Raw genomic sequence first — 101679 nt, forward strand, 5'->3', positions numbered from 1 at the left:
GTCCGCCGCGCTGGGTGCAGGCGGTGGAGGCCGAAGGGCGCAGCCGGAACGACTACGCGGTCTGAAGCCGAAAGCGCCGGCGGGGGATCAACCCCGCCGGCGGTTATCGATCACGCTTCCAGGAAGCTCCGCAGCGCCCGGCCCTGGCCGGAGGAGCGCAGCTTGCCGAGCGCCTTCGCCTCGATCTGGCGGATGCGTTCGCGCGTCACGCCGAAGGTGCGGCCAACTTCCTCCAGCGTATGCTCGCCATTGGTGCCGATGCCGAATCGCATGCGCAGGATGCGTTCCTCGCGCGGCGTCAAATCGGCCAGCACGCGGCCGGCTGCTTCGCGCATGCCGGCCTGGGCGGCGCTGTCGAAGGGCAGGACGGCGTTGCGGTCCTCGATCAGGTCACCGAGGCTGGCATCGCCATCCTCGCCGATCGGGGATTCCAGGCTGACCGGTTCCTTCGCCAGCCCCTGCACGGCGCGGACCTTGTCGAGCGGCATGCCGAGGCGTTCCGCCAGTTCCTCCGGCGTCGGCTCCCGGCCCGTCTGCTGGGCGAGGCGACGGCCGACGCGGACGACCTTGCCGACCGTCTCCGTCATGTGCACCGGCACGCGGATGGTGCGGGCCTGGTCGGCGATGGCGCGCGTGAAGGACTGGCGGATCCACCAGGTCGCGTAGGTCGCGAATTTGAAGCCGCGGCGCCAGTCGAACTTCTCGACCGCGCGCATCAGGCCGATATTCCCCTCCTGGATCAGGTCGCCCAGCATCAGCCCGCGGTTGCGGTACTTGCGGGCCAGGTGGACCACCAGGCGGAGATTGGCGCGGATCAGCTCATCCTTCGCCTGGCGCAGGTCGCGCTCGGCCCGGGCGGCTTCGGCATAGAGGCGGCGGAGCACGGCGGCGGGGACGCCCGATTCATCCTCGATCCGCGCCAACTCGGCCCGGATTTCGGCGAGGTCGCCCTTGAGGGTCGCGGCGGCCTTGGTGGCGCCGATCGCCTTTTCGAGCCGCGCGCCGCAACCGGCCTCGCCACCCTTCCAGACCTTCAGGAATTCGTCGCGGCTGATGCGCGCGCCGGTGGCCAGGCGCAGCGCGCGGCCTTCCAGCGCCACCAGGCCGCGATGGATGTCGCGCAGCTTGCCGAGCAGTTCCTCGGTCTTGGCGGGGCGCAGGCGCAGCGCCGTTACCTGTTCGACCGCATCCTGGCGCAGCCGCGCCAGTTCCGCCGCCTTCAGTCCGGGGGCGCGCAGTGCCGCCAGGGAAGCGAGGGCGGTGGCGAAGGATTCCATGACCTCCGGGCGCATCCGCGCCTCGACGGAGATGACGGGCAGGTCGGCGGAGGCTTCCTCTGCGCCCTCGGCGACCGGCTCCTCCGCGCCCTGGGCGGCGGCGGCGGCTTCCAGCTCGATCAGGTCGCGCAGCGGCAGGCGGCCGGCCTCGGCCGCGTCGCGCCAGGCGGTCAGCGTCGCCATGGTCGTCGGGCTCTCGCACAGCGCGGAAAGCATGGCTTCGCGCCCTGCCTCGATCCGCTGGGCGATCGCGATCTCGTCTTCGCGGGACAGCAGTTCCGCCTGGCCCATTTCCCGCAGGAACATGGTGACGCTGTCGTCGTTGCGGCTGCCGGAGGCGGGGTTGATGTTCCCCGCGGCCGGGGCGGCATCGTCATCGCCCGCGCCCGCGGTGAAGCCGAGGGGGGCCATGCCCTCCTGCTCCTCGGTCTCTTCCTCGGGCAGCACATCGAGGCCGGCATCGTCCACGAGGCCGACGACTGCGTCCTCGTCATCCTCGGGGATCAGGGCCTCGGCGGAGACGCCGGGGCGCATGTCGTCGTGGCCCGAATCATCGGAGCCATCCCGGCGCATGAGGGCCGCGAAGCTGGGGGCTTCCGCCTCCAGCCCGTCCCGGTCGGTCGCCTTCTGTCCGAACATCCCGTCCATCTGTCAGCCCGTGTCCCTGCCGCCATCTGGCCGAAGCAAGATCCCATCCCGGCGCCGGCACGACCGACGGCCCGCGCGGGTTCACCGGCGGGTCAGCGATCATGCGGAAGGGAAGGGGCCGTGTTTCGGCCGCCGGCACCATATGGGCCAGTCAAGGCGCCAACACACCCCCAAATCACAAGAAACCTGTCATGTTCAGAACGCCGGGCAGAGGCAGGAAAAACCTGGGAAATGCACGGTTTGGCGACAGCCCCGCGCTCCATGCTGCCCAGGATTGACTCTGACGCATGGCGGAGTCGCGTCACATCATCGGGTGCCGGGCGGGGCGGGGCTTAACGGTCGGCCAGCCCGACCAAGGTGGGGCGTATGACACAGGTCTTCCTGAACCGCATCGCCACCGCCACGCCAGCCCACCAGGTGCATGGCGCCTTTTCGGCCTTCGCCACCGCCCAGGCGCTGGGGCGGGACCGGGCCGCCTTCGCCAAGATGGCATCCCGCGCTGGAATCGCCAGCCGGCATTCCGTGCTGCAGCCCTCCGAGCCCGAGGGGTCCGGCACCAGCTGCGGCTTCTACCGCCAGGGTGGCGCCTTCCCGACCACGCGCGCCCGGATGCGGCGGTGGGAGGAGGAGGCGCCCGGCCTGGCGGATCTGGCGCTGGAAAGGCTGGGCCTGCGGCAGGACGGGCCCGGCATCACCCATATCGTCATCGCGACCTGCACGGGCTTCGTCGCGCCGGGGCTCGACCGGCACATCATCGACCGCTTCGACCTGCCGCTATCCGTGGAACGGACAATGGTGGGGTTCATGGGGTGCCAGGCCGCGATCAATGCGCTGAAGGTCGCCTGGCACACGGTGCGGAGCGAACCCGGGGCGCGGGTGCTGGTCGTGTGCCTGGAACTCTGCACGCTGCACCTGCAGGACACGACGGCGCTGGAACAGCTGCTGTGCTTCCTGCTGTTCGCCGATGGCTGTGCGGGCGCGATCGTATCCGCGGAGGCCGAGGGGCTGCGCCTGGACGGCTTCAGCAGCGTGGTGATTCCGGAAGCGCATGATCAGATCACCTGGCGCATCGGCGATGCCGGCTTCGACATGACGCTGTCCGGCATGGTGCCCTTCACCCTCGCCCATGCCCTGCCGGCGCTGGCGCCGCGGATGCTGGGGGGGAGGGAGGTCGCCGCCATCGACCTCTGGGCAGTCCATCCGGGCGGGCGGAGCATCCTGGATGCGGTGGCGCATGGGCTCGACCTGCCGGGTGATGCGCTGGAGACCAGCCGGGGCGTGCTGGCGGACCACGGCAACATGTCCTCCGCCACCGTGCTGTTCGTGCTGGAGCGGATGATGCAGGCGGGAAGGCGCGGCATGGGCTGCGCCCTGGCCTTCGGGCCGGGGCTGTCAGCCGAGGCCATGCGGTTCGAGGCAGCCTGACCATGCCGCGCAGCCAGCAGGCCGAGATCATGGACGACCCGGGCCAGACGGAGGCCGATTTCGGCGCCGCGCTGCGGGATTTGGAGACGCTGAACCGCATCACCTTCGCCTACACGCCCCTGCTGCGCTTCCTGGACCGGGTGGTGGCGGCGCGGCCGAGGGACACGTTGTCGGTGCTGGATGTGGGCGCGGGCGGGGGCGATGCGCTGCGCGCGGTGGCGCGCTGGGGGCAGGCGCGGGGCGTGAAGACGGACCTCTGGGGCCTGGATCGCAGCCCCTGGGCGGAACGGCACGCCATGGCGAAGGGGACGCCGGCGCGCTGGATTACTGCTGACCTGTTCGACCTGCCGGCGGAGCGACACTTCGATGTCGTGATCTGCGGGCTGTTCGCGCACCACCTGGATGACGCGACGCTGGTGCGCTTCCTGCGCTGGCTGCCCGCCCATGCGCGGGATCGCTGGCTGATCCTGGACCTGCACCGGCACTGGATTCCCTGGGCTGCCGTCTGGGCCGGAACGCGGCTGATGCGGATGCATCCCATGGTCAGCCATGACGGGCCGATCTCCATCGCGCGCGGCTTCAAGCGCGATGACTGGGCAAGGTTGGCGGCCGAGGCGGGGGTGGAGGCGCAGGCGCGCTGGGTGCTGCCCTTCCGCTGGGCGGTCGAGGGGCCCGGCCGCGGAGCGGTGGTGGAATCGGGCCGCGGAGCGGTGGTGGAATCGGGCCGCGGAGCGGTGGTGGAATCGGGCCGCGGAGCGGTGGTGGAATCGGGAAGGGGATGAGGCGCGTCGTGATCGCAGGCGGCGGCCCTGCCGGGGCGGCGGCGGCCATCACCCTGGCCCGGGCGGGGCACGCCCCCTTGCTGCTGGAGCGCAGTGCGACGACGCAGGAGAAGGTCTGCGGGGAATTCCTGGGCGCCGATGCGGCGGCGGCGCTGGCGGCGCTGGGGCTGGATCTGCGCGGCCTGGGCGCCGTGCCGGTGCGGCGGGCGATCTTCGCGTCCGGGAGGCGGGAGGGGCGCTTCGCCCTGCCCTTCGAGGCCTGGAGCCTGCCCCGCCTCGTGCTGGATGAGGCGCTGTTGGCGCTGGCCGCGGAATCGGGCGCGGAAATCCGGCGTGGCGTGGCCGTTGCTTCCGCCGGCAGGGTCGATGGCGGCTGGAGCCTCCGGCTGGGGGATGGCCGTGCCGAGGCGGCCAGGGCCGTGGTACTGGCCACCGGCAAGCACGAATTGCGCGGCCTGGCGCGCGCGGCGGCGGGTGGGGCGATCGGGTTGAAGCTGCCGCTGGATGGCGTGCCGATCGGGGACGCCATCGCCGTTCTGGCCTGCGCCGGGGGTTATGCCGGGTTGCAGCCAAGGGCGGGGGGCGGGGCCAATCTCTGCCTGGCGCTGGGGGCGGGCACGCCGGGCCTGGCGGCGGCGGCGCGGGACCCGGCGGCGCTGCTGGCCCTTGTGGCGGGGGGCAGCGCGGTGGCGCGTGACCTGCTGCGGGATGCCGTGCCGGGCTGGGCGCGGCCATTGGCGGTGGCGGCGGTGCCCTATGGCTATGTCGCGCCCCCCGATTCGGGCGTGTTCCGGGTGGGCGACCAGGCGGCTGTCATCCCCTCCCTCTGCGGGGACGGCATTGCGATGGCGCTGGCCTCCGGCGCCCATGCGACGCGGATGATCCTGGCGGGGCGGGGGCCGGCCGCGCACCAGGCGGGCTGGGGACGGCATGTGCGGCCAGGCATGCGCGTGGCGGGGCTGCTGGATGCGGCGATCGGTGCCGCGCCCGGTGCTGTGGCGCTGGCGGCGGGTTGGCTGCCCGGCGTGGCACGATGGGCGGCCCTTCGGACCCGTTTGGGCACCCCTGGGGCTTGACCGGTGACGCCGGCGCGGCCATACGCCCCCCACCTCCGGCTGTCCCGTTCGTCTAGAGGCCTAGGACACGGCCCTTTCAAGGCTGTAACACGGGTTCGAATCCCGTACGGGGCATACCCCTTCTTGGGGTGCCATTTCTTGGGGCGCCATCGCCTTCCCATTCCACTTCCAGTGCGTTCCGCCGCAAGGCGGCGCGGGAGGCAGCCATGAGCCGGCGTCGCCAGAAACCGCCCATCCGCAGCCAGAAGCCCGCCGCGCCCACCGATCTCGACGCGCTGCGCCAGTCGCTGGAGGCGATGGAGGCGAAGCTGCGCCAGATCGAGGCCGAGGGCGCCGATGCCTACATGAAGCGCCGCATGGCGGAGATGGATGAGGCGCGCCTGGTCGCGCGCGGCCAGGCGCTGGAAGCCGCCGCGGCGCGGGCCAAGGCGGAGGCCGAACGCCGCGCCTTGAGTGACCTCATCGACAAGGCGCCGGGCATCGCGGGTTGGCTGATGCGGCGCGCCCGAAAGCGCGCCGGGATCTAACCCCGCGCGGCGGTGTGCCGGTTTTCCGGCACGCGGAGGCCGAGATTCTCCCGCAGCGTCGGACCCTCATAGGCCGTGCGGAAGATCCCGCGGCGCTGCAGTTCCGGGATCACCTGGTTGGCGAAATCGTCGAAGGGGCCCGGGTAGTAGTTGCAGATGACGTTGAAGCCGTCGCAGGCGTCGGCTTCCAGCCATTCCTGCATCTGGTCCGCGATGTAGCCGACGGTGCCCACCAGCACGCGGTGCCCCTGCGCGGCGGAGACGGAGCGCGCGACCTGGCGCAGCGTCATGTTGTTCTTCTTCGCCATGTCCATGATCAGCTTCTGGCGGGATTTTGCGGAGTTCGCCTCCGGCAGGTCGGGCATGGGGCCGTCCAGCGGGTAGCTGAAGATGTCGATTCCCCGCGTGAAGCGGGCGAGCGCGGCCAGCGCCACATCATCCGGCAGCAGGGCCTGGAGCGCGTCGTATTTCTCCTGCGCCTCCTCCATCGTGCGGCCGATGACGGGCGTGATGCCGGGCATGATCTTGATGTCGTCGGGCGTGCGGCCGTAGCGGACGGTGCGGCCCTTCACATCGGCGAAGAATTCCCGCGCGGCTTCAAGTTCGGTCTGCGCGGTGAAGACGATGTCCGCCGTGCGGGCAGCGAGTTCGCGCCCCGGTTCCGATGACCCCGCCTGCGCCACCACGGGGCGCCCTTGCGGCGTGCGGGGCGAGTTCAGTGGGCCACGCACGTTGAAATACTTCCCGTGGTGGTCGAGGAAATGCATCTTGTCCCGGTCGAACCAGACGCCGCTTTCCTTGTCCCGCAGGAAGGCATCGTGTTCCCAGGAATCCCAGAGGCCGGCGACGACTTCGTAGAATTCGATCGCGCGTTCATAGCGCAGCGCGTGGTCCACATGGGTGTCGAGGTTGAAGTTGCCGGCCTCGTCCTCGATCTGGGACGTCACCAGGTTCCAGCCGCAGCGGCCGCCGCTGATATGGTCGATGGTCGAGAAGCGGCGGGCGATGTTGTAGGGCTCGTTGAAGGTCGTCGTCGCCGTCGCGATCAGGCCGATGTTCTTGGTGCCGACGGCCAGCGCCGCCAGCGTCGCGGTCGGTTCCAGCTTGACGATGCGCGACAGCCGCGTGCGAGTCAGGTCGCCGGCCTTCAGCGCATCGCTGCCGCCGACCGCGACGGTGTCCTGGAAGAAGATGGTGTCATACAGCGCGCGCTCCGCCGTCTGGGCCAGGCGCATGTAGAGCGCGAAATCCATGTCGTATTCGGGCACGGCATCGGGATGGCGCCAGCCCGCGAGGTGGTTGCCCGGCACGGAGAGGAAGGCGCCGAGCTTCAGCTGTTTCTTCTTGGCGGTCATGGTGCGGATGGTCCGTTCAGCGGGCGATGCGGATGCCGGTCGCCATGGTGTACTGGTCGCCTCTCGGCGTCAGCGTGATGTTGCGCGCCGTGCCCCAGGCGGAGCGGACGAAGAAGACCGGCACGATGGCGGCTTCCTGCATGGCGTAGCGCACGGCTTCCTGGGTCAATGCCTCCCGCCGCGTATCGTCCAGCGTGGTCTCGATCGCGCCCAGCAGGCGGTCAAGATTCGCATCCGAGTATCGGCCGCGGTTGGAGGCGCCGTGGCTGAGCTGCGCATTATAGGTGCGGAGGATCGTGCTCATCCCCTCCGGCGCCGCGCCGGTTGTGGTGAAGAACATGCTGAGCGAGACGCTGAACTCCGGCCCGCCATTGGCGGGGTTGCGGTTGGCGCGGCGGAAGAAGATGGATGAGGGCAGGGCCTCCACCTCCGTCCTGATGCCGATGGCGGTGAGCATCTGGCCGATCGCCTGGCAGCTGCGCGCATCGCCGGCGAAGCGGTCGCCCGTGCAGTGTATGGTCAGGCCGAAGCCGTTGGGATAGCCGGCTTCCGCCAGCAACGCGCGGGCGCGGGCGGGATCGAAGGCGGGCACGGGAAGATCGGGCACATGGCCGATGAAGCCCGCCGGCGCGATCTGCCCCGCGGGTTCCGCACCGCCCTCCATCGCGCGTTCCGCCAGCGCCGTGCGGTTCAGCGCGTGGGAAAGCGCGAGGCGCACGCGCCGGTCCTGCAGCGGGTTGCGGTCCAGCGCCTGGCCTTCGGTGGTGGTGACGAAGGGCGAACGTTCCCGCCCGCTGTCGATGTACATGTAGAAGTTGAAGCCGGAGGTCGAGGTGACGAGGCGCGAGCGCGCATCCGTTCGAACGCGGCCATAGAGTGCCGGCGGCACGGCATCGACCACATCGACATCATTGGCCAGCAGCGCGGAAACGCGCGCGCTGTCATTCGGGATGAAGCGGAAGACCACGCGTTCCCATGGCTCGGGCGCGCGGCCTGAGGGGCGCTGCACGCGCTCGATGGTCACGTCGGCGCCACGGTTGAAGCGCACCCAGCGATAGGGACCGGTGCCGATGGCGGCGCGGCCGCCGTTGAAATCCTCCTCGGTCGCATTGTCGCCGACCGCGGCGGCGGAGACGATCATGATGGAGGCGAGGTTATAGGGCAGCAGGGGCGACGGCCCATGGGTGCGGATGCGGATCGTGCTCGCATCCACCTCCTCCACCCCCGCCACGGCGCGCATCTGCGCGCTGTAGGTGCGAAGGCCCCGTGCATCGCCGGCGCGGGCGAAGGAGAAGGCGATATCGGCGGCGCGCAGCGGCGTGCCGTTATGGAAGGTCGCCCCCGGGCGCAGCTTGAATTCCCAGGTGGTGTCATCGACCACGCGCCAGGATTCCGCCAGGCCCGGCAGGGCCTGCATGTTGGGGTCCTGCTCCACCAGCGATTCATAGACGTGCATCTGCACGTTGCGGTTGGGGCTGTAGGATTGGTGCGGGTCCGATCCGTCGATCGCCGCCTTCATCCCGATGCGCAGCGTCTGCGCGCTGGCGGGCAGCGCGGTGCCAAGGGCAAGCAGCAGGGCGAGGGTCGGGCGAATCATTCGGCGGCACTCCCAAGGGTTTCGGCGATGGTGGCACGGCGGGCGAGGACGCTGCGGTGTTCGGGGTAGGCCAGGCCAAGATTTTCCCGCAGGGTCCGGCCTTCATAGGCGGTGCGGTAGAGCCCCCGCCGCTGCATCTCCGGCACCACCATCTCCACCACCTCCTCCAGCCCACCGGGCAGCCAGGTGGGAAGGATGTTGAAGCCATCGGCACCGCCGCCGTGGAACCATTCCTCCATGGCGTCGACGATGTCGGTGGGCGTGCCGATGACGATGCGGTGGCCGTTGCCGCCGGCGATGGAGAGGTAGAGCTGCCGGATGGTCAGGTTGTTGCGGCGGGCGATGTCGATGAAGATCTGGCCGCGGCTGTGGTCCCGCCGGTCCTTCGGTTCCGGCAGCGGGCCGTCCAGGTCATAGTCCGACAGGTCGCCGAGGTAGTTGGCCAGTGCGCCGAGCCCGACCACGGGCTGCACCAGTTGTTGCAGCACCTCATACCGGTCCTGCGCTTCCTGCCGCGTACGGCCGGGCACGGCCATCAGGCCGGGCATGATCTTCAGATTGTCGGGATGGCGGCCGTAGCGGGCCATGCGGCGCTTCACATCCTGGTAGTAGGCGCGCGCATCCTCCAGCGTCTGCGACGCGGCATAGACGACATCCGCGGTGGCGGCGGCCAGTTCGCGGCCCTGTTCGCTGGCGCCGGCCTGGACGATGACAGGCGTGCCCTGCGGCGTGCGCTGGATGTTCAGCGGGCCGCGGACGCGGAAATGCTCGCCCTGGTGGTTCAGGATATGGAGTTTCGCGGGGTCGTAGTTGATGCCGCTGTCCTTGTCCCGGACGAAGGCATCATCCTCCCACGAATCCCAGAGACCCCTGACCACATCGACGAACTCGATGGCGCGGTCGTAGCGGCCGCCCTTCGCCGGCGCGCCGTCAAGGCCGAAATTCTGTGCCTCCATGTCGGTGGCGCTCGTCACCACGTTCCAGCCGGCGCGCCCGCCGCTGATATGGTCCAGGGAGGAGAACTTCCGGGCGACGTGGTAGGGTTCGTTGTAGGTGGTGGAGGCGGTGGCGACGAGGCCGACATGCTGCGTCACCATCGCCAACGCCGACAGCAGCGTCAGCGGTTCGAACTGCACGTTCTTGCAGGTGTGGCTGAGCGCGCCTGGCGGGCGGTCATTGAATCGGATGCCGACGCCATCGGCCAGGAAGGCCATGTCCAGCAGCCCGCGTTCCGCCACCTGCGTGGTCTTCACGAAGTGCTGCAATTCCATGTTGCCGCCGGCGGAGGCATCGGGATGGCGCCAGGCGGCCAGGTGGTAGCCCATGCCGACCATGGAGACGCCGAGCTTTATCTGCCGCTTCGTGGACATGTCGCCTGGTCCTCTACCTCCGCGACAGCCCATCAGGGGTGATGCCGGGAATGCGACGGATCCGGGGGAGCCGTCGCGACTGGAGAAATCATGTCATGCGGTGGGACTAATGCAATCCGCTTTCCGTCGTTGGTCTATGGCATCGCGGCGTTGCCGGCAGTGGATCGCCGTCGCGATGCCTCGCTATCCGGGCTGATATCCTCCAGCCGGTCGATGTCGCGCAAAGCGGGGAACAGGCGCATCCAGAGCAGCGCGACGGCAACGGTGCCGACGCCGCCCAGCACAACGGCGGCGACAGGACCTATCAGCGCGGCGGCGACGCCGGATTCGAATTCGCCGAGCTGGTTGGACGCGCCGATGAAAAGGGAGTTCACCGCGGCGACGCGGCCGCGCATCTCATCCGGTGTCGCCAACTGCACCAGCGTTTGCCGCACGACCACGCTGACGACATCACCCATCCCGATGAAGGCCAGCGCGGCGGCGGAAAGCCAGAGGTTGGTGGAGAAGCCGAAGACCACGGTGGCGATGCCGAACAGGATGACGCCCGCGAACATCTTCCGCCCGGCATTGCCGCCGAGCGGCACCCAGGCCAGCAGCAGCGACATGCCCAGCGCCCCCACCGCCGGCGCCGCCCGCAGGATGCCGAGGCCCCAGGGCCCGGTCTGCAAGATGTCCCGCGCATAGATCGGCAGCAGCGCCGCGGCACCGCCCAGCAGCACCGCCACCATGTCGAGCGACACGGCACCCAGGAGGATCGGCCGCGTGCGCACGAAGACCAGGCCGGAGAGCAGGTTCTCGATCGTCACGCGGCCACGGATGCCCTGGCGGGGGGCGGCCTGGATGGCGAAGGCCATCAGCGCCGCCAGCAGGAAGCCCGCGGCCGCGGTGCCATAGGCGATCCCGGGCCCGCCCAGCGCATAGAGGAACCCGCCCGCGGCCGGCCCCGCGATGGTCGCGACCTGGCTGGCGGAGGAGGAGAAGGCCGTCGCGCGGGCCAGGTCCGTGTTGCGCACCACGCCGGCCAGCAGCGCCTGCTGGGCCGGCATCTCGAACCCCCTCGTCGCGCCGATGACGGCGACGAAGGCGAAGATGGTGGTGCTGGTGACCCAGCCGCCATGGCTGGCGTAGGTCAGCGCCAGCGCGGCCAGGCCGGTCAGCGCCCGGCAGATGCCGACGACCAGGCGGCGGTCGAAGCGGTCCGCGACTTCCCCGGTGAGGGGCATCAGCAGCAGCACGGGCAGGAACTGCACCAGGCCCACCAGGCCCAGCGCCAGGGCGCTGTCCGTCAGGTCATAGACCTGCCACCCCACCGCGACGACCTGCACCTGCACCGCCATGGCGGAGATGATTCGGGAGGCGAGGAACAGGGCGAAGGGCGTCTGGCGCAGCAGCGACGCCGCGCCAGGGGAGGGATCGGGCATGGCGCAGGGGAGCATCCCGCCCCCCGGCTTCGCAACCCTGGCCTTCGCGCGGCAGGATGCGGGCGCCGCAATCCCCCGGAGACTCCATGCCCGCCGATCCCCGCGACCAGGTTTTCGTCACCGCGCCCGTCCTGGCCGGGTTGCTGCAAGGACCAAGGCCGCCGGTGGTGCTGTGCGTCCGCAACCCGCGGACGGCGGAGATGGCGGGGGCGCCGCGGATTCCCGGATCGATCGATGTCGATCTGCCGACGGAACTGTCCTCTCCCGGCGGGGGCACGAAGGGCAGCCGGCCGCTGCCGGAGATCGGGGCGTTGCAGGAGGCGGCGCGGCGCTGGGGCATCCGGCAGGGGGATGCGGTGGTGGTGTATGACCATGACCGCTGCCTGGTGGCGGGGCGTGGCTGGTGGGTGCTGCGCTGGGCCGGCATCGCCGATGCGCGGCTGCTGGATGGGGGTTTCGCGGCCTGGCAGGCAGCAGGGCTGCCGGTGGCGACCACGCCGGGCACGCCGGCGCCCGGGGATGTGGTGCTGTCCCCGGGGCATCTCGGCGTGCTGGATGCCGATGGCGCGGCGGCGCTGGCGCGCCAGGGGGTTCTGCTCGATTCGCGGGTGCGGCCCAACTACATCGGCGCGACGGTGGCGCCCGGGCAGCCGCGGCGCGGCCATATCCCGGGTTCCGTCAGCGCGCCGGCCATCGACAATTTGACGGAGGCCGGGACCTTCGCTGAGGCGGAGACGCTGCGGTACCTCTATGCGGCGCTGGGGGCGGATGGCAGCCAGCCGGTGGGCGTTTCCTGCGGCGCGGGGATCTCGGCCGCGCATGCCGTGGCGGTGCTGGCCTCAATCGGGGTGGAGGCGTCGATGTATCCGGGGTCCTGGTCCGCCTGGATCGCCGATCCCGACCGGCCGGTGGTGGTGGGCGGCCGCCCGGAATGAGCGGCTTCGACTTCGACGCGGTCATCGACCGCCGCGGCACCGGCTGTTCGAAATGGAGCCGCTACGGCGACGACGTGCTGCCGATGTGGGTGGCCGACATGGATTTCGCGGTGGCGCCGCCGATCCTGGATGCCATCCGCGCCAGGCTCGACCATCCCGTGCTGGGCTATGGCGTGGCGCGGGATGCGCTGCGGGATGCCGTCGTGGCGATGCTGGCGCGGGAATACGGGTGGGATGTGGCGCCGGAGGCCGTGTGCTTCCTGCCGGGCGTGGAGCCCGGCTTCAACATGGCGCTGCGCGCGTTGCTGGCGCCGGGCGATGGCGTGGTGGTGCAGACACCGGCCTACAAGCCGATGCTCGCCGCGCCCGGCCATTGGGGGCTGCGGCGCGTCGATGCGCCGCTGGCGGTTCGTGGCGACGATGTGCTGTGCGACATGGACGCGCTGCGGGCCGCACTGACGAAATCCCGGGCGCTGCTGTTCTGCAACCCGCATAACCCTCTGGGAAAGGTGTTCACGCGGGCGGAGTTGGAGGGCATCGCGGCGGCGGCGCTGGAGAGCGGCGCGGTGATCGTTTCCGACGAGATCCACTGCGAATTGCTGTTCGACGGGCGGCGTCACATCCCCATCGCCTCCCTGTCGCCAGAGGTGGCGGCAAGGAGCGTCACGCTGATGTCGGCCAGCAAGACCTACAACATCGCCGGCCTCAAGACCGCCTTAGCCATCATCCCCGACGCCGCGATGCGGGAGCGTTTCCTGGCGAGCAAGGCGGGGATGGTGGACAGCGTCAACGTGCTGGGGCTGGAGGCGACGCTGGCCGCGCTGGAACACGGGCAGGCGTGGAAGGCGGCGCTGCTGGGCTACCTTCAGCGCAATCGGGACTGGCTGGTGGGTGCGGTGCGCGCGCGCCTGCCAGGGTTTCGCGTACATCGGCCGGAAGGGACGTTCCTGGCCTGGCTGGATGGCAGCGCGCTCGGCATCGGGGAGCCGCAGCCCTGGTTCCTGGACCGCGCGAAGGTCGCGCTCAGCCCGGGCGCCGAATTCGGCGCGCCGCTCGGCGCCCGGCTGAATTTCGGCTGCCCGCGGTCGGTGCTGGAGGCGGGGGTCGCCCGCCTCCAGGCCGCGCTGGCGGCGCGGTGACTACGACCCGATCTCGCCGCCATCCTTCTTGACGATGGCGATGACGGCAGGGCGCGGCGGCATCGCCTCGGCGAAGTCGGGCCAGCGGGTGGAGGGGCGTTCGAAGGTGCTGCCCGCATCATCGCCGGGATGCTGGATGGCGAGGAAGAGGGTGCGGTCATCCGGCGTGAAGCAGGGGCCGCAGACCTCTGCCCCCGTCGGCGCGCGGTAGAACTGGCGCGTCAGGGCGCGGCCGGCGCCCATCGTATCCGCGGCCCAGATGCCGTCGGCGACGCCGGCGGCGGAAGGCGCGCCATCGGTCGCGATCCAGATGCGGCCCTTGCTGTCGAAGGCGCAATTGTCCGGGCAGGACAGCCAGCCGGCATCGGTCGTGGCGCGGTGGTAGCGGGCGCCGGCATCCGTGCCGGGCTTGCCGGCCATCAGGAAGATGGCCCAGCGCGCTTCCGTCGCGGCGTGGTCCACGGCGTTGGTGCCGGCGCCGGGGGGAATGATCTCCACGACGTGACCCTGCGTGTTGGCCGCGCGGGGGTTTGCGCGGTTCACCTGCTGCGCGGTGCGGTTGCCGTTGTTGGTGAGCATGACGTAGACGCGGCCAGTGGCGGGGTTGGCTTCCACATCCTCCGGACGGTCCATCGGCGTGGCCTGCAGCAGGTCGGCGGCGCGGCGGGTGTTGATCAGCACGTCCGCCTGGCTGGAGAAGCCGTTTGCGGCGGTCAGCGGGCCCTGGCCATGCACCAGCGGCAGCCATTCGACGCGACCGTCATCATGGAAGCGCGCGACGAAGAGCGTGCCCTCATCCAGCAGGTCGCGGTTGGCGGCGCGGTCGTTCGGGTTCCAGGGGCGGGCGGTGACGAATTTGTAGACGTAGTCGAAGCGCTCGTCATCGCCCTGGTAGAAGACCACGCGGCCATCGGCACTGATGGCATGGGTCGCGCCCTCATGCTTGAAGCGGCCCATGGCGGTGCGCTTCACCGGCGTGGCAGCGGGGTCGTAGGGGTCGAACTCGACGTTCCAGCCGAAGCGGTTCGGCTCGTTCGGTTCCTTGTTCAGGTCGAAGCGGTCCATGAAGCGGAACCAGCCATAGGTACCCTCCGCCGCGATGCCATAGCGGCGATAGGCTTCGGCCTGTGCGCCGGTGGTGGCGGCGCTACCGGAGAAGTACTGGTTGAAGTTCTCCTCGGACGTGATGACCGTGCCCCAGGGCGTGTTGCCGCCGGCGCAGTTGTTGAGCGTGCCGAGCACGCGCGTGCCGGTCGGATCGGCGGAGGTCTTCAGCAGGTCATGCCCCGCGGCCGGGCCGCTGACGCGCATCGGCGTCTCGCCGGTGATGCGGCGGTTGTAGCGGCTGTTGGGGACCACGGCCCAGCGGCCATCGGCCTTGCGGATCTCCACGACGCTGAGGCCATGGGCGAGCAGCTCGATGCGGGACTGTTCGGCGGTGGCGCGCATCCGGCCGGTGCGGCCGGCGCCGATGCCGGCGAACATCAGCTGCGTGTCGGTGTATTCGTGGTTCACCACCAGCAGGCCGCTGTCGCTGTTGCGGCTGCCCTGCGGCAGCGGGCGGAAATCGATGAAGTCGTTGTTGTAGCCGAACTGGACTTCCTGCGCGTTGGGGGTCTGCGCCAGCGGGTTGAAGGCGGGCGCTTCGCCCACGACGGCGTCGCCCCAGCGGATCACGGTCTGGATCTCATAGCCCTCGGCCACCGCATCCCGCTGCGCCATGCCGTGGCGGATTTCGGCGAAGCCGAGGGTGGAGGGCCCATCCGTCATCGGCACGATGCCCTGGGCCAGCGCGCCGTCGGCCGAGGCGACCATCTGGTCCACCAGCGTCGCGGCCGCGGCGGCGCCGCCCAGGCCGAGCATCGCGGCGCGCCGGGACAGGCGGCGCTCCATCAACTCCCCGATCGTCTCGCGCGGTGCGGGGTTGCTGCCGATATCCTCGATCTCGATCGGCTTGCCGTGGCCGGCTGGCTCCGCGATGGGCTGGATCGTGTCGGGCATGGTCACTCATCTCTCCGGCACCGCGCGGAATGGCGCGGCGGTCGCGGGGACGCATAGACAGGCTCCGCGAAAGGCCGATGACGATACGATTAAGCATCTGTGTCGCTTGCATGGCTGCCCCGACCCCCGCCGCGTGCCGGCGGACTGGCGCGCCTTCGATGTGCCGCCCATGATCGAAGACAAGGGGCAGGGGAACGACGACCAAGATGGCGCTGGTGCGGGCTGACGGATTGCGTGACTTCGTGGCCGCGCTGTATCGCGCGGCGGGGCTGCCGGCGACCGATGCGCTGCTGGTGGCGGACAGCCTGGTGAAGGCCGATCTGTGGGGCCATTCCTCCCATGGCGTGATGCGGGCGCCCTGGTACCTCGACCGCATCCGGACCGGCGTGATGAAGGCGCGGACGCAGGCGGAATACCTTGTGGATGGCGGCGCCATCGCCGTGTTGCATGGCCATGACGGCGTCGGCCAGGTGATCGCGAAGCAGGCAATGGACAGCGCCATCGAACGGGCGAGGAAGCACGGCGTCGGCATCGTCTCCGTGCGGGAGAGCAATCACCACGGCGCGCTCGGCTACTTCACCCGCATGGCGGCGGCGGAGGGGTGCATCGGCATGCTGGTGGCCAATGGCAGCCCGGCCATGGCGCCCTGGGGCGGACGCAGGAAGGTGGTGGGGAATAATCCCTGGTCCATCGCGGCACCGGCCGGGCGCCATGCGCCGATGATGCTGGACATCGCGAATACCAGCGTGGCGCGCGGCAAGATCTTTCTCGCGCGGCAGAAGGGGCACCCCATCCCGGATTCCTGGGCGCTGGACAAGGAAGGGCGCCGCACGACGGACCCGATGGCGGCGCTGGAAGGCGTGATCCAGCCGATGGGCGGGCACAAGGGCTATGCCATCTCCGCCATGATGGATGTGCTGGCGGGCGCGCTGTCCGGCAGCGGGATGCTGACGGAGGTCGCCGGCCCCTACCAGGCGGAAAAGCGCAGCCGCAGCGGCCATTTCGTGATGGCGCTGAACATCGCCGCCTTCGGCCTGCTGCCGGTGTTTGAGGACCGGATCGAGCACATGATCGCGGAACTGAAGGCCGCGCCGCGCGCGGAGGGGGTGGAGGAAATCTTCTACCCCGGCGAGATCGAGGCGAGGGCCGAGGCGCGCCAGCGGGCGCAGGGGATCGACCTGCCGGAGAATACGGTGCTGGATCTGCGCCAGGCCGCGACGCATTGGGGCGTCGCCTTTCCCGAGGAGTTGGCGGCGTGAGCTGGAGTGTCGAGACCCTGATCCAGGGCTATCCCGGGAAGTCCAAGCAGCAGGGCGGGCTCGGCTTCAGCACGGTCGCGCTGGCGCGCGGGCCGGAGGGACGGATCGCCGTGCTGGACACTGGCCGCAGCGGCGCGCGGCGGCTGATCCTGGACAAGCTGAAGGCGGTGGGCGTGGCGGCCGATGCGGTGACGGATGTGCTGGTCACGCATCTGCACTACGACCATGTCGAGAACTGGTCGATGTTCCGCAAGGCGCTGATCCATGTGCCGGGGGCGGAACTCGACTACGCGCTGCGGCAGCCCGAGGGCGCGCCGTTATGGCCGGAATTCTGCATCCGCGCGCTGGCGGAAAGCCCGCGGATGCGGCGCCTGGTGGAAGGCGATACGGGCGTCCCCGGCATCACCTGCTTCGAGGCGCCCGGCCATTCGCCGCACCATTTGGTCTTCGTGCTGGAGGGTGCCGTGCGGACGATCTTCTCCGCCGATGTCGCCAAGAACCGCGCGGAACTGGCGACAGGCGTCGCGGACATGACGATGGATCCGGTGGTCCACCGCGCCTCCATCGCGCGGCTCAACGCGGTGTGGCGCGAAAGGCCGGGGACCGTGCTGCTGCCCGGCCATGACGTGGCGCTGCGCATCGGCGCGGATGGCCGGCCGGAGGCGATGGAGAAGCGCGTGCTGGACATCCAGGCCTGGTTCGGCGCCAGCCTGGATGAGGTCACGAAGTTTGACGTGACGGAGACCGGCGCTACCTGATCCGGTCCGGATCACCCGAGAAGCCGTATTCGCAGACGACGCCGCCGTGGAAGCGCGCGGCGACGCTGCCGGCGGGCGGGCGCTTGTCCTCGAGCTCCGCCGCATAGGCTTCCGAATCGTCCTTCGGCCACCAGCCGAGGGCGGCGCGCGCAGCCTCATCCTTCCCCCACAGCGCTCGGCGATTGGCCGAGACGCCATAGACGACGAGGAAGTGGAAGGGCGCCGCATCGACCGCCGCGCGCGCCAGGCCCGCCATGTCCCCATGGCTGATCCAGCCCCCGAGTTCGCGGGCATTGCCGGGGCGGGCGCGGAAGGCGCCGATGCGCAGGCAGGCGACCTCCATCCCGTGCTTGTCGGCGTAGAGCCGGCCGAGCGCTTCGCCCCAGACCTTGCTCGCGCCGTATTGCCCCGACGGGCGCGGTCGTTCCTCCGTACCGACCAGCGCATCGGCGGGGTGGAAGCCGATGGTGTGGTTGGAACTGGCGAAGACGAAGCGCTTCACGCCATTCTGCCGCGCGGCCTCGAAGACCGCATGGCAGGCGATGACATTGGCGCGCAGGATGTCCTCCACCGTTCCGCCGGTCTCCCGCGGGATGCCGGCGAGGTGGATGAGGCAATCCACGTCGCGCGTGGCGGCGAGTGCCACGCCGGGCTCCGCGAGGTCGCCCTGCATCACCTCCTCCGCCGCCGCGGCATCGGTGACCGGGCGGATGTCATGCCAGCGGCAATGCGTGGCGGCGCCGCGGAGTGCGGGGCGGATGACACTGCCGATCTCCCCGGCCGCGCCGGTGACGAGAAGGCGGTTCCAGCGCGGCATCTCAGCTTTCCACCGTGATCTTCGCCTCATCCACGATGCGGCCGAACTTCGTGGCTTCATTGGTCACGAAGGCCTGCGACTGCTCCAGGTTCATCGACTGCACCAGCAGGCCCTGGCCTTCGAAGCGGCCGCGCAGATCGGGTTCCCGGACGGCAGCGGCAATCACCTCATGCAGCCGCTGCATGATGGGATCGGGTACGCCGGTGGGGGCGAAGACGCCGAAGAAATTCACGAGCTCATAGGCCGCCAGCGGCGCGTATTCGGAGACGGAGGGGCTGTCCGGCAGCTGCGGCATCCGTTCCTTGCTGGTGACGGCCATGGCCTTGATGCGGCCCTCCCGGATCAGCGGCAGGCCGGAGGCCAGGCTGTTGTAACCGAACTGCACCTGGCCGCCGGCGATGTCGATCACCGCCTGGCCCGACCCGCGATAGGGCACGTGCACGGTCTGGATGCCCGCCATGAAGTCGAACAGCGCGCCCGCCAGGTGCTGCGGGTTGCCGATGCCGGAGGAGGAGTAGGAAAGCCGCCCCGGATTCGCCTTCGCATAGGTGACGAGCTGCTCGACCGTGCTGAAGGGCGCCTGCGGGTTCACCATCAGCACGTTCGGCACCTTCACGACGACCATCACCGCGCGGATGTCGCGCATCGGGTCGTAGGCCATGCGGCCGCGGAACAGGTGGTGGTTGATCGCCGTCTCGCCGGCGCCGCCGAGCATCAGCGTGTAGCCATCGGGCGCGGCGGTCGCGAGGGCCTGTGCGGCGATCATGCCGCTGGCACCCGTGCGGTTCTCCACGATGACGGTCTGACCGAGCGCGGCGCGCAGCGGTTCGGCCAGCAGGCGCGCGGAGATGTCCTGCCCGCCGCCCGCGGCATAGGGCACCAGCAGGCGGATCGGGCGGTTGGGGTAGCCACCCTGAGAGAGGGCGGGCGCGGCCAGCGCGGTGGTGGCGCTGGCCAGCAGGATGCGGCGCGTGAACATGGGTCGTTTCCTCCGTTGTTGAGGCGAAGGCTACGCCCGCTAAGGCTCCCCCGCCAGTTCCCGCAGCTTCACCAGATCGGCGGTCGCGACCCGCACGCCTTGCGCGCGCTGGCGATGCAGCAACTGCATCTCCCGCTCCCCGGGCAGCATCACGGGGCGTGCGGCATCGGCCGGGGGCGTGGTGTGGATGATGTCGATGAAATCCGCCATGCGCGCCCGCAGCACCTCCACTGGCGCCAGCTTCGTCGCATCGATGGCGATGAAGACATGGCCGAGGTCTTGCGCCACCTCCGGCGCCTTGTCCCAGGCGCTGACGCGGGTGAGGTAGGAGGCGCCGGAGAGCAGGCCCGCGAGGAGATCGACCATCACCGCCAAGCCATAGCCCTTGTGGCCGCCGACCGGCAGCAGGAAGCCCGCCAGCGCCGCCTTGGGGTCCGTTGTCGGCCTGCCTTCCGTGTCCGTCGCCCAGCCTTCCGGCATGGGCTGGCCTGAAGCCGCGAGGCTGCGGATCTTGGCGCGCGCCGCGACGGACAGCGCCATGTCCAGCAGCACGGGATCGCCGCCGGGATTGGGCACGCCGATGCCGATGGGGTTGTTGCCGATCCGCGTATCCTTGCCGCCCCAGGGCGCGATCGTCGTCGTCGCGTTGCTCGCGATCAGCGTGGCGAAGCCCTGTTCGGCGGCGATCATGGCGTAGGGGGCGATCGGGCCGAAATGATTGCTGCCGCGGGCAAAGGCGGCGCCGATGCCGCAGGCGCGCGCCCCTTCCAGTGCCGCCTCCAGCGCCTTCATGCCTACCAGCGGGCCGATGCCGTTGCGGCCATCGACCATGGCGAGGGCGGGCATCACGCGCGCCACCTGCACATCGGCGGCCGCATCGATGCCGCCGACCTTCACGCGGCCGAGATACTGGGGCACGCGGCTGATGCCGTGGGTGGACAGGCCGAAGAGATCGGCCAGCACCAGCACGCGCGCAGCCAGCGCGGCCTCATCCTCCCGCATCCCGCCGGCGACCAGGGCGCGCGTGGCCAGAGAAAGCAGCGCGTCTTCCGCGATGGTGGCGTCCGTCATGCGCCGTGGCCGGCCCAGACCGTGGCGGGGATATAGACCTCCCCCTTCATGATGCGGCGCGCCGTCCGCAGCGTGCCGCCACCAAGGATGGTGGCGCTGCCATCGGCCGCGGTGCCTGTGGTGATGACGGCATCCATGACGCCGGAGGGATGTTCGAGGGTGACATTCTCCCGCGCCTCGTCGTTGACCACGGCGATGCCGGCGGCGACCGTGCCGGGCAGCTTGCAGGCGCTGGCGATGCAGATGCCGCCGGTGACGGCCATCGCCTCATGCAGCGCCAGCGGCGTGAAGTAGCGCGCGGCGACGCCGGTGCCGCCCTTCGGTTCGCCGACGATGGCGAATTTCGGGATGACGCGGCCTTCGGCGTCGCCCATGCCCATCGCCAGACTCGCGGCACGGCGGATGCGCTCGATGCGCGCCATGAAGTCCTTGTCGCCATCCAGTTCGGCGCTCGTCTCCTGCCCCGTCTTGCCGAGGTCCTTCGCGCGGGCGATGACGACGGGCATGGCGACGTCGAGGCAGGTGACTTCGATACCCTCGATCACGTCCTTCGGATTGCCGGTCGGCATCAGCTTGCCGGTTGCGCCGCCGACGGCATCCGCGAAGTTCAGCACGATGGGCGCGGCGGTGCCGGGGACGCCGGCAATCGCGGTGTCGCCATCATAGGTCACGCGGCCGCCGGGGGTCTGGACCACGGCCTCGATCAGCGCGCCGGTGTTGACGGCGCGGATGAGGACCTTCGTCTCCCCGTCCTCAGCTGGCACCAGGCCGTTCTCGATCGCGAAGGGGCCGATGCCGGCGAGCATGTTGCCGCAGGTGGGGCCCCAGTCGACGAGGTCCCTGTCCACATTCACCTGGGCGAAGAGGTAGTCCACCTGCTGCGGTTGGCCCGCTTCCGCCTTGCTGACCATGACGGTCTTGCTGGTCAGCGTCGTGGCGCCGCCGAGGCCGTTGATCTGCCGCGCATCGGGGGATCCCATCACGGCCTGCAGCACGCGGCCTGCTGCCTCCCGGTCCGCCGGAAGGTCGCCGCGCAGGAAATAGGGGCCGCGGCTGGTGCCGCCGCGCATGAAGGTGCAGGGGATCGCAGTCTGCAGAACGGGTCTCATCAGAATCGCCTTATCGGAGCGGCCAGGGCAGGTCGATCATGGATTGCAGCAGGCCACTGGGGAAGTCGAGCACCAGGACATCCGCCACCGCCACCAGGCCGCCATTGGCGATGGCCGTCAGCACCAGCGTCTTCGTCCAGGTGCATTTCGCCGCGACCCGCAGGAACGCCAGGAAGAACACGATGCTGGCGAGCAGGAAGCCCAGCAGCGCGGAACCCAGGATGAGGCCGGCGAACCAGAACAGATAGGTCCAGAACCCGCCCTGGCTGGCATCCGACCCTTCCTCCCCATCATGCAGCAGGGAGCCCGCATCCTTCGCGAAGAACAGCTTCAGCACGATGGGGATGCTGATGACCAGCATCGCGCCGGCCACCATGGCGGGAAAGACGGCGCCGAGGAAGCTGTGCTTCGTGGCGTCCAGCAGCACGGCGGCGAAGATCACGACCGGGACAAGGGCGAAGATCGCCTGCGGCCGCGCCTGGCCGCGCTTCTCGCTCTCATCATCCGTATCGGCCAGGCGGCGCTGGCGGGCCCCGATGAAGACGAAGATCGCGATCATGGCGGCGATGATGAGCACGCCCGGCCGTTCGACGAAGCCCCAGCCATAGAACTGCACGGCCTGGTACAGGTAGGTCTCCATCGGCTGCGCGAGGACGAAGCCCACCACGAAGGGCGGGCGCGGCCAGCCGAAGCGGCGCATGAACAGGCCGAGCACGCCGACGGCGAGCAGCAGATAGAGGTCCGCGGCATCCCGGCTGGTGTTGAAGGCGCCGAAGCAGACGATCATCACCATGAACGGCGCGATCAACCCGAAGCGGATGGTCGTCAGCCTGGCGATCAGTGGCGAGGTCACGAAACACAGCGCCGTGCCCATCACATTCGCGATCGCGAGCGACCAGATGATGGCATAGGTGAGATCGAGACGCTCGCCGACGAGTTGCGGACCGGCCTCGATCCCGATCAGCGTCATGCCGCCGAGGAAGACGGCCATGGAGCCGGAGGAGGGGATGCCGAAGAACAGCGTCGGTACCAGCGCGCCACCTTCGCGGGCGTTGTTCGATGCCTCGACGGCGATGACGCCGCGGACATCGCCCTTGCCGAACTGTCCGTTCTTCTCGGTCTGCACGGCGTGGCCGTAGACGATCCAGTCCGTCACGCTGCCGCCGAGGCCCGGGATCGCACCGAGCAGGCTGCCGATGGTGGAGGTGCGGAGCAGCAGCCACCAATGCTTCGCGATATCGCGCAGCCCCGCCATCCAGCCCTTTCCGAGCTCCGCCGTCTTCGAGATGGTGCCGCCACCACGCGCCAGATCCACGATCTCCGGCAGCGCGAAGATCGCCAGCACCAGCACCGGCAGGGGCAGGCCGTCACTGAGATAGAGCGTGCCGAAATCCAGGCGGTATTCCGCCGTGGCGGGCGCGGAGCCGATGGTGCCGAGTGCCAGACCCAGCCCGCAGGCGACGAGCCCCTTGCCGAAGCTGCGGCCCGCCAGCACGCCCACCATGGACAGGCCGAGCACGGCCAGCATGAACAACTCGGCCGTGCCCAGCGCGAGAATCAGAGGCCGCGCCACCAGCACCGCACAGCTCAGGATGATGGCGCCGACCAGCCCGCCGATCATGGAGGCGATGAAGGAGGCCGACAGGGCCCGCGCGGCCTCCCCGCGCCTCGCCATCGGGAAGCCATCGAGAATCGTTGCCTGGCTGGCGGAGGAGCCGGGGATGCCCATCAGGATGGAGCTGTAGGTATCCGCCGTCGCCGCCACCGCGACGAGCCCCGTCAGCATCGCGAGCGCCGCGACCTGGTCGAGCCCATAGATGAAGGGCAGCACGAGAGAGAGGCCCGCAAGCCCGCCGAGCGCTGGCAGCACGCCGATCGCGTAGCCGATGGCCACGCCCAGCGCCATGTAGGCCAGCCTGTCAGGGCTTGAGAGCTGGACAAGGGCGGAGAGCAGGGCATCGATCATCGCGCGTCATCCATAGGCAGGGGCAGAGGGGCCCGCATCGGCGATGCGGACCCGTTGACGCGCTATTCGCGACCGAGCGTGTGGTTGAAGCGGCGCTGCAGCCAGTCCCGCGTCCATTGCCGGACCTCGGGCGACATGGTGGTGGCGGCGGCATAGGCGCGGTCGGCGGGCTCGCCCACCGTCTCGTTGTATTCGCCGATGACGGGGCCGCGCTTCTCCCGGTATTCCGGGTCCGCGATGGTCTTGCGGAACGCGTCCTTGTAGGCGTTCACCAGATTGGCTGGCGTGGTCTTCGGCAGCACCACGAATTTCTGCGCGCCGAACCCCGCGATGAACAGCGCCTTCCACGCTTCCCAGGCTGGGCCGGATGGCGGGCGGCCCGTGGCGGCCTGGAGGAATTCCGCGAAATGCGGCAGGTCCGGGAAATTGCTGTCGCGGACGAGTTCGCCGGCGTCGTTCAGGCTGCCCCAGCTGCAGAGCGGCACGGCCTTTCCTTCGCGCACCAGCGGCATGACCTGGCTGATATAGGCGGAGCTGGTCTGGTAGTCGATCGGCGTCTCGCCACGCTCGAAGGCAAGCCTGCCCTGGCCTCGACCCTGCATGCCCATGACGACCTGCACATCGATGCCCAGCAACTCGAACGCCAGCGCGGGCACCATGTCGAGCGAGGTCGGTCCCTGGCTGCCGAATTTCAGGCCCGTCGTCGCCCGCAGCCTGGCGATGTCCCCGGGGCCGCGCACGCCGATCTCCGGCCGGATGTACATCACGCCACCGGTGGGGGAAGCGAGGACCGGCACCCAGTTCGCATAGTCGTACCGCACCCGCGGATCGCCCAGCAGGAAGGGGAACTGGATGGAAGCGGTGGTGCCGAGGATGGTGAGCCCATCCGGCCGCGCCCGCGCGGCGAACTGGTTCGTGCCGTTGATGCCGCCGCCGCCGGTGATGTTGCGGATCACGATGGTGGGGTTGCCCGCCATGTGGCGGTTGAGGAACGGCAGGTGGAATCGCGCCCAGGTATCGGACCCGCCGCCGACCGACATGGGGATGATCCATTCGATGGTGCGGCCGGCGAAATCCTGCGCGCTGGCCTGGCCCGGCAGCGCCGCCGCCATGCCGAGCCCGGCGCCGAGCCGGATCAGGTCGCGTCTCCCGGCGTGCAGCACGCCTTCGCGTTCAGCCATGGTCGTCTCTCCCGAAACTCTGGCGAGTTTGTCCCGCCTATTGGGAACGATAGAACCCTTTCCGCGGCGATGGCAAAACCCCTCGTCGTCTCGCCTTGCTCGCAGCCGGGGTGACGCCGGCGGTCCGACAAGGCAAAATGTCGTCAAGGGGCACGGTCCACCGCGCCCGAACCGGAGGAATCGTCATGCAACGCAGGCAGGCCCTGCTTCTCGCGGCGGGCGCCATGACGGCGCCCTCGCTGATCCATGCGCAGGAAGCCTGGCCGGTGCGCCAGGTACGAATCATCATCCCCTTCGCGGCCGGTGGCCCGCAGGACGTGCCGGCGCGCATCATCGCGGACCGACTCAGCCGGCGCATGGGCGCCACCTTCATCGTGGAGAACCGGCCTGGCGTCGGCGGCGGGCTGGGTGCCCAGCAGGTGGCGCGATCGGAGCCCGATGGCGCGACGCTGCTGTTCATATCCTCCTCCATCGCGATCCTGCCGACGCTCCAGGCGCAGTTGAACTTCGACCCGCTGCGCGACCTGGCGCCGCTGACGGTGGTGTGCGACGTGCCGGCCGGGTTGATGGTGCGTGCGGACAGCCGCTTCGCGGACCTGCCCGCCCTGCTGGCCGCGGCCCGGGCGCAGCCCGGGATCCTGACCTACGGATCCGGCGGCGTCGGTTCCGCGAATCACCTGGCGGCCGCGCAGTTCGGCGCGCTGGCGAATGTGGACATCACCCATGTCCCGTATCGCGGCGTCAGCCAGGCAGTGAACGCGATCTATACCGGGGAGATCGACTTCGTCTTCGGCAGCACCATCGAAGTGCTGGCCCATTACCGCCAGGGCCGGGCGCGCCTGCTGGGCATGACGCTGCCGAACCGCGTTCCTGCCGTGCCGGAGATTCCGGCCATCGCCGAATTCGTCCCCGGCTACGCCGCGCCGAACTGGTTCGCGATGTTCGCGCCGAAGGCGCTGCCGGAGGCGCTGCATGGCCGCCTGGTCGCGGAACTGCTCGCGATGCGCAATGACGAGGATCTGCTGAACCGCCTCAATACCGCCGCTGCCATCATGCGCATGGACGGCCCCGCCGCGCTGACGGCGCAGCTTTCCGCCGAGATCCCCCGCTGGCGCGAGGTGATCCAGCGCGCCGGCATCCGCGGCGATTCCTGAAGGACCCACAACCATGACCCAGTTCGGCCCGCTTGAGATCGCGCCCATCCAGGCTTCCGTCAGCGACGCGGAATGGCGGGCGCGGCTCGACCTCGCTGCCGCCTACCGGCTCTGCGACGGCTACGGCATGTCCGACATGATCTACACCCACATCTCCGCCCGCGTGCCGGACGCGCCGGACCAGTTCCTGATCAATCCGAACGGCATGCTGTTCGGGGAGATCACGGCATCCTCCCTGCTGAAGGTGACGATCGAGGGCGACGTAATCTACAAGCCGGACCTGCCCTATGGGCTGCACAAGGCGGGCTTCACGATCCACAGCGCGCTGTATCGTGCGCGCCCGGATGCGATGGCGGCGATGCATACCCACACCATCGCGGGGATGGCGGTCTCGGCGCTGAAATGCGGGCTTCTGCCGCTGACGCAGACGGCGACGCGCTTCTACGGCCGCGTCGCCTACCATGATTTCCGCGGGCCGGAGCGCGATCCCTCCGAGCGTGATCTGTTGGCGAACAGCATCGGGGCGAAGAACTACTGCATCCTCAAGAATCACGGACTGCTGACGCTGGGGGAGAGCGTGCCGGAAGCCTTCATCGCGATGTGGGGGATGGAACGCGCCTGCCAGGCGCAGCTTGCCGCCATGGCCTGCAACACGGAGCTGGAGATGCCCTCGCCCGAGGTCGTGGCCCGATCCTGCGCGGCCTACGACCTGACCCAGTCCCGCCGCTACGGCCTGCTGGAATGGCCGGGGCTGCTGCGGAAGCTGGACCAGGTGGACAGCAGCTGGCGGCAATAGACGTCACGCCAGCGTCGCCGCCACCTTCACCGCGCTCTGCTCCGCCAGGATCTGCTGGACTGCCTGGCGGAGCAGCCGCACGTCGCGGATGCGGCTGAAGCCCGGGCGGTGGAACAGCGCCACGTCGCGGGAGATGCTGCCATCGCCGATGCGGCGATAGGCCACCATGTCATCCAGCAGCGCGCCCACCTGCACGGCGAGTTGCGGCAGCAGGGAAACGCCGACGCCGGCCGCGATCATCTGGCGCAGCGTCTCCAGGCTCGCGGCCTGCAATTCGGGGCGGTCCACTGCCAGGCGCCCGGCGTAGTAGGCCAGGGCGTGTTCGCGCAGGCAGTGGCCCTCACTCATCAGGATCAGGTCCTGGACCGGCACATCCTCCCGCCGCACCTGCTCCACACGCGCCAGCGGATGATCGCGCGGCACGGCGAGGACGAATTCCTCCCGGAACAGCTTCAACTCGGTGAGTTCGGGGCCGGGGAGGGGGGAGGCGGCGAGGATGGCGTCCAACTCCCCTTCCTCCACTTGGCGCGCCAACTGCCGCGTATAGCCTTCGGACAGCAGCAGGCGCAGATGCGGGAAGCGGGCGCGCAGCGGCTTGAGCAGGAAGGGAACCAGGTAGGGGCCGAGGGTGGCGATGACGCCGAGGCGGAAGGTGCCTTCCAGCGGCGCGTTGCCGGCGGCCGCGACCTCGAACAGCCGGCGCGCCTCCGCCACCACCAGCCGCGCCTGCGCGACCACCTCCGCACCGCGGGACGTCACCAGCACGCCGCGCGGTGCGCGTTCGAAGACCTCGATCTTCAGCAATTCCTCCACCTTGCGGATCTGGGCGGAGAGGGTGGGCTGGCTGACCGCACAGGCTTGGGCGGCGCGGCCGAAGCTAAGATGCTCCGCCACCGCCAGCAGGTATTCCAGGTCACGCAGGGAAAGGCCGGCGAGGGTCATGGCGGGTCCTTCGCGAATGCCTGCGCAATATCGCGCCCTGCGTGTGAAGGTCCAGGCCCGATGCTACTCCGGCGATGACAGGCGGATGGCGTAGGCGAAGCGGGGGGAGGCGGCGTGGAGGTTCACGGTGGCTTCCAGCAGCAGCGCCTTCGGCCCGTAGAAGCGGCGCACGATCCGCAGGCCCGGTGTGCCGGCGCGCACCCCCAGCGCATGGGCGGCGGCGCGGGGCAGGGACAGCGCCGCGATTTCCTGCCGCATATCCACCACGGGGATGCGCCACTGCCGCTCGATCAGGCGGTAGATCGGTGTGCGGCCGACCTCCGGCCGCTCGGCCGCCGCGGCGAAGGGGGCGGGGACGAACATCTCCACCGCCGCCAGGGGCGTGGGGTCCGTGCCGGCGGCGGTGCGGATGCCGGTGATGCGCAGCATCTCCGCCCCCGCGCCATCGCCCAGCAGCGCGCCCAGTGCGGGGTCCACCACCAGGCGGTCACGCTTCGTGACGGTGAGTTGCGTGGGGCCGCCATAGCCCATGAGGTCCGCCAGCGACCGCACAGCCATCTCATAGGTCGGGCGGGGGCGGCGGGCGGTGACGCGGGTGCCGACGCCGTGCACGGGCTCCACCAGGCCCTGGTCCCGCAGCCGGCGTAGGGCCTCCCTCACCGTGGCGCGGCTGACGCCATGGGCCTCCGCCAGCTTCGCCTCCGTGGGCAGGTTCTCTCCCACCGCGGGCTGGCCGGCGGCGATGGCGGCGGCCAGCGCTTCCGCCAGCGCGGCATAGCGCGGGCCGAGGCGCGTGGCGCTGCGCCTGGTCACGCCGGCGCGGTCCCGTCGCGCAGCGTACCGAGCCAGGCCAGCACCTCCTCCATCGGCAGGACATCGGCGAATTGCCGGTCCATGTCGAAGAGAGCGATGGCGTGGGAGATGGGGATGCGGTCGAACACGGCTTCCTGCGGCACGATGGCGCGAAGATTGTAGGACGCCGCGTCGAACACCGTCGCCTGCACGCAGTTGCTGGTGGCGCCGCCGGTGACGATGACGGTGTCGATGCCGCGGTCGATCAGGTAGCCCAGAAGGGGCGTGCCATGGAAGGCGGAGGGCTTCTTCTTCACGAAGACGAGGTCGCGCGCATGGGGTTCCATGCCATCGGCCAGTTCGGCGCCGCGCGAGCCGGCCAGGCACCAATGGTTGCTGGAAAGCAGGTCCCGCTTGCGGCCATAGACGCCGATGTCGCGGCCTTCCGGGTCGAGCTCGAAGCGCGTAAAGATGCAGGGCGCGCCCGCATCCTGCGCAGCCCGCACCACCTGCGCGGCGGCGGCCAGCGATGCGCGGCCGATGGCCCCGCAGCTTGACGGCCAGGCAGCGTCATCGCCCTCCGCCCCAACCATGTAGCGCTGCGCATCGATGACGAGGACTGCGGCGCGACGCCCGAAGCCCATGCGACGGCCGAAGCGCCCCTTCGACAGGACGGCGCGATCGGCCTCCGTCAGGAAGATGTCCCAGGGGCGGCCCAGGGGGCTCGCGGTGTCGCTCGGCATGCGGTTCCTCCTGCGCGCGGCGTTGACCCCGTTGGGGGCGCCGCATAGCCTTGTCCGGACAACATGATAACCGAGGGCGCCGCGGATCGCGAGCGGTGCGTCCGGATGGCAGCCGAGGGAAACGGACCGATGATGCGACGCAGGACGCTGCTGGCCAGCGGCATGGCGGGGCTTTCCATGCCGGCGCTGGCGCAGGGCGCGGAATGGCCGAACCGCCAGGTGCGGCTGGTCTCCCCCTTCCCGCCGGGCGGTGCCGCGGACCTCACGGCACGCATGGTGGCGGAGGAACTGACGGCGGCGCTGCGACAGACCGTCTTCGTGGAGAACCGCGTCGGCGCGGGTGGCGCCATCGGTACCGAACATGCGGCGCGCAGCACGCCGGATGGCTACACCTTCCTGCTGGCCAGCACCGGGCCCTTCGCGATCAATCCCGGCCTGTTCAGGCTGAACATCGATCCGTCGCGCGACCTGATGCCGGTGGCGATGGTGGCGATCGTGCCCTCCATCTTCATCGTCAATGCGGCCGTGCCGGCGCGGACGATGACGGAACTGCTGGCGCTGGCCAAGGCGCAGCCCGGCGCACTGTCCTATGCCAGCGGCGGCAACGGCACGGCCCAACACCTTTTTGGCGAATTGCTGAAGCAGATGGCGGGGGTGGACATCCAGCACATCCCCTATCGCGGCGGCGGGCCGGCCATGACGGACACCATCGCGGGGCGCGTGCAGATCCTGTGCGACACCCTGCCCCTCGCCCTGCCGCATATCCGGGAAGGCCGCGTGCGGGCGATGGCGGTGACGACGGCAACGCGCAACGCGGCGCTGCCGGATATCCCGACCGTCGCGGAAGCCGGCGTGCCGGGCTACGAGGCGACGGGCTGGTACGGCATCGCGGCACCGACGGGCACGCCCGCCGCGGCGGTGGAGCGCGTGAATGGCGAGATCAACACGCTGCTCGCCCGCCCTGCCTTCCGGGAAAAGCTGCTGGGCGTTGGTGCCGAACCGGCGCCGATGACGCCTTCCGCCTTCGGCGCGCTGATCGAGCGCGACCGCGCGCGCTGGACCCGCGTGATCCGGGAGGCGAATATCCGGCCGGACTGAGAACCTATTCGTTCAGGCCCTTGCCGGGATAGGGATGCGTCGCCGCCCAGTGGCGCGCGATGTCGATGCGCCGCGTGATCCAGACGCCCTCCTTCGCCGCCATGTGATCCAGCAGGCGGTGCAGGCCGGCGGCGCGGGCGGGCTGGCCGGTGATGCGGGAATGCAGGCCGATCGACATCATCGCCGGCCGGCCCGCCACGCCTTCGGCGTGCAGCACGTCGAAATGGTCGCGGCAGAAATGGAACCAGTCATCCGATGTGGTGGCGGCGCCGAAGTGGCGGGCGTCGTTCGTCGTCATGGTGTAGGGCACGACCAGATGCGGGCTGCCCTGCACCGTCACCCAATGCGGCAATTCGTCGCCGTAATAGTCGCTGTCGTAGAGGAACCCGCCGTGTTCCGCGACCAGGCGGCGCGTGTTCACGCTGGGTCCGTAGCGGCAGTACCAGCCCTCCGGCGCCATGCCCGTGGTGGCCTTGAAGCTGGCGACGGCGCGGGCGATCTGCGAACGCTCCTCGGCCTCATCCATCTCGTAATGCTTCACCCAGCGCCAGCCATGGGAACAGATATCCATGCCGCTGTCGCGGATCGCCTCCGCGATCGGCCGGTTGCGTTCCAGCGCCAGGGCGCAGGCGAAGAAGGTGAGGGGGAGTTTCCGTTCCTCGAAGGCGCGGAGGATGCGCCAGAAGCCGGCGCGGCTGCCGTATTCGAACATCCCCTCCGCCGCCAGGTCGCGGCCGCGGGGGATCTGCGCGCGGGCGGCGGCCTCCGTCAGGTTGTTCTCGGTGAAGCCCTCCCCATCCTGGACGGAGGGTTCGGACCCTTCCTCCACATTCAGGACGAAGTTGACCGCGATGCGCGCGCCGTCCGGCCAGCGCGGGTCCGGCGTGTGGCGCCCATAGCCGACGAAGTCCCGCTTCACCTGGTAGGTCATCCTGCCCCCGCCTGCCGGCGCATTGACCCGGGCCGGGCCGCGCGCCTACCGTTGTACGGACAACGACACTAGCTGAAGGCGGGCGCGTGGGCGATACCCCAGTGAAGCACAAGCCGCGATCCACCAAGCGGCGGCGCGATTTCGACCCTGCGGCGAAGGGCGCGCTGGATGGCGTGCGCGTGATCGACCTGGCGCGCCTGGTCGCGGGCAACATGCTGACCAAGGTGCTGGCCGACCATGGGGCGGAGGTGGTGAAGGTCGAGCCGCCGGCGGGCGACAGCCTGCGCGCCTGGAAGGTCGGCGGTGTGGAGACGGCGTGGAAGACCTGGTGCCGCAACAAGCGCAGCACCTGCATGGATTTGCGCAACCCCGATGCCATCGCGGTGGTGAAGCGCCTGGCGGCGACGGCCGACATGTTCGTCGAAAGCTTCAAGCCCGGCACGCTGGAGGCGATGGGCCTCAGCCCCGACACGCTGCTGGCAATCAATCCGAAGCTGGTGATCGTGCGCGTCTCCGGCTGGGGACAGACCGGCCCCTACAGGCACAAGGGCGGCTTCGGCACGCTGGTGGAGGGCTATTCGGGCTTCGCCGCCATCAACGGGTTCGAGGATAGGGAGCCCGTGCTGCCGCCGATGTTCATGGCGGATGCCTATGCGGGGCTCTACGGCGCCTCCGCCGCCATGATCGCGCTGCATCACGCCGGACGCACCGGGCAGGGACAGGTGATCGACCTGTCGCTGTTCGAGCCGATCTTCGCCGTGCTGGAACCGCAGATGGCGAATTGGCGGATGATGGGCACGAAGAAGCCCCGTACCGGAAGCCGCAGCACCAACACGGCGCCGCGCAATGCCTATCGCACGAAGGATGGCGGCTGGCTCAGCCTCTCCACCTCCACCCAGGCGGTCTTCGTGCGCCTGATGCAGAGCATCGGGCGGGCGGAGATGGTGGATGACCCGCGCTTCCGCACCAACCCCGACCGCCTGAAGCATATCGAGGCGATCGACGGCGTCATCCGCGACGCCATCGCGCTGATGACGCGGGAGGAGGCGCTGGCGAAGTTCGACCGCGATGGCGTCACCATCGGCCCCATCATGGATGTCGAGGATATCGACGCCGACGACTATGCCGCGCGGCGGGAGGCCCTGATCGAGGTGCCGGACGCCGAGATGCCCGATGGCTGGCTGCCCATGCATGGGGAGGTGCCGCGGCTTTCCGTCACCCCCGGCATCCTGCGCAATGCCGCGCCCAGGCTCGGCCAGGACAATGACGCGCTGCTGGTGCCCCTGCTGGGGCAGGAGGAGTTCGCGCGGCTGCGCGCTTCCGGCGTGATCCTTCACGGAGAGACTGCCTGATGACCCGCGTATGGCGTTCCATGCTCTATGTCCCCGCCAATGTGCCGCGCTTCGTCGCCAAGGCGCCGGGTGCCGGCGCCGATGCGGTGGTGCTGGATGTCGAGGACAGCGTGCCGCATGACCGCAAGCTGGAAGCGCGCGCGGCGCTGAAGGACGCGGTGCCGATGGCGGCCTCCGGCGGGGCGGAGGTGCTGGTGCGCATCAACCGGCCGCTGAAACTGGCGGTACCGGACATGGAGGCGGCGGCGGAAGCAGGCGCGCATGGCATCCTGCTGACGAAATGCATGGGGCCGGACCATGTGCGGCTGGCGGCGGAAGTGCTGGTGCAGGCACGGCAGAAGATGGTCATCGTGCCGATGATCGAGACGGCGGCCGCGGTGCCGCAGATGGAGGCGATCGCGCGCGCTTCGTCCATGGTCGCGGGGCTGCTGGTGGGGGCGGAGGATCTCGCTCTCGAATGCAACGCGACGTCCGATGACGACCTGATCGTGCTGGCCAAGCGGCAAATGGTGCTGGCAGCCGTCGCGGCGGGTGTGGCGCCGCTCGGCACGCTCGGCACCGTGGCGGATTACCGGGATGCGGCGCGCATCCGCGACCTGGTCGCGCGGTCGAAGCGGTCCGGCTTCGTCGGCGCCACCTGCATCCATCCGGCGCTGGTGCCCGTACTGAACGAGGGATTCTCGCCGAGCGAGAAGGAAATCGACCTCGCACGCCGGCAATTGGCGGCGGCGGAGGAAGCGGCGCGCGACGGGCGCGGGTCTTTCACCGTGGACGACATGATGGTCGATGAGCCCATCCTGATCCGCGCGCGTCGCATCCTCGCGCTGGCGGGCCAGGCATGAGCGAGGAGATCGCCCGGCTTGTGGAGATTTCCATCTGCGATCTGCACGGCATCGAAAGCCGTGCTGGCGCGCCGGCTGTGGCGCGAGAGGTTCTCCGGCTGAACACGGCGGTGCGGGACATCGCCCGCCCGGCGCTGCATTTCAGCGACCAGCCCGCGGATTTCCCGGCGGCGCTGCTGCGGAACGCGGACCCCGCCAATGCTTGAGCTGTCGCTGGCGGAGATCGCCGCCGCGATCCGGGCGCGCCAGGTCAGAAGCCTGGAAGTCACGCTCGCCGCCATCGAACAGGCGGAGACGGCGCAGCCCTTCACCAACGCCTTCGTCGAGATCATGGCAGACCGCGCCCTGGACCAGGCGCGCGCGCGGGATGCGGAACTGCGCGCCGGCCACATCCGCGGGCCACTGCATGGCGTGCCGCTGGCGCACAAGGATTGCTTCGAACGCGCGGGCGCCGTGATGGGCGTGGGGTCCAGGCTGCTGGCGGACAGCGCGCCCGGCACGCGGGACGCGACGGCGCTTGCGAAGCTGGAAGCGGCGGGCGCGGTCGATCTCGGCCGGCTGAACATGAATGAATTCGTCGCGGGGCCGACGGGCCAGAACCCGCATCTCGGCGATTGCCGGAATGCCTGGGATGCCGATCGTATCTCCGGCGGCTCCTCCTCGGGCTCCGGCTCCGCCGTGGCGTCCGGCGCCGTCTATGGGGCGCTGGGCTCGGATACCGGCGGCTCCATCCGCCTGCCCGCCGCCATGCAGGGGCTGTTCGGGCTGAAGCCGACCTATGGGCGCGTCAGCCGCGCCGGCTGCTTCCCCCGCGCGCACAGCCTCGATTGCGTGGGTCCGATGACGCGGACGGCAGAGGACGCCGCGCTGATGCTGGGCGCGCTGGCCGGGCCCGATCCGCGTGACCCGACATCGCTGGATGCACCGGTGCCGGACTATGCGGCCCGCATCGCGACGGCTGGCGCGGGATCGCGCCTCGTCACCCTCGCCGATCCCGGCGCCATGGAGCCCGACATCGCCGCGCGGATCGACGATCTGCTGCGGGTCGCCACCGACCTGCACGGCCCGGTCGCTCGGCGCCCCTTCCCGCAATTCGGCGCCTGCGATGCGCTGGGCGATGTGTTGTCCAAGGTCGAGGCCTCCACCCTGCACGGCCACTGGATGGCGACGAGGGGCGGGGATTACTCGACCGCCGTGCATTCCCGCACGGAGCCCGGCCTGCACATCCCCGCCCAGCGCTACCTGGAAGCGCTGGCGCTGCGGGGACGGATGCTGGACCAGTTCCTCGCGACCGTCATGGCGGATGCCGATGCGCTGATCTGCCCCGCCATTCCCATCGCGGTGCCGACGCGGGTGGAGGCCGACATGGAGGCCGCCGGCCGCGTCTTCCCCGTGGTCGCGGCGCTGACCAGCTGGACGCGCCCCTTCTCCTATCTCGGCCTGCCCGTGCTGACCCTGCCCATCGGCCTGGACCGCAATGGCATGCCCGTGGCTGCACAATTGGTCGGGCGTCCCTTCGGGGAGGCGCGGCTGCTCGCGCTTGGTGCGGGGCTCTCGGCCGCGCTGGGCTGGTCCTTCACGCCGGGGCTGCCGGCACGCATTCACGGAGACGCTGCATGATCGATCGCAGGACGCTTCTGGCCGTAACGGCGCTGGGCGCCATGCCGGGAATCGCGCAGGCCCAGCCGGCCTGGCCGTCCCGCACCGTGCGGATGGTCGTGCCCTTCCCGCCGGGGGGGAGCAATGACGTGCTCGGCCGGGCGCTGTCCGAACGCCTCGGCGCGCAACTCGGGCAAGCCTTCGTGGTGGAGAACCGCGGAGGGGCAGGGGGCGCGATCGGTGCCGACCAGGTCGCGAAATCGGCGCCGGATGGCTACACGCTGCTGTTCATGTCGTCGTCCCTGACGACCAACGCCGCGGTGCAGCGCCTGCCCTACGACCCCGTGGCGGATTTCACGCCCATCGCCCAGGCCGCCGTCGCGCCGATGATCGTGACGGTCGGCAAGGACAGCCCGGCGCGGAGCATGGCGGATCTGGTGCGGATCGCGCGCGAACGCCCGGGGATGCTCCGCTTCGGCGGCGCGGGGCCTGGCGATACGTCCTTCTTCGCGACCGAACTCCTCAAGATGGCCGCCAACCTCAACATGGAGGCGGTAGCCTATCGCGGCATCACCGAAGCCCAGACGGATGCCGCAGCCGGACGGATCGATCTGGTGGTGACGACGCTCGCCTCCGCCCGCGGGTTGATCGAGGCCGGGCAGCTGCGCCTCCTCGCCACCGCCTCCGCGGCGCGGGATGCGCGGATGCCTGATGTGCCGACGGTTCGTGAATCCACGGGAATCGATTTCGTCACCGGCGTCTGGTGGGGCGTCTTCGCGCCCGCCCGGCTGCCATCGGCACTGACGGCCACCATCAACGCGGCCGTGAACCGCGCCATGGCGGAACCGCAATACCAGCGGGTGCTGGAGGCCGGTGGCGCCTCCATGGCCGCGCTGGCGCCGGAAGCCTTCGCCGCCCATGTGCGGTCGGAGGTGGCGCGCTGGACCGATGTGGCCAGGCGGGCGGGCGTCGCCCTCAACTGAATCCCCGCTGCTGACAGGCGTGCCGCGCGGTGCAGCCATGCGCCGGGCGGCGGCGGCCTGCGGTAATGCGTGCGGTGCGCCCCATTCTGCGCTAGGGGGGGCACACAATGCCATTTCCCGAACTGCCCACGCCGATCGCCCAGGCCCTGGCCGAGCGCGGCTACGCCGAACCCACCCCCGTCCAGGCCGCTGTCCTTGACCCCGCAACCATCGGCCGGGACCTCCTCGTCTCCGCCCAGACCGGCTCCGGCAAGACCGTGGCCTTCGGCCTGGCCATTGCCGCGCAGGTGCTGGAGGTACCCCGAACCGGGGCGCCGCTGGCGCTGATCATCGCGCCGACGCGCGAATTGGCCCAGCAGGTGCGGGACGAACTCGCCTGGCTCTACAGCGGCACCGGTGCCCGAGTGATCGCCTGCGTCGGCGGCACGGAAGTGCGCGGCGACCGCCGCATGCTGTCCATCGGCGCGGAGATCGTCGTCGGCACCCCCGGCCGCTTGCGCGACCATGTCGAGCGCAACGTGCTGGACATGTCCCAGCTTCGCGCCGCCGTCCTCGATGAGGCGGATGAGATGCTGGACATGGGCTTCCGGGACGATCTGGAAGCCATCCTGGAAGCAGCGCCGGAAACGCGTCGTACGCTGATGTTCTCCGCCACCGTGCCGCGTGAAATCGCGGCCCTTGCCGCTTCCTACCAGCGCGATGCCATGCGCATCGCCGCGACGGCGGAGGGCGAGCGCCATGGCGACATCGCCTATCGCGCCATGCTGGTCGGGCCGAGGGAGGTCGAGGCCGCCGTGGTCAATGCCCTTCGGTGGTTCGAGGCATCCGGCGCGCTGGTCTTCTGCAACACCCGCGAACAGGTGGCACGGCTGCATGGCAGCCTTTCCGAACGCGGTTTTTCGGCAGTTTCGCTGTCCGGAGAACTGACCCAGGCCGAGCGCAACCGGGCGCTGCAGGCGCTGCGGGACCGACGCGCGCGGGTCTGCGTGGCGACGGACGTGGCGGCGCGGGGCATCGACCTGCCCGACCTCGGCCTGGTGATCCACGCCGAATTGCCGCGGGACAAGGACACGCTGCTGCACCGGTCCGGCCGCACGGGCCGCGCCGGGCGCAAGGGCACGGCGGTGATGCTGGTGCCGCATTCCCGCCGGCGCATCGCCGAACGGATGCTGGCCATGGCGCGCCTGCAGGCCGAATGGTCCGGCCCGCCGAGTGCCGATGACGTCCACGCCAAGGACCGCGAACGCCTGGCCGCCCAGGCGCGGGACGCGGCCGATGTGTCGCTGGATGAGGATGACGTGGCGCTGGGCCAGGCGCTGCTGGCGGAACGCAGCCCCGAACAGGTGGCCGCCGCGCTGTTCCGCGCGCTGCGATCCACGCTGCCGGCGCCGGAGGAGATCACGGCCCTGCCGCCGCCCGCACCCCGTGCGCCGCGCGATACGAGTGGCGGCGAGGGCGTGTGGTTCCGCCTGTCCATCGGCCGCCATTCCCAGGCCGATCCGCGCTGGGTGCTGCCCTTCCTCTGCCGCCGGGGCGATCTGACGCGGCGCGAGGTCGGGCGCATCGATGTGCTGGACCGGGAGACGCGGGTCGAGATCGCCCCTTGGGCCGCGGAGCGCTTCCTGGCCGCCGTCGCCCGGCCGACGGGCGATGAGGACGACCGCATCAAGGTGGAGCCGATGGGCAATGTGGCGCCGGACCGTGCGCCGCCCCGGCCTTCCGGGCCGCCGAGGCATGAGGATCGCGGCCCGCCGCGTGGTGAGGACCGCGGCCCGCCGCGTGGTGAGGACCGCGGCCCGCCGCGTGGGCCGAAGAAGCCTTATGTGTCGAAGCGGCGGGCGCCGCCGCCGCGGTAACGGGTGAGGCCGGGGAAGCTCTGGCTTCCCCGCCTGCATCGTTGGTTCAGATCAGGTCGATCTTCGCGTCGCGCACCACGCGGCGCCACCGCGCCAGATCCGCGGCGATCAGGCGCGCGAGAGTCGGGCGGTCCGTCGCATCGACAGCGAAGCCGACGCGGGCCAGGCGCTCCGTCACCTCCGGCGTCTTCAGCGCGGCGACGATCACCTCGTTCAACCGGTCCAGGATCGGCGCGGGCGTCGCGGCCGGCGCCACGATGGCCGTCCAGGAGCCGGAGACATGTTCCGGCAAGCCCTGCTGCGCCATGGTCGGCACATCCGGCAGTTGCGCGAAGCGCGTCGGCCCGCAGATGGCGATGCCGCGCAGCGCGCCGGATGCCACATGCACGCCGACCGTCGCGGCGTTCAGCACCGCGATCGGCGCCTGGTTCTGGATCACGGCCGTCGCCGCCGCCGGCCCGCCCGTGAAGGGAACCGCCACCGCATCCGTGCCCGTCAGAAGCTTGAACAATTCCATGCCCAGCTGTTCGGAGGAGCCGACACCGGAAGACGCATAGGCAGGGCCGCCCGGGATGGTCTTCATCCAGGCCACGACCTCCTGCACCGTGCGGGCGGGGATGGAGGGATGCACCACCAGCATGTTCGGCGCCGTCATCACCAGCGTCACCGGGGCGAAGTCGCGTTCCACGTCATAGCCGGGGTTGCGCATGATGACGGGGTTGATGGTCAGCGTGCCGCTGGCCGCGACCAGCAGCGTATGCCCGTCCGCCGGCTGGCCCGCGACGAAGCGGGACCCGATGGCGCCGGTCGCGCCCGGCCGGTTGTCGACCACCACGGGCTGGCCGAGTGCCGCCTGCATCCCGCTCTGCACCACGCGCCCGGCCAGGTCGGTCGGCCCGCCAGGCGGGAAGGGGACCACCATGCTGATCGGGCGCGTCGGCGCCCAGGGGGCCTGTGCCTGCGCCAGGCGCGGCAGCAGCAGGGGCAGGGCCAGCAGGCTCAGGGCATCGCGACGACGCATGGTGTGAAATCTCCCGTTGTTGGATGGCAGTGAAGCACAGGGCGGTCAGCCCGCGAACATGGGTTCCGGCAGGGCCTTCACGCCGAGGCCCGTGATCTCCAGCAATGCGCCTTCCCAGCGCTGCACGCCGCGCTGCCAGCCATTCAGGAATTTCCGCGCCGTGGTGACGAACATCACGTCATGACCGGCCCCGCCGAAGCTCGGCATGGTGGGGCAGGAGGAGGGCATGCGGTAGCAGCGATCCACCCGGCCATCGGGGGCGTAGCGTATCAGCAGCCCGTCATAGGGCAGGGCCGCCCAGTAGAAGCCATCCGTATCCACCGCCGCGCCATCGACCTTGCCGTTGTGGCCAGGGAAGTTGGTGGCGGAGAGGAAGACGCGGCGGTTCGCGATGGTCCCGGCATCGAGGTCGAAATCATAGGCCCAGACCGTCTTGGCGCTGCTGTCGGACAGGTACATCGTCCGGTCATCCGGGCTGAAGGCGATGCCGTTGCCGACGATGATGCCCGTCTCCATCCGGTGCACGCTGCCATCGGGGTCGAGCCGCCAGAGGGAGGCCGAGGCCTCATAAGTCTCGACGAAGCGCGCATTCATGCCGCCGCACCAGTAGCGGCCGCGGCGATCCACCTTGCCGTCATTCATGCGGTTGCCGGGCCTGTCGGGCTCCGGCCGCGCGATGGTGTCGAAGATGCCCTTTGCCGGGTCGAGGATCGCGAAGCCCTGCAGCGTGCCGGCAATGAAGCCGCCCTTGGCGCGCAGCCCGATGGAGCCCACGAATTCCGGCAGCTTCCATTCGGCATGGGCACCCGTGGCGGGGTCGCAGCGATGGATGGCGGGCTTCAGGTTGTCCAGCCACCAGACGCAGTTGTCGCGGGGGTCCCAGACCGGGCTCTCGCCGAGTTCGTCGGCCGTGTCGGCCAGGCAGCGGATATTGTCCATCTCAGCTCTCCCGCGCGCCGGCGGACTCCACGATGCCGCGCCACTTCTCCATCTCCGCCGTCACCAGCGCGCGCAGCGCATCGGGCGTGGAGGTCGCGGCATCGGCGCCGAGGGCCCTGGCGCGGGCGCGGAATTCGGGGCGGGCGGTGATGGCGCCGATGGCGGCGTTGAGGCGCGCGACGATGGGCTCCGGCGTCCGCGGCGGCGCGAAGATGGCGTTCCAGGTATAGGCGTCATAGGGCGTGACGCCGGCTTCCTGCATCGTCGGCAGGTCGGGCAGGGCGGCGATGCGGTTGGGCGTCGTGACGGCCAGCGCGCGCACGGCATTGCCCTGGATGGCGCCCATAGCACTCGGCACAGCATCGAACATGAAGGTCAGGCGGCCGCCCTGCAGGTCCTGGATGGCGGGGGCGGAGCCGCGATAGGGGATGTGCTGCGCCTGCACGCCGGCCACCGCCTCCATCAGCACGGCGGAGAGGTGGATGGGGGAGCCGATGCCGGCGGAGCCGTAATTGTGCCGGCCCGGTTCCGCCCTCAGCAGGGCGATAAGCTCTCCGGCGCTGCGGACATTCACGCCGGGATGCACCATCAGCACATTGGCGATGGTGGCAAACAGCGCGACGGGCGCGAAATCCCGCCTTGGGTCATAGGCTGGCGTCTTGGCGATCAGCGGCTGAAGCGCGTGGCTGCCGAGCGTGCCGACCACCAGCGTGTAGCCATCCGGTGGCGTCTGCATCACCGCCGTGCTGCCGATGGCGCCCGTCGCGCCGGCGCGGTTCTCCACCACGACGGGGGTGCGGAAATCGGCTTCCAGCGCCTGGGCCAGCAGACGGCCCATGATGTCGGTGGGGCCGCCGGGCGGGAAGGGGACCACAAGCCGGATGGGGCGGTTGGGATAGCCGTCCTGCGCCAGGGCGGGCGCGGCCAGCAGCGCGGGCGGCAGGGCGCCGAGCAGGGTGCGTCGGGTGAAGGTCATGGCGTTTCTCCCAGGGGCGGCCGCGCCTTGTGCCAGGCGGTGCGCTGTTGAAAGGCCTCGGCGAGGGCGAGCACGCGGGCATCCTCCCCGTAGCGGCCGATGATGTGCAGGCCGATGGGCAGCCCTTCGGGCGACAACCCGCAGGGGACGGAGATGGCGGGCCAGCCCATGGCATTGGCGAAGGCGGTGAAGGCGACGGGCATGCGCGGCCCGGCCTGGCGCCCGCCGACCGTGGCGGGCGGGCCGGATTCGATCGGCCAGGGCGGCGCGGGGCAGGTGGGCGTCACCAGCACATCGTCATCGCCCATGGCGGCGCCGACCGCGGCCCGCCAGGCGGCCAAGCCATCCTGCGCACGGGCGTAGTCGGTGGCGGAGATCGCCAGGCCGCGCTCGGCCGTGGCGCGGATCGGCGGCGTGACGGCATCGCGCCAGCCCTGATGCGCCTCCACCACCCGCGCGACGCCGACGGCGGAGAGCACGGCGGAGACGTCGCGAAGCTGGGTGGCGTCGCCGGGCAGCGCGCCCTCGGTCATGGTGCAGCCCAGCGCCACCAGGACGGAGGCCGCATCGCGCACCAGCGCCGCCACGGCCGGGTCCACCCCTTCGCCGCCAGCCTCCATCACCAGCTGCGCCCGCGTGCCGGGGGCGAGCGGCGCCCCTTCCAGCACCCCGAAGGCGAGGGAGGCGCGGTCCCGTGCATCGCCGCCCGCCAGCACCGCCATCGCCAGCCGGATGCCGGCGACATCCCGCGCCATGACGCCGATGGCCTGGTAGTCCAGCGACAAGGGCGGAAAGCCGTGCAGGCGGGGGATGCGCCCGGTGCTGGGCTTGAAGCCGCTGATGCCCGTGAAGGATGCCGGCAGCCGGATGGAGCCCCCCGCATCCGTGCCGATGGCGAGCGGCGCCATGCCCGCCGCCACCGCCGCCGCCGCCCCGCCCGAGGATCCCGCCGGCACCAGCGCCGTGTTCCAGGGGTTGCGTGTGGTGCCGAAGACCGGGTTGGTGGTGTGGACGGCGAGCGCGAATTCGGGCGTGTTCGTCTTGCCGACCAGCACGGCGCCGCCCGCGCGCAGCCTGGCCACGCAGAGATCATCCACCCCCGGCGCGAAATCCCGGAACAGCCGCGATCCCCAGGTCGCGCCGAAGCCCGCGGCGTAGAGGTTGTCCTTCACCGTGAAGGGCACGCCATCCAGCGGCCCCAGCGCCTGCCCGGCCCGTCGCCTGGCAGCGGCGGCTGAAGCAGCGGCGCGCGCGGCGGGCAGGTCCATGGCGATGATGGCGTTCAGCGCGGGGTTATGGGCGGACAGCCTGGCCAGGCAGGCCTCCAGCAAGGCCTCGGGGTCCGTGTGGCCTTGCGCCAGGGCCGCGGCGGCCTCGGCCAGATCATCGACGGGCAGGCGGGCGGCTGGTTCCATACAAGCAGCATGCGACGTTGTTGCCACCGTGCAAAGCCGGGGCCCGCCGGTTTGACGCGGCGCGAGACCCCTCCCTATCCTCCCGCGGCAAGAGGATGACGGATGACCGAGGCGCTCCAGGTTCCCACGCATCTGACCGTGGAGAACGCCGATTTCAGCAAGGCGCTCGGCTTCATCGATGGTGCGGTGGTGCCGCTGGCGGAGGCGAAGATCTCCGTCCGCGACCTCGGCCTGATGTATGCCGACATGACCTATGATGTGGTCCATACCTGGAAGGGCGGCTTCTTCCGGCTGGAGGATCACCTCGATCGCTTCTTCGCCTCCATGCAGGGGCTGCGGCTGGATGCCGGGATGGACCGCGCGGCGATGCGGGCGGTGCTGATGGACCTCGTGCGGCGCAGCGGGCTGCCGGACACGCTGGTCTATTTCGCCTGCACCCGCGGCCAGGCGGTGCCGGGATCCCGCGACCCGACGCTGTCCCGGAACAATTTCTTCGCCACCGTCACGCCCCTGGTGCTGCGCGGCCAGCCCGAGGAGATGGCGCGCGGCAAGGATGCGATGCTGGTGCGCGACATCCGCCGCATCCCCGGCAGCGCCGTGAACCCGGTGTGGAAGAACAGCCATTGGGGCGATTTCATCCGCGCCACCTTCGCCGCCAAGGATGCGGGCTTCGACACGCCCATCCTGCTGGCGACCGACGGGCTGGTGGCGGAGGCCCCCGGCTTCAACATCGTGGCCGTCATCGATGGCGGGCTGGTCAGCCCCGATTCGGGCGTCCTGGAGGGCATCTCCTGCCGCACCATGTTCGAGATCGCGGCCGAACTCGGCATCCCCGCCCGCTACGGCGCCCTGACGCCGGAGGCGCTTCTGGGCGCGGAGGAAGCCTTCCTGACCGCCACATCCTGCGGGTTGTTCCCGGTCACGCGGATCGATGGCACCCCGATCGGGGCCGGTGTGCCCGGGCCGATCACGACGCGCTTGCTCAATACCTATTACCGCAAGAAGAATGCGGGTTGGCACATCACACCGGTCACGACCACGGATAAGGATTAGCGCGCGATGAGGCGTTTGCTGGGGAAACTGGCCGGGCTCGTGCTCGGCGTCGCTGCGATGGCATCGCCGGCCGCGGCACGGGACCTGACCGTGGTGGCCGGCGGCGGCGCGCTGCAGGACCATATGCGGCGCACCCTGTTCTCCACCTTCGCCGGCGGGCCGGTGGTGGACACGGCCTATGACTACAATGTCGGCCCCATCCGCGCGATGGTGCAGGCCCGCAACGTGACCTGGGACGTGGTGCTGGTGGAAGCGCCGGACCTGATCCGCGGCTGCGAGGACGGCATCTTCGAACGCATCGACTACAACGTGGTCAACCGCGCCAAGTTCATGCCGGGCGGCGCGACCACCTGCGGCGCAGGCGCCATCGGCTGGGGCGTTGCCGTGTTCTACGATGAGGGCCGAAACCCCAACGGTCCCGCCAGCTTCCAGGAATTCTGGGACACGACGCGCTTCCCCGGCCGCCGCACGCTGCGCCGCGGCGCCCGCATCACGCTGGAAGCCGCGCTGATGGGCGATGGCGTGGCGCCGGCCGATGTCTATACCGTGCTGGCGACGCCGGCTGGCCAGGCCCGCGCCTTCGCGGCGCTCGACCGGCTGCGGCCGAACCTGGTCTTCTGGACCGGCGGGCAGCAGCCGATCGAATTGGTGAATTCCGGGGAGGTCGCCTATGCGCTGGGCTTCGTCGGCCGCACGGCCAACGGCATCCGCGCCGGTGCGCGCTACAATCTCCGCTGGTCCACGCTGCTCTATGCCTATGACAGTTGGGCAGTGGTGCGCGGCTCCGCCAATGCCGCGGCGGCCATGCGCCTGATCCAGCACATCACGGAACCCGGGCCGGTGACGGAACTCACGAAGCTCTGGCCGATCAACCCCGCGACGGCGTCCGTGGCGAACGACCCCGATGTGCGCGCCCGCAACCCCCTGATGATGACCAACCACCAGGCCGGCGGGCTCGAGATCAATACGGAATTCTGGCTGGAATATGGGCCGGACCTGGAACAGCGCTTCGCCGCCTGGGTGAATCGCTGACCTGACCTGACAGAAGCGCGGCGATGCGACGTACCAACTGGCTCGCCGCGCTTCTCATCGCGCCGCTGATGCTGCTGATCCTGGGCAGCTTCCTGCTGCCCGTGGGCTTCGCGCTGTTCACCGCGGTTGCGGACAGGGAAGTGGCGGAAACGCTGCCCCGGACGCGCGCCGCCCTCTCGGCGTGGGATGGGCAGGGCCTGCCGCCGGAGGCCGCCTTCGCCGCCATGGCGCAGGAACTGGGCCAGGCGCTGGAGGAACGGCGCATTGGCGACATGGCGCAGCGCCTCAACTTCGAACGCACCGGCATGCGCGGCCTGCTGCTGCGCACCGCCCGCGCTTCCAACCGGCTTGCGGCCCCCTACGCCACATCGATGGTGACGCTGGATGCGAGATGGGGCGTGCCCGAGACCTGGCTGCTGGTCCAGCGCGCCGGCGGGCCGGTGACGCCGCTGTATCTGCTGCGCGCCATGGACCTGCAACGCGCCGCCGGCGGCGGGATCGAAAACGTGGCCGCGGATGAAGCCCTGTACCGCATGTTGTTCTGGCGGACGCTCGGCATCAGCCTGGTCGTGACCGCCCTTTGCGTGATTCTCGCCTATCCCGTCGCCTACACCATCGCCAGGCTGCGCGCGCCCTGGTCCTCCATCGCGCTCACACTGGTGTTGATCCCCTTCTGGTCGAGCGTCCTGGTCCGCAGCACGGCCTGGTTCGTGCTGCTGCAACGCGAGGGTCCGGTGAACGACGCGATGATGGCGCTGGGGATGGTGGAGGCGCCGGTGCAGATCGTCGGCACGCGCATCGCCGTGGTGGTGGCGCTGGTGCATGTGCTGCTGCCCTTCGCGGTGCTGCCGATGCACAGCGTGATGAAGCGGCTGGACCAGACCTATCTGCGCGCCGCGGCTTCGCTCGGCGCCAACGGCTTCCAGCGCTTTTTCCGGGTGTGGCTGCCGATGAGCCTGCCGGGCGTGCTGGCGGGCGCCGCGATGGTCTTTCTCCTCGCGGTCGGCATGTACACCGCCCCGGCGCTGGTCGGCGGGGACCGGGACCAGATGGTGGCCTGGTTCATCGCCTATTTCATGAACCGGGAGGTGAATTGGGGCATGGCGGCGGCGCTGTCCGCCTACCTGCTGGCGATGACCGGTGCCGCCATTGGCCTGGCACGGGTGCTGACCAGCGGCATCGCGACATCCGGCGGGCGGGCCTGATGAAGGAAGGGCCGATCGCGCGCCTGCTGCTGCGCCTGGCGACGGTGCTGGTGCTGGCGTTCCTGCTGGCGCCGATGGTGGCGGTGGTGCTGCTGTCCTTCTCCCCCACCGAATTGCTGGCGCTGCCGCCGCGTGGCTTCTCCCTGCGCTGGTATGGGGAGTTTCTCGAATCCAGCCGCTGGCTGCTGGCGATGAAGAACAGCTTCATCGTGGCGGGCGCCACGACGGTGGTGGCGACGGTGCTCGGCACCATGGCGGCGCTCGGCCTGCAACTCGGCCGCTTCCGCGGCAAGGCGGTGCTGGTGACGATCCTGACCCTGCCGATGGTCACGCCCTACATCGTCACCGCGGCCGCGATGTTCTTCGCCTATTCGCTGGTGGGGCTGACGGGTTCGCTGGCGGGGCTGGTGCTGGCGCATACCGTCGTCGCCGTGCCCTTCGTCGTGGTGTCGGTACTGGCGACGTTGCAGACCTTCGACACGACGCTGCTGCGCGCGGCGGCCTCGCTCGGCGCCTCGCCAGCCACGGCGTTCCTGCGCGTCGTGGTGCCGAACATCTGGCCCGGCATCGCTGCCGGCGCCATCTTCGCCTTCGCCACCTCGCTCGATGAATTCGTCATCACGCTGTTCATGGCGGGCCCGGGTCAGTTCACGCTGCCGCGCCAGATGTATGCCAGCGTGCGTGAATTCCTGAGCCCCACCATCCTGGCCGCCGCGACCATGCTGTTCCTCTGCTCCCTCGGCTTCCTGCTGGTGAGCGAGGCCGTGCGCCTGCGCGCCGAACGAAGGGGCCGTGCATGAGCGAGCCGATCGTCCGCTTCCGCGGTGTGTCCAAATCCTATGACGGCCGCGCGCAGGTCGTGGCGGGCCTCGACCTCGACATCGCGCGGGGTGAGTTCCTGACGCTGCTCGGCCCCTCCGGTTCCGGCAAGACCACCACGCTGATGATGCTGGCGGGGTTCGAGGATCCGTCCGAGGGCAGCATCGAACTCGAAGGCCGGCGCATCGATACCGTGCCGCCCCACAAGCGCGGCATCGGCGTGGTGTTCCAGAACTACGCGCTGTTCCCGCACATGACGGTGGCGCAGAACCTGGCATTTCCCCTGTCCGTGCGCGGCACGTCGCGCGCGGAGATCGCCACGCGCACGACCCGAGCGCTGGAGATGGTGCGGCTTTCCGGCTTCGGCGACCGTCGCCCGCAACAGCTCTCCGGCGGCCAGCAGCAGCGCGTGGCGCTGGCCCGCGCGCTGATCTTCTCCCCGACCCTGGTTCTGATGGACGAGCCCCTGGGGGCGCTGGACAAGCAATTGCGGGAGGAGTTGCAGCTCGAGATACGCCGCATCCACGCGACGCTCGGCGTGACCATCGTCTATGTCACGCATGACCAGTCGGAAGCACTGACCATGTCCGACCGCATCGCGGTGTTCGAGGGCGGGCGCATCCAGCAACTCGGCAGCGCCGACGCCATCTATGAGCACCCCGCCAATGCCTTCGTCGCCGGCTTCATCGGGGAGAACAACCGGATGGAGGCGGTGGTCGCTGACTCCACGACCCTGCGGCTGGCGGATGGCACGATGCTGCCGACGGCGCCGCATGGTTTTTCCACGGGCGAGCGTGCTCTTGCCTGCATCCGGCCGGAGAAAGTCCGCCTGGCGGAAGCGGGTCATCCAGCGACCGTGACGGAGGTTGTGTATCTCGGCGATCATTGTCGTCTTCGTCTGTCCTTCGCTGGCCTGCCGGACTTCTTCGCCAAGCGCCCGAGCGAGGACGGAATGGCAGCGCCAAGGCCGGGAGAGGCCGTTTTTCTCACCATCCCGGGTGCAGCAGTGATGGTGTTCCGCGCATCGTCGAGTTGAGAGGCGGCTTTTGCGTCGTCATTCAGCTTGACAGCGCGGCCCCCGTCCCGTGCCATCGCGGTGTCCGGACAAGTCCCCCGAAGCGCAGGATGTCGCCATGCCCACGCTGAACCGACGCACCCTCCTCGCCGCCGCCACCGCCGCGGGCGGGGCCACGCTTCCCGTGCTGTTCAACCCCGCCCGCGCGCAGCAGCGGCCATCCACAATCCGCTTCGGCCTCTCCGCCTGGCCGCCGAACCTCCAGCCCTGGGTTTCCACCGGTGCCTCCGCCGGCACGGTGAAGCTGCTGATCCATCGGCGCCTGGTGGGCTTCGATGAGAAGGGGGAGATGCGCGGCGAATTGGCGCGCGACTGGTCGCTGGACGCGCAGGGCGCCTGGGTCTTCAGGCTGCGCCCCGAAGCCGTCTTCCATAACGGGGAGAGGGTGACGTCGGAGGATGTGAAGTGGACCATCGAGCAGATGGCCGCCGAACGATCCACCGCCTACTACCGCCAGCAATTGCAGCAGGTGGAGCGCGTCGAGACGCCCGACGCCCACACGGTTCGCCTGGTGATGAAGGAACCATCGGCCACCGTTCCGCTCTGGTTCACCAACTACAACATGGCCATCGTCTGGCGCGGGTCGCGCGACATGAACGCGCCGGTGGGTTGCGGCCCCTATCGCGTCACGTCGCAGGAACGCGGCACCTGGATCGAGGTGCAGGCCGCGCCGAACTACTGGGTGCCCGGCCTGCCGCGCACGCGCACCATCCGCTTCACCGTTTATGCGGATGAAAACCTCCGCTTGGCCGCGCTGCAATCCGGCGACATGGACATGATCGAATACGTGCCCTGGTCCGGCATGGCGGCGGTGGAGGCCGATCCGCGGCTGACACTCGCGCCGCAGATGGGCCCCTTCATGGACATCCTGTTCAACGGCACGCGCCCACCCTTCGACAACCCGCTGGTGCGCCGCGCCGTGGCCCATGCGGTGAAGCGGGAGGATATCGTGCGCGTCGCCTTCTCCGGCCGCGGCAAGGTGCTGGAGGGAATGCCGATCGCGGAGGGCACGCCCTGGTTCGATCCGCAACTCGCGCGTGGCCACGCCTATGACCCCGACCGGTCGAAGGCGCTGCTGGCGCAGGCGGGCCACCCGAACGGCTTCGCGACCACGCTGCTCGCGGCATCGCAATTCGCCATGCACAAGGACAGTGCCGAGATCAGCCAGCAATACCTGGCCGCCATCGGCATCCGCGCCGAATTGCAGCTGGTGGACTGGTCGACGCGCGTCAGCCGCGGCATCCGCGGGCAGTACGACCTGGCGGTGCATGGCGTGTCCTCCGAATTCAACGACCCGGATGGGCTGACGGTGGTGCTCGACACTTCGCTCTCCCCCGCCCATGGCCGTTCCTTCGGCGTTCGGGCGCCTCGCACCACGGAATTGCTGGCCAAGGGCCGGCAGGAGTTCGACCAGGCGAAGCGCATCGAGATCTATCGCGACATGCAGCGCGCGGCGCTGGAGGAAGTGCCGCTGGTCGGTCTCGCCTGGCGCGAGCAGGGCTATGGCTTCGACCGCCGCATCACGGGTTTCGCGAACCTGCCCGGCGCGCTCTCCACGGCTTCCGGCGCCCTGCTGGAATTCGCGGCCTTCGGCTGATGCCCTGGATCGTCAAGCGCATCGGCGTGTCGCTGCTGCTCATGTGGGTGGTGGCGACCGTCGTCTTCCTGGCGCTGCACATGGTGCCGGGCGATCCGGCGGAACTGCTGCTCTCCACCGGCGGCGCCATGCCCGACGCCTATGCCATCGCGGAGCTGCGGGAGAAGCTGGGCCTGAACCGGCCCCTGTGGGAACAGTATCTGGGCTTCCTGGAAGGGCTGTCGCGCGGCGACCTCGGCAACTCGCTGGTGGATGACTATCCCGTGGCCGATGAGATCCTGCTGCGCCTGCCGCGCACGCTGGAATTGATTCTGGCCGGCACGATCATCTCCGTCATCATCGCGCTGCCCGCCGGCACCTTCGCCGCGGTGCGGGCGGGTGGGGCCTTCGACCGCGTGGCGTCGTCGCTGGCGGCGCTGTTGCAGGCGGTGCCGGTCTTCGTACTGGGCACGCTGCTGATCCTGCTGCTGGCGCAGACGCTGCGCTGGATGCCGGCTGGCGGCTATGTGCCGCTCGCCCAGGACCCTGTGCGGCACCTGGTGCTGCTGTCGCTGCCCGCCATCGCCATCGCCAAGGGTCTGACCGCGACGGTCTTCCGCATGACGCGCGCCTCCGTGCTGGATGCGCTGTCCCGCGACCATGTCCGCACCGCGCGCGCGAAGGGCCTCACGCCCCAGCGCGTGCTGCGCCGGCATGTCGTGCGCAACGCGTTGATCCCCGTGACCACCGTGCTCGGGTTGCAGATGGGCACGCTGCTCGGTGGCACGGTGCTGGTGGAATACGTCTTCAACTGGCCCGGCCTTTCCACGCCGCTGCTGCGCGCGGTGGAGGGGCGGGACTATCCGATGGTGGTCGGCATCGTGCTCACGGTCTCGGGCCTTTTCCTGCTGATCAACCTGGCGATGGATCTTCTCTACGCGGCGCTCGACCCGAGGATCAGCCGGTCATGAAGCGCCTTCTCCTCCCAGGCCTTGCGGTGCTGTTCATCTGCCTCGTCGCGGCCGCCGCGCCGCTCCTGCCGATGCCGGACCCGGTGCGGCAGGATGTTGCGAACCGCCTGGTGATGTGGCTGCCCGGCAGCCCGCTGGGGCGCGACGAATTCGGGCGGGACGTGCTGTCGCGGCTGATCTGGGGGGCGCAATCCTCCCTGATGGTGGCGTTCATCTCCTCCGCCATCGCCGCCATCATCGGCACGATGCTGGGGCTGCTCGGCGGCTGGTTCCGCGGCGTGGCGGAGTTCCTGGCGATCCGCGGCGCGGATGTGGTGCTGTGCTTCCCGCCGGTGCTGCTCGCGCTGCTGGTCGTCACGCTGCTCGGCCCCGGCACGGCGACGCTGATCCTGGTGCTGTCGGTGCTGTATCTCCCGGGCTTCATCCGCGTGAGCTTCGCGGAGGTGCTGTCGGCGCGCAGCCAGGATTATGTGGAGGCGGTGCGCGCCTTGGGTGCGCCGACCACGCGCATCCTGCTGCGCACGGTGCTGCCGAACATCGCGGGGCCGGTGCTGGTGCAGTTCTCGCTGGCCGTCGCGGCGGCGGTGGTGCTGGAATCCGGGCTGAGCTTCCTCGGCCTCGGCGTGGTGCCGCCGACGCCGTCCTGGGGGCTGATGATCCGCGGCGCGCGGTCCACCATGGAACAGGCGCCGATGCTGCTGGTCTGGCCCTGCGTGGCGCTGACCTTCACCATCCTGGCGATGAATATCCTCTGCGATGCCGTGCGCGATGTGGCCGACAAGCGCGGCGGCGGTGGCGCCAAGCGGCTGCGCCTGGTGGATCGCCTGCTGCCTGGCCTGTTCCCGCCGCCGGCGGCGCCCGTCCCGCTGCTGGACGTGCAAGGGCTGACGGTGGAGATCGCCGTGCCCGGCGGCATCATCAAGCCCGTGCAGGACATGTCCTTCTCCCTCATGGCCGGCCGCACGCTGGCGATCGTGGGCGAAAGCGGGTCCGGCAAGTCCATGGCCGCGACCTCCATCATGGGGCTTCTGCCGCCCGCCGCGCGCGTCGCCGATGGCGTCGCGCGGTTCGAGGGCGAGGACCTTCTCCGCATGCCGGAAGCCCAGCGCCGCAAGCTGCGGGGCGGCGCCATGGCGATGGTCTTCCAGGATCCGATGAGCAGCCTGAACCCGGTGCACCGCGTCGGCGACCAGGTGGCGGAAGCCATCCGCGCGCATCGCGACGTGCCGGCCGATGCGGCGCGGCGTGAGGCCGTCGATCTGCTGAAGCGTGTCGGCATCGCCGATCCCGAGCGTCGCGCGTGCGCCTATCCGCATGAACTCTCCGGCGGCATGCGCCAGCGTGTGATGATCGCGATGGCCATCGCCAACAAGCCGCGGCTGCTGATCGCGGATGAACCGACCACCGCGCTCGATGTCACGGTGCAGGCTGCGATCCTCGAATTGCTGGCCGATCTGCGGCGAGAGGAAGGGATGGGCGTGGTCCTCATCACCCATTCCCTCGGCGTCGTCGCGGAAGTGGCGGAGGATGTGGTGGTGATGTACGCCGCGCAGGTGGTGGAACGCGGCCCGGTCGCGGAGGTCTTCGCCCGCCCGCTGCATCCCTATACCCGCGCGCTGCTCGCCGCCGTGCCGGATGGGGATGCGGAGCCCGAGGGCATTCCCGGTGTCGTGCCGCGCCCCGACCAATGGCCCCCCGGCTGCCGCTTCGCGCCCCGCTGCGCCCATGCGACGGAGGCCTGCAACCAGGCACCGCCGGTGCTGGAGGCGGAAGGCGATCGCGCCGTGCGCTGCATCCGCTGGCGGGAGCTGGCGCCATGACCGAGCCCCTCGTCGTCGCGGATGCGGTGGAGATGAGCTTCGCGCCGCGCGGCATCATGGCCCGTGGCCGTCCGGTTCGTGCCGTGGCCGGCGTGGATGCCACGGTCGCGGCGGGTGAGGCGCTGGGCGTGGTTGGCGAAAGCGGCAGCGGGAAGTCCACGCTGGGCCGCCTGCTGCTGGGGCTGCTGGCCGCCACGGGCGGTTCCGTGCGTTTCGATGGCGAAGCCCTGCCCAAGCCCGGCAGCGCCGCCTGGCGCCGCCTGCGCGCCCGCATGGGCCTGGTGTTCCAGGACCCCTTCGGCAGCCTCGATGCACGGCGCAGTGTCGGCGCGCAGGTGATGGACGGCCTCACCATCCACGGCACGCTGTCCGGCCCCGAGCGCGAGGCGAAGGTGGCGGAGATGTTCCGCCGCGTCGGCCTCGACCCGACGCGCATGGGCGCCTATCCGCATGAATTCAGTGGCGGCCAGCGCCAGCGCCTCGGCATCGCGCGCGCGCTGGCGACCTCGCCCGATTTCCTGGTGGCGGATGAGCCGGTTTCCGCACTCGATGTGTCGATCCAGGCGCAGGTGGTGAAGCTGCTGGCGGACCTTCGCGGCGACCTTGGCTTGGCGATGCTGTTCATCAGCCACGATCTGCCCGTGGTGCGGCACCTGTGTGACAGGGTGATCGTGATGTATCTCGGCCGCGTCATGGAGGAAGGGCCCGTCGCGCAGGTCTTCGCGCGGCCGCTGCACCCCTACACCGTGGCGCTGCTCTCCGCGACGCCGATGCTGGATCCGGCCAGGCGAGCGAAGCGCGTGATCCTGCCTGGCGAACCGCCGAGCCCGTCCAACCCGCCCTCGGGCTGTGTCTTCCGCACGCGCTGCCTGCATGCCCGCCCCGCCTGCGCGGAGGCGGTTCCACCGCTTCGCAGCCTCGACCAAAGCGGGCACCGTGTGGCCTGCATCCGGGCCGAAGAGATCGGCTGATCAAGGGGAATAGCCAGATGACGACAGTATCGCCGACCAAGGTCCGCATGGGGGAGATCACGGGCGGGGAGGCCCGTGCCCTCTATGCCCAGAACCCGGTGATCCTGCTGCCCATGGGCAGCCATGAGGATCAGGGTCCGCATGCGCCGATGGGCGATTACTTCCTGGCGGAGAAGATGGCGGAGCTGATCGCGCTGCGCGCCACGGCGGAAGGCACGCGCACCGTCGTGGCGCCTGTGCTGCCCTTCGGCAAGGGCGATTTCTTCGGTCCCATGCCGGGCGGCATCGCGCTGTCCGCCGCCACCTTCCGCGCTGTTCTCGACGAAGTCTTCGCGGAACTGCTGCGCCACAAGCTGACGAAGCTGGTCGTCATCAACGGCCATGGCGGCAACGTCACCGTCGTCAACGAAGCGACGCGCGCGGTGATGCACAAGACCGGCCTGGTGATCCCGGCGCTGTACCTGTGGCGCATCGCCTATGCGGAGATGCCGAAGCTGCTGGGCGCCGAGAAGGCGAAGGCGGTCTCCAGCCACGGCGCCGATCCGCTGACCAGCCTGTGCATGCATCTGTACCCCGAGCGCATCCGCGGCGATCTGGTGCCGGAACCCCGTAGCGGGAAGCCCGAGGCGCTGGGCCTGCCCTTCAGCGGCTGGGGTGCGCTGAACTTCGATGGCGCGGAAGTCACTGTCCCCATCGAATACGATGCCGTGAGCCCCAACGGCCTCGGCACCGGCGATCCGCGCCTGTGCAGCGCGGAATCCGGCAAGCTGATCGCCGACCGCCTGACGGAAATCGGCGCCGGTTTCTGCCACCACTACGCGAAGCAATAACCCGCTGGCTTCCTCCCCCGCGCTGGCGGGGGAGGAAGCGAATCTTCAGTCCACCACGCGATCCTGCTCCGGGATCGCTTCGCCCTTCTCCACCCGCATCATGTTGCCCAGCCAATGCTGGATGCTCCGCCGGCTGTTCTCATAGGCGGTGGAGGCGCAGTGCGGCGTGACGATCACATTGTCCATGTGCAGCAGCGGATGGTCGGCGGGCGGCGGTTCCTGGTCGAACACGTCCACTGCCGCGCCGCGCAGCGTGCCGTCCTTCAGCGCCGCCACCAAATCGGCCTCCACCACCACGCCGCCGCGCGCCACGTTGATGAGCAGCGCGCCGCGCTTCATCTTCGCGAAGGCGCGGGCGTCGATCATCTTCGCCGTCTCCGGCGTCAGCGGGCAGTTCAGCGACAGGATGTCCACCTCCGGCAGCAGCGCGTCCAGCGTGCGGTATTCGACGCCCAGCGCCTTCTCCTGCTCCGCGGGCAGTTGCGTGCGGCTGTAGTAGAGCACGCGGCAATCGAAGCCCTGGAGGCGCTTCGCCACGCCCTTGCCGATGGCGCCGAGGCCGATGATGCCGACGGTTTTGCCGGACACCATGATGGACTGCTTCCAGACCTCGTTCTTGGCCCAGCCGCCGGCCGCCGTGCTGTTGTGCGCGGGCACGATGCGGCGCGCGAGGGCCAGCATCAGCCCGATGGTGAAGTCGGCGACGGGCGCCGCATTGCTGCCCGTGGTGCGCGCCACCTTGATGCCATGGGCGCGGCAGTAGTCGAGGTCGATATTGTCGATCCCCACGCCCCATTTGTGGACCAGCTTCAGCTTCGGCCCCGCCGCCAGCACCTCCGCCGGCACGGGCACGTCCCACCACAGCGCGTAGGTGGCGTCGGCGACCTCGGCCTTCAGGTCCTCCACGCTGCGACCCTTTACCGCCGATGCGGTGAAGCCCTCGGGCAGCAGGGATTGGATGATGTCGGCCATCTCGCCGGCGATGGGCTGCAGCAGGGCGATCTTCGTGGTCATCGGGTCTTTCCTCAGAGAACAGGGGCGTCGGCGGAAAAGCGGATGCCGGCGCGGGCAAGCCCGCCGCCCAGCGCCACCACCGAACCATCGGCGCGCCAGCAGGCGGCGCCGGTCATCGATCCATCGGGGTTGAAGACGATGGCATTCATGCCGCCGCCGATCGTGCGCACGCGCTGCACCCTGTGCCCGCGCGCAACCAGCGCATCCGCGACTTCCGCCGGCACGGCAGGTTCCAGTTCCAGTGCCTGGCCCTGCGTCCAGATACGAGGCGCCTCCACCGCCTGCTGCGGCGTCATGCCGTGGTCGATCAGGTTCAGCACGGCTTGGAAGGCGGAGGTGAAGATGCGCAAGCCACCCGGCAGGCCGAGCGCGAAGGCGGGCTTCCCATCCTTCAGCGCGATGGTTGGTGCCATGGAGGTATAGACGCGCTTCCCCGCCTCGACGGAGAGCGCGAAGCCCGGCCGCGGGTCGAAATTATGCATGTAGTTGTTGCAGATCAGCCCCGTGCCGGGGATGGCGATGCGGGCGCCGAATAGCGCGTTGATGGTCTGGGTGGTGGCGACGATGTTGCCGTGAGAGTCGGCGACGGTGACATGCGTCGTGCAGTTGGATTCCATCAGGGACGGATGCGCGGACCACGCCTTCGCCGCGCCCATGTCGATCTCCGCGCGCCGCAGCGCCGCGTATTCCTTCGATGTCAGATGCGCCACCGGCACCTTCACGAAATCCGGGTCTGCCGTCGCGGCGGATCGGTCGGCGAAGGCCATCTTCAGCGCCTCCGCCACCAGGTGGAAACCTTCCACCGTGCCGAAGCCGAGGCCCGCAAAGTCGAAGCCTTCCAGCACGTTCAGCATCTGCGCGACATGCACGCCGGCGGATGCCGGGGGCGGCGGCGCGAAGACGTCGTAGCCGCGATAGGCGCCGCCGATCGGGTCGCGCCGGATCGGCCGGCTGGCGCGCAGATCATCCCGCGTGATGATGCCGCCCATCCTCGCGATGGCATCGGCGACGACGCCGCCGAGCGACCCGTCCCCATGCAGCGCCGCATCGCCTTCCCGCGCCACGCAGCGCAGCGTCTCCGCATAGGCGCCCTGCACCAGCTTCGACCCCACCGCGGGCTTCCCGCCACCGGCCAGGAACCGCGCCGCCAGGTCCGGGTCCCGCGCCAGATCCGCCGCCGCATCCCCGATGGAATCGGAGAGGTAGGGCGTTACGCGGAAACCCTCGCTCGCCAGGCGGATCGCCGGCGCCATCACATCCGCCAGCGGCCAGGTGCCGTATTCCGCGAGCGTCACGCACCAGGCGCGCAGTGCCGCCGGCACGGCGACGGAGAGCGCGCCGATGGCATTCGCGCGGCCTACCGTCTCCCGCTCCTCCGGCGCCGAACCGGGGGCGGGGGTGTATATCGTGGGCGTCGCCGCGGCGGGCGCGGTGCTCAAGCCGTCCACCACCTTGTGCCGCCCATCGGCCATCCGCAGGTGGCAGACGCCACCGCCGGTCAGGCCGACCATCATCGGCTCCACCACCGTCAGCGCAAACAGCGCGGCGATGGCGGCATCGACGGCATTGCCCCCGGCCAGCAGCACTTCCGCGCCGGCGGCGGAGGCCATGGGATGGTTGGTCGCCACCACGCCGCGCGTGCCTGTGGCCGGCGATTTCTCAAGCCCCAGGGGAAAGCCGTTGCTGCCCACCGATTGCGCCATCGCCGGCGCCTCCTTGCCCGTCATGCCGCGCAGTCTGGGCCGGCGGGACGAGGTGAGAAAGGGGGGCCAGCTGTGCGTGCCCTCAGATGCCGGGCGCGGCCTCCGGCCGCTTGGCTTCGCCGCATGGGCGGCGGGCCGCCTTCGCGGCCTCGGCCGCCGGGGGCGGCCGCCGGTCCTGCCATGGGGGGGCTGGCCTTACGCCGCGGCGGCATCCTCCGCGGGGCCATCGGGGTCGCCCGGCGCGGTTTCCCAGCCGAGCCCCACCATCGCCACCACGCGCCGCCCGCCGCGCTCCGCCCGCAGTACGATGGCCTTGCGCTCCTCCATATAGGCCAGCAGGCGCCGCGCGCGGCCGAGGGAGTGGCTGCCATAGGCGCGCGCGATGGTGGCGTCGGAGGGGCAGGGCAGGCCATCCAGCGCCGAGCGGGCCAGCAGCAGGTAGACGCCCTGCGAATCCTCCGGCAGCGAATCCGCCCGCGCCACCGCGCTCTGCCAGGCCTCGCCTTCGGCCACATCGGGGTCGATGCCGGCGCGGGCGGTGGAGAGCATGCGCCGGAAGGCGGGCAGGTCCGGCGGACCCTCGACCTCATGGATGCGCAGCCGCACCAGGAAATCCTGGTAGAGCACGCTGGCCGGGCGGAAGGCCGAATCCCCATCGCCCAGCACCTGGCGGAGGATGGCGTCCATCCGGCGTCGCCGGTCCTCCTGCTGCTCGGCCGTGGGCGGGGGCGGGGGCTCCGCCGCCTCCGCCGCCGCGGGCGGGCGGTATTGCGACAGTTGGACCAGGATGTCCGGCATCGGCGGCTTCGGGGCGCGGCGCACGGGGGCGGGGCGGGGGGCCTCATCCTGCGGAGCCTTCAGGATCAGGTCACGCGCTTCCTCGGCACTCGCCACCGGGGGCGGCACCAGGGCCGGGCCGGCGGAACGGGACGCCGTCTCGACGCTGCCGATGCGGATCGGCAGCGGGCGGCGGGACACGGCCGGGCCGAGCGCCACGAAATTCCCCCGCTGCAGGTCGCGGAACATTTCCGCCTGGCGCCGCTCCATGCCCAGCAGGTCCGCCGCGCGCGCCATGTCGATGTCGAGGAAGGTACGCCCCATCATGAAGTTGGACGCCTCCGCCGCCACGTTCTTGGCGAGCTTCGCCAGGCGCTGGGTGGCGATCACGCCCGCCAGGCCGCGCTTCCGGCCACGGCACATCAGATTGGTCATGGCCGCCAGCGCCGACCGCCTTGCCTCATCCGACACATCGCCGGCCATGGCGGGGGCGAAAAGCTGTGCCTCGTCCACCACCACCATCAGGGGGGTCCAGGCGTCGCGGTCCACATCGAACAGCCCGTTCAGGAAGGCCGCGGCGCAGCGCAGCTGGGCCTCGACCTCCACCCCCTCCAGGTTCAGCACGACGGAGACGCGATGGCGCCGCACACGCTCCGCCACCCGGGCCAGGGCGGCCTCGGTGTGGTCCTCGGCCTCAATCACCAGATGGCCGTGCTTGTCGGCGAGGGTGACGAAATCGCCCTCCGGGTCCACCACCACCTGCTGAACCCAGGGGGCGGATTGCTCCAGCAGGCGCCGCAGCAGGTGGGATTTGCCGGACCCCGAATTGCCCTGGACCAGCAGGCGGGTGGACAGCAGTTCCTCCAGGTCGAGCGTCGCGGCTTCCCCATTCGGCGCGCGTCCCATCTCGATCCCGATCGTCATGCATTCATCCCGGCCGGTGTTGCGGACTCGCCCGCCGGGGGTCCGGGCGGGGCGGCGGAGGACTAACGCGGGGAAGCAGGGGGCGGAAGACAGGAATTCGGCAAGGTGGCCTGCCGGGCCATTCGGGCCCCGGTTCATGCACGGTTAAGTGCGGCGGCAGATACTGCCTGATCGCGTATCAAAGCTCCCCATGTATCCCATGCCCCGTATTGCCCCGCCTGATCCCGCTGGCTGCGCGGCCTGACCATGCCGGCCGCAAGCTCCTTTCGATTCGAAGCCTGTCCCGGCCTCCTGGCGCGTGCCAATGTCCCTGCATGATCCCGTCCCGAGTGCCGAGGGGCTGGTGCGGCCCGATCCGCCCGGATTGCCAGCGCTGATGGCGTCCGCCGCGAACCCCGGACAGCCCGCGCTCTCCGTCCTGGTCGTCGATGATGACGAGGATATCGTCCTGAACCTGGCGGAGGGGCTGGAGCTCAGCGGCCATGCCGTGCTGACCGCCCATTCGGCGGCGCAGGCCCGCGCCGTGATGGCGGGGCGGGACGATATCGGCGTGGTCATCACCGATATCCGCATGCCGGGGGAGGATGGCCTCAAGCTTGCCCAGCAGATCATGACGGGAAGGCCGGACGAGGCGGCGATCGAGGTCGTGGTCATCACCGGCCACGCCACGGTGCAGGACGCCGCGGCCGCCATCCGGCTGCACGTCTTTGACTTCCTGCCCAAGCCCTTCACGGTGGACGCTGCCTCCGAAGCCGCGGACCGCGCTTTGGCCCGCGCCCGGTCCCGCCGTGCCGATGGCGCCCAGCGCCTGGACCTGCTGCGGCGGACGGAGGAGGCCGAGCGCGCCCGGGCCGAGATGGAGCGGCTGCTCGGCGGTGCCGAGGGCCGGCTTTCCGAGATGCCGGTCGGCTTCGCCCCGGCGGAAGCCCTGCGGCGGGAGATGCACGCCATCTCCCACGCGCTGCGCACGCCGCTGCACGCCATCGCCGGCGGGGCGGATTTGCTGAAGCTGCGCGGCGGCACGCTGGAGGACCAGGCGGCGCGGGACGACATGGCCATGCTGCAGGACGGCGTGCAGCGCGCGGTGGAGGCTGTGGCCCTGGTCGAGGAACTGCACCGCACCGATGCCAGCCCGCCGGACCAGCAGGCTGCGCCGCTCGACCTCTCCCTCGCCATGGCGCGGCTCGCGCAGCGGCTGCGGCGCCGCGACCCGCCGCCGGAGGCGGAACTGGTGGTGGAGGGGGATGCCGGCATCCTGGTGCGCTGCCTGCCGAATGATCTGCGGCGCGTCATCGACCTCTGCGCCGATAGCGCGCTGGCCTGGGCGCCGGCGGGTGCGACCGTGGTGCTGGCGGTGCAGCCTGCCCCGGTGGGGATGGTGGCGGGGATGCCGGTCGGGATGCCGGCCGGGATGGTAGAGGCCAGCTTCGCCGTCCGTAGTGGCGATGCCGCGCCGGATCATCCCGCCGCCGCGCTATCCGATTTCGCACGGACGCAGGAGGATCTGCGCTTCGCCATCGCCCGCCGCCTGGCCGAACGCCACGGCGGCAGCCTGACCAGCACCGGCGGCGCCGACGGCGCCATGACCATGCGGCTTCTGCTGCCGGCGGGGTAAGAGACCGCTTGAGAATGCCGGCGGCTGAGGGTTCGCGAGGGATTTTTCGTGCTGGGCAGGAGCCGGACGCCGCCGATGCTGGTTGCATCGGCCAGGCCGGAGACGCACCCAGCGCGGAAAAGCCCAGCGAAACCGACCCGCCGGTGTTCTCAAACGGTCTCTACGGGGGCGTCGCCGCCCCCCGTCCGGCTCAGCCGACCGGCACGACGCTGGTCCAGCCATGCGCGTCGTTGGTGCGCCCATACTGGATGCCGACGATGCTGTCGTAGAGCTTCTGCGTCAGCTCCCCCGTCACGCCGCCATTGATCAGCACATCCTCCCCCTTGTAGCCGAGGGTGCCGACCGGGGAGACGACGGCCGCGGTGCCCGTGCCCCACATTTCCTTCAGCGTCCCGTCGCGGCCGGCGGCCATCACCTCATCGATGGTGATGGGGCGTTCGGAAACCTTGAGGCCCCAGTCCCGCATGAGCTGGAGGGTGGAGGCGCGGGTCACGCCATCCAGGATGGTGCCGGCCAGCGGGGGGGTGATCACCTCATCCCCGATGCGGACCATGATGTTCATGGTCCCGACCTCGTCCAGGTACTGCCGGTGCACGCCATCGAGGTAGAGCACCTGGGTGTACCCCGCGGCGGCGGCATCCTGCTGGCCGGAGAGCGACTGCGCGTAGTTCGCCGCCGTCTTCGCCTCACCCGTGCCGCCGCGCACCGCGCGCACATGGCTGTCGGATGCCAGGATGCGGACCGGCTTCACGCCTTCCTTATAGTAGCTGCCGACCGGCGACAGGATCAGGAAATACAGGTAGCTGTGCGCGGGATGCACGCCCAGCATCACATCGGTCGCGATGATGGTGGGGCGGAGATAGAGCGAGGTGCCGGCCTTTCGCGGCACCCAATCCGCATCCACGCCGACCAGCGCGTCGAAGCTCTGGCGGATGATGTCCACCGGCACTTCCGGCATGCACATGATGCGGGCGGATCGGTTGAAGCGCTCCGCATGACGGTCGGCGCGGAACAGGCGGATCTGGCCGTCCTCCCCGCGGAAGGCTTTGAGGCCATCGAAGATCGCCTGGCCGTAATGCAGCACGCTGGTCGCGGGGTCGAGGCTGAGGGGCCCATAGGGCTCGATGCGCGGGGAATGCCAGCCCTGGCCCTCGTCGTAGTTCATCAGGAACATGTGGTCGGTCAGGACCTTGCCGAAGGACAGGGTCTCATCGGCGGGCTTCGCCTTGGGCGAGCTGGTCCGGGTGATCGGGAAATTGCTCATCAGGCGAGTCCTCCAGCGTTTCCTTGCGCGTTCCCTACCATGCCGCGTTCTTTTAGGAACGGTAAGAGGGGCTGACATAGTTTCGTTGCATGGCTGCCCCGCGGGGCTAGCCGACGCAGCAGCTCTTCGCACTGCGGCTCGGCGGCACGTCCAGCGCCGGGTTCTCGTCGAAGAAGCCCTCGGGATGCAGGGCGAAGCCGGCGGTGATGACGGGCTGGACCGGGAAATCCTCCGGCCGCGGGACGTGGTGCAGGCCGAAGCTGTGCCAGAGGACCAGATCGGCATCGACGAGCGGCCGGTCCGCCGCCGTCCAGGCCGGCAGGCCATCGCCGCCGCTGGACTGGTTGGGGTAGCGGCCCGCGGCGAACATCTCCTCTGCATCGAAGGCCGTGACCCAGAGCTGCCGGGTCATGAAGGCGGCGCGCTTCGTCACGCTGGCCTCGGGCGCCGAGAAGGTGGGCAGGGGGTTCTGCACGACCAGGCGATAGGCGGTGGGGCTGCCCATGCCGTTGCGGGCCGTGGCGCTTTCCACCCGCCAGCCACGCATCTTATGAAAATCCACGTTTCGCTGCGCCTTCTGCTCGCGTTCCAGCACCGTCTCCCGCAGCACGAAGGCGTTGCCATGCGGGTTCTCCGGCCCCATCGGCAGGCCGATGGTATCGACCTCCACGACGCGGTTCGCTTCCCCGTCGACATCCATGTCGAGCCGCATGTTGAAGACGTGCTGATGCAGGTGGGCGTATACGCCCGGCGCCACCATGGTGCCGTAGCGCGGCTGCTCCCCCGGCTTCAGGCCCGCGGTGTTCATGATGCCGGTCGCCTTGATCTCGAAGTGGATGGACCCGTCCTGGTGGAGATACCAGAAGGACCCGTATTCGTAGTTGCCGATGGTGGAGATGGAGGACAGCACCAGCCGCCTTGCGCGCCGCACCTCCACCTTGCCGGTATGCAGGTCGGTGTGTTTCCAGAGGATGCCGTGATCCTCCTCATGCAGGCAGATCGCGTTGGGGATGCAATAGGGATCGCCCTTGCTGTCCGCGAGCCAGCCATCGAAGTAGTGGATGGCGCCGAGGCAGTCGCAGCCCAGCGTCAGTGAATTGGCCAGCACGCCGATCCCGTATTCCCCAACGTCGAAGGCGTTCTTGCGGAAGTGTCCGCCGCCGGGATGGGCGTAGGGCACCACCATCTCCGACAGCGCGCCGCGATGCATCACGGGGCGCAGGCGGCCCTGGTCCTCATAGGCCAGATCATGCAGCACCAGGCCTTCGCGGGCGTTGAAGCCGACGCGGAAGCGCCATTTCTGCCAGCGCACCTGCTGCCCCTCCACCGTGAACGAGGGGCCGTCCGGCTGGATGATCTCCAGCGGCCTGATGTCGTCACGGAAGCTGGTGCGGAACGCCGCCGCGTAGTTCGAATCCCGCATCGGGATCGGGGCATCGCCATGGTCGTCGATCCGCAGCACCGCCGCCCGGTCCAGGTCGATGACGGCGCAGAGACCCTCGATGGGGTGGGCATAGGCGTTGTCGTCGGGCGATGTGCGCAGCCAGCAGAATGTGTGGGACAGGCGCCGCCCTTCCTCATCCGGCAGGCCGTAATTCCCGGCGGACCAGGGGTCCACCTGCACCAGCCCGATATCCGGGATGCCGCGCCGCGCCAGCGCCGCCTGGAAGCCGGGATCGGCGCGCGCGACGCGGCCGACCAACTCGATGTCGTCGAACAGGATGCGCGGCCGCACGCCCGGGATGTGCCGCCAGGACAGGATCGCGCCGGCCGTCACATCCACCACGCCCTCGAACACCCGGCCATCCCGCCGGTCGAAGGCGCAGACGAAGGCGCGGCGTGGCGGCGGCGTATCCGCGCGCAGTTCCGCCTTGGAGGGTTCGGCCAGGCTGATCGTCTCGAACATCATCCCCGCGCCGAGGTCATGCGCGGCGCGCACCAGCGCCGCGGCCTGGCGGATTTCGTCCGGCGTCAGCGGATCAAGCGGATGGCGGGGCATGGCGGCGTCCTCGGTGCGATGCCGGGACGGTAACGGGGGCGGCGGGGGGACGGAAGCGTGGCCTATTGCCCGTCGATCGGTTGCCAGCCATGCAGCAGCGCATGGCTGGCGCGATCGAAGGCGAAGACATTGCCGCCGCCGCGGCCGGGCTGGTCCTCCGCCCGGCTGATCGGCACGCCCTTCAGCCGGCACAGCAGCAGCGCGCCGACGGCGCCATGGGCGACGATGCCGATATCGCCCGGCGGCGCCATCGCCAGCACGCGTTCCACCGCCGCGACGATCCGCGCCTGCGCGTCCACGGCGCGTTCCCAGCCGCGCACGCTTTCCCCAGGCCGCGCGAAGAAGGCGTCCGCCATCGCCTCGAATTCCGGGCCGGGGAGGTAGCCGGTGGCGCTGCGGTCGTTCTCGTGCAGGGCCTCCAGCACCATCACATCAAGGCCCGTCCCCGCCGCCAGGATCGCGGCGGTATCCACGGCCTTGCGTTCCGCGCTGCTGAAGAGGCTGGTCAGGGGGCGCAACCACGGCTGTTCCAGCATCGCCAGCGCGCGGTGGATGCCCCGGGCGGAGAGGTGCCATTCCGGCACGGGGGTCCCAGGGTCAACATGGACGTCGGGGTGGGTGATGAAGTGGACGATCGCCATGTCGCGGTGCACGCTATGCTGTGGGAATCCTGGAGGCGCAACCTGCGCCCGGACTCCTGCGGAGGAGGCTCCCGATGCTGCGTCGCCTGCTTGCTATCGCCGTCATGGCCACATTGTCGCTTTCGGCGGCGGCGCAATCCCCACCCCGGCTGGTGAACGGCTTCGCGCCAGGCGGCACCGCCGACATCGTCGCCAGGCTGCTGGCGGACCTCTCCGGCCCCGCGCTCGGCGCCCGCCCGGTGGTGGAGACGCGGACCGGCGCCACGGGTTTCATCGCCGCCGAACAGGTGGCGCGCGGCCCCACGGATGGCTCCGCCGTCGTGCTCTGCGTCATGTCCATGCTGGCCATCGCGCCGGAACTGCCGGGCGCGCGCCTGCCGATCGACCCGCGCACCGACCTCGCCGGCGTCGCCCTCTTCGCGCTGTCCCCCTACGGCCTGGTGGTGGGGGCGCAGTCGCCCTACCGGTCGCTGGCCCAACTGGTGGACGCCGCGAGGGCGCGTCCCTCCGCCGTCTCCTATGCCAGCGTCGGCGTGGGGTCCGCGCCGCATCTCGGCGGTGCGCTGATCGGCCTGCGCGCACCGGCGGAGATGGTGCATGTGCCCTATCGCGGCGCCGCGCCCGCGCTGCTCGACGTCATCGCGGGCCGCGCCGACTTCATGATGGTGAGCCTCGGCGACGTCACGAAGCAGATCCAGGACGGCGATCTGCGCCTGCTGGCGCTGGGGGATAGCCGCCCCGTGCCGCTGTTCCCGAACGTGCCGCCCATCAGCGCCACGCTGCCGGGGGTGGAGAGCTACACCTGGTTCGGCCTCTGTGGCCCCCGTGGCATGACCGCGGAAGGCCGCGGGCGGTGGGAACGCGGCACCGCCGCCGCTGTCGCCGATCCCGGCTTCCGCACCAGGCTGGAAGCCATGGGCCTGGTGCCGCTGTTCGAGGATGGGGCGACAATGGATCGCCGCATCGCTGCCGATCGTGAATTGTGGGGAGGCGTGGTGCGTGCCGCTAACATCCGGGCCGAATAGGACGCCGCCCTCGCCGGCTGAACTCAAGCTGCGCACGACAGCCATGCCGGCGGATGCCAACCCGTCCGGCGACATCTTCGGTGGCTGGCTGATGGGGCTGATGGATTTGGCCGCCGGCAACGCGGCCGGCCGCCGCGCCCGCGGCCGCGTCGCGACCATCGCCGTGGACGGCATGAAGTTCCACCGGCCCGTCGTCGTCGGCGATGAGGTCAGCATCTATGCCGGCATCGTCTCCGTCGGCCGCACCTCCATGCGCATCGAGGTGGAGGCCTGGCGGCGGGAGCGGTCGGAGGATGAGATGTTCCTGGTGACGGAGGCGGTCTTCACCTTCGTCGCCATCGATGAGGCACGGAAGCCAAGGCCCGTGCCGGCGGAGCCGGGGTCTGGATCGCTTTCGCCGGAGGAGGCGTGATGGACGAAACCTGGCCCCTGATGCGGGATCACGTGATCCGCTGGTCCGAATGCGACCTCTATGGCCACGTCAACCACGCGGCCTACCTGACGATCTTCGAGGATATGCGCATCCAGCACTGGCAGGCGCTGACCGGCCTGCCGATCTCCCCCACCCGCCCCGGGCCGGTGGTGGCGCAGATCGAGGCGAAGTACCACCGCGCGGCCGGGTTCGGGGAGAAGGTGGTGCTGGGCAGCCGCGTGGTGTCCTTCCGCCGCACCTCCTTCATCCATGACTATGCGATGTGGCGGGATGGCGTGGCGCGCTGCACCGGCCGCGCCATCTGCGTGGTCACGCGCAACGACACCGGGGAGAAGGTGCCGCTGTGGCCGGACCTGCGCGCGGCGATGCTGGCGGAAGGCGCGGTGGCGGAGGGCTAAAGGGCGCCGAGATATCGCCCCGCCAGCCCGCCCTGCTGCCGCCGGTCATGCTCCATCAGCAGGCGCAGCGCGGCATCGGCCGATGCGTAGCAATCATGCAGGATCGTCGCCATCGCCAGCAGGGCGCGGTCCGGCAGCGCGTCCAGCCTGGTCAGGTCCCGGATGAAGATGGCATCCGCCCAGACCATCTGGCTGAGCCCGGCATAGGGGCTGCCGCCGACGACCATCGGGCTCATCACCCGGCTGTTGAGCGGGAAGAAGCGGTGGAAGGCGAAGCCCTGGCCGCGCAGGAAGGCGTCCACATCGCCGAATAGCGGCTGGTCCTTGTAGAGCGGCAGGAACTCGACCTCCGCCTGCACCACCAGCGCATCGCGCAGCCGCGCCTCCGCATGGCGCAGCACCATCAATTCCGCGCCCTGGATGTCGAGCTTCAGCAGGTCCGCGCCCGCGGTTTCCGGCACATCGTCCAGGCGCACGGTGTCGAGTTCCACCCGGTCCAGCACCCGGCCCCAATCGGGAAACCCATGGAACAGGTTCAGCGTGGCGGGGTCGGGCTCCAGCAGGGATGTCATGCCGGGCGCCTGGCAGACCCGCAGCGTGTGGCGGCCACCATCGCCGACGGCATGAGGGAAGTAGCGTTCATGCGGGCCCTTGCGGGCGTTCAGCGTGGAAAGCGCCGCGGCATCGGGCTCGAACCCCACCACCTCCGCCTGCCCGGCGCGGAGCAGGCCGGCGTAGGGCGGGTCGCCATCGATCGGGTTGGCGCCGATGTCGATGGCCTTGATGCGGATGTCCTGCCCGGTGATGTCCCGGAAAGACCCGCCTCGCGAGGATGGGCTTCCTGCCGCCATGGATGCGCTGCCTTCTGCTGTCGCAGGGGCAATCTGGCGCGGGCGGGTTAACGAAGCGGCAAACCCGGAAAGCCCTCTCCCCCGGCCAGGGGGAGAGGGTAGGGAGAGGGTTGGGTGAGGGGGTCGCCCTCAGACGACCGTCAGGCTTTCGCGGCGCAGCTGGACGGCCAGGCTGTCCAGCGCCCGGCCCGTGCGATCCACCATCTCATCGACCTCATCGGCGTTCATGATGAGGGGGGGCGAGAAGGCGATGGTGTCATTGGCCAGGCCGCGCAGGATGACGCCCTCGGCCTCGCCCAGCTTGGCCAGGCGCGGGCCGACCTTGGCGGAGGGCTCGAAGTTCTTCTTCGCACCCTTGTCGGCGACCAGTTCCATGGCGGCGACCATGCCGATGCCGCGCACTTCGCCGACCAGCGGATGGCCCTCGAAGCGCTCCCGCAGCTTCGCCTGCATATGGGCGCCGACCTTGTTGACGTGCTCGACGATGTTCAGCTCGTCGTAGATCTTCAGCGTCTCCAGCGCGACGGCGGCGGCGACGGGGTGGCCCGAATAGGTGAAGCCATGGCCCCAGGTGCCGATGGTGGAGGAGCCATCCGCCAGGCCCTGGAAGACGCGGTCATTGATGATGACGGCGGAGATCGGCAGGAAGGATGCGCTCAGCGCCTTGGCGCAGGTGATGATGTCGGGCGTGATGGAATAGGTCTGGCAGCCCCAGTAGTTGCCGGTGCGGCCGAAGCCGCAGATGACCTCGTCCGCTACGAACAGCACGTCGTACTTCCGCAGAACCGCCTGGATCTTGTCGAAATAGGTGGCGGGCGGAACCATCACGCCGCCGGCGCCCATCACGGGCTCCGCGAAGAAGGCGGCGACCGTCTCCGGCCCCTCCCGCAGGATCGTATCCTCCAGCTCCTGCGCCAGGCGCGTGGCGAAATCCGCCTCGGACTCGCCGGGCTTGGCGCCGTGGTAGTGGTGCGGGGTCGAGACATGGATGAAGCGATCGCCGACGGGCAGGTCGAACATCTTGTGGTTGGCCGGCAGGCCGGTCAGCGACCCGCTGGCGATGGTGATGCCGTGGTATGCCTTCAGGCGGCTGATGATCTTCTTCTTCTCGGGCTTGCCGATGGCGTTGTTGTAGTACCAGACCATCTTGATGGCGGTGTCGTTCGCCTCGGACCCGCTGTTTGCGTAGAACACCTTGGACATCGCGCAGGGCGCGCGCTCGATCAGCATCTCGCTGAGGTCGATCAGCGGCTCATGCGACTTGGCGGTGAAGGCGTGGTAGAAGGGCAGCTTCTTCATCTGCTCATAGGCAACCTCGGCAAGCCGATGGTTGGAGAAGCCGAGGGATGCGCACCAGAGGCCGGCCACGGCCTCGATGTATTCCTTGCCCTGGTCGTCCCACACCTTCACGCCTTCGCCGCGGGCGATCACCAGCGGGCCGTTCTTGGCATGCGCGCGGTGGTCGGTATACGGGTGCAGGACGTTCGCGATGTCGCGTTCCGCGTTGGAATTCCGGACCGGCGTGGCGGGCGGGGTCATGGATTGCATCTTCCTCAACTGGCGTCCCCGGGATGCTAGAACGCCATTCGCCCCGCGTCATCTGCCGTGACGCCCGCCATGGTTGCGGCGGGCAGGTCTTCGTCGCATTTTGACCCCCGTTCAGCCGCCGAGTGGCCGGAGAGTTCACATGACCGAGATCAAGCCGCACGGCTCCCACTGGGGTTCCTTCGAGGCCGTGGTCGAAAACGGCCGCCTGGTGGAAGCGCGGCCCTTCGCCGGCGACCCCTTCCCGGGATCGCTGCTGCAGTCGATGCCGGAAGCTGTGCACGGCAAGGCGCGGATCGACCGGCCCTATGTCCGCGCGGGCTGGCTGCGCGGCGAACGGCGCGGATCGTCCCGCGGCGGCGATGATTTCGTGCCGATGGCGTGGGACCAGGTGGTCCGGCTGGTGGCGGAGGAATCCGCGCGGGTGCGCAGCGAACACGGCCATGCCTCGATCCTCGGCGGGTCCTATGGCTGGTCCTCCGCCGGCCGCTACCACCATGCGCGGACGCAACTGCACCGGTTCCTGGGCATGGGCGGCGGCTTCACGGCGCAGGTGACGAACTATTCCTACGGCGCGGGCATGACGCTGATGCCCCATGTGCTGGGCACGAATGAGGTCATCCAGGGCCCCGTCACGGATTGGGGCAGTATCCGCAAGCACACGAAGCTGATGCTGTGCTTCGGCGGGCTGCCGCTGAAGAACGGGCTGGTGACGTCCGGCGGCGCGGGCGGGCATGAATATGTGCCGCTGATGAAGGCGGCGGTTGCGGCGGGCGTGCGCTTCGTCAACATCTCCCCCTTCAAGGGCGATGTGGGGGATTTCCTCGGCGCGGAATGGGTGCCGATCCGGCCGAATACCGATGCGGCGATGATGTTCGCCATGGCGCATGTGGTCATCACCGCGGGGCGGGAGGATGCGGATTTCCTCGCGCGCTACACCGTGGGGTACGACCGCTTCCGCGACTACGTGCTGGGCGCGACGGACGACGTGGCCAAGACGCCGGAATGGGCGGCGGCGATCACCGAGGTGCCGGCGGAGACCATCCGCCGCCTGGCGATGGAGGCCGCCGGCGCCCCCACCATGTGCACCGCCACCTGGTCCATCCAGCGCGCCGAGCATGGCGAGCAGCCCTGGTGGGCGCTGACCGCCTTCGCGGCGCTGCTGGGCGGCATCGGCAAGCCGGGGCAGGGGATCGCCTTCGGCTATGGCTCCATGAACGGGATGGGGACGCCCCGGCATGAGGTGCCCTCCGTCGCCGGCCCCGCCGTGCGCAACCCCTGCGGCGCCTATATCCCCGTGGCGCGGGTGACGGAGCTGCTGGAGCGGCCGGGCGAGATCCTGCAATACAATGGCCGCGACCTGCTGCTGCCCGATATCCGGCTGATCTGGTGGGCGGGCGGAAACCCCTTCCACCACCACCAGGACCTCGGCCGCCTGCTGCGGGCCTGGAACCGCGCGGATACGGTCGTGGTGCAGGAACCCTGGTGGACCTCCGTCGCGCGCCACGCCGATATCGTGCTGCCGGCGACGACGACGCTGGAACGCAACGACATCGGCAGCGCGTCCCGCGACCGCTATGTCCGCGCCATGCACCAGGCGATCCCGCCCGTAGGCCAGGCAAGGAACGACGTCGATATCCTCGCCGACCTCGCCGATGCCGCGGGCTTCCGGGCACAGTTCACGGAACAGCGGGATGAGGGCGCCTGGCTGCGGCACCTGTACGGCCGCTGGCGCCAGGCCTGCGCCGCGCAGGGGATCGAGGTGCCGGATTTCGAGCGTTTCTGGGCCGAAGGCTTCGTCGAGATTCCCGCGCCGGAGCAGGACTATGTCCAGTTCGCGGAATTCGCCGCTGACCCGGACGCCAACCCGCTGAACACACCCTCCGGCAAGGTCGAGATCTTCTCCGAGACCATTTCGTCCTTCGGCTATGCCGAGACGCCGGGCCATGCGGTGTGGATGGAGCCCACGGAATACCTGGGCTCCCCGCTCGCCAAGCAGTTCCCGCTGCACATGCTGTCCTTCCAGCCCGCCACCCGGCTGCATGGGCAGCTGGATAGCGGCCCGGTCGCGGCGGCGGACAAGATCCAGGGGCGGGAGCCCATCCGCATGCACCCGGACGATGCCGCGGCGCGGGGGCTCACGGATGGCCAAATCGTGCGCGTCTTCAATGCGCGCGGCGCGGTGGCGGCGGGGCTGCGCGTCACGGCGGATATCCGCCCCGGCGTGGTGGCGATGGCGACGGGCGCCTGGTGGAACCCGGCCACACCCGGCGCCACCGATGCGGCCTGCATCCACGGCAATGCCAATGTGCTGACGGCGGATATCGGGACCTCGCGCCTCGGCCAGGGATCGGCCGCGCAATCCTGCCTGGTGCAGATCGAGGCTTGGCCGGGCGAGGCGCCGCCCGTGACGGTGCATGCCCCGCCGCCCGGGGCCACCGCCGTTCCATGATCGGCCGCCGCCTGCTGCTGGCCGCGCCCGCGGCTCTTAGCCTGCCGGCGCGGGCGCAGGTCACGACGCTCGACCTGCCGCCCACGATGCCGCCACTGCGGCCGGATGACTGGGTGGCGCCCGGCAACCGGCGGGACGTGCTGGTGCGCTGGGGCGACCGCGTGACCTTCGATGCCGCGCCGTGGGAACCGCGCAACCCGACCGCCGATGGCGTCGCCGGGCAGTTCGGCTGGGATGCGCGGCTGGCGGGCATCCTCGCGCCGCCGATGGGCGCGGATGGCGTGGCGCGCCTTGTCGTGGCCGTGGTGCACCCGGAGGTCGATCCCCTGCTGGCCTTCCCCGGTGGCCGTGACCGGCCGGCGGTGGCGGCGGCGATGTCGGGCGCCTCGCTCCTCAACCTGGAACGCCAAAGCGGGCGCTGGGTGCTGGTGGATGGCGGGTTCCAGAGCCGCCGGCTCGGCACCTCCACCCTGTGTCGCATGGGTGGGCCGGTGGCGCTGGGGGGTGGCGTGGTGGGCTTGCTCGGCCCCGCTGCGGGCACGGCGACGCCCTGGGGCACGCTGCTGCTGGCGGAACAGGACCCGGCTTCCTGGCTCGCGCGGTTGCAAGACCTCGATCCCCGGTTCCGGGACGGGCGGCATTTCGGCTGGGTGGCGGAAGTGGATGCGCTGGACCCGCAGAGCGTGCCGGTGAAGCGCGGCGCGCTGGGGCGGATCGGCGCGCAGGCGGTGGCGGCGACCGTCACCGATGATGGCCGCGCCGTCGTCTTCCTGGCCGATGGACGGCCGATGGGCTTCCTCTATCGCTTCGTCTCGGGGGCGAAGGCGATGGAGGGCGAGGCGCTGGAGGCCGGGCAGCTTGCCGTCGCGCGGGCGGAGGGCGAGGCCATCACCTGGCGCCCGTTGGGGGAGGGCGCGCTGATGGCGCCGGCCCTGGCGGCGGAGGCTGCGGGGGCGACGCCCTTCGACACGCCGGCGGCGCTCGCCATGGACCCGCGCCGCCAGCGCCTGCTGCTGGCCTGCCGCGCTGGCACCACCCGGGGGGAGGCGCGGGTGGATGCGCTGAACCCTCGGCCTGGTGCCCATCCCGGCCAGATCATCGAGATCACCGGCGATCCCGCCGGCGCGCGCATGGCGGCGCGCGTGCTGTTCCTGGCGGGCGATGCCAGCGAGGGCGGGCGCTATGGCCGCGACATGCCGGCCAACAGCGCCGTGCCGCGATTCCCGGCGACGCTCGCCGTGGATGCGCGCGGGCGGTGCTGGATCGGCACGGACCGCGCCGGGCGGCCCGGCAGCGCGCCCGACATGGCCTTCGCCTGCGACCTCGATGGCCCCGGCCGCGCGGTGCCGCTGCCGATCCATGCCGCGCCGCGGGGCGGGGCCATTGGCGGCGTCGCGCCGACTCCGGAAGGCGATGCGGCGCTGGTCGTGGTGCGCACCCCTGGCGCGGAGCCCGGGGCGAGCTTCGACCGCCCGGCGACGCGCTGGCCCGCCTTCGACAACCGCCTGCCGCCGCGCAGCGCGCTGGTGGCGATCACGCGCAACGCCGGTGGTGCCATCGGCGGTTGAGGCTTGACGACTGCCGCGACCTCGGCGCCCGATGTGACAGTTTCGTGACACATGGGGGAACGAGCAGTGGATGACGAGATCGAGCTCGAGGACATCGGCAGCAATCCGGCGCCGGGGCGGCCGATGGGCGACATCATCGCGGCGCGTCTGACGCGGCGGGGCGCGATCGGCGCGGCGGTGGCCCTTGCGGCGGTGGCGCCAGCGGGGGCGCAGCCGCTGCGGGTGCCGGAACGCGGCGGGCCATCGACGCTGACCTTCCCGGAACTGCGCCACCAGCTCAGCCAGCATCACGCGGTGGCGGAGGGGTATGAGGCGCAGACGGTAATCCGCTGGGGCGACCCGGTGCTGGAAGGCGCGCCCGCCTATGACCCGATGGCGCAGACGGCGGCCGGGCAGGCGCGGCAGTTCGGCTATAATTGCGACTACCTCGACTTCTGGCCCCTGCCCGCGGGCAGCCGCAACAGCGACCATGGCTTGCTCTGCGTGAACCACGAATACACCAACACCAACCTGATGTTCGCCGGCATCGGCGAAGGCCGCGCCGCGCGCGGGCGCACCACCGCGCTTCAGGCGGCGGTGGAGATCGAGGCGCATGGCATGAGCGTGGTGGAGGTGAAGCGCGAGAACGGCACGTGGAAGAGCGTACCGGGCGGCGCGATGAATCGCCGCATCACCATGAACACGCCGATGCGCATCAGCGGTCCGGCGGCGGGCCATGCGCGGCTTCGCACCAATGCGGATGCGACGGGCACAAGCGTGCTGGGCACGCTGAACAATTGCGCCGGCGGCAACACGCCCTGGGGCACCGTCATCACGGCGGAGGAGAACTTCAACAACTACTTCGGCGGTGCCGCCGCGACGACGGGCGCGGAGACCGCGACCTATCGCCGCTACGGAATCATCGCGGAGCCCAGCTACGCCTGGTTCCGCCACTTCGAGCGCTTCAACCTGGACCGCGAACCGAACGAGCCGAACCGCTTCGGCTGGGTGGTGGAATACGATCCCTATGATCCCACCAGCGTTCCGGTGAAGCGCACCGCACTCGGCCGCTTCAAGCATGAGGGCGCGACCCACGCGATCGGCAGCGATGGGCGCGTGGCCTTCTACATGGGCGATGATGAGCGCTTCGAGTACCTCTACAAATTCGTCACCGCGCGACCCTTCAACCCCAACGACCGCGCTGCCAACCGCGACCTGATGGATGAGGGCACGCTGTATGTGGCGAAGTTCGAGGAACAGGGCCGCATGCGCTGGCTCGCCCTGACGCATGGCGAAGGCCCGCTGAATGCGGCGAACGGTTTCCACAGCCAGGCGGATGTGGTGATCGAGGCGCGGCGCGCGGCGGATTTGCTCGGCGCCACGCCGATGGACCGGCCCGAAGACGTGGAGACCAATCCCGTGAACGGCCGCGTCTACGTCATGCTCACCAACAACAGCCGCCGCACCGCGCAGCAGGTGGGGCCGGCCAACCCTCGGGCGGCCAACATGCATGGCCATGTGGTGGAGGTGATCCCCCCCGGCGCCGGCACTGGCCGTGTCGATCACTCGGCGACCGAGGGGCGGTGGGCGGTGTTCATCGCCGCGGGCAAGCCCGGCGTCGATCCCGGCACGCAATACCACCGCGCCACCAGCGACCATGGCTGGCTGTCCTGCCCCGACAACATCGCCTTCGACAGCAAGGGCCGCGCCTGGATCGCGACCGATGGCGCGCCGGAATTCGCCGGCATCGCGGATGGCATCTGGGCCGCGGATACCGGCGGCCATGGCCGCGGCCTGACGCGCTGCTTCTACCAGGCACCCACGGGGGCGGAGGTCTGCGGCCCCTGCTTCACGCCGGATGACAGGACCTTGTTCCTGGCGATCCAGCACCCCGGGGAGGATACCGGCAGCACCTATGAGAACCCCTCCACCCGCTGGCCGGATTTCGAGGCCGGGCGCCCGCCAAGGCCCTCCGTCATCGCCATCGTCAAGCGGGACGGGGGCGAGATCGGGAGCTGAACACTCGTTCAGGGAACGACTTTAGAAATACCAGGCTTTTAGCCTCTTTAGCACTTTTAGCACCGTTTCCGGCATGGCCGGGGGCGGTGCGAAGGCCATCCTCCCCCTATCGGAGAGGAGGAGGGGTGGGCGTGGCTGGGGCGATGATGGCTGGAATATATTCCTTGATCCGGCCCGACGCAACCTATTCCAGCTTGATGCCCTTGGCGCGGACCACCTCGCTCCAGCGTTCCAGGTCGCTGTCCATCACGGCGCGGAGTGCCGCGCCGTCGCCCGCCACGGGGGTGGCGCCCTGCTGGATGAAGCGGGCGCGGATTTCCGGATTGGCCAGCACCTTGTCGCATTCGGCCTTGATGGTGGCGACCAGGGCAGGGTCCATGCCGCGCGGGCCGAGCAGGCCGTACCAGAAGGAATAGGTGAAGTCGAAGCCCTGTTCCTTCGCGGTCGGGACATCCGCCAGGCCCGGGATGCGCCCGCCGGTGGTGCCGATGGCGATGGCGCGCGCGCGGCCATCGGCGATGGCGCCCATCACCGTCGCGGGCGCGGCGATCAGCAGGCCGATGCGCCCCGCCAGCAGATCCGCGAAGGCCGGACCCATGCCGCGATAGGGCACATGGGTCATGCGGATGCTGGCGATGTCCTGAAGGTATTCCGTGTAGAGATGCGGCGACGAACCGGCGCCCATCGACCCGTAGAAATTGGCGTCCGCCGGCTTGCCGCGCACGCTGTCGACGTATTCCCGCAGCGTCCTCACCGGCGAATTGCCGGGCACGACGAAGACCGTCGGGTAGTCCACCAGCAGCGAGACCGGCGTGAAATCCTGCCGGATGTCGAAGCCGAGATTGGGGTAGAGCGGCGGCGCGGTGGCCAGGGAATTGTCGGTCAGCAGCAGGGTCGTGCCGTCATTCGCGCTGCGCACGACATTGGTCCAGCCGACCACGCCGCCGCCGCCGCTGCGGTTGTCCACCACGAAATTGCCGCCGGTCTGCGCTGCCAGCGTCTGGGCGTAGAGCCTGGCGACGAAATCCGTGGTGCCGCCGGGTGGATAGGTGATGAGGAGGCGGATCTGGCGGGTGCCGGGCCAGGTGCTTCCCTGGGCGGTCCCTTGCTGGGCGATGGCAGGCGTGGCGAGTGCGGCCGCGCCGGCGGCCAGCAGCATGCGTCGTTGCATCGGGTTTCCTCCTGGGGCCGGGTCGTCCCGGCCCCTCCGAAGAAGTTTCTATCCCAGACTTAACCCGTGCGTCATCCGTCCCGCGGAACGGCGCGCCCTGGCGTGCTTTCACCGCCCTCCCTGGTGCGATAGGCATGGGGTGCCGGGCACAGAGTTGCCGAAGGAATCGTGGTGAACGAAGCGAGCAGGCCTGCGGCCCCGCCGGCGGCAACCCCGGGGGCCGAGACCCGGCCCGATGTGACGCCGACGCAGTTGCGGATCGTGCTGGCCGGGGCGCTGCTGGCGATGCTGCTGGCGGCGCTGGACCAGAACATCGTCAATACCGCGCTGCCGCGCATGGCCGCCGACCTCGGCGGCATGGCGCATCTGTCCTGGGTGGTCACGGCCTTCATGCTGACCTCCACGACCACCACGCCGCTCTATGGCAAGATGTCGGACCTCTATGGGCGGAGGCGTCTGTTCTTCATCGCCATCGCGCTGTTCCTGGGCGGTTCGGTGATGAGCGGCGCGGCGCAGACCATGGGGCAGTTGATCGGCTTCCGCGCGCTGCAGGGGCTGGGTGCCGGCGGGCTGATGGTGCTGGCGCAGGCGATGGTGGCGGATGTGGTGCCGCCCCGGCAGCGGCCGCGCTACCAGGGGCTGTTCAGCGGCACCTTCGGCCTGGCGAGCGTGGCGGGCCCGCTGGTGGGCGGCTTCATCACCCAGACCCTGTCCTGGCGCTGGGTCTTCTACGTGAATGTCCCGATCGCGGTGCTGGCGCTGGTGATGCTGTCCATCGGGCTGCGCGCCAGGCCGTCCGGCGGCGTGGCGCGGCCGGTGGACCATCTGGGCGCGCTGCTGCTGGCCGGCGCCACGGCGGCGCTGCTGCTGCTGCTGGCCTGGGGCGGCACGGAATTCCCCTGGGCGTCCTGGCAGACGGCGGCGATGGCGGGGGCAACCTTCGCGCTGGCCGCGCTGTTCCTGTGGCGGGAGAGCGTGGCGCCGGAGCCGCTGGTTCGCCTCGCCCTGTTCCGCAACCCCGTCTATGCGCGGGGCGTCGCGGTGGGCGGCATGATGGTCTTCGCCATGATGGGATCGACCGTCTTCCTGCCGCTTTATTTCCAGCTCGTGCTCGGCATGCAGCCGGCGGAGGCGGGGGCGATGCTGGTGCCGCAGGTCGGGGGCATGTTGCTGACCTCGATCCTCGGCGGGCGGATCGTGTCCCGCGTCGGGCGGACCAAGCCCTTCCTGCTGGCGGGGCTGGGGCTGGAGGCGGTGGCGCTGGCCTCGCTCGGCCTGTTCGCCTGGGTGGCGGCGCCGGCCTGGGTCTTTCTTCTGTCCCTGCTGACCTTGGGCCTTGGGATGGGCATGGGCATGCCGAATCTGACGACCGCGGTGCAGAACGCGGTGGACCACCGGGAGGTGGGGGCAGCGACGGGGACGATGGCCTTCATGCGGTCGCTGGGCGGCGCGCTGGGGGTGGCGACATCCGGCACCATCATGGCGCATAGCCTGGCGATCACGGCGGCGGGGCAGGGCAAGAGCCTGGCGCAACTGACCGAGCAGGCGGCGCTGGCGGTGAGTGCCGCGGAACAGGGGGCGATGGCGCTGGCCTACCGCACGGCGCTGACGGGGTGCTTCGCGCTGAGCGGCGTGGTGATGACGGCGGCCTTCCTGGTGACTTTGGGGCTGCCGGAACGGACGCTTCGGAACCGGGTGGAGGATGAGCGGCGGGGCTGAGGCGGAACGCTTGGCGCTCCCTGCCGTTGTGCCCGCTTCCAGCAGGCGAGGCCTTCGGCCATGAGCATTTTCGGCAGCATCGTGTCCCGCATCTTCCGCGGCAGCACCCTTGGCGGCAGTGGTGCCCAGGCCCAGCCGGCCGATGGCGGGATGGCCGGCGCCCCGGGGGGCGCGACTTCATCCAGCAGCCAGGCGGCGGAGCCGGCGCACGAGGCGCGTGGCGCGGCCCCGGCCTCCGCCATGCCCGGTGCCACGCCATCCGCCGGGGCTTCCTCCGCAGCTTCCCCCGTTGACGTGGAGGCGGTGCTGGCGGGGATGGAAGCGCAGGCCGGGCAGAAGCTGAACTGGCGCAGCTCCATCGTGGATTTGATGAAGCTGCTGGACATCGACAGCAGCCTCGGCGCGCGGAAGGAGTTGGCGCAGGAACTGGGCTATGGCGGCGCGCTGGACGGCAGCGCGGCAATGAACATGTGGCTGCACCGCGCCGTGATGCAGAAGCTGGCGGAGAATGGCGGGCGGGTGCCGGACAGCCTGCGGGATTAGCGGCCGCGCGCTTCCCGCCGCAGCCCATCCGCCACCAGCGTGCAGCCGGCCACCGCCAGCAGGATCGCCAGGCCGGGCCAGAGGGCGGCGCTGGGCGCGCTGAAGACGAGGTCCTGCGCATTGGCCAGCATGTTGCCCCAGCTGGCGGCCGGCGGCGCGATGCCGAGGCCGAGGAAGCTCAGCGTGCTCTCCGCCAGGATGGCGCCGGCGACGGACAGCGCGGTGGCGACGGCGACGGGGCCCGCGATGTTGGGCGCGACGTGGCGCAACAGGATCCGCGCCTCCGAAGCGCCCAGCGCCCGTGCGGCGCGGACGTAGTCGCGCGCGAGGATCGACAGCGCCGCGGCGCGCGCCAGGCGGGCGACGCCGACCCAGCCGAAGAGGCTGAGGATGATGACGATGCGGAGGATGTCAGAGGCGGCCTCGCCCCTCGGCAGGCCGATCTTCCCCGTATCCACGGCAGCGAGCACGACGAGGACGGGCAGGGCGGGCAGCGCCAGCAGCCCATCGGCGAGCCGCATCAGCACCGCATCCAGCACCCCGCCCCGCCAGGCCGCGAGCAGCCCGATGGCGGTGCCGATCAGCGTCGCGGTGATGGCGGTGGCGAGGCCGACGGCGAGGGACACGCGCGCGCCATGCAGCAGGCGCAGCAGCAGGTCGCGGCCGAGATCATCGGTGCCGAGCGGGTTCGTGGCGCTCGGCGGGCCGAGGCGGTTGAAGAGATCGGGCGCGAAGGGATCGACGCTGAGCCAAGCCTGCACGAGCGGCGCGGCCAGGGCGCCGAGCGCCAGCATGCCGATCAGGAACAGGCCGAGGCGGAGCCTCATGCGTCGCGCAGCCGCGGGTCGAGGGCGCGTTGCGCGAGATCGGCGGCGAGGGTCGCGAGCATGGTAACGAGGGCCACCAGCAGCAGGGCGATGAGGGCCAGGTTGGTGTCGTTGCCCATCACCGCGTCGTAGATCAGCTTGCCCATGCCGGGGCGGGCGAAGAGGGTTTCCGTGATCAGCGCGCCGCCGACCAGCGCCCCGGCATCGAGTGCCGCGACCTGGAGGATGGGGACGGCGGCGTTGGGGAAGGCGTGGCGGAGCAGCAGGCGTGCCTCCCCATTGCCGCGGGCGCGGGCGGCGGTGATCCAGGGTTCGCGCAGCGTCTGCGTCAGCGCGGCGGCGCTGTGGCGCGCATAGGCGGCGAGGTTGGCGATAGCGAGCGTGGCCACGGGCAGCGGCAGGAACCGCCACGCATCCAGCCCGCCCTGGTCGCTGGTGCCGCCGGCGGGCAGCCAGCCCAGCGTGACGGCGAAGAGGATGATCAGCAGGATGCCGAGCCAGAAGGTCGGCGCCGATTGCCCCAGGATGGCGATGGCATCGACGAAGGGGGCGGCGCGGGGCCTGGCGGCCGCGATCATGCCGAGCGCGAGCCCGATGGCGGCCGAGACCAGCAGCGCGGCGCCGAGCAGCGCGAGGGTGGAGAGCAGCGCCGGGCCGATGATGGCGGCGACAGGCTGGGCAAACAGGCGCGAGAAGCCGAACTCGCCCCGCAGCAGCGCGGAGGCCCAGGCCAGGTAGCGGGCGAGCAGAGGCTGATCGAGGCCATGCAGGGCGCGCAGCCGCGCGGCATCCTCCGCCGTCAGCCGCGGGTCGCCGGCGATGGCGAGGTCGATCGGGTCGCCCGGCATCAGGCCGATCAGCAGGAACATGGCGAAGGAGAGGATCGCCAGCGTGATCGCGACCTGGGCGAGGCGGGAGGCGAGGAGGCGGGTCACCGGACCCGCCATTCCTCGACCCAGTTCGAGGAGGCGTTCAGGTGGCCCGTCGGCCGCACGCCATCCAGCCACAGCGGCCAGACATGGGCGTCGCTGCGGAACCAGAGGGGGATGGCCGGAAGCTGTTCGGCATAGATGGCCTGGAGGCGATGCCAGAGCACGCGGCGGCGTTCGCGGTCGAGTTCCACCGGGATGGCCTCCAGCAGGGCGTCCATCTCGGCATTGCGGAAGCCCGTCATGTTCTGGCCGGACCAGTTGCGCTCCGCGGTGGGGATTTCTTCCGAGTGGAGGGTGGTGCGGGGGACGTTCTCGGGGCTGCTGATCCAGGCGAAGAGGGCGGCACCGCCATAGCGGCGGCGGGGCAGGGTTTCGCCGAAGAAGATTCGGGGGGGCTCGTTGCGGATGCGGGCTTCGATGCCGGCCTGGCGCCACATGCCCTGCAATACCTGCTGGACCTGTTCGCGGGACCGGTTGCCGGCGGTGGTCATCAGGTCGAAGGCCAGGCGTTCGCCGGCGGCGTTGCGGCGGATGCCGTCGCCGGGGGGGGGTGGGACGCGCCAGCCGGCCTCGTCCAGCAAAGCGCGGGCGCGGGCGAGGTCGAAGGGCCATTGCCGGACGTTGTCGTCATGCATGCCGTCGAGCGGATTGACCGTGGTGTGGGCCACGGGCTGGCGACCCTCGAACAGGCGGGCGACGATCTGCGCGCGGTCGGTCGCCATGATGAGGGCCTGGCGGGTGCGGACGTCGGAGAGCTGGGGCAGGTCCAGCAGCAGGTCGAGATGTTCGTAGATCAGGCCTGGCTTGTAGGCGTAGCGGAAACGGTTGGGTGCGCGGCGTTCGAGCGCGGAGACCTGGTCCAGCGGCAGGCCGAGTTCGCCCGCCACCATGTCGATCTGGCCGGCGAGGAGCTGGGCTTCCAGCGCCGCGGTGTTCTCCACCGTGCGGATGGCGATGCGGCGGAAGGCGGGGGCCTGGCCGGCCCAGTGCGGGTTGCGCTCCAGCGTCACGCCGCTGCCGGGGGTGACGGCGGAGACGCGGTAGGGGCCGTTCCAGAGGCCGGGGTTGGTCGTCTGCGTCTCATACAGCGTGCGGGTGCGGTAGGCGCGGGGGTCGGCCTGCCAGATGGCGCGTTCGAGATGGGCGGGGAGGGGCACGAAATCGCCGGCGCTGGCGAAGTCGAAGGTCACGCGGTCGAAGCGGAGCGTGATGCTGCGCGGGTCGGTGACGATGGCCTCATAGGCCTGGCGGTAGAATTCAGCGCCGCCGAAGCCCGTGGAGAAATCGCGGCCGGCCTGCCAGGCGAAAAGAAGGTCCTCAGCCGTGACGGGCTGGCCATCGGCCCAGCGCCAGCCCTCCCGCAGCCGCCAGGTGACGCGGATGCCGGGGCGGCCATCGGGGGTCTGTTCGCGGATGGCGAGGCCGTTTTCGAGTGTAGGCACGGTTTCGCAGCCGAGGCAGGTGAGCGCCCAGTCGGCGTCGCGGGCGGTGAGGGGGCGGCGGGTGAAGCCGCCGATGTAGGACTTGGCCGCCATGGCTTCGATGTTGGGGTGGAAGGTGGCGGGGTATTGCGTGATGCCGATGGTCAGGCTGTCGCGCGCGGGTTGGGCCAAGGTTGGCTGGGCCGCCAGCGGCGTCGCAGCCAGCGCGGCGAGGAGGGTCAGCGCGGGTCGAAGGGCCATTCGCGGGCTCCATGCCAGACGGCGAGGATCAGGATGATGTCGGCCTCAAGCCGGTAGACCAGGCGGAAGGGCGTGCGCGGGACGGAAATGATCCGCCTGCCATCCGCTGCGGCGCGGCCGGAGGTGGGGAAGAGGGCCAGCGTATCAGCCGCCTCCGCGATGCGGGCGATCAGCGCATCGGCGGCATCCGGGTTGTCCTGGGCGATGAAGTCCCCGGCCTCGCGCAGATGGCGAATGGCCGTGGGGGCCCAGACCAGCCTCACCGAGACGGGTTGCGTGCGCGGAGATCGGCGGCCCAGCCTAGCAGCCCCGCCATGACTTCTTCATGCGGCACGCCCAGGCCGGCGGCGATTTCCGCTTCGCCGGCCTCTGCCAGGGCACGGAGGGCTGGATCGTCGCCGACAGCTTCCTGGATGACGGCGGTGGCGATGGCTTCGATCGTTGTGTCCTGTTCGGCCGCCATGCGGCGCAGCGCATTGGCGACCGCATCGGGCAGTTCCAGGTTCACGAAGGTCATCGACCCCTCCTCCGTCGGTGAAGCCTCACTCCTTCGGCTTGGCTTCCGCCAGGCTGCCGATGCCGCCATGGGCCTTGGACCAGCCCACCGGGTCTTCCAGGAACTTGCGCACTTCCTTCAGCGCGGCTTCGCTGAAATAGGGGCGTTCGCGGCACACTTCCAGCACATCCCACCAGGTGCAGAGGTGATGCAGGTTCAGCCCCATCTCCTTCATCTTCTCGAAGCTGCCGGGGAAGACGCCGTAGTAGAAGACGACGAAGGTGTGGTCGCAGATCGCGCCGGCGTCGCGCAGCGCCTGGGCGAACTTGATCTTGCTGGCGCCGTCGGTGGTGAGGTCCTCCACCAGGAGCGTCTTCTGGCCGACGGGGACCTCGCCCTCGATCTGGGCGTTGCGGCCGAAGCCCTTGGGCTTCTTACGCACATAGGCCATGGGCGCCATCATGCGGTCGGCGATCCAGGCGCCGAAGGGGATGCCGGCGGTCTCTCCGCCCACCACCGATTCGATGGTCTCGTAGCCGATGTGCCGGCCGATCTTCTCCACCGCCAGGTCGCAGATGCGGTTGCGGGCGCGGGGGAAGGAGATGATCTTGCGGCAATCGATGTAGACGGGGCTCTTCCAGCCGCTGGTGAAGGTGTAGGCCTCCTCCGGCCGGAAGTTCACCGCCTTGATTTCCAGCAGGATGCGCGCGGTGGTCAGCGCGGCGTCGCGGTCCCAGTCGGAGGCGTGGGGGATGGCCATCGTGACGAAATCCTCGGGTGTCGGGCGGGCGGTGTGAAGCCTGTTCGTAACCTTGTGCGCGGGGCGCGTCCATGATCGGGGGCGCGGAACCCGTCTGGGTGCTGGCGGACCCGCGGGCGGGGACGGCGGCGCAGGCGATCGGCATCGCGGAACGCCTCGGCCTGCCCTTCCGCATGGTGGCGCTGGAATGGGGCGCGCTGGCGCGGCTGCCGCTGGGGTGGCCGACGCTGATGGGGCTGTCCGCCGCCAGCCGCGCCGCGTTCCGTCCGCCCTGGCCCCGGCTGGTGGTCTCCGCCGGGCGGCGATCCGCGCCGGTGGCGCTGTGGCTCGGCCGGCGGGGCGCGAAGACCGTGCATTGCATGCGGGCGCCGGGCAGCGGTGGCTTCGACCTGCAGGTGGTGGGCGCGCATGACCGCGCGCCGCCAGCGCCGAACCGGCTGGAGATCCTGGGCGCGGCGCATCGCATCTCGCCCGGGCGCCTCGCGGCGGCGCGGGAGCATTTCGCCGGCCTCGCTGACCTGCCATCGCCGCGCGTGGCCCTGCTGCTGGGCGGCCCGGTGCGCGGGGAGGGGCTTGATCTCGGCATCGCCGCGGCGCTCGGCCGGCAGGTCGCGGGCTTCGCCGGCAGCGTGATGGCGACGGCCAGCCGGCGAACGGGGCCGGCGGCCACGCAGGCGCTGGCGGAAAGCCTCAAGCCCATCCCCCACCGGCTTCACGCCTGGGGGAGTACTGACGAAAATCCGTTGCTGGGGTTCATGGCCTGGGCGGATGTGATGGTGGTGTCGGGCGACAGCGTCTCCATGTTGTCGGAGGCACTGGTGACCCCGGCGCCGTTGTTCATCGCGCCGCTCGGGGATGAGGGGCCGCGCCACAGGGCCCTGCATGACAGCCTCTATGCCGCCGGGCAGGCACGCCCGATCGCCGATGCGCCGACCGCCTTCGCCCGGGAACCCCGGGATGAGGTCGCGCGCATCGTGGCCGCGATCCGCGCCAGGGGGCTGCTGACGGATGGGTGAAGCCCTGCCGCGTAACCCCGGCCGTGTTCGTCGCGAAGCGCCGGGGATGAGCACCACCACCATGCCCGCCCCGCGTCCCGCCATCGCCTGGCCCTGGCTGACCCGTGCGGGGCGATTCTCCTGGACGCGGATGCTGGTGCTGGTCTCCGCCATCGCGCCGGGCCTGGTGCTGCTGGGGATGCTGGCGGATGGCTGGCTGGGGGCGGAGCCGTGGAAGGCGGCGGCGAAGGAATCGGGCATCTGGGCGATCCGCTTCCTGCTGATCAGCCTGGCGATCACGCCGCTGCGCTTCATCGCGGACATGCCCAAGGCGCTGACCTTCCGGCGGATGCTGGGGCTGGTGGCGCTGGGCTACGCCGTCCTTCACCTCGTGATGTATGCCGGGCACATGGCCTGGGATCTGGCGGAGGTCGCCAGCGAGATCCTGCTGCGCTTCTACCTCACGCTCGGCTTCCTGGTGCTGCTGGGGCTGGTGGTGCTGGGCGTGACCTCCACCGATGGGTGGCAGTCGAGGCTCGGCCGGCGCTGGAAGGCGCTGCATCGCGCGGTCTATGCACTGGCCGCGCTCGGCATCTTCCACCAGTTCCTGCAGGCGAAGTCGCGCGCCGATGGCGCTGTGCTGATGGCGGGGGTGTTCCTGTTCCTGATGGCCTGGCGGGCGCTGCCGGGGCGGTGGCGGGCCTCGCCCCTGGCGCTTGCGGGGCTCGCGGTGCTGGCGGCGGCGGGCGCGGCGGGGGTGGAATTCGCCTGGTATGCGGCGTCCAGCAACCTGCCGGCGGCGCGCATCCTGGCGGCCAATCTCGACCCTGGGGCCGGGCTGCGGCCGGCGCAATTGACCCTCGTGCTGGGCCTCGTGGCGGCGGTGCTGCCCTGGGTGGCGCGGCTGCGCTGGCCGGGTCGGGCGTTGAAGGCGCGTTAACGACCTTAGGCGAATCTTAACCATCCGTCCCGCAGAACGACCGTGTTCGGGGGTTCCTGGCGCGCAATCGTAACGTTCCGTGAAGCCTCGGCTATGCCGGGTGCGGTTCGTGATGCGACCGTTCCGGCCACCGATTCGACGGCCAGAAGGGGCGGCGCATGGCGATCATCGCGGAAATCGAGAGCGGGCTGACCGGTTCGGCGGGGGTTGCCGGGGCGCAGGCCATCGCGGCCGCCGCCTTCACCGCCCGCGCCGCGGATGGCGCCGGCAGCCTGCATCCCGCGCTGATGACGGCGACGATCCAGGCCGGCATCGGCACCACCACGGACCAGGACTACTACGCCGTCTATCTCTCGGCCGGGGATGTCGTGATCCTCGATGTGGATGGGGTGGCGGCGCCGCTCGACCTGACGATGACCGTCTTCAACCCGAACGGCACGCTGGTGGCGACGGTGGCGGATGCGACGGTGGTGGATTCCGGTTCCGCCAGCCTGGCCGACCCCTTCCTGCAGTTCACCGTGACCGTGACGGGCAATTGGGTCTTCGGCCTGCGCGCGCCGGCCGGGACATCGACGGGGGCCTATACCTTCAACATCACGCGCCCCGGCCTGCCGGTGCTGTTCGTGGGCGGGGCGGGGGACGAAACCTCCCCGGGCTCGCCCTGGTCCGACAGCCTGGGCGGGGGGGAGGGGGCGGACAGTCTCTCCGGCCAGGCGGGGGCCGACAGCCTGGATGGCGGCGGCGGCAACGACACGCTGCTGGGCGGCATGGGGGCCGACACGCTGCGCGGGGGCGCGGGGCATGACCGGCTGGAACTGGGCGAGGCCGGGGAGAGCGACACCGACATCGCCTTCGGCGGAGAGGGCAACGACACCATCCAGGCGCTGGGCGCCAACAATCGCCTGCTGGGGGAGGCCGGCGACGATCGCCTGCAGGGCGGCACCCAGGGCGATACGCTGGATGGCGGGGATGGCGCGGACACGCTGCTGGGCGATGCGCAGGCGACGGCCGCCACCATCGGCTTCGATGATTGGCTGCTGGGCGGGGCCGGGAATGACAGCCTGACGGGGATGCTGGGCGCCGACCGGCTGGATGGCGGCGCGGGCGCGGATACGCTGGTCGGCGACCTCGGCGATGCGCTGGATGAGGGCGGCGGCGGGCGGGACACGCTGCTGGGCGCCGCGGGGAATGACCGGCTGGATGGCAATGGCGGCGCGGACCTGCTGAATGGGGGCTCCGGCGCCGATACGCTGGTGGGCGGCACCGGCATGGACCGGCTGCTGGGCGGGGCGGGGGATGACCTGCTGGTGGCGGGGCGCCTCACGGAAGTGGGGCCGGAGACGGAGCCCGACACGCTGGAAGGCGGCGCCGGGGCCGATACGCTGCGCGGCGCGCCCATGGACCGGCTGCTGGGGGGGGAGGGCGACGATCTGGTGGTGCTGGGCTGGCAGGGCGCCTTCGCCGCCTTCGGCCTGGCCACGCAGCGCGGCCTGGCGGATGGCGGGGATGGCGCGGACGTGCTGCGGCTGCTGCCCGGGGAGGCGATCGCCGCCATCACCGTGACGCCCGATGCGGGGGCGGGGGGCAGCATCACCCTGCTGCTGGACGACACCGCGGTGGGCGACCCCGTCACCATCCGCTTCACGGGCTTCGAACGCTTCGACCTGACGGGCAGCCAGGGCGCGGATCTGCTGCGGGGCGGCGCGGGGGCGGATACGCTGCGGGGCGTGTCCGGCGCCGATGATGAATTGTCGGGCGGCGATGGCAACGACGTCCTGCTGGCCGCGTCGGAGGGGCTGGTGGCCGTGGATGCGCTGCTGCGCGGCGAGGGTGGCGCGGACCTGCTGGTGCTGGATGGCGCGGGCAGCAGCGGCGCGCTGGATGGCGGCGCCGGCGCCGATACGCTGGTGGCGGCCACGGGGACGGAGGCGCTGCTCCAGGGCGGCGCGGGGGATGATGTGCTGGTCATCGGCCTTGGCAGCCACGTCGTCGATGGCGGGACGGGGGTGGACATGCTGGTGGCGGATTGGTCGGGGCAGGATGACGCGGTGTTCCTCTGGGCCTTCGGGGATGGCGACGGGGTGCTGGGCACCGGGGCCTATTTCGCGGATTTCAGCGGCATCGAACGCTTCGCCCTGACCGGCGGCGCGGGGGATGACGACCTGTCGGGCGGCGATCTGGCCGATACGCTGGATGGCCGGGGTGGCGCCGATACGCTGTCCGGCGGCCTCGGCGATGACCTGTTCATTGTCGATGGCGCCGGCGATGTCCTGCTGGATACGGGCGGGCGCGACACGGTCCGCGTTGCCGTCGACTGGACGATGGCGGCCTGGCAGGAATCGCTGCAGCTGATGGCGCCGGGCACCACGGGGGTGGGGAACGAAGCCGCGAACGCGATGCTGGGCGCGGCGGGTTCGCAGACCCTGTCCGGCGCGGGCGGCAACGACACGCTGGATGGCGGCGCGGGGGCGGACAGCCTCTCGGGCGGGGCGGGCCATGACCTGTTCCGCGTCGATGACGCGGGAGACCGGCTGGCGGATGCCAGCGGGTCGGATACGGTGGAGGCCGCCGTCACCTGGACGCTCGGCACGGGGTTCGAGGCGTTGCGCCTGACCGGCACCGCCGCCATCAACGGCACCGGGAACGAGTTGAACAACCTCCTCGCTGGCAATGCGGGGCAGAATACGCTGACCGGCGGGGCGGGCGCGGATACGCTGGATGGCGGGGGCGGCCTGGACCGGCTGTTCGGCGGCGTCGGCGACGATGTCTTCCTGCTGCGGCGGGGCGACGCGCAAAGCGACCGGATCATGGATTTCGTCGGCAACGGCGGGGATTCCGGCGACCTGGTCCGGTTCGAGGGCTATGGCGCGGGGGCGACGGTGTTCCTGGTCTCCGGCACCATCTGGCAGGTGCAGGGGGCGACGGGGTCCGACACCTTCCACATGGTGGGCACCTTCGATCCGGCCTTCGACGTGGTCTTCGCCTGACGCGGTTTTCGACTCCCCCATCTTGCCGAAGCGGGTGGGGGCCGGCAGGGTCCGGCGCCTGACCGGAGCATCGCGCCATGAGCACCACGAGAAAGCACCGCATCGCCGTCATTCCCGGCGACGGCATCGGCAAGGAGACGACGCCCGAGGGGCTGCGCGTGCTGGACGCGGCCGCCCGGCGCTTCGGCTTCGAGCTGGAGCTGAAGCACTATGAATGGTCCTGCGAGACCTATGCCGCCACCGGCAAGATGATGCCCGATGACGGGCTGGACCAGCTGCGCGACAGCGACAGCGTCTTCCTGGGCGCCGTCGGCTGGCCGGGGGTGCCGGACCATGTCTCGCTCTGGGGCCTGCTGATCCCGATCCGCCGCGGCTTCGACCAGTATGTGAATCTGCGGCCCTGCAAGCTGCTGCCGGGGTCGAAGAGCCCGCTGGCGGGGCGCGGGCCGGAGGATATCGACTTCTACGTGGTGCGGGAGAACACGGAGGGCGAGTACAGCAGCGTCGGCGGGCGGATGTTCCCGGGGACGGACCGCGAATTCGTCTCGCAGCAATCCATCATGACGCGGATCGGCTGCGACCGGATCATGAAATACGCCTTCGATCTGGCGATGACGCGCAAGCGCCGGAAGGTGACGAGCGCCACCAAGTCCAACGGCATCACCTTCACCATGCCCTATTGGGACGAACGCTTCGCGGCCATGGCGAAGAACTATCCAGAGGTGAGCACGAACGAATACCACATCGACATCCTCTGCGCGCATTTCGTGCAGCACCCCGACTGGTTCGACGTGGTGGTGGGATCGAACCTGTTCGGCGACATCCTGAGCGACCTCGGCCCGGCGGTTGCGGGTTCCATCGGCATCGCGGCATCCGCCAACATCAACCCCGAGAAGACGGCGCCGAGCATGTTCGAGCCGGTGCATGGCAGCGCGCCCGACATCGCGGGCAAGTGGATCGCCAACCCGATCGGGCAGATCTGGTCGGGCGCCATGATGCTGGAGCATCTGGGTGAGAAGGCGGCGGCGGATTGCATCGTGCAGACGATCGAGCGCCTGCTGGGCGAGGGCGGGCCGCGCACGCGTGACATGGGCGGCCAGGCCGGCACGGTGGATGTGGGCAAGGCGATCGCGGAGGCGGTGGCGCGGGGTTAGCGTCGTGGCAGGGCTGCCTCGGCCAGAGGCAGCCCGTGCGCCCGGGGCGCGGTTTCGGGTAAGAACAGACTTGCGTGTTTGTTTTTCGGCTGTCTCAATCGCGGGATGATCGATGCGCCGCGCCGCCGAACCCAGGAGGAGCGCCGGGAGGAAACCCGGGCGCGACTGCTGCGCGCGACGGTGGAGGCGCTGCGGGACCAGGGGCTGACCAGGCTGACCACGCCCGACATCGCGCGCCGCGCCGGCGTCTCCCGCGGGGCGCTGACCTACCATTTCGCGAGCCGGGAGGACCTGCTGGTCGATTCCATCGCCTGGCTTCTGGACCAGGCGACGGGGGGCTTGCGCAAGCTGTGCGATGCCTATCCCGCGCCGACCATGCCGATCGAGGCGCTGGTGGATTACCTCTGGGACATGATGGCGAGCGGGCTGTTTCAGGTGACCATGGAATTCCTGCCGGAGGCCCGCCACAACGCGCCCTTCCGGGAGAGGCTGCTGCCGGTGGTGCGGGAATTCCACGCGGCGCTGGATGCGTCCTGGACCCGGCTCTCCGCCGTGGCGGGCATCCCGCAGGAGGAAGCGCAGGTGTCGCTGAACGCGACCATGTGCCTGATCCGGGGTATGATCGCGCAGAACGTGCTGCGCAACGATCCCGCCTACTACGCCGCCATGCTGGCCTGGTGGAAGCGGCAGTTGCGGGGCTGGCTGGGGCAGGATGCGGGCGCCGCGGCGCCGCTGCCGCCGCCGATCCTGCCGGCCTTCGTCCATGCGGAGGCACCGCGCAAGCGCCTGGTGCGGGACAGGGCTCGACGCCAGGCGGGGGGCGGCTGATGGGATCGCGTGGCTTGCGGCGCCTGGCGCTGCGCGGCAGCGCCGGCTTCGCGCTGGCGATCATCGTCACGCCGCTTCTGCTGGTGGCGTGGCTGGCCTTCTTCCGGCAGGAAATCCCGTCCTTCCCGCCCACGGGCTACACGCTGCGCTGGTTCGCGGCCATCCCGGACAACCGCGCCTTCGCCAGCGGCTTCATCGTCAGCTTCCAGGTCAGCGTGATGGCGACCTTGATCGGCCTGTCGCTGGCGGTGCCGGCGAGCCTCGCCTTGGTGCGCAGCGGGCTGCCCTTGAAGCCCGTGCTGAACACGCTGCTGATGCTGCCGCTGGTGGTGCCGGGCGTCGTGCTGGGCGCCGCCTTCTATGTCGGCGAGATGGAGGTGGAGATCGCCACCGAATGGCCGCTGCTGGGATCGAAGGCCGGGCTGGTCGCGGCCCATGCGCTGATCGTCATCCCCTGGGCGGTACGGCTGGTGACGGCGAGCCTGTCCACCCTGAACCCGTCCATCGGGGAAGCGGCGCTGAGCCTCGGCGCCACGCCCTGGGTCGCCTTCCGCCGCGTGACCCTGCCGGCGATCCGGCCGGGCGTGGTGGCGGGCGCGCTGTTCGGCTTCGTCACCTCCTTCGGCAATCTGGAAGCTTCGATGTTCCTGGTGGCGCCGGGGCAGACGACGCTGCCGATCGCGATCCTCCAGTACCTCGCCTGGAAGATCGATCCCGTGGTGGCGGCGGTGTCGCTGGTGCAGATCCTCGTCATCGGCGTCGCGATGCTGGTGACGGACCGCTTCGTCAAACTCTCCCAGGTGGTGTAGCGCGATGGCCAGGCTTGAGATCGCGGGGCTGACGAAGCGCTACGGCGCGGCGACGACGGTGCGGGACGTGACGCTGGATGTCGCGGATGGGGAGTTCCTCGTGCTGCTGGGGCCCTCGGGCTGCGGCAAGACGACGACGCTGCGGATGGTGGCGGGGTTCGTGGAGCCGAGTGCCGGGAGCGTTCGCCTCGGCGGGCGGGACATCACGGGCAGTCCGCCCTGGCTGCGCAACACCGGCATGGTGTTCCAGAACTACGCGCTGTTCCCGCAAATGACGGTGGCGGAGAACGTGGCCTTCGGGCTGGAGATGCGGAAGGTGCCGAAGCCGGAGCGCGAGGCGCGCGCGATGGAGGCGCTGCGCATGGTGCGGATGGAGCCCTATGCGGGGCGGCTGCCGCGGCAGATGTCGGGCGGGCAGCAGCAGCGCGCCGCGCTGGCACGCGCGCTTGCGATCCATCCCGACGTGCTGCTGCTGGATGAGCCGCTGTCGAACCTCGACGCCAAGCTGCGGGAGGAGGTGCGGGTGGAAATCCGCCAGTTGCAGCGGCAGCTTGGCCTGACCACGATCATGGTGACGCATGACCAGGAGGAAGCGCTGACCGTCGCCGACCGCCTGGTGGTGATGGCGGAGGGCGAGATCCGGCAGGTGGGCAGCCAGCAGGATCTGTATGAGCGGCCGGCGGACCGTTTCGTCGCGGGCTTCGTGGGGCGCAGCACCTTCCTGGCGGGCCGGGTGGCGGAGCGGGGGCGCTTCGTGACGGCGGGCGGCATCGGCATCGCCGTGCCGGATGCCCTGGCGGCCGGCCCCGCGGTGCTGGCGATCCGGCCGGAGGCGGTGCATGTGGCGCCCCCTGACGACGAGGAGAACCGGCTGGCGGGGATGGTGGAGTTCGTCTCCTACCTCGGCCCGCTGATCGAATTGCATCTGCGCATCGCGGCCGGCGAGAAGCTGGTGGTGCATGTGCCGAACCGCGCCGGCACCAGGCCGCCGGCGATGGGTGAGAGTGTGACTATCGGCTGGCCCCGTTCGGCCGGCATGGTGTTTCCCGATGCGGCATGAAGACCCGTGAGACGCAACAAGGAGAGGCAAGGATGAGCATGTTTTCGGTGACGCGGCGCCAGGCGCTGATGGGATTCGGCGCGGCGGCGATGCCCGCCTTCGGCGCGGGCGGCGCCAACGCGCAGGCGCGCGGGCGCGTGGTGGTCGGCACCTGGGGTGGCGACTATGCGCGGCTGCTGACCAAGAACATCGAGGAGCCGATCCTCAAGCCGCAGGGCTGGGACGTGGTGCAGGACCAGGCGTCCGATGCGCCGCGGCGCGCCAAGATGGTGGCGGAACGCCGTCTGCCGCGCGGCACCGTGGACATCCAGGGTTTCTCGGCCGCCAACATGCATGAGATGGGCGATGCCGGCGTCGCGGAGGAGATCGACTATTCCCGCCTGCGCAACGCCGCCACCATCATCCCGGCCATGCGCTACAAGTTCGGCGTCGGCCACATCTATTCGGGCAAGGTCGTGCTGTACAACCCGAAGCTGGTGAGCGCGCCGACGGGCTTCCGCGAAGCCATCGATCCGCGCCACGGCAACAAGATCGGCTTCATCGATATCCAGTACCAGTTCGTGATGATCGCGGCGGCGCTGGCGGCGGGCGGCACGGTCGGCAACATCGAGCCGGGCAAGGCATTGCTGCTGGCGGCGAAGCGCGCGGGCGCGCGCCTGTACCCGACCAATGAAGCCTTCGCGGCGGCGATGCAGTCGGAGGAGATCGCACTCGGCATGATGTGGAAGGCGCGCGGCGTGCAGTGGCAGAATGCCGGCATCCCCGTGCAGACCGTGGCCCCGATCGAGGGCGTGCCGATGTATGTCTCCGGCTTCTCCATCGCGAAGAACGCGCCGAACAAGGCGGGTGCCTACGCCTACATGGATGCGATGCTGGAGAAGTCCGCGCAGGAAGCCTTCGCGGTCGACATGGGCTTCAATCCCACGGTGACGAACGCCGCGGTGGCGCCGGACCTGGCGGCGCGCATCGGCTTCACGGAAGCGGAGCGCGCGCGGCTTGTGGACCTCGACTACGCCTATCTGGCGCGCGAGAACAACGCGATGAAGGATTGGTGGGACCGGGTGTTCAAGGCTTGAGCGCCACCACGTCCGATACCCGCCGCATCCAGTGGGATGCGGCGGGGCTGATCGCGCCGGCCACCCTGTTTGTGGTGGTGGCGCTGCTGGTGCCGCTCGGCCTGCTGTTCCGCTACAGCCTGAATGCCTTCGTGCCGGGGCAGTTCATGGTCGATGCGCTGACCATCGACAATTACGTGCGCTTCTTCACCGACGCCTACTACCTCAACATCCTGTGGCGGACGGTGCGCATCGCCTTCGTGGTGATGCTGATCTGCCTCGTGCTGGGATTTCCGCTGGCCTATGTGCTGGCGCGGACGCAGAGCCGGTACAAGAACCTGCTGCTGATCGCCGTCGTGCTGCCGCTCTTCGTCGGCAATGCCGTGCGGGCGGCGGGGTGGATGGTGGCCTTCGGGTCCAAGGGCGTGGTGAATGCGTCGCTCATGGGCCTTGGCATCACCAGCGGCCCGATCGACATCATGTACACCGAGCCCGCCGTCATCATCGGCATCACAGCGGTGAACCTGCCCTTCATGGTGCTGAGCCTGCAGAGCGTGATCGAGGGCATCGACCGATCGGTGGAGGAGGCGGCCTTCAACCTCGGCGCGCCGCCCGGGCGGATGTTCTGGCGCGTGCTGCTGCCGCTCGCGATGCCGGGCGTGCTGGCCGGCGGCGTGCTGACCTTCATCCTCGGCATGAACGCCTATGCGACGCCGGTGCTGATCGGCGGGCCGCGATTCCAGATGATGGGGCCGCTGGTCTATGGGCAGTTCATCGAACAGAACAACTGGCCCTTCGGCGGCGCCATCGCCTTCGTGCTGATGGCGTCCACCCTGGTGCTGACGGCGGTCGCGCATCTGGTGGCGCACCGCAGGCTGGCAGCGCGCTAACGCTTCCAGCGCGCCAGCGCCATCACGGCACCACCGGCGACCAGTCCCCAGAAGGCGCCGCCGATGCCGAAGATCGTGAGGCCGGAGGCGGTGACGAGGAAAGTCACGACCGCGGCCTCCCGGTCCGCCGGCTCCGACAGCCCCGCGACGATGGCGGCGCCGAAACTGCCCAGCAGCGCGAGGCCGGCGACGGCCTGGATCAGGATCGGCGGCGCGGCGGCGATGAAGGCGGCGGCGGCGGCGGAGACGATGCCGAAGGCGCAGTAGCCGAGCCCCGCCACCACGGCGGCCCACCAGCGGCGGCGCCGGTCGGGATGCGCGGTGTCTCCCGCGCAGAGCGCCGCGGTGATGGCGGCCAGGTTCACCCCATGCCCGCCGAGCGGCGCGGCCGCCAGGCTGAACAGCCCCGTCGCGGTGAAGAGCGGGCCGGGGTCCGGCCGGTAGCCGTTCACGTTCAGCACCGCCATGCCGGGGATGTTCTGCGACGCCATCGCCACCAGGAAGAGCGGCAAGGCGAGGCCCATCATCGCGGTGGCGTCGAAGACGGGCATGACGAAGACGGCGACGGGGGCGAGGGAGACCGCGCCCAGATCCGGCGCCTGCCACCACAGCAGCCCGGCCGTGACCAGCACGGCGGCCGGCACGGCAAGCAAGCGGTTCAGGCGGCCGACCAGCAGCCAGGTCAGCACCACGGGCAAGGCGAGCGCCGGCACGTCCTGCACCGCGCGCACCGGCGCCAGGCACAGGCCGAACAGCACGCCCGCCAGCATGGCATTGGCGATGGGCGCCGGGATGCGCGCCACGGCGCGGCCGAGTGGCTTCCACAGCCCCGCCACCAGCACCAGCAGCGCCGCCACGATGAAGGCGCCGACGGCGGCCGGGAACCCGCCATCCGGCACCGCCGATCCCGCCAGCAGCGCCGCCCCCGGTGTGGACCAGGCGACGGTGATGGGCAGGCGGCGCCAGAGGCTCAGCACCACGCCGCAGAGCCCCATGGCGATGGCGAGCGCGGTGAGGCCCGATGCCGCCTGCGCCGGGCTGGCGCCGACCGCCGTCAGCCCCTGCAGCACCACGGCGAAGGAGGAGGCGAAGCCCACGAAGGCGGCGAGGAGCCCGGCGAACAGGGCCTGGGCGGAGAAGGAGGCGCGCATGGAAGCGCGTTGAAGCACCGGGGGGCGCCGGTGGCTACGGGGCGGTGGCTACCGCCCGTGCCTCACCCGGCCTCAGGGTCGAACAGGTAGCCGACGCCGCGGACGGTGCGGATGGCCATAGGGCGGGCCGGGTTGCGTTCGACCTTGCGGCGCAGGCGCATGATGCGGAGGTCGATGGCGCGGTCGAAGGCCTCGGGCTCCTCATCCCCGCTGGTGCGTTCCAGCAGCCAGTCGCGGTGCAGCGCGCGGTTCGGGTTGTCCACGAACAGCTTCAGGAGTGTGAACTCGCCCTCCGTCAGGGTGTCCTCACGCCCATCGGCGGTCAGCAGCAGACCGCGCTTGAGGTCGAGCACGGCGCCGCCCATGCGGATGCGGCCGGGGGCCAGGTTTTCCGGCTTCTGGGGGGCGGCCGCGGCCTCCGCATGGGCGCGGCGCATCACGGCGCGGATGCGGGCCAGCAATTCGCGGGGCTCGAAGGGCTTGGTGATGTAGTCGTCGGCGCCGGATTCCAGGCCCACCACGCGGTCCACCAGGTCCCCCGCCGCGGTCAGCATGATGATGCCGATGCCTGGCGACAGCGCGCGCATCCAGCGGGCAAGGGCGAAGCCGTCCTCGCCACCGGGCAGGCCCACATCCAGCAGCACGGCGTCGGGCATGGCGGCGGCGATGGCGGCACGGAAGGCGGGGCCATCGGCCACGCCCTCCACCGCGAAACCCTGGTTGGAGAGGTAGGCGCAGACGGTCTCCCGCTGGAACGGGTCATCCTCCACCACCAGCAGGTTGGTCGTGCCTCCGGCCATGCCACGCTCTCCCGTCACTGCTTTCTTTCGCCCGCCTTGGGTCTCGCCCGCCTTGGGTCTCGCCGGAGGCCGGCGCCGGGTCGACTCGGGCGGGCGGGCTGGCGAAACAGGTGAAACAAACCGTTGCACGGCGCGAAACACAAGAAGCGGTGCCAATGAGGCATAGTGGGGCCATGCCCGATAACGACCGGCCCGCCGGCGCATTGCCGCCGGACGAGGTCGCCAGCCTGCAGGCGGAAGCGCTGGCGCACCTCGCCGGTCCCTTCGCCCTGTTCGCGGCGGATGGGCGGATGGTCTCCTGCAATCCGGATTTCGCGCGGCTGCTGCCGCCGGATGGCACGCCGCCCGCGCCGGGCGCCACGCTGCGCGACCTGCTGGCGGCGATCGGGCAAGCGGGGGCGGCGGCCAATCCCGGCCTGGCGCGGCCCGAGGACCCGGAGAGCTGGCTGCCCGCGGCGGGAGAGGGCGAGCGCGTCACGCTGTGGCGCACGGCCGGCGGCGCCTGGTTCCAGGTGCATCTGCGCGCCATGTCGCGCGGCCTGGTGCTGACGGCGGCCGACATCACCGACCTCAAGCGGCAGGAGGAAGCGCTTTCCGCCGCGCGGACGACGCTGGAGACGGTGTTCGACCACATGACCGACGGCGTCGTCATGTGGGACGCCGACATGAAGCTGCAGTTCTTCAACCGGGAGACGATCCGCGTCGGCGAGTTCCCGGTGCACATGGCCTACAAGGGCGTCAACGTCCTCGACGTGATGCGCTACCAGGATGAGCGGGGCGAGTTCGGCCCGCCGCCGCGGGATGCGGCGGAGCTGGAGGCGCGCGTGTCGCAGCGGGCGGCACTACTGAACCGGCCGGGCGGCGTGTCCTACATCCGCCGCACGCCGGGCGGGCTGTGGCTGGAGGTGAAGACCATCCCCGTGAAGGGCGGCGGCGCGGTGCTGATGTACCGCGACGTCACTGCGCTCAAGCAGCGGGAGGAGGAGCTGGCGGCGGCGCGGGCGATGCATCGCCTGATCCTGGACAGCATGACCGATGGCGTCGTGCTGATGGACCGGGACCTGAACTTCCTGCTGGGCAACCGCGCGGCGGTGGAATTCTTCGGCCTGCCGGATGATGTGGGCCGGGCCGGTGCCTCGGCCGTGGAGGCGATGCGCTACCGGCTGCGCCGCGGCGATTTCGGCCCCGTGCCGGCGGACGGGGCGGGGTTCGAGGCCGCGGTCGAGGCGCGGCTTTCCATCGCCCGCCACCCCGGCAGCGCGCCGGTGCAGGTGCGCGGTTCGAATGGCGCCTGGATCGAGGCGTCCTCCGTCGCGACGCCGGATGGCGGCGTGCTGGTGATCTATCGCGACATCTCCATCCTGAAGGCGCGGGAGGAGGAGTTGCAGGCTGCGCGGGAGACGCATGAACTCGTCCTCGACAGCATGCAGGACGGGCTGGTGCTCTGGTCGCCTGGTTTCCGCGTGCGGCTGATGAACCGGCAGCTCGCGCATTTCTACGGCATCCCCGCCTTGCTGGCGCGGCCGGGGGCGGAGGGGCGGGACATCCTGCGCCTCATGCTGCGGCGGGGCGACTATGGCACGCCGCCGGCGGAGGGTGCGGCGATGGAGGCGGCGGTGGAGGCGCGCGCCGCCGCCATCATGGGCGCGTTGGGGGAGCCCGACATCAGGCTCTCCCCGGCCGGGTACTGGATGGAGATCACGCGGCAGCGCCTGGCCGATGGCAGCGTGCTGTCGGCCTACCGCAACATCACGCGGCTGCGGGCGCGGGAGGATGAACTGCGGGAGGCGCGCGACCACGCCCGCGCGGCGCAGACCAGCCTGGCGGTGACGATCGAGCATATGAGCCAGGGGCTGCTGATGTTCTCCCCGGACCGGCGGGTGCAGGTCATCAACAGCCGGGCGATCGAGCTGCTGCGCCTGCCGCCCGGGCTGGCGGTGGAAGGCACGCTTCTGGAGGATATTGCCGCCTGGCAGCTGGGCCAGGGCCATTACGACCGGGACGAGGGCGCCGGGGAGCGGGCGCGGGCGGTGCTGGCGGGCGGGCCCATGGAGCAGGGACATTTCGAGCGCCTGATGCCCGACGGGTCGGTGCTGGAGGTGCATTCCGTGACGATGCCGGATCGCCGCAGCGTGCGGACCTTCACCGACATCACGGACCGCAAGCGGCAGGAGGTGGCGCTGGCGGAGGCGCGGGATGCCGCGCGCGGCACCTATGCCGCCCTGACCGCGACGATCGAGGCGATGGGCCAGGGGCTGCTGCTGGTGGACCCCGATGGGCTGGTCAGCGTCCTCAACCGCCGCGCCGCGGAATTGCTGGCGCTGCCGGATGCGCTGGCCAGGCCCGGCGTGCGCTTCGCCGACATGGTCGCCTTCCAGCGCGCGCGTGGCGACTACGACAGCAGCGCGGAAGGCGCGGAACAGACGCGAAGGGCGCTGGCCGACGAACCGATGGAGGAGAAGCGCTACGAGCGCGCGCGCCGTGACGGCATGGTGCTCGAGGTTCATGCGCGGCGGATGGAGGATGGCTCCATGGTCCGTACCTACACCGACATCACCGATCGCAAACGGCAGGAAGGCGCGCTGGCCGCGGCGCGCGATGCGGCGGAGGCGGCGAACCGGGCGAAATCCGCCTTCCTCGCCGCGATGAGCCACGAGATCCGCACGCCGATGAACGGCGTGCTCGGCATGATCGAGGTGATGGAGCGCACGCCGCCGGGGCCGGCGCTGAACCGCTGCGTGGCGGTGATGCGGGAAAGCGCGGGGTCGCTGCTGCGGATCATCGATGACCTGCTCGACTTCTCCAAGATCGAGGCCGGGCGGATGGAGCTGGAGGCGCTGCCCTTCTCGCTCCGTGGCCTTGTGGAGGGGGCGGTGGAGACGCTGACGGTGGAGGCGAAGCGGAAGGGGCTGCTGCTCTTTGCCGATCCCCTCGGCCCCGTCACGCCGCATGCGCCGGACATGGTCTCGGCCGATCCGGTGCGGGTGCGGCAGATCCTGTTCAACCTGGTGGGCAACGCCATCAAGTTCACCGACGTCGGCTTCGTGCGGCTGCGGTGCTCGGCCAGGCCCGAGGTGGGGCCGAAGGGGGGAGCTGACGGTGTAGTCGTCGTCGTGACGCTGATGGTGGAGGATAGCGGCGTCGGCATGACGGCGGAGCAGGTCGGGCGGCTGTTCCAGCCCTTCGCGCAGGCCGACACGTCGACGACGCGGCGCTTCGGGGGCACGGGACTCGGGCTTTCCATCGTGCGGCGCCTGGCGCGGCTGATGGGCGGCGATGTGGCGGTGGAAAGCACGGCGGGGCGGGGCAGCCGCTTCACCGTGACGCTGCGGCTGCTGCCGGCGGAGCCGATGGAGGCACCGCCCGTGCTGGCCGCGCCCGCCCTGCCGCCGCTGGATGGGGAAGCTGCGCCTCGGCTGCTGGTGGTGGATGACCACCCCGTGAACCGGGAAGTGCTGGCAAGGCAGCTGGAGTTGCTGGGCTGCATCGCCGACATGGCGGAGGACGGCGCCCAGGCGCTGGCGCTGTGGCGCCAGGCCCGGCACCGCGTGGCGCTGGTGGATCTTCACATGCCCGTGATGGACGGGCTCGACCTGGCGCGGGCCATCCGGCGGGAGGAACAGCTGGCGCCTGGCGGGGCGCGCACCGCGCTGGTGGCGGTGACGGCCAATGCGATGCGCGGCGAGGATGAGCGCTGCTACGCCGCGGGGATGGATGCCTTCCTGGCGAAGCCGCTGGCGCTGGACGCTCTGGCCCGCGTGCTGGGCCGCTTCATGCCGCAGACGCCGGGGCGGGTGGAGACGGCGGTGGCCGAGCCCGGGCCGATGCTGTTCGACCCGGAGGCGCTGCGCGGCCTGTTCGGCAGCGACCCCGCGCGCCTGGCCGGGCTGCTGAACACCTTCCGCGACGGGGTGAGGCGGGACGGGGAGGCAGTGGCGGCGGCGCTGGCGGCGGGCGACCTGGAAGGTGCGGCGGCGGCGGCCCATCGGCTGAAGGGGGCGGCGCGCATGGCAGGCGCCAGGCCGCTGGCGGACCTGCTGTCGGCGGTGGAGCAGGCATCCCGCGACGGGCGGCCGGTGGAGGCGGGGGCGGCGGCCTCGGGCCTCGCGTCACTCGCCGAAAGGACCGTGGCGGCGACGCTGGAGGGGGAATAGCGCCCCCAGGCTATCAGTCGCAGGCGCAGCCGTCGGTCGGCGTCTGGGCGGCGCGGACGATGTGGTGGTCGATCCATTCGGAGACCAGGCGCCGGGCTTCCTGCATCGAGGCCTCGGGGTGGTGGATGCGGTAGAGCGTGGTGCAGGCGGTGAAGGCCTGCATGTCGGCCTCTCCGCCATCGCGCAGTTCCCGATAGGCGGTCACGACGGCGCGTTCGCAGCGGCGGGCGATGTGACTGAATTCGCGGCCCATGGAAGCTCCCGTCGTCAATGTCTGATCAGGCACGTCAGGTGAGGCACGTAAGGTGAGGCACGTAAGGTGAGGCACGGGGGGCAGGATGGAAGGCCCTGCGAGTCAGTTGAGAATAATTCTCATCTGCATAGCCGTTTATACGACGAGGTCACTCGTCCGTTCAAGTGACGGCGTCGCAAGACTTGGGGGGGTGGTCAGCCCTCGCCTTGGCCGGGCCGGCAATGGGCGATGGCGGCGCGGGCCAGGGCATCGATCGTGTCGCAGACGGGGAAGGGAAGCGGGGCGCCGGCGGCGATTCCGAGCGGGATTTCCGTGCAGCCCAGCACCACGGCGCGGGCGCCGCGCGCGACCAGCAGGCGGGCGGCCTCCGCCAGTGGGGGGTAGGCGGCGGCGACGTCATTCGCCTTCACCAGCGCGATGCCGGGGGTGACCAGGCGGTCCATCTCCTCCTCCGTGGGGGTCAGGCAGGTCCAGCCGCGGGAATCGAGTCGGCCCTGGTAGAGCCGCATGGCGAGGGTGCCGGCGGTGCCCATCAGCCCGATCGGGCCGGGCGCGACGCCGAGCCGCAGCAGTTCCGACTCCGCCGCATCGACGATGTGGAGGATGGGCAGGGGCGTGGCGTCCCTCATGCCCTCGAACCACCCATGGGCGGTGTTGCAGGGGATGGCGATGGCGGTGGCGCCGGCGGATTCGAGGCCGCGGATGCCGCGGATCAGGGCGGGGAGAGGATCCTCCCCCCCCGCGATGCGCGCCGCGGTGCGGTCCGGCACGCGGGGGTCGGACCACAGGATTGCCGGGATGTGGTCCTGGTCCCGCAGCGCGGGCGTCAGCAGCGTGAGGCGCAGCATGAACTGCGCGGAAGCCAGCGGGCCCATGCCGCCGAGGACGCCGAGAACAGACATCAGATCAGGCCCTTCATGCCGTCATAGACCAGCTTGGTGCCGCTGACCGCGAGCATGACATAGACGATGCGGTAGAAGACCTTGTCGCTCATCCGCCCCTGCAGCCAGATGCCCATGCGGACTCCGACGGGCACGAGCGGCAGCAGCAGCAGGCTGGTCAGCACATTGGTGAGGGACAACTGGCCGAGCAGGAAGTAGGGCACCAGCTTCACGTAGTTCACCACGCCGAAGAAGACGACAGTGGTGGCGGCCAGCGCCGCGCGTTCCAGCCTCAGCGGGTAGAGATAGACGGCGAGTGGCGGGCCGCCGGCATGGGCGATGGTGCTCGTCAGGCCCGACATCATGCCCCAGAAGGCGCCCTTCGGCCGGCTGCTGGTGGCGGGCGGCGGCGTGGCGCGGCCGGGGCGGCCCTGCCACAGGCTGCGGGCGAGGAAGATGAGGGCGATGGCGCCCACCATCAGCTTCACCGCGGCATCGGGCAGGAAGCCGAAGATGGCGGCGCCGATGAGCACGCCGAGCAACCCGCCCGGCATGATGATCCAGAGCTGTTCCTTCGACCACTTGCCCCACCAGGCCTTGAGCGAGGCGATGTCCATGGCGCAGAGCAGCGGCAGCGCGATCCCGGCGGCCTGTGGCGCGGGAATGACCAGCGACATCAACGGCACCATGGAATTGCCCGCGCCGGAGGCGAAGCCGGCCTTGGTGATGCCGGTCAGCAGCACGGCCGGAATGGCAAGCACCCAGAACCAGGGGTCAGCAATGATCGGCAAGGGGGAGGTCCTGGGCTGGCCCCGAGGGGGCCGATGGGGGTGACGCCGCGGGATGCGGGCTGTATGGCACGGCCATTGCTGCACTGCGGCGAGCGCGGCGCAAGAGCGCTTCCCCCTATCCGATCAGAGAGTGGCTTCCTTGGAACATATGTACGATCCGCTGTGGCTGGCCGGACTGGCCGCGGCGATGGCGGCGACCGGCCTTTTCTCCGGCCTGCTCGCGGGGCTTCTCGGCGTGGGGGGCGGCATCGTCATCGTCCCCGTGCTGTTCAGCATCTTCCCGCTGTTCGGCATTCCGGAGGCGGTGCAGATGAAACTGGCGGTGGGGACGTCGCTGGCCACCATCATCCCGACCTCCATCCAATCCGCCCGCAAGCATTTCGCCAAGGGCACGATGGATGTGGCGCTGCTGAAGTCGCTGGTGCCCTCCATCGCGTTCGGCGTGCTGATCGGCACGCTGCTCGGCATCATCGTGACGGGGGGCGCGCATACGGCGGTGTTTGCCGTGATCGCGCTGCTGGTCGCGGTGAACATGGGCTTCACGGGCGTTGACTGGAAATTGCGGGAGAGCTTCCCGACGGGCAAGCGGCGCCATGCGCTCGGCACCTTCATCGGCGGGATCAGCGCCATGATGGGCATCGGCGGCGGCACGGTGGGGGTGCCGATCCTGTCCATGTTCGGCGCGCCGATCCGCAGCGCGGTGGCGACGGCCAGCGCCTTCGGCGTCATCATCTCCATCCCCGCCACCATCGGCTTCATCTATGGCGGCTGGGGCAATGCGATGCTGCCGCCGCTGAGCATCGGCTACGTCAACCTGATCGGCTTCGCGCTGATCGTGCCGGCGAGCCTGATCGCCGCACCCTGGGGCGTGCACCTGGCCCATTCCATCCCGCCGCTGCTGCTGAAGCGCTGCTTCGCGGTGTTCCTGGGGCTGACGGTGGTGCGGATGTTCTGGAGCCTCGTGACGTAACACCAACGGCCGGACGGAGGGACCTGCGGCCGGCGAAGCCGGCCGGGGCCGCGAATGCGGCCCGCCGGTAGTCCGTCACGCCGCATGCGTGCCTTCGGCACGGCGAGCCAAGGCCGCGGAGCGGCCGCCCGGCGCTTGAG

At 70.4% G+C, this 101679-nt stretch carries 88 protein-coding genes and 1 tRNA gene (1 of these 89 cut by a window edge); 49 read left to right on the forward strand and 40 right to left on the reverse strand.

The annotated features are described in order from the left end of the window. Window positions 1–65: the 3' end of an H-NS histone family protein gene (locus ACTIE5_RS07910; protein ID WP_439549150.1), read on the forward strand. 316 nt of this gene lie to the left of the window's left edge; only the last 65 of its 381 coding nucleotides appear in the window; its start codon lies off the left edge, out of view; its stop codon occupies window positions 63–65. Between the two features lie 45 nt (window positions 66–110). On the opposite strand, the gene rpoD is transcribed toward ACTIE5_RS07910, so the two are convergent. Next, the gene (rpoD, locus tag ACTIE5_RS07915) at window positions 111–1925 is read right to left on the reverse strand and encodes an RNA polymerase sigma factor RpoD (protein WP_439549151.1); all 1815 of its coding nucleotides are present in this window, start codon (window positions 1923–1925) and stop codon (window positions 111–113) included. 366 nt (window positions 1926–2291) lie between these two features. Here rpoD and ACTIE5_RS07920 point away from each other — a divergent pair, with 366 nt between their 5' ends. The 5 genes from ACTIE5_RS07920 to ACTIE5_RS07940 all read left to right on the forward strand — a co-directional run bounded on the left by ACTIE5_RS07920 (window position 2292) and on the right by ACTIE5_RS07940 (window position 5735). Continuing rightward, on the forward strand, window positions 2292–3350 hold the full coding sequence (locus ACTIE5_RS07920; RefSeq protein WP_439549152.1) for a type III polyketide synthase: 1059 nt from the start codon (window positions 2292–2294) through the stop codon (window positions 3348–3350). 2 nt (window positions 3351–3352) lie between these two features. Then, a complete protein-coding gene (locus tag ACTIE5_RS07925) occupies window positions 3353–4132 on the forward strand; it encodes a methyltransferase domain-containing protein (protein WP_439549153.1) in 780 nt (259 codons plus the stop codon). After that, window positions 4129–5208 carry an FAD-dependent monooxygenase gene (locus ACTIE5_RS07930; protein WP_439549154.1) on the forward strand — a complete coding sequence of 360 codons (1080 nt, stop codon included), beginning with the start codon at window positions 4129–4131 and terminating at the stop codon, window positions 5206–5208. Before ACTIE5_RS07925 ends, ACTIE5_RS07930 begins: the two co-directional genes overlap by 4 nt. 41 nt (window positions 5209–5249) lie before the next feature. Continuing rightward, window positions 5250–5322: transfer RNA gene (locus tag ACTIE5_RS07935), tRNA-Glu, on the forward strand. Window positions 5323–5414: 92 nt separating this feature from the next. Beyond that, window positions 5415–5735, forward strand: coding sequence for a hypothetical protein (locus tag ACTIE5_RS07940; RefSeq protein WP_439549155.1), 321 nt, complete (start codon window positions 5415–5417; stop codon window positions 5733–5735). Here the strand turns inward: ACTIE5_RS07940 and ACTIE5_RS07945 are convergent. The 4 genes from ACTIE5_RS07945 to ACTIE5_RS07960 form a co-directional block, all read right to left on the reverse strand. Further along, the gene (locus ACTIE5_RS07945) at window positions 5732–7090 is read right to left on the reverse strand and encodes an LLM class flavin-dependent oxidoreductase (RefSeq protein ID WP_439549156.1); all 1359 of its coding nucleotides are present in this window, start codon (window positions 7088–7090) and stop codon (window positions 5732–5734) included. The two genes, ACTIE5_RS07940 and ACTIE5_RS07945, sit on opposite strands and share 4 nt — an antisense overlap. 16 nt (window positions 7091–7106) lie before the next feature. Further along, complete coding sequence (locus ACTIE5_RS07950; protein ID WP_439549157.1) at window positions 7107–8687, reverse strand: ABC transporter substrate-binding protein; 1581 nt, start codon at window positions 8685–8687, stop codon at window positions 7107–7109. After that, window positions 8684–10057, reverse strand: coding sequence for an LLM class flavin-dependent oxidoreductase (locus ACTIE5_RS07955; RefSeq protein WP_439549158.1), 1374 nt, complete (start codon window positions 10055–10057; stop codon window positions 8684–8686). The genes ACTIE5_RS07950 and ACTIE5_RS07955 overlap by 4 nt, the downstream gene beginning before the upstream one ends. 134 nt (window positions 10058–10191) lie before the next feature. Then, complete coding sequence (locus ACTIE5_RS07960) at window positions 10192–11478, reverse strand: MFS transporter (RefSeq protein ID WP_439549159.1); 1287 nt, start codon at window positions 11476–11478, stop codon at window positions 10192–10194. Window positions 11479–11564: 86 nt separating this feature from the next. On the opposite strand from ACTIE5_RS07960, the gene ACTIE5_RS07965 reads away from it, so the two are divergent. Together ACTIE5_RS07965 and ACTIE5_RS07970 are read left to right on the forward strand one after the other, a co-directional pair. Next, entirely contained in the window at window positions 11565–12413 is an 849-nt protein-coding gene (locus ACTIE5_RS07965) for a sulfurtransferase (RefSeq protein WP_439549160.1), read from the forward strand. Then, window positions 12410–13552, forward strand: coding sequence for a MalY/PatB family protein (locus ACTIE5_RS07970; RefSeq protein WP_439549161.1), 1143 nt, complete (start codon window positions 12410–12412; stop codon window positions 13550–13552). The genes ACTIE5_RS07965 and ACTIE5_RS07970 overlap by 4 nt, the downstream gene beginning before the upstream one ends. On the opposite strand, the gene ACTIE5_RS07975 is transcribed toward ACTIE5_RS07970, so the two are convergent. Next, window positions 13553–15553: a PhoX family protein gene (locus tag ACTIE5_RS07975; protein ID WP_439549162.1), complete on the reverse strand. Its 2001-nt coding sequence runs from the start codon at window positions 15551–15553 to the stop codon at window positions 13553–13555. Window positions 15554–15759: 206 nt separating this feature from the next. Between ACTIE5_RS07975 and ACTIE5_RS07980 the strand changes: the two genes are divergently transcribed. After that, on the forward strand, window positions 15760–16812 hold the full coding sequence (locus tag ACTIE5_RS07980) for an Ldh family oxidoreductase (RefSeq protein ID WP_439549163.1): 1053 nt from the start codon (window positions 15760–15762) through the stop codon (window positions 16810–16812). Beyond that, complete coding sequence (locus ACTIE5_RS07985; RefSeq protein WP_439549164.1) at window positions 16809–17570, forward strand: MBL fold metallo-hydrolase; 762 nt, start codon at window positions 16809–16811, stop codon at window positions 17568–17570. Before ACTIE5_RS07980 ends, ACTIE5_RS07985 begins: the two co-directional genes overlap by 4 nt. On the opposite strand, the gene ACTIE5_RS07990 is transcribed toward ACTIE5_RS07985, so the two are convergent. The 6 genes from ACTIE5_RS07990 to ACTIE5_RS08015 form a co-directional block, all read right to left on the reverse strand. Further along, entirely contained in the window at window positions 17563–18387 is an 825-nt protein-coding gene (locus ACTIE5_RS07990; RefSeq protein WP_439549165.1) for an NAD-dependent epimerase/dehydratase family protein, read from the reverse strand. The genes ACTIE5_RS07985 and ACTIE5_RS07990 overlap by 8 nt on opposite strands. A gap of 1 nt (window position 18388) precedes the next feature. Next, window positions 18389–19366, reverse strand: coding sequence for a Bug family tripartite tricarboxylate transporter substrate binding protein (locus tag ACTIE5_RS07995; protein WP_439549166.1), 978 nt, complete (start codon window positions 19364–19366; stop codon window positions 18389–18391). Window positions 19367–19405: 39 nt separating this feature from the next. Next, complete coding sequence (locus ACTIE5_RS08000; protein WP_439549167.1) at window positions 19406–20437, reverse strand: Ldh family oxidoreductase; 1032 nt, start codon at window positions 20435–20437, stop codon at window positions 19406–19408. Further along, window positions 20434–21546 carry a 4-oxalomesaconate tautomerase gene (locus ACTIE5_RS08005; RefSeq protein WP_439549168.1) on the reverse strand — a complete coding sequence of 371 codons (1113 nt, stop codon included), beginning with the start codon at window positions 21544–21546 and terminating at the stop codon, window positions 20434–20436. Before ACTIE5_RS08005 ends, ACTIE5_RS08000 begins: the two co-directional genes overlap by 4 nt. Window positions 21547–21556: 10 nt before the next feature. Then, complete coding sequence (locus tag ACTIE5_RS08010) at window positions 21557–23512, reverse strand: tripartite tricarboxylate transporter permease (protein ID WP_439549169.1); 1956 nt, start codon at window positions 23510–23512, stop codon at window positions 21557–21559. Between the two features lie 62 nt (window positions 23513–23574). After that, entirely contained in the window at window positions 23575–24693 is a 1119-nt protein-coding gene (locus ACTIE5_RS08015; protein WP_439549170.1) for a Bug family tripartite tricarboxylate transporter substrate binding protein, read from the reverse strand. A gap of 185 nt (window positions 24694–24878) precedes the next feature. On the opposite strand from ACTIE5_RS08015, the gene ACTIE5_RS08020 reads away from it, so the two are divergent. After that, window positions 24879–25847: a Bug family tripartite tricarboxylate transporter substrate binding protein gene (locus ACTIE5_RS08020; RefSeq protein WP_439549171.1), complete on the forward strand. Its 969-nt coding sequence runs from the start codon at window positions 24879–24881 to the stop codon at window positions 25845–25847. A 13-nt stretch (window positions 25848–25860) separates the two neighbouring features. Further along, window positions 25861–26643, forward strand: a complete 783-nt coding sequence (locus ACTIE5_RS08025; RefSeq protein WP_439549172.1) for a class II aldolase/adducin family protein — start codon at window positions 25861–25863, stop codon at window positions 26641–26643. A gap of 3 nt (window positions 26644–26646) precedes the next feature. On the opposite strand, the gene ACTIE5_RS08030 is transcribed toward ACTIE5_RS08025, so the two are convergent. From ACTIE5_RS08030 to ACTIE5_RS08040, 3 genes are all read right to left on the reverse strand, one after another. Next, window positions 26647–27585, reverse strand: a complete 939-nt coding sequence (locus tag ACTIE5_RS08030) for a LysR substrate-binding domain-containing protein (protein ID WP_439549173.1) — start codon at window positions 27583–27585, stop codon at window positions 26647–26649. 63 nt (window positions 27586–27648) lie between these two features. Beyond that, the gene (locus ACTIE5_RS08035) at window positions 27649–28398 is read right to left on the reverse strand and encodes a GntR family transcriptional regulator (protein WP_439549174.1); all 750 of its coding nucleotides are present in this window, start codon (window positions 28396–28398) and stop codon (window positions 27649–27651) included. Then, a complete protein-coding gene (locus ACTIE5_RS08040) occupies window positions 28395–29120 on the reverse strand; it encodes a cysteine hydrolase family protein (RefSeq protein WP_439549175.1) in 726 nt (241 codons plus the stop codon). The genes ACTIE5_RS08035 and ACTIE5_RS08040 overlap by 4 nt, the downstream gene beginning before the upstream one ends. 129 nt (window positions 29121–29249) lie before the next feature. Between ACTIE5_RS08040 and ACTIE5_RS08045 the strand changes: the two genes are divergently transcribed. Continuing rightward, window positions 29250–30218 (forward strand): Bug family tripartite tricarboxylate transporter substrate binding protein, encoded by a 969-nt coding sequence (locus ACTIE5_RS08045; RefSeq protein WP_439549176.1) that lies wholly within the window; start codon window positions 29250–29252, stop codon window positions 30216–30218. A 4-nt stretch (window positions 30219–30222) separates the two neighbouring features. Here ACTIE5_RS08045 and ACTIE5_RS08050 read toward each other — a convergent pair whose 3' ends face one another. After that, on the reverse strand, window positions 30223–31149 hold the full coding sequence (locus tag ACTIE5_RS08050; protein WP_439549177.1) for a polysaccharide deacetylase family protein: 927 nt from the start codon (window positions 31147–31149) through the stop codon (window positions 30223–30225). A gap of 86 nt (window positions 31150–31235) precedes the next feature. Between ACTIE5_RS08050 and ACTIE5_RS08055 the strand changes: the two genes are divergently transcribed. The 6 genes from ACTIE5_RS08055 to ACTIE5_RS08080 all read left to right on the forward strand — a co-directional run bounded on the left by ACTIE5_RS08055 (window position 31236) and on the right by ACTIE5_RS08080 (window position 37781). After that, the gene (locus ACTIE5_RS08055) at window positions 31236–32501 is read left to right on the forward strand and encodes a CaiB/BaiF CoA transferase family protein (RefSeq protein ID WP_439549178.1); all 1266 of its coding nucleotides are present in this window, start codon (window positions 31236–31238) and stop codon (window positions 32499–32501) included. Then, complete coding sequence (locus ACTIE5_RS08060; protein ID WP_439549179.1) at window positions 32501–33343, forward strand: HpcH/HpaI aldolase/citrate lyase family protein; 843 nt, start codon at window positions 32501–32503, stop codon at window positions 33341–33343. Before ACTIE5_RS08055 ends, ACTIE5_RS08060 begins: the two co-directional genes overlap by 1 nt. Further along, entirely contained in the window at window positions 33340–33549 is a 210-nt protein-coding gene (locus ACTIE5_RS08065) for a hypothetical protein (protein ID WP_439549180.1), read from the forward strand. The genes ACTIE5_RS08060 and ACTIE5_RS08065 overlap by 4 nt, the downstream gene beginning before the upstream one ends. Then, window positions 33542–34963 carry an amidase gene (locus tag ACTIE5_RS08070; protein ID WP_439549181.1) on the forward strand — a complete coding sequence of 474 codons (1422 nt, stop codon included), beginning with the start codon at window positions 33542–33544 and terminating at the stop codon, window positions 34961–34963. Before ACTIE5_RS08065 ends, ACTIE5_RS08070 begins: the two co-directional genes overlap by 8 nt. Continuing rightward, complete coding sequence (locus ACTIE5_RS08075) at window positions 34960–35925, forward strand: Bug family tripartite tricarboxylate transporter substrate binding protein (protein ID WP_439549182.1); 966 nt, start codon at window positions 34960–34962, stop codon at window positions 35923–35925. Before ACTIE5_RS08070 ends, ACTIE5_RS08075 begins: the two co-directional genes overlap by 4 nt. A gap of 107 nt (window positions 35926–36032) precedes the next feature. Next, the gene (locus ACTIE5_RS08080; RefSeq protein ID WP_439549183.1) at window positions 36033–37781 is read left to right on the forward strand and encodes a DEAD/DEAH box helicase; all 1749 of its coding nucleotides are present in this window, start codon (window positions 36033–36035) and stop codon (window positions 37779–37781) included. Window positions 37782–37827: 46 nt separating this feature from the next. Here the strand turns inward: ACTIE5_RS08080 and ACTIE5_RS08085 are convergent, their stop codons facing one another. Genes ACTIE5_RS08085 through ACTIE5_RS08100 form a run of 4 tightly spaced genes read right to left on the reverse strand, consistent with a single transcriptional unit; the run spans window position 37828 to window position 42132 of the window. After that, window positions 37828–38802: a Bug family tripartite tricarboxylate transporter substrate binding protein gene (locus ACTIE5_RS08085; protein ID WP_439549184.1), complete on the reverse strand. Its 975-nt coding sequence runs from the start codon at window positions 38800–38802 to the stop codon at window positions 37828–37830. 45 nt (window positions 38803–38847) lie between these two features. Further along, complete coding sequence (locus tag ACTIE5_RS08090; RefSeq protein ID WP_439549185.1) at window positions 38848–39741, reverse strand: SMP-30/gluconolactonase/LRE family protein; 894 nt, start codon at window positions 39739–39741, stop codon at window positions 38848–38850. Between the two features lies 1 nt (window position 39742). Further along, window positions 39743–40717, reverse strand: coding sequence for a Bug family tripartite tricarboxylate transporter substrate binding protein (locus tag ACTIE5_RS08095; RefSeq protein ID WP_439549186.1), 975 nt, complete (start codon window positions 40715–40717; stop codon window positions 39743–39745). Beyond that, the gene (locus ACTIE5_RS08100) at window positions 40714–42132 is read right to left on the reverse strand and encodes an amidase (RefSeq protein ID WP_439549187.1); all 1419 of its coding nucleotides are present in this window, start codon (window positions 42130–42132) and stop codon (window positions 40714–40716) included. Before ACTIE5_RS08100 ends, ACTIE5_RS08095 begins: the two co-directional genes overlap by 4 nt. Window positions 42133–42234: 102 nt before the next feature. On the opposite strand from ACTIE5_RS08100, the gene ACTIE5_RS08105 reads away from it, so the two are divergent. The 10 genes from ACTIE5_RS08105 (at window position 42235) to ACTIE5_RS08150 (ending at window position 53484) form a co-directional block, all read left to right on the forward strand. Then, complete coding sequence (locus tag ACTIE5_RS08105) at window positions 42235–43185, forward strand: aminotransferase class IV (protein ID WP_439549188.1); 951 nt, start codon at window positions 42235–42237, stop codon at window positions 43183–43185. Between the two features lie 6 nt (window positions 43186–43191). Further along, window positions 43192–44217 (forward strand): extracellular solute-binding protein, encoded by a 1026-nt coding sequence (locus ACTIE5_RS08110; protein ID WP_439549189.1) that lies wholly within the window; start codon window positions 43192–43194, stop codon window positions 44215–44217. Between the two features lie 23 nt (window positions 44218–44240). Then, window positions 44241–45422, forward strand: a complete 1182-nt coding sequence (locus tag ACTIE5_RS08115) for an ABC transporter permease (protein ID WP_439549190.1) — start codon at window positions 44241–44243, stop codon at window positions 45420–45422. Beyond that, window positions 45422–46222 (forward strand): ABC transporter permease, encoded by an 801-nt coding sequence (locus ACTIE5_RS08120; RefSeq protein ID WP_439549191.1) that lies wholly within the window; start codon window positions 45422–45424, stop codon window positions 46220–46222. Before ACTIE5_RS08115 ends, ACTIE5_RS08120 begins: the two co-directional genes overlap by 1 nt. After that, the gene (locus ACTIE5_RS08125; RefSeq protein WP_439549192.1) at window positions 46219–47277 is read left to right on the forward strand and encodes an ABC transporter ATP-binding protein; all 1059 of its coding nucleotides are present in this window, start codon (window positions 46219–46221) and stop codon (window positions 47275–47277) included. The genes ACTIE5_RS08120 and ACTIE5_RS08125 overlap by 4 nt, the downstream gene beginning before the upstream one ends. 97 nt (window positions 47278–47374) lie before the next feature. After that, window positions 47375–48913 (forward strand): ABC transporter substrate-binding protein, encoded by a 1539-nt coding sequence (locus ACTIE5_RS08130; protein WP_439549193.1) that lies wholly within the window; start codon window positions 47375–47377, stop codon window positions 48911–48913. Further along, a complete protein-coding gene (locus ACTIE5_RS08135; RefSeq protein WP_092958439.1) occupies window positions 48913–49863 on the forward strand; it encodes an ABC transporter permease in 951 nt (316 codons plus the stop codon). Before ACTIE5_RS08130 ends, ACTIE5_RS08135 begins: the two co-directional genes overlap by 1 nt. Next, entirely contained in the window at window positions 49860–51683 is a 1824-nt protein-coding gene (locus ACTIE5_RS08140; protein WP_439549194.1) for a dipeptide/oligopeptide/nickel ABC transporter permease/ATP-binding protein, read from the forward strand. The genes ACTIE5_RS08135 and ACTIE5_RS08140 overlap by 4 nt, the downstream gene beginning before the upstream one ends. Beyond that, window positions 51680–52654, forward strand: a complete 975-nt coding sequence (locus tag ACTIE5_RS08145; protein WP_439549195.1) for an oligopeptide/dipeptide ABC transporter ATP-binding protein — start codon at window positions 51680–51682, stop codon at window positions 52652–52654. The genes ACTIE5_RS08140 and ACTIE5_RS08145 overlap by 4 nt, the downstream gene beginning before the upstream one ends. A 17-nt stretch (window positions 52655–52671) precedes the next feature. Then, window positions 52672–53484: a creatininase family protein gene (locus tag ACTIE5_RS08150; RefSeq protein ID WP_439549196.1), complete on the forward strand. Its 813-nt coding sequence runs from the start codon at window positions 52672–52674 to the stop codon at window positions 53482–53484. Between the two features lie 45 nt (window positions 53485–53529). Here the strand turns inward: ACTIE5_RS08150 and ACTIE5_RS08155 are convergent, their stop codons facing one another. From ACTIE5_RS08155 to ACTIE5_RS08165, 3 genes are all read right to left on the reverse strand, one after another. Further along, window positions 53530–54498: a 2-hydroxyacid dehydrogenase gene (locus tag ACTIE5_RS08155; protein ID WP_439549197.1), complete on the reverse strand. Its 969-nt coding sequence runs from the start codon at window positions 54496–54498 to the stop codon at window positions 53530–53532. A gap of 11 nt (window positions 54499–54509) precedes the next feature. Further along, the gene (ggt, locus tag ACTIE5_RS08160) at window positions 54510–56201 is read right to left on the reverse strand and encodes a gamma-glutamyltransferase (protein ID WP_439549198.1); all 1692 of its coding nucleotides are present in this window, start codon (window positions 56199–56201) and stop codon (window positions 54510–54512) included. A gap of 195 nt (window positions 56202–56396) precedes the next feature. After that, window positions 56397–57902 (reverse strand): helicase HerA domain-containing protein, encoded by a 1506-nt coding sequence (locus ACTIE5_RS08165; RefSeq protein ID WP_439549199.1) that lies wholly within the window; start codon window positions 57900–57902, stop codon window positions 56397–56399. Window positions 57903–58278: 376 nt separating this feature from the next. Here ACTIE5_RS08165 and ACTIE5_RS08170 point away from each other — a divergent pair, with 376 nt between their 5' ends. After that, complete coding sequence (locus tag ACTIE5_RS08170; protein ID WP_439549200.1) at window positions 58279–59517, forward strand: response regulator; 1239 nt, start codon at window positions 58279–58281, stop codon at window positions 59515–59517. A 190-nt stretch (window positions 59518–59707) separates the two neighbouring features. Here the strand turns inward: ACTIE5_RS08170 and ACTIE5_RS08175 are convergent, their stop codons facing one another. The 3 genes from ACTIE5_RS08175 to ACTIE5_RS08185 all read right to left on the reverse strand — a co-directional run bounded on the left by ACTIE5_RS08175 (window position 59708) and on the right by ACTIE5_RS08185 (window position 63421). Then, entirely contained in the window at window positions 59708–60781 is a 1074-nt protein-coding gene (locus ACTIE5_RS08175; protein WP_439549201.1) for a branched-chain amino acid aminotransferase, read from the reverse strand. Window positions 60782–60887: 106 nt separating this feature from the next. Continuing rightward, on the reverse strand, window positions 60888–62867 hold the full coding sequence (locus ACTIE5_RS08180; protein ID WP_439549236.1) for a primary-amine oxidase: 1980 nt from the start codon (window positions 62865–62867) through the stop codon (window positions 60888–60890). After that, on the reverse strand, window positions 62843–63421 hold the full coding sequence (locus ACTIE5_RS08185) for a histidine phosphatase family protein (RefSeq protein ID WP_439549202.1): 579 nt from the start codon (window positions 63419–63421) through the stop codon (window positions 62843–62845). The genes ACTIE5_RS08180 and ACTIE5_RS08185 overlap by 25 nt, the downstream gene beginning before the upstream one ends. Before the next feature lie 74 nt (window positions 63422–63495). Here ACTIE5_RS08185 and ACTIE5_RS08190 point away from each other — a divergent pair, with 74 nt between their 5' ends. From ACTIE5_RS08190 to ACTIE5_RS08200, 3 genes are read left to right on the forward strand one after another with little or no spacing between them, the layout of a single operon-like run. Continuing rightward, complete coding sequence (locus ACTIE5_RS08190; protein ID WP_439549203.1) at window positions 63496–64446, forward strand: Bug family tripartite tricarboxylate transporter substrate binding protein; 951 nt, start codon at window positions 63496–63498, stop codon at window positions 64444–64446. A gap of 43 nt (window positions 64447–64489) precedes the next feature. Continuing rightward, window positions 64490–64858: an acyl-CoA thioesterase gene (locus tag ACTIE5_RS08195; RefSeq protein ID WP_439549204.1), complete on the forward strand. Its 369-nt coding sequence runs from the start codon at window positions 64490–64492 to the stop codon at window positions 64856–64858. Beyond that, window positions 64858–65277: an acyl-CoA thioesterase gene (locus ACTIE5_RS08200; RefSeq protein ID WP_439549205.1), complete on the forward strand. Its 420-nt coding sequence runs from the start codon at window positions 64858–64860 to the stop codon at window positions 65275–65277. The genes ACTIE5_RS08195 and ACTIE5_RS08200 overlap by 1 nt, the downstream gene beginning before the upstream one ends. Here ACTIE5_RS08200 and ACTIE5_RS08205 read toward each other — a convergent pair. Beyond that, the gene (locus tag ACTIE5_RS08205) at window positions 65274–66128 is read right to left on the reverse strand and encodes an FkbM family methyltransferase (protein ID WP_439549206.1); all 855 of its coding nucleotides are present in this window, start codon (window positions 66126–66128) and stop codon (window positions 65274–65276) included. The genes ACTIE5_RS08200 and ACTIE5_RS08205 overlap by 4 nt on opposite strands. 129 nt (window positions 66129–66257) lie before the next feature. After that, window positions 66258–67667, reverse strand: coding sequence for an aspartate aminotransferase family protein (locus tag ACTIE5_RS08210; RefSeq protein WP_439549207.1), 1410 nt, complete (start codon window positions 67665–67667; stop codon window positions 66258–66260). Window positions 67668–67815: 148 nt separating this feature from the next. Between ACTIE5_RS08210 and ACTIE5_RS08215 the strand changes: the two genes are divergently transcribed. The 3 genes from ACTIE5_RS08215 to ACTIE5_RS08225 all read left to right on the forward strand — a co-directional run bounded on the left by ACTIE5_RS08215 (window position 67816) and on the right by ACTIE5_RS08225 (window position 73691). Next, window positions 67816–70125 (forward strand): molybdopterin-dependent oxidoreductase, encoded by a 2310-nt coding sequence (locus ACTIE5_RS08215; RefSeq protein ID WP_439549208.1) that lies wholly within the window; start codon window positions 67816–67818, stop codon window positions 70123–70125. Further along, window positions 70122–71693 (forward strand): PhoX family protein, encoded by a 1572-nt coding sequence (locus ACTIE5_RS08220; RefSeq protein WP_439549209.1) that lies wholly within the window; start codon window positions 70122–70124, stop codon window positions 71691–71693. The genes ACTIE5_RS08215 and ACTIE5_RS08220 overlap by 4 nt, the downstream gene beginning before the upstream one ends. Window positions 71694–71759: 66 nt before the next feature. Continuing rightward, a complete protein-coding gene (locus tag ACTIE5_RS08225) occupies window positions 71760–73691 on the forward strand; it encodes a PhoX family protein (protein WP_439549210.1) in 1932 nt (643 codons plus the stop codon). A 184-nt stretch (window positions 73692–73875) separates the two neighbouring features. On the opposite strand, the gene ACTIE5_RS08230 is transcribed toward ACTIE5_RS08225, so the two are convergent. After that, window positions 73876–74862: a Bug family tripartite tricarboxylate transporter substrate binding protein gene (locus ACTIE5_RS08230; protein ID WP_439549211.1), complete on the reverse strand. Its 987-nt coding sequence runs from the start codon at window positions 74860–74862 to the stop codon at window positions 73876–73878. Window positions 74863–75033: 171 nt separating this feature from the next. Here ACTIE5_RS08230 and ACTIE5_RS08235 point away from each other — a divergent pair, with 171 nt between their 5' ends. Together ACTIE5_RS08235 and ACTIE5_RS08240 are read left to right on the forward strand one after the other, a co-directional pair. Beyond that, window positions 75034–76581, forward strand: coding sequence for an MDR family MFS transporter (locus ACTIE5_RS08235; RefSeq protein ID WP_439549212.1), 1548 nt, complete (start codon window positions 75034–75036; stop codon window positions 76579–76581). A gap of 60 nt (window positions 76582–76641) precedes the next feature. After that, complete coding sequence (locus ACTIE5_RS08240; protein ID WP_439549213.1) at window positions 76642–77124, forward strand: DUF3597 domain-containing protein; 483 nt, start codon at window positions 76642–76644, stop codon at window positions 77122–77124. Here ACTIE5_RS08240 and ACTIE5_RS08245 read toward each other — a convergent pair. The 6 genes from ACTIE5_RS08245 to ACTIE5_RS08270 are packed head-to-tail and all read right to left on the reverse strand — an operon-like array spanning window position 77121 to window position 81821. Further along, window positions 77121–77951: an ABC transporter permease gene (locus ACTIE5_RS08245; RefSeq protein ID WP_439549214.1), complete on the reverse strand. Its 831-nt coding sequence runs from the start codon at window positions 77949–77951 to the stop codon at window positions 77121–77123. The genes ACTIE5_RS08240 and ACTIE5_RS08245 overlap by 4 nt on opposite strands. After that, window positions 77948–78886, reverse strand: coding sequence for an ABC transporter permease (locus ACTIE5_RS08250; RefSeq protein ID WP_439549215.1), 939 nt, complete (start codon window positions 78884–78886; stop codon window positions 77948–77950). Before ACTIE5_RS08250 ends, ACTIE5_RS08245 begins: the two co-directional genes overlap by 4 nt. Beyond that, window positions 78883–80565: a peptide ABC transporter substrate-binding protein gene (locus ACTIE5_RS08255; protein WP_439549216.1), complete on the reverse strand. Its 1683-nt coding sequence runs from the start codon at window positions 80563–80565 to the stop codon at window positions 78883–78885. The genes ACTIE5_RS08250 and ACTIE5_RS08255 overlap by 4 nt, the downstream gene beginning before the upstream one ends. Beyond that, window positions 80544–80828: a type II toxin-antitoxin system RelE/ParE family toxin gene (locus tag ACTIE5_RS08260; RefSeq protein ID WP_439549217.1), complete on the reverse strand. Its 285-nt coding sequence runs from the start codon at window positions 80826–80828 to the stop codon at window positions 80544–80546. Before ACTIE5_RS08260 ends, ACTIE5_RS08255 begins: the two co-directional genes overlap by 22 nt. Further along, the gene (locus ACTIE5_RS08265; protein ID WP_439549218.1) at window positions 80825–81082 is read right to left on the reverse strand and encodes a hypothetical protein; all 258 of its coding nucleotides are present in this window, start codon (window positions 81080–81082) and stop codon (window positions 80825–80827) included. The genes ACTIE5_RS08260 and ACTIE5_RS08265 overlap by 4 nt, the downstream gene beginning before the upstream one ends. 25 nt (window positions 81083–81107) lie before the next feature. Beyond that, a complete protein-coding gene (locus ACTIE5_RS08270; RefSeq protein ID WP_439549219.1) occupies window positions 81108–81821 on the reverse strand; it encodes an orotate phosphoribosyltransferase in 714 nt (237 codons plus the stop codon). Between the two features lie 71 nt (window positions 81822–81892). Between ACTIE5_RS08270 and ACTIE5_RS08275 the strand changes: the two genes are divergently transcribed. The 9 genes from ACTIE5_RS08275 (at window position 81893) to ACTIE5_RS08315 (ending at window position 92539) form a co-directional block, all read left to right on the forward strand. After that, a complete protein-coding gene (locus ACTIE5_RS08275; RefSeq protein WP_439549220.1) occupies window positions 81893–82837 on the forward strand; it encodes a mitochondrial fission ELM1 family protein in 945 nt (314 codons plus the stop codon). A gap of 46 nt (window positions 82838–82883) precedes the next feature. Continuing rightward, the gene (locus ACTIE5_RS08280) at window positions 82884–83756 is read left to right on the forward strand and encodes a sulfite oxidase heme-binding subunit YedZ (protein WP_439549221.1); all 873 of its coding nucleotides are present in this window, start codon (window positions 82884–82886) and stop codon (window positions 83754–83756) included. 158 nt (window positions 83757–83914) lie between these two features. After that, on the forward strand, window positions 83915–86743 hold the full coding sequence (locus ACTIE5_RS08285; protein ID WP_439549222.1) for a pre-peptidase C-terminal domain-containing protein: 2829 nt from the start codon (window positions 83915–83917) through the stop codon (window positions 86741–86743). Between the two features lie 77 nt (window positions 86744–86820). Next, window positions 86821–87897 carry a tartrate dehydrogenase gene (locus ACTIE5_RS08290; RefSeq protein WP_439549223.1) on the forward strand — a complete coding sequence of 359 codons (1077 nt, stop codon included), beginning with the start codon at window positions 86821–86823 and terminating at the stop codon, window positions 87895–87897. Between the two features lie 105 nt (window positions 87898–88002). Further along, on the forward strand, window positions 88003–88725 hold the full coding sequence (locus ACTIE5_RS08295; protein ID WP_439549224.1) for a TetR/AcrR family transcriptional regulator: 723 nt from the start codon (window positions 88003–88005) through the stop codon (window positions 88723–88725). Further along, window positions 88725–89534, forward strand: coding sequence for an ABC transporter permease (locus tag ACTIE5_RS08300; protein WP_439549225.1), 810 nt, complete (start codon window positions 88725–88727; stop codon window positions 89532–89534). The genes ACTIE5_RS08295 and ACTIE5_RS08300 overlap by 1 nt, the downstream gene beginning before the upstream one ends. A 4-nt stretch (window positions 89535–89538) precedes the next feature. Next, window positions 89539–90594, forward strand: a complete 1056-nt coding sequence (locus ACTIE5_RS08305) for an ABC transporter ATP-binding protein (RefSeq protein ID WP_439549226.1) — start codon at window positions 89539–89541, stop codon at window positions 90592–90594. A gap of 32 nt (window positions 90595–90626) precedes the next feature. Next, window positions 90627–91670 carry an extracellular solute-binding protein gene (locus ACTIE5_RS08310; protein WP_439549227.1) on the forward strand — a complete coding sequence of 348 codons (1044 nt, stop codon included), beginning with the start codon at window positions 90627–90629 and terminating at the stop codon, window positions 91668–91670. After that, window positions 91667–92539 (forward strand): ABC transporter permease, encoded by an 873-nt coding sequence (locus ACTIE5_RS08315; protein ID WP_439549228.1) that lies wholly within the window; start codon window positions 91667–91669, stop codon window positions 92537–92539. The genes ACTIE5_RS08310 and ACTIE5_RS08315 overlap by 4 nt, the downstream gene beginning before the upstream one ends. On the opposite strand, the gene ACTIE5_RS08320 is transcribed toward ACTIE5_RS08315, so the two are convergent. Beyond that, window positions 92536–93690: a benzoate/H(+) symporter BenE family transporter gene (locus tag ACTIE5_RS08320; protein WP_439549229.1), complete on the reverse strand. Its 1155-nt coding sequence runs from the start codon at window positions 93688–93690 to the stop codon at window positions 92536–92538. The two genes, ACTIE5_RS08315 and ACTIE5_RS08320, sit on opposite strands and share 4 nt — an antisense overlap. A gap of 62 nt (window positions 93691–93752) precedes the next feature. Continuing rightward, complete coding sequence (locus tag ACTIE5_RS08325) at window positions 93753–94490, reverse strand: response regulator (RefSeq protein ID WP_439549230.1); 738 nt, start codon at window positions 94488–94490, stop codon at window positions 93753–93755. A gap of 173 nt (window positions 94491–94663) precedes the next feature. On the opposite strand from ACTIE5_RS08325, the gene ACTIE5_RS08330 reads away from it, so the two are divergent. Then, on the forward strand, window positions 94664–98644 hold the full coding sequence (locus ACTIE5_RS08330) for a PAS-domain containing protein (protein ID WP_439549231.1): 3981 nt from the start codon (window positions 94664–94666) through the stop codon (window positions 98642–98644). A 13-nt stretch (window positions 98645–98657) separates the two neighbouring features. Here ACTIE5_RS08330 and ACTIE5_RS08335 read toward each other — a convergent pair whose 3' ends face one another. From ACTIE5_RS08335 to ACTIE5_RS08345, 3 genes are all read right to left on the reverse strand, one after another. After that, the gene (locus ACTIE5_RS08335; protein WP_092958356.1) at window positions 98658–98897 is read right to left on the reverse strand and encodes a hypothetical protein; all 240 of its coding nucleotides are present in this window, start codon (window positions 98895–98897) and stop codon (window positions 98658–98660) included. Between the two features lie 194 nt (window positions 98898–99091). Further along, on the reverse strand, window positions 99092–99799 hold the full coding sequence (locus ACTIE5_RS08340) for an aspartate/glutamate racemase family protein (protein WP_439549232.1): 708 nt from the start codon (window positions 99797–99799) through the stop codon (window positions 99092–99094). After that, window positions 99799–100569 carry a sulfite exporter TauE/SafE family protein gene (locus tag ACTIE5_RS08345; RefSeq protein ID WP_439549233.1) on the reverse strand — a complete coding sequence of 257 codons (771 nt, stop codon included), beginning with the start codon at window positions 100567–100569 and terminating at the stop codon, window positions 99799–99801. The genes ACTIE5_RS08340 and ACTIE5_RS08345 overlap by 1 nt, the downstream gene beginning before the upstream one ends. A gap of 148 nt (window positions 100570–100717) precedes the next feature. On the opposite strand from ACTIE5_RS08345, the gene ACTIE5_RS08350 reads away from it, so the two are divergent. Beyond that, entirely contained in the window at window positions 100718–101539 is an 822-nt protein-coding gene (locus ACTIE5_RS08350) for a sulfite exporter TauE/SafE family protein (RefSeq protein WP_439549234.1), read from the forward strand. The last annotated feature ends 140 nt before the right edge of the window (window positions 101540–101679 follow it).

The organism is Falsiroseomonas sp. (assembly GCF_051859025.1).
Classification (GTDB): Bacteria; Pseudomonadota; Alphaproteobacteria; order Acetobacterales; family Acetobacteraceae; genus Falsiroseomonas.

What these genes read in the sequence shown, in the direction of transcription:
- ACTIE5_RS08300 (WP_439549225.1), top strand. Translation starts at nt 88,725, where the DNA reads ATGGGATCGCGTGGCTTGCGGCGCCTGGCGCTGCGCGGCAGCGCCGGC.
- ACTIE5_RS08210 (WP_439549207.1), bottom strand. Translation starts at nt 67,667, where the DNA reads ATGACCCCGCCCGCCACGCCGGTCCGGAATTCCAACGCGGAACGCGAC.
- ACTIE5_RS08075 (WP_439549182.1), top strand. Translation starts at nt 34,960, where the DNA reads ATGATCGATCGCAGGACGCTTCTGGCCGTAACGGCGCTGGGCGCCATG.
- ACTIE5_RS08325 (WP_439549230.1), bottom strand. Translation starts at nt 94,490, where the DNA reads ATGGCCGGAGGCACGACCAACCTGCTGGTGGTGGAGGATGACCCGTTC.
- ACTIE5_RS08100 (WP_439549187.1), bottom strand. Translation starts at nt 42,132, where the DNA reads ATGGAACCAGCCGCCCGCCTGCCCGTCGATGATCTGGCCGAGGCCGCC.
- ACTIE5_RS08010 (WP_439549169.1), bottom strand. Translation starts at nt 23,512, where the DNA reads ATGATCGATGCCCTGCTCTCCGCCCTTGTCCAGCTCTCAAGCCCTGAC.
- ACTIE5_RS08245 (WP_439549214.1), bottom strand. Translation starts at nt 77,951, where the DNA reads ATGAGGCTCCGCCTCGGCCTGTTCCTGATCGGCATGCTGGCGCTCGGC.
- ACTIE5_RS07990 (WP_439549165.1), bottom strand. Translation starts at nt 18,387, where the DNA reads ATGCCGCGCTGGAACCGCCTTCTCGTCACCGGCGCGGCCGGGGAGATC.
- ACTIE5_RS07995 (WP_439549166.1), bottom strand. Translation starts at nt 19,366, where the DNA reads ATGTTCACGCGCCGCATCCTGCTGGCCAGCGCCACCACCGCGCTGGCC.
- ACTIE5_RS08120 (WP_439549191.1), top strand. Translation starts at nt 45,422, where the DNA reads ATGAAGGAAGGGCCGATCGCGCGCCTGCTGCTGCGCCTGGCGACGGTG.
- ACTIE5_RS07940 (WP_439549155.1), top strand. Translation starts at nt 5,415, where the DNA reads ATGAGCCGGCGTCGCCAGAAACCGCCCATCCGCAGCCAGAAGCCCGCC.
- ACTIE5_RS08220 (WP_439549209.1), top strand. Translation starts at nt 70,122, where the DNA reads ATGATCGGCCGCCGCCTGCTGCTGGCCGCGCCCGCGGCTCTTAGCCTG.
- ACTIE5_RS07975 (WP_439549162.1), bottom strand. Translation starts at nt 15,553, where the DNA reads ATGCCCGACACGATCCAGCCCATCGCGGAGCCAGCCGGCCACGGCAAG.
- ACTIE5_RS08230 (WP_439549211.1), bottom strand. Translation starts at nt 74,862, where the DNA reads ATGCAACGACGCATGCTGCTGGCCGCCGGCGCGGCCGCACTCGCCACG.
- ACTIE5_RS08240 (WP_439549213.1), top strand. Translation starts at nt 76,642, where the DNA reads ATGAGCATTTTCGGCAGCATCGTGTCCCGCATCTTCCGCGGCAGCACC.
- ACTIE5_RS08115 (WP_439549190.1), top strand. Translation starts at nt 44,241, where the DNA reads ATGCGACGTACCAACTGGCTCGCCGCGCTTCTCATCGCGCCGCTGATG.
- ACTIE5_RS08085 (WP_439549184.1), bottom strand. Translation starts at nt 38,802, where the DNA reads ATGCGTCGTCGCGATGCCCTGAGCCTGCTGGCCCTGCCCCTGCTGCTG.
- ACTIE5_RS08350 (WP_439549234.1), top strand. Translation starts at nt 100,718, where the DNA reads ATGTACGATCCGCTGTGGCTGGCCGGACTGGCCGCGGCGATGGCGGCG.
- ACTIE5_RS08195 (WP_439549204.1), top strand. Translation starts at nt 64,490, where the DNA reads ATGCCGGCGGATGCCAACCCGTCCGGCGACATCTTCGGTGGCTGGCTG.
- ACTIE5_RS08155 (WP_439549197.1), bottom strand. Translation starts at nt 54,498, where the DNA reads ATGACCACGAAGATCGCCCTGCTGCAGCCCATCGCCGGCGAGATGGCC.
- ACTIE5_RS08255 (WP_439549216.1), bottom strand. Translation starts at nt 80,565, where the DNA reads ATGGCCCTTCGACCCGCGCTGACCCTCCTCGCCGCGCTGGCTGCGACG.
- ACTIE5_RS08165 (WP_439549199.1), bottom strand. Translation starts at nt 57,902, where the DNA reads ATGACGATCGGGATCGAGATGGGACGCGCGCCGAATGGGGAAGCCGCG.
- ACTIE5_RS07930 (WP_439549154.1), top strand. Translation starts at nt 4,129, where the DNA reads ATGAGGCGCGTCGTGATCGCAGGCGGCGGCCCTGCCGGGGCGGCGGCG.
- ACTIE5_RS08285 (WP_439549222.1), top strand. Translation starts at nt 83,915, where the DNA reads ATGGCGATCATCGCGGAAATCGAGAGCGGGCTGACCGGTTCGGCGGGG.
- ACTIE5_RS08140 (WP_439549194.1), top strand. Translation starts at nt 49,860, where the DNA reads ATGAAGCGCCTTCTCCTCCCAGGCCTTGCGGTGCTGTTCATCTGCCTC.
- ACTIE5_RS08205 (WP_439549206.1), bottom strand. Translation starts at nt 66,128, where the DNA reads ATGGCGGCAGGAAGCCCATCCTCGCGAGGCGGGTCTTTCCGGGACATC.
- ACTIE5_RS08310 (WP_439549227.1), top strand. Translation starts at nt 90,627, where the DNA reads ATGAGCATGTTTTCGGTGACGCGGCGCCAGGCGCTGATGGGATTCGGC.
- ACTIE5_RS08135 (WP_092958439.1), top strand. Translation starts at nt 48,913, where the DNA reads ATGCCCTGGATCGTCAAGCGCATCGGCGTGTCGCTGCTGCTCATGTGG.
- ACTIE5_RS08200 (WP_439549205.1), top strand. Translation starts at nt 64,858, where the DNA reads ATGGACGAAACCTGGCCCCTGATGCGGGATCACGTGATCCGCTGGTCC.
- ACTIE5_RS08330 (WP_439549231.1), top strand. Translation starts at nt 94,664, where the DNA reads ATGCCCGATAACGACCGGCCCGCCGGCGCATTGCCGCCGGACGAGGTC.
- ACTIE5_RS07925 (WP_439549153.1), top strand. Translation starts at nt 3,353, where the DNA reads ATGCCGCGCAGCCAGCAGGCCGAGATCATGGACGACCCGGGCCAGACG.
- ACTIE5_RS08130 (WP_439549193.1), top strand. Translation starts at nt 47,375, where the DNA reads ATGCCCACGCTGAACCGACGCACCCTCCTCGCCGCCGCCACCGCCGCG.
- ACTIE5_RS08095 (WP_439549186.1), bottom strand. Translation starts at nt 40,717, where the DNA reads ATGACCTTCACCCGACGCACCCTGCTCGGCGCCCTGCCGCCCGCGCTG.
- ACTIE5_RS08040 (WP_439549175.1), bottom strand. Translation starts at nt 29,120, where the DNA reads ATGCCGAGCGACACCGCGAGCCCCCTGGGCCGCCCCTGGGACATCTTC.
- ACTIE5_RS07965 (WP_439549160.1), top strand. Translation starts at nt 11,565, where the DNA reads ATGCCCGCCGATCCCCGCGACCAGGTTTTCGTCACCGCGCCCGTCCTG.
- ACTIE5_RS07955 (WP_439549158.1), bottom strand. Translation starts at nt 10,057, where the DNA reads ATGTCCACGAAGCGGCAGATAAAGCTCGGCGTCTCCATGGTCGGCATG.
- ACTIE5_RS08060 (WP_439549179.1), top strand. Translation starts at nt 32,501, where the DNA reads ATGACCCGCGTATGGCGTTCCATGCTCTATGTCCCCGCCAATGTGCCG.
- ACTIE5_RS08050 (WP_439549177.1), bottom strand. Translation starts at nt 31,149, where the DNA reads ATGACCTACCAGGTGAAGCGGGACTTCGTCGGCTATGGGCGCCACACG.
- ACTIE5_RS08090 (WP_439549185.1), bottom strand. Translation starts at nt 39,741, where the DNA reads ATGGACAATATCCGCTGCCTGGCCGACACGGCCGACGAACTCGGCGAG.
- ACTIE5_RS08080 (WP_439549183.1), top strand. Translation starts at nt 36,033, where the DNA reads ATGCCATTTCCCGAACTGCCCACGCCGATCGCCCAGGCCCTGGCCGAG.
- ACTIE5_RS08015 (WP_439549170.1), bottom strand. Translation starts at nt 24,693, where the DNA reads ATGGCTGAACGCGAAGGCGTGCTGCACGCCGGGAGACGCGACCTGATC.
- ACTIE5_RS08305 (WP_439549226.1), top strand. Translation starts at nt 89,539, where the DNA reads ATGGCCAGGCTTGAGATCGCGGGGCTGACGAAGCGCTACGGCGCGGCG.
- ACTIE5_RS08295 (WP_439549224.1), top strand. Translation starts at nt 88,003, where the DNA reads ATGATCGATGCGCCGCGCCGCCGAACCCAGGAGGAGCGCCGGGAGGAA.
- ACTIE5_RS08105 (WP_439549188.1), top strand. Translation starts at nt 42,235, where the DNA reads ATGACCGAGGCGCTCCAGGTTCCCACGCATCTGACCGTGGAGAACGCC.
- ACTIE5_RS07945 (WP_439549156.1), bottom strand. Translation starts at nt 7,090, where the DNA reads ATGACCGCCAAGAAGAAACAGCTGAAGCTCGGCGCCTTCCTCTCCGTG.
- ACTIE5_RS08185 (WP_439549202.1), bottom strand. Translation starts at nt 63,421, where the DNA reads ATGGCGATCGTCCACTTCATCACCCACCCCGACGTCCATGTTGACCCT.
- ACTIE5_RS08290 (WP_439549223.1), top strand. Translation starts at nt 86,821, where the DNA reads ATGAGCACCACGAGAAAGCACCGCATCGCCGTCATTCCCGGCGACGGC.
- ACTIE5_RS07980 (WP_439549163.1), top strand. Translation starts at nt 15,760, where the DNA reads ATGGCGCTGGTGCGGGCTGACGGATTGCGTGACTTCGTGGCCGCGCTG.
- ACTIE5_RS08275 (WP_439549220.1), top strand. Translation starts at nt 81,893, where the DNA reads ATGATCGGGGGCGCGGAACCCGTCTGGGTGCTGGCGGACCCGCGGGCG.
- ACTIE5_RS08150 (WP_439549196.1), top strand. Translation starts at nt 52,672, where the DNA reads ATGACGACAGTATCGCCGACCAAGGTCCGCATGGGGGAGATCACGGGC.
- ACTIE5_RS08175 (WP_439549201.1), bottom strand. Translation starts at nt 60,781, where the DNA reads ATGAGCAATTTCCCGATCACCCGGACCAGCTCGCCCAAGGCGAAGCCC.
- ggt (WP_439549198.1), bottom strand. Translation starts at nt 56,201, where the DNA reads ATGGCGCAATCGGTGGGCAGCAACGGCTTTCCCCTGGGGCTTGAGAAA.
- ACTIE5_RS08025 (WP_439549172.1), top strand. Translation starts at nt 25,861, where the DNA reads ATGACCCAGTTCGGCCCGCTTGAGATCGCGCCCATCCAGGCTTCCGTC.
- ACTIE5_RS08045 (WP_439549176.1), top strand. Translation starts at nt 29,250, where the DNA reads ATGATGCGACGCAGGACGCTGCTGGCCAGCGGCATGGCGGGGCTTTCC.
- ACTIE5_RS08215 (WP_439549208.1), top strand. Translation starts at nt 67,816, where the DNA reads ATGACCGAGATCAAGCCGCACGGCTCCCACTGGGGTTCCTTCGAGGCC.
- ACTIE5_RS08070 (WP_439549181.1), top strand. Translation starts at nt 33,542, where the DNA reads ATGCTTGAGCTGTCGCTGGCGGAGATCGCCGCCGCGATCCGGGCGCGC.
- ACTIE5_RS07960 (WP_439549159.1), bottom strand. Translation starts at nt 11,478, where the DNA reads ATGCCCGATCCCTCCCCTGGCGCGGCGTCGCTGCTGCGCCAGACGCCC.
- ACTIE5_RS08065 (WP_439549180.1), top strand. Translation starts at nt 33,340, where the DNA reads ATGAGCGAGGAGATCGCCCGGCTTGTGGAGATTTCCATCTGCGATCTG.
- ACTIE5_RS08125 (WP_439549192.1), top strand. Translation starts at nt 46,219, where the DNA reads ATGAGCGAGCCGATCGTCCGCTTCCGCGGTGTGTCCAAATCCTATGAC.
- rpoD (WP_439549151.1), bottom strand. Translation starts at nt 1,925, where the DNA reads ATGGACGGGATGTTCGGACAGAAGGCGACCGACCGGGACGGGCTGGAG.
- ACTIE5_RS07920 (WP_439549152.1), top strand. Translation starts at nt 2,292, where the DNA reads ATGACACAGGTCTTCCTGAACCGCATCGCCACCGCCACGCCAGCCCAC.
- ACTIE5_RS08340 (WP_439549232.1), bottom strand. Translation starts at nt 99,799, where the DNA reads ATGTCTGTTCTCGGCGTCCTCGGCGGCATGGGCCCGCTGGCTTCCGCG.
- ACTIE5_RS08110 (WP_439549189.1), top strand. Translation starts at nt 43,192, where the DNA reads ATGAGGCGTTTGCTGGGGAAACTGGCCGGGCTCGTGCTCGGCGTCGCT.
- ACTIE5_RS07970 (WP_439549161.1), top strand. Translation starts at nt 12,410, where the DNA reads ATGAGCGGCTTCGACTTCGACGCGGTCATCGACCGCCGCGGCACCGGC.
- ACTIE5_RS07950 (WP_439549157.1), bottom strand. Translation starts at nt 8,687, where the DNA reads ATGATTCGCCCGACCCTCGCCCTGCTGCTTGCCCTTGGCACCGCGCTG.
- ACTIE5_RS08265 (WP_439549218.1), bottom strand. Translation starts at nt 81,082, where the DNA reads ATGACCTTCGTGAACCTGGAACTGCCCGATGCGGTCGCCAATGCGCTG.
- ACTIE5_RS08145 (WP_439549195.1), top strand. Translation starts at nt 51,680, where the DNA reads ATGACCGAGCCCCTCGTCGTCGCGGATGCGGTGGAGATGAGCTTCGCG.
- ACTIE5_RS08170 (WP_439549200.1), top strand. Translation starts at nt 58,279, where the DNA reads ATGGCGTCCGCCGCGAACCCCGGACAGCCCGCGCTCTCCGTCCTGGTC.
- ACTIE5_RS08005 (WP_439549168.1), bottom strand. Translation starts at nt 21,546, where the DNA reads ATGAGACCCGTTCTGCAGACTGCGATCCCCTGCACCTTCATGCGCGGC.
- ACTIE5_RS08030 (WP_439549173.1), bottom strand. Translation starts at nt 27,585, where the DNA reads ATGACCCTCGCCGGCCTTTCCCTGCGTGACCTGGAATACCTGCTGGCG.
- ACTIE5_RS08020 (WP_439549171.1), top strand. Translation starts at nt 24,879, where the DNA reads ATGCAACGCAGGCAGGCCCTGCTTCTCGCGGCGGGCGCCATGACGGCG.
- ACTIE5_RS08280 (WP_439549221.1), top strand. Translation starts at nt 82,884, where the DNA reads ATGAGCACCACCACCATGCCCGCCCCGCGTCCCGCCATCGCCTGGCCC.
- ACTIE5_RS08320 (WP_439549229.1), bottom strand. Translation starts at nt 93,690, where the DNA reads ATGCGCGCCTCCTTCTCCGCCCAGGCCCTGTTCGCCGGGCTCCTCGCC.
- ACTIE5_RS08190 (WP_439549203.1), top strand. Translation starts at nt 63,496, where the DNA reads ATGCTGCGTCGCCTGCTTGCTATCGCCGTCATGGCCACATTGTCGCTT.
- ACTIE5_RS08335 (WP_092958356.1), bottom strand. Translation starts at nt 98,897, where the DNA reads ATGGGCCGCGAATTCAGTCACATCGCCCGCCGCTGCGAACGCGCCGTC.
- ACTIE5_RS08000 (WP_439549167.1), bottom strand. Translation starts at nt 20,437, where the DNA reads ATGACGGACGCCACCATCGCGGAAGACGCGCTGCTTTCTCTGGCCACG.
- ACTIE5_RS08270 (WP_439549219.1), bottom strand. Translation starts at nt 81,821, where the DNA reads ATGGCCATCCCCCACGCCTCCGACTGGGACCGCGACGCCGCGCTGACC.